At 60.6% G+C, this 111,969-nt stretch carries 112 protein-coding genes and 1 pseudogene (1 of these 113 only partly in view); 54 read left to right on the forward strand and 59 right to left on the reverse strand.

The window, feature by feature from the left end; translation table 11 throughout:
* Together AC1D06_RS11225 and AC1D06_RS11230 are read right to left on the reverse strand one after the other, a co-directional pair.
* The coding region (locus AC1D06_RS11225; protein ID WP_477986373.1) for a hypothetical protein at positions 1–289 on the reverse strand (289 nt) is incomplete at its 3' end.
* Positions 290–292: 3 nt separating this feature from the next.
* Positions 293–526: a hypothetical protein gene (locus tag AC1D06_RS11230; RefSeq protein ID WP_477986289.1), complete on the reverse strand. Its 234-nt coding sequence runs from the start codon at positions 524–526 to the stop codon at positions 293–295.
* Positions 527–598: 72 nt separating this feature from the next.
* Here AC1D06_RS11230 and AC1D06_RS11235 point away from each other — a divergent pair, with 72 nt between their 5' ends.
* Complete coding sequence (locus AC1D06_RS11235; protein WP_477875685.1) at positions 599–904, forward strand: hypothetical protein; 306 nt, start codon at positions 599–601, stop codon at positions 902–904.
* Between the two features lie 170 nt (positions 905–1,074).
* Here AC1D06_RS11235 and AC1D06_RS11240 read toward each other — a convergent pair whose 3' ends face one another.
* The 4 genes from AC1D06_RS11240 to AC1D06_RS11255 all read right to left on the reverse strand — a co-directional run bounded on the left by AC1D06_RS11240 (position 1,075) and on the right by AC1D06_RS11255 (position 3,464).
* Positions 1,075–1,347, reverse strand: a complete 273-nt coding sequence (locus tag AC1D06_RS11240) for a hypothetical protein (RefSeq protein WP_477986290.1) — start codon at positions 1,345–1,347, stop codon at positions 1,075–1,077.
* A gap of 72 nt (positions 1,348–1,419) precedes the next feature.
* Complete coding sequence (locus AC1D06_RS11245; protein ID WP_477986291.1) at positions 1,420–1,704, reverse strand: helix-turn-helix transcriptional regulator; 285 nt, start codon at positions 1,702–1,704, stop codon at positions 1,420–1,422.
* A 38-nt stretch (positions 1,705–1,742) separates the two neighbouring features.
* The gene (locus AC1D06_RS11250) at positions 1,743–1,934 is read right to left on the reverse strand and encodes a CsbD family protein (protein WP_477875687.1); all 192 of its coding nucleotides are present in this window, start codon (positions 1,932–1,934) and stop codon (positions 1,743–1,745) included.
* Positions 1,935–2,039: 105 nt separating this feature from the next.
* Positions 2,040–3,464, reverse strand: coding sequence for a mannose-1-phosphate guanylyltransferase/mannose-6-phosphate isomerase (locus AC1D06_RS11255; protein ID WP_477986293.1), 1,425 nt, complete (start codon positions 3,462–3,464; stop codon positions 2,040–2,042).
* A gap of 264 nt (positions 3,465–3,728) precedes the next feature.
* Here AC1D06_RS11255 and lnt point away from each other — a divergent pair, with 264 nt between their 5' ends.
* From lnt to trmB, 4 genes are all read left to right on the forward strand, one after another.
* Positions 3,729–5,327, forward strand: coding sequence for an apolipoprotein N-acyltransferase (gene lnt / locus AC1D06_RS11260; protein WP_477986294.1), 1,599 nt, complete (start codon positions 3,729–3,731; stop codon positions 5,325–5,327).
* Positions 5,328–5,473: 146 nt separating this feature from the next.
* Complete coding sequence (locus tag AC1D06_RS11265; RefSeq protein ID WP_477875690.1) at positions 5,474–5,896, forward strand: helix-turn-helix domain-containing protein; 423 nt, start codon at positions 5,474–5,476, stop codon at positions 5,894–5,896.
* 506 nt (positions 5,897–6,402) lie between these two features.
* A complete protein-coding gene (gene metK / locus AC1D06_RS11270; protein WP_477875691.1) occupies positions 6,403–7,668 on the forward strand; it encodes a methionine adenosyltransferase in 1,266 nt (421 codons plus the stop codon).
* The gene (gene trmB / locus AC1D06_RS11275) at positions 7,665–8,396 is read left to right on the forward strand and encodes a tRNA (guanosine(46)-N7)-methyltransferase TrmB (RefSeq protein WP_477986295.1); all 732 of its coding nucleotides are present in this window, start codon (positions 7,665–7,667) and stop codon (positions 8,394–8,396) included. Before metK ends, trmB begins: the two co-directional genes overlap by 4 nt.
* A 16-nt stretch (positions 8,397–8,412) precedes the next feature.
* Here the strand turns inward: trmB and AC1D06_RS11280 are convergent, their stop codons facing one another.
* The 4 genes from AC1D06_RS11280 to AC1D06_RS11295 all read right to left on the reverse strand — a co-directional run bounded on the left by AC1D06_RS11280 (position 8,413) and on the right by AC1D06_RS11295 (position 10,439).
* Positions 8,413–9,222, reverse strand: a complete 810-nt coding sequence (locus tag AC1D06_RS11280; protein WP_477986297.1) for an alpha/beta fold hydrolase — start codon at positions 9,220–9,222, stop codon at positions 8,413–8,415.
* 106 nt (positions 9,223–9,328) lie between these two features.
* Positions 9,329–9,586: a hypothetical protein gene (locus AC1D06_RS11285; protein ID WP_477875694.1), complete on the reverse strand. Its 258-nt coding sequence runs from the start codon at positions 9,584–9,586 to the stop codon at positions 9,329–9,331.
* Positions 9,587–9,697: 111 nt separating this feature from the next.
* Positions 9,698–9,955 (reverse strand): BQ00720 family protein, encoded by a 258-nt coding sequence (locus tag AC1D06_RS11290; RefSeq protein WP_477875695.1) that lies wholly within the window; start codon positions 9,953–9,955, stop codon positions 9,698–9,700.
* Positions 9,956–10,007: 52 nt separating this feature from the next.
* Entirely contained in the window at positions 10,008–10,439 is a 432-nt protein-coding gene (locus AC1D06_RS11295) for an Hsp20 family protein (RefSeq protein ID WP_477875696.1), read from the reverse strand.
* A 181-nt stretch (positions 10,440–10,620) separates the two neighbouring features.
* On the opposite strand from AC1D06_RS11295, the gene AC1D06_RS11300 reads away from it, so the two are divergent.
* The gene (locus tag AC1D06_RS11300) at positions 10,621–11,565 is read left to right on the forward strand and encodes a nucleoside hydrolase (protein WP_477986298.1); all 945 of its coding nucleotides are present in this window, start codon (positions 10,621–10,623) and stop codon (positions 11,563–11,565) included.
* Between the two features lie 103 nt (positions 11,566–11,668).
* Here the strand turns inward: AC1D06_RS11300 and AC1D06_RS11305 are convergent, their stop codons facing one another.
* The 3 genes from AC1D06_RS11305 to AC1D06_RS11315 form a co-directional block, all read right to left on the reverse strand.
* On the reverse strand, positions 11,669–13,900 hold the full coding sequence (locus tag AC1D06_RS11305; RefSeq protein ID WP_477986299.1) for a methyl-accepting chemotaxis protein: 2,232 nt from the start codon (positions 13,898–13,900) through the stop codon (positions 11,669–11,671).
* Positions 13,901–14,094: 194 nt separating this feature from the next.
* The gene (locus tag AC1D06_RS11310) at positions 14,095–14,994 is read right to left on the reverse strand and encodes a ribokinase (RefSeq protein WP_477986300.1); all 900 of its coding nucleotides are present in this window, start codon (positions 14,992–14,994) and stop codon (positions 14,095–14,097) included.
* Positions 14,995–15,038: 44 nt separating this feature from the next.
* Positions 15,039–16,247, reverse strand: coding sequence for a DNA recombination protein RmuC (locus AC1D06_RS11315; RefSeq protein ID WP_477875700.1), 1,209 nt, complete (start codon positions 16,245–16,247; stop codon positions 15,039–15,041).
* A gap of 134 nt (positions 16,248–16,381) precedes the next feature.
* Here AC1D06_RS11315 and def point away from each other — a divergent pair, with 134 nt between their 5' ends.
* From def to truA, 5 genes are all read left to right on the forward strand, one after another.
* The gene (gene def / locus AC1D06_RS11320) at positions 16,382–16,894 is read left to right on the forward strand and encodes a peptide deformylase (protein ID WP_477875701.1); all 513 of its coding nucleotides are present in this window, start codon (positions 16,382–16,384) and stop codon (positions 16,892–16,894) included.
* 66 nt (positions 16,895–16,960) lie between these two features.
* Positions 16,961–17,248 (forward strand): FitA-like ribbon-helix-helix domain-containing protein, encoded by a 288-nt coding sequence (locus AC1D06_RS11325; RefSeq protein ID WP_477875702.1) that lies wholly within the window; start codon positions 16,961–16,963, stop codon positions 17,246–17,248.
* Positions 17,245–17,667 (forward strand): PIN domain-containing protein, encoded by a 423-nt coding sequence (locus AC1D06_RS11330; protein WP_477986301.1) that lies wholly within the window; start codon positions 17,245–17,247, stop codon positions 17,665–17,667. Before AC1D06_RS11325 ends, AC1D06_RS11330 begins: the two co-directional genes overlap by 4 nt.
* Positions 17,668–17,689: 22 nt before the next feature.
* The gene (fmt, locus tag AC1D06_RS11335; protein ID WP_477986302.1) at positions 17,690–18,625 is read left to right on the forward strand and encodes a methionyl-tRNA formyltransferase; all 936 of its coding nucleotides are present in this window, start codon (positions 17,690–17,692) and stop codon (positions 18,623–18,625) included.
* Entirely contained in the window at positions 18,625–19,413 is a 789-nt protein-coding gene (truA, locus tag AC1D06_RS11340) for a tRNA pseudouridine(38-40) synthase TruA (protein WP_477986303.1), read from the forward strand. Before fmt ends, truA begins: the two co-directional genes overlap by 1 nt.
* On the opposite strand, the gene AC1D06_RS11345 is transcribed toward truA, so the two are convergent.
* The 5 genes from AC1D06_RS11345 to dapD all read right to left on the reverse strand — a co-directional run bounded on the left by AC1D06_RS11345 (position 19,408) and on the right by dapD (position 23,363).
* Positions 19,408–20,001 (reverse strand): hypothetical protein, encoded by a 594-nt coding sequence (locus tag AC1D06_RS11345; RefSeq protein ID WP_477986304.1) that lies wholly within the window; start codon positions 19,999–20,001, stop codon positions 19,408–19,410. The genes truA and AC1D06_RS11345 overlap by 6 nt on opposite strands.
* Positions 19,988–21,181 carry a succinyl-diaminopimelate desuccinylase gene (gene dapE / locus AC1D06_RS11350; RefSeq protein ID WP_477986305.1) on the reverse strand — a complete coding sequence of 398 codons (1,194 nt, stop codon included), beginning with the start codon at positions 21,179–21,181 and terminating at the stop codon, positions 19,988–19,990. The genes AC1D06_RS11345 and dapE overlap by 14 nt, the downstream gene beginning before the upstream one ends.
* Positions 21,182–21,231: 50 nt before the next feature.
* Positions 21,232–21,612 carry a DUF805 domain-containing protein gene (locus tag AC1D06_RS11355; protein WP_477875708.1) on the reverse strand — a complete coding sequence of 127 codons (381 nt, stop codon included), beginning with the start codon at positions 21,610–21,612 and terminating at the stop codon, positions 21,232–21,234.
* Position 21,613: 1 nt separating this feature from the next.
* Positions 21,614–22,351 (reverse strand): hypothetical protein, encoded by a 738-nt coding sequence (locus AC1D06_RS11360; protein ID WP_477986306.1) that lies wholly within the window; start codon positions 22,349–22,351, stop codon positions 21,614–21,616.
* A gap of 154 nt (positions 22,352–22,505) precedes the next feature.
* A complete protein-coding gene (gene dapD / locus AC1D06_RS11365; protein ID WP_477875710.1) occupies positions 22,506–23,363 on the reverse strand; it encodes a 2,3,4,5-tetrahydropyridine-2,6-dicarboxylate N-succinyltransferase in 858 nt (285 codons plus the stop codon).
* Between the two features lie 86 nt (positions 23,364–23,449).
* Here dapD and AC1D06_RS11370 point away from each other — a divergent pair, with 86 nt between their 5' ends.
* Positions 23,450–24,331, forward strand: a complete 882-nt coding sequence (locus AC1D06_RS11370) for an LOG family protein (protein WP_477875711.1) — start codon at positions 23,450–23,452, stop codon at positions 24,329–24,331.
* A gap of 52 nt (positions 24,332–24,383) precedes the next feature.
* On the opposite strand, the gene AC1D06_RS11375 is transcribed toward AC1D06_RS11370, so the two are convergent.
* On the reverse strand, positions 24,384–24,869 hold the full coding sequence (locus tag AC1D06_RS11375) for an EF-hand domain-containing protein (protein ID WP_477986307.1): 486 nt from the start codon (positions 24,867–24,869) through the stop codon (positions 24,384–24,386).
* Positions 24,870–25,052: 183 nt separating this feature from the next.
* A complete protein-coding gene (locus tag AC1D06_RS11380) occupies positions 25,053–25,754 on the reverse strand; it encodes a pyrimidine 5'-nucleotidase (RefSeq protein WP_477986308.1) in 702 nt (233 codons plus the stop codon).
* 175 nt (positions 25,755–25,929) lie between these two features.
* Here AC1D06_RS11380 and bchE point away from each other — a divergent pair, with 175 nt between their 5' ends.
* Together bchE and AC1D06_RS11390 are read left to right on the forward strand one after the other, a co-directional pair.
* Positions 25,930–27,522, forward strand: a complete 1,593-nt coding sequence (gene bchE, locus AC1D06_RS11385) for a magnesium-protoporphyrin IX monomethyl ester anaerobic oxidative cyclase (RefSeq protein WP_477986309.1) — start codon at positions 25,930–25,932, stop codon at positions 27,520–27,522.
* The gene (locus AC1D06_RS11390) at positions 27,500–27,922 is read left to right on the forward strand and encodes an ACT domain-containing protein (protein WP_477986310.1); all 423 of its coding nucleotides are present in this window, start codon (positions 27,500–27,502) and stop codon (positions 27,920–27,922) included. Before bchE ends, AC1D06_RS11390 begins: the two co-directional genes overlap by 23 nt.
* A gap of 57 nt (positions 27,923–27,979) precedes the next feature.
* Here AC1D06_RS11390 and AC1D06_RS11395 read toward each other — a convergent pair whose 3' ends face one another.
* Together AC1D06_RS11395 and AC1D06_RS11400 are read right to left on the reverse strand one after the other, a co-directional pair.
* On the reverse strand, positions 27,980–29,974 hold the full coding sequence (locus AC1D06_RS11395) for a CocE/NonD family hydrolase (RefSeq protein WP_477986311.1): 1,995 nt from the start codon (positions 29,972–29,974) through the stop codon (positions 27,980–27,982).
* Positions 29,975–30,094: 120 nt separating this feature from the next.
* Positions 30,095–31,045 carry a LysR substrate-binding domain-containing protein gene (locus AC1D06_RS11400; protein ID WP_477986312.1) on the reverse strand — a complete coding sequence of 317 codons (951 nt, stop codon included), beginning with the start codon at positions 31,043–31,045 and terminating at the stop codon, positions 30,095–30,097.
* 123 nt (positions 31,046–31,168) lie between these two features.
* On the opposite strand from AC1D06_RS11400, the gene AC1D06_RS11405 reads away from it, so the two are divergent.
* Both AC1D06_RS11405 and AC1D06_RS11410 read left to right on the forward strand, forming a co-directional pair.
* Positions 31,169–31,453, forward strand: a complete 285-nt coding sequence (locus AC1D06_RS11405; protein ID WP_477875718.1) for a DUF1127 domain-containing protein — start codon at positions 31,169–31,171, stop codon at positions 31,451–31,453.
* A gap of 349 nt (positions 31,454–31,802) precedes the next feature.
* Positions 31,803–32,039 (forward strand): DUF1127 domain-containing protein, encoded by a 237-nt coding sequence (locus tag AC1D06_RS11410; protein ID WP_477875719.1) that lies wholly within the window; start codon positions 31,803–31,805, stop codon positions 32,037–32,039.
* Positions 32,040–32,058: 19 nt separating this feature from the next.
* On the opposite strand, the gene AC1D06_RS11415 is transcribed toward AC1D06_RS11410, so the two are convergent.
* From AC1D06_RS11415 to AC1D06_RS11455, 9 genes are all read right to left on the reverse strand, one after another.
* Entirely contained in the window at positions 32,059–32,685 is a 627-nt protein-coding gene (locus tag AC1D06_RS11415) for a TetR/AcrR family transcriptional regulator (protein ID WP_477986313.1), read from the reverse strand.
* Positions 32,686–33,002: 317 nt separating this feature from the next.
* A complete protein-coding gene (locus tag AC1D06_RS11420) occupies positions 33,003–34,700 on the reverse strand; it encodes a long-chain-fatty-acid--CoA ligase (protein ID WP_477986314.1) in 1,698 nt (565 codons plus the stop codon).
* Positions 34,701–34,910: 210 nt separating this feature from the next.
* Positions 34,911–35,870 (reverse strand): 2-hydroxyacid dehydrogenase, encoded by a 960-nt coding sequence (locus AC1D06_RS11425; RefSeq protein ID WP_477986315.1) that lies wholly within the window; start codon positions 35,868–35,870, stop codon positions 34,911–34,913.
* Between the two features lie 6 nt (positions 35,871–35,876).
* Positions 35,877–37,505, reverse strand: a complete 1,629-nt coding sequence (locus AC1D06_RS11430) for an ABC transporter ATP-binding protein (RefSeq protein ID WP_477875723.1) — start codon at positions 37,503–37,505, stop codon at positions 35,877–35,879.
* Positions 37,502–38,002, reverse strand: coding sequence for a type II toxin-antitoxin system VapC family toxin (locus AC1D06_RS11435; protein ID WP_477875724.1), 501 nt, complete (start codon positions 38,000–38,002; stop codon positions 37,502–37,504). Before AC1D06_RS11435 ends, AC1D06_RS11430 begins: the two co-directional genes overlap by 4 nt.
* The gene (locus AC1D06_RS11440; RefSeq protein ID WP_477679902.1) at positions 37,999–38,283 is read right to left on the reverse strand and encodes a hypothetical protein; all 285 of its coding nucleotides are present in this window, start codon (positions 38,281–38,283) and stop codon (positions 37,999–38,001) included. Before AC1D06_RS11440 ends, AC1D06_RS11435 begins: the two co-directional genes overlap by 4 nt.
* Before the next feature lie 64 nt (positions 38,284–38,347).
* The gene (locus AC1D06_RS11445) at positions 38,348–39,457 is read right to left on the reverse strand and encodes an ABC transporter permease (RefSeq protein ID WP_477875725.1); all 1,110 of its coding nucleotides are present in this window, start codon (positions 39,455–39,457) and stop codon (positions 38,348–38,350) included.
* 7 nt (positions 39,458–39,464) lie between these two features.
* The gene (locus AC1D06_RS11450) at positions 39,465–40,535 is read right to left on the reverse strand and encodes a microcin C ABC transporter permease YejB (RefSeq protein WP_477986316.1); all 1,071 of its coding nucleotides are present in this window, start codon (positions 40,533–40,535) and stop codon (positions 39,465–39,467) included.
* 147 nt (positions 40,536–40,682) lie between these two features.
* The gene (locus AC1D06_RS11455) at positions 40,683–42,518 is read right to left on the reverse strand and encodes an extracellular solute-binding protein (protein WP_477986317.1); all 1,836 of its coding nucleotides are present in this window, start codon (positions 42,516–42,518) and stop codon (positions 40,683–40,685) included.
* Between the two features lie 164 nt (positions 42,519–42,682).
* Between AC1D06_RS11455 and mepA the strand changes: the two genes are divergently transcribed.
* The 6 genes from mepA to AC1D06_RS11485 all read left to right on the forward strand — a co-directional run bounded on the left by mepA (position 42,683) and on the right by AC1D06_RS11485 (position 48,853).
* Positions 42,683–43,825: a penicillin-insensitive murein endopeptidase gene (mepA, locus tag AC1D06_RS11460; RefSeq protein ID WP_477986318.1), complete on the forward strand. Its 1,143-nt coding sequence runs from the start codon at positions 42,683–42,685 to the stop codon at positions 43,823–43,825.
* Positions 43,826–43,840: 15 nt separating this feature from the next.
* Positions 43,841–44,017 (forward strand): hypothetical protein, encoded by a 177-nt coding sequence (locus tag AC1D06_RS11465; RefSeq protein ID WP_477875729.1) that lies wholly within the window; start codon positions 43,841–43,843, stop codon positions 44,015–44,017.
* Between the two features lie 127 nt (positions 44,018–44,144).
* Positions 44,145–45,641 (forward strand): IMP dehydrogenase, encoded by a 1,497-nt coding sequence (gene guaB / locus AC1D06_RS11470; RefSeq protein ID WP_477875730.1) that lies wholly within the window; start codon positions 44,145–44,147, stop codon positions 45,639–45,641.
* 245 nt (positions 45,642–45,886) lie between these two features.
* Positions 45,887–47,026 (forward strand): patatin-like phospholipase family protein, encoded by a 1,140-nt coding sequence (locus AC1D06_RS11475; RefSeq protein ID WP_477875731.1) that lies wholly within the window; start codon positions 45,887–45,889, stop codon positions 47,024–47,026.
* 18 nt (positions 47,027–47,044) lie between these two features.
* Positions 47,045–47,827 (forward strand): 3-hydroxybutyrate dehydrogenase, encoded by a 783-nt coding sequence (locus tag AC1D06_RS11480; protein WP_477875732.1) that lies wholly within the window; start codon positions 47,045–47,047, stop codon positions 47,825–47,827.
* A gap of 144 nt (positions 47,828–47,971) precedes the next feature.
* Complete coding sequence (locus tag AC1D06_RS11485) at positions 47,972–48,853, forward strand: dienelactone hydrolase family protein (RefSeq protein ID WP_477875733.1); 882 nt, start codon at positions 47,972–47,974, stop codon at positions 48,851–48,853.
* A gap of 44 nt (positions 48,854–48,897) precedes the next feature.
* Here AC1D06_RS11485 and AC1D06_RS11490 read toward each other — a convergent pair whose 3' ends face one another.
* Entirely contained in the window at positions 48,898–49,221 is a 324-nt protein-coding gene (locus tag AC1D06_RS11490) for a putative quinol monooxygenase (protein ID WP_477986319.1), read from the reverse strand.
* A gap of 135 nt (positions 49,222–49,356) precedes the next feature.
* Here AC1D06_RS11490 and AC1D06_RS11495 point away from each other — a divergent pair, with 135 nt between their 5' ends.
* The 6 genes from AC1D06_RS11495 (at position 49,357) to AC1D06_RS11520 (ending at position 56,656) form a co-directional block, all read left to right on the forward strand.
* Positions 49,357–50,853, forward strand: coding sequence for a CoA-acylating methylmalonate-semialdehyde dehydrogenase (locus AC1D06_RS11495; protein ID WP_477875735.1), 1,497 nt, complete (start codon positions 49,357–49,359; stop codon positions 50,851–50,853).
* Positions 50,854–51,834: 981 nt separating this feature from the next.
* Positions 51,835–52,128, forward strand: coding sequence for a type II toxin-antitoxin system ParD family antitoxin (locus tag AC1D06_RS11500; protein ID WP_477875736.1), 294 nt, complete (start codon positions 51,835–51,837; stop codon positions 52,126–52,128).
* A 226-nt stretch (positions 52,129–52,354) separates the two neighbouring features.
* Positions 52,355–53,143: a DUF899 domain-containing protein gene (locus AC1D06_RS11505; RefSeq protein WP_477986320.1), complete on the forward strand. Its 789-nt coding sequence runs from the start codon at positions 52,355–52,357 to the stop codon at positions 53,141–53,143.
* Between the two features lie 184 nt (positions 53,144–53,327).
* Positions 53,328–54,479, forward strand: a complete 1,152-nt coding sequence (locus tag AC1D06_RS11510; RefSeq protein WP_477875738.1) for a YjgN family protein — start codon at positions 53,328–53,330, stop codon at positions 54,477–54,479.
* A gap of 64 nt (positions 54,480–54,543) precedes the next feature.
* Positions 54,544–55,611: a YjgN family protein gene (locus tag AC1D06_RS11515; protein WP_477986321.1), complete on the forward strand. Its 1,068-nt coding sequence runs from the start codon at positions 54,544–54,546 to the stop codon at positions 55,609–55,611.
* Complete coding sequence (locus AC1D06_RS11520) at positions 55,598–56,656, forward strand: M48 family metallopeptidase (RefSeq protein ID WP_477986372.1); 1,059 nt, start codon at positions 55,598–55,600, stop codon at positions 56,654–56,656. Before AC1D06_RS11515 ends, AC1D06_RS11520 begins: the two co-directional genes overlap by 14 nt.
* A 63-nt stretch (positions 56,657–56,719) precedes the next feature.
* Here the strand turns inward: AC1D06_RS11520 and AC1D06_RS11525 are convergent, their stop codons facing one another.
* Complete coding sequence (locus tag AC1D06_RS11525; RefSeq protein ID WP_477986322.1) at positions 56,720–57,160, reverse strand: BPSL0067 family protein; 441 nt, start codon at positions 57,158–57,160, stop codon at positions 56,720–56,722.
* 77 nt (positions 57,161–57,237) lie between these two features.
* Entirely contained in the window at positions 57,238–57,894 is a 657-nt protein-coding gene (locus AC1D06_RS11530) for a glutathione S-transferase (protein ID WP_477986323.1), read from the reverse strand.
* Between the two features lie 107 nt (positions 57,895–58,001).
* Here AC1D06_RS11530 and AC1D06_RS11535 point away from each other — a divergent pair, with 107 nt between their 5' ends.
* From AC1D06_RS11535 to AC1D06_RS11550, 4 genes are all read left to right on the forward strand, one after another.
* Positions 58,002–59,216, forward strand: a complete 1,215-nt coding sequence (locus AC1D06_RS11535; protein WP_477986324.1) for a polyhydroxyalkanoate depolymerase — start codon at positions 58,002–58,004, stop codon at positions 59,214–59,216.
* 161 nt (positions 59,217–59,377) lie between these two features.
* Positions 59,378–59,722, forward strand: a complete 345-nt coding sequence (locus tag AC1D06_RS11540; RefSeq protein WP_477986325.1) for an ArsR/SmtB family transcription factor — start codon at positions 59,378–59,380, stop codon at positions 59,720–59,722.
* Positions 59,706–60,191: an SRPBCC family protein gene (locus tag AC1D06_RS11545; RefSeq protein ID WP_477986326.1), complete on the forward strand. Its 486-nt coding sequence runs from the start codon at positions 59,706–59,708 to the stop codon at positions 60,189–60,191. The genes AC1D06_RS11540 and AC1D06_RS11545 overlap by 17 nt, the downstream gene beginning before the upstream one ends.
* Positions 60,188–60,832, forward strand: coding sequence for a glutathione S-transferase family protein (locus AC1D06_RS11550; protein WP_477986327.1), 645 nt, complete (start codon positions 60,188–60,190; stop codon positions 60,830–60,832). Before AC1D06_RS11545 ends, AC1D06_RS11550 begins: the two co-directional genes overlap by 4 nt.
* Positions 60,833–60,836: 4 nt before the next feature.
* On the opposite strand, the gene AC1D06_RS11555 is transcribed toward AC1D06_RS11550, so the two are convergent.
* The 12 genes from AC1D06_RS11555 to AC1D06_RS11610 all read right to left on the reverse strand — a co-directional run bounded on the left by AC1D06_RS11555 (position 60,837) and on the right by AC1D06_RS11610 (position 72,031).
* Positions 60,837–61,208, reverse strand: coding sequence for a response regulator (locus AC1D06_RS11555; RefSeq protein WP_477986328.1), 372 nt, complete (start codon positions 61,206–61,208; stop codon positions 60,837–60,839).
* A 160-nt stretch (positions 61,209–61,368) separates the two neighbouring features.
* Positions 61,369–61,896, reverse strand: a complete 528-nt coding sequence (locus AC1D06_RS11560) for a GNAT family N-acetyltransferase (protein ID WP_477986330.1) — start codon at positions 61,894–61,896, stop codon at positions 61,369–61,371.
* 3 nt (positions 61,897–61,899) lie between these two features.
* Positions 61,900–62,466, reverse strand: coding sequence for a helix-turn-helix domain-containing protein (locus tag AC1D06_RS11565; RefSeq protein ID WP_477986331.1), 567 nt, complete (start codon positions 62,464–62,466; stop codon positions 61,900–61,902).
* 45 nt (positions 62,467–62,511) lie between these two features.
* Positions 62,512–63,405 (reverse strand): intradiol ring-cleavage dioxygenase, encoded by an 894-nt coding sequence (locus tag AC1D06_RS11570; protein WP_477986332.1) that lies wholly within the window; start codon positions 63,403–63,405, stop codon positions 62,512–62,514.
* Positions 63,406–63,412: 7 nt separating this feature from the next.
* A complete protein-coding gene (locus AC1D06_RS11575; protein ID WP_477986333.1) occupies positions 63,413–65,167 on the reverse strand; it encodes an FAD-dependent oxidoreductase in 1,755 nt (584 codons plus the stop codon).
* Positions 65,160–66,248, reverse strand: a complete 1,089-nt coding sequence (locus tag AC1D06_RS11580) for a branched-chain amino acid ABC transporter permease (protein ID WP_477986334.1) — start codon at positions 66,246–66,248, stop codon at positions 65,160–65,162. The genes AC1D06_RS11575 and AC1D06_RS11580 overlap by 8 nt, the downstream gene beginning before the upstream one ends.
* 9 nt (positions 66,249–66,257) lie before the next feature.
* Complete coding sequence (locus tag AC1D06_RS11585) at positions 66,258–67,121, reverse strand: branched-chain amino acid ABC transporter permease (protein ID WP_477875751.1); 864 nt, start codon at positions 67,119–67,121, stop codon at positions 66,258–66,260.
* Positions 67,108–67,827, reverse strand: a complete 720-nt coding sequence (locus AC1D06_RS11590) for an ABC transporter ATP-binding protein (protein ID WP_477986335.1) — start codon at positions 67,825–67,827, stop codon at positions 67,108–67,110. The genes AC1D06_RS11585 and AC1D06_RS11590 overlap by 14 nt, the downstream gene beginning before the upstream one ends.
* Entirely contained in the window at positions 67,824–68,543 is a 720-nt protein-coding gene (locus AC1D06_RS11595; protein WP_477986336.1) for an ABC transporter ATP-binding protein, read from the reverse strand. Before AC1D06_RS11595 ends, AC1D06_RS11590 begins: the two co-directional genes overlap by 4 nt.
* 266 nt (positions 68,544–68,809) lie before the next feature.
* Complete coding sequence (locus AC1D06_RS11600; protein ID WP_477875754.1) at positions 68,810–70,093, reverse strand: ABC transporter substrate-binding protein; 1,284 nt, start codon at positions 70,091–70,093, stop codon at positions 68,810–68,812.
* A gap of 28 nt (positions 70,094–70,121) precedes the next feature.
* Positions 70,122–71,183 carry a maleylacetate reductase gene (locus tag AC1D06_RS11605; protein ID WP_477986337.1) on the reverse strand — a complete coding sequence of 354 codons (1,062 nt, stop codon included), beginning with the start codon at positions 71,181–71,183 and terminating at the stop codon, positions 70,122–70,124.
* Positions 71,180–72,031, reverse strand: a complete 852-nt coding sequence (locus tag AC1D06_RS11610; protein ID WP_477875756.1) for a dioxygenase family protein — start codon at positions 72,029–72,031, stop codon at positions 71,180–71,182. Before AC1D06_RS11610 ends, AC1D06_RS11605 begins: the two co-directional genes overlap by 4 nt.
* Before the next feature lie 88 nt (positions 72,032–72,119).
* Here AC1D06_RS11610 and AC1D06_RS11615 point away from each other — a divergent pair, with 88 nt between their 5' ends.
* From AC1D06_RS11615 to AC1D06_RS11665, 11 genes and pseudogenes are all read left to right on the forward strand, one after another.
* Positions 72,120–73,070, forward strand: a complete 951-nt coding sequence (locus AC1D06_RS11615) for a LysR family transcriptional regulator (RefSeq protein WP_477986338.1) — start codon at positions 72,120–72,122, stop codon at positions 73,068–73,070.
* A gap of 127 nt (positions 73,071–73,197) precedes the next feature.
* Complete coding sequence (locus AC1D06_RS11620) at positions 73,198–73,353, forward strand: hypothetical protein (RefSeq protein WP_477875758.1); 156 nt, start codon at positions 73,198–73,200, stop codon at positions 73,351–73,353.
* 11 nt (positions 73,354–73,364) lie between these two features.
* Positions 73,365–74,303 (forward strand): site-specific tyrosine recombinase XerD, encoded by a 939-nt coding sequence (locus AC1D06_RS11625; RefSeq protein WP_477986339.1) that lies wholly within the window; start codon positions 73,365–73,367, stop codon positions 74,301–74,303.
* A 41-nt stretch (positions 74,304–74,344) separates the two neighbouring features.
* Positions 74,345–75,292: an acetyl-CoA carboxylase carboxyltransferase subunit alpha gene (locus AC1D06_RS11630; RefSeq protein WP_477875760.1), complete on the forward strand. Its 948-nt coding sequence runs from the start codon at positions 74,345–74,347 to the stop codon at positions 75,290–75,292.
* Positions 75,293–75,519: 227 nt separating this feature from the next.
* The gene (locus tag AC1D06_RS11635) at positions 75,520–76,962 is read left to right on the forward strand and encodes a L,D-transpeptidase family protein (protein ID WP_477986340.1); all 1,443 of its coding nucleotides are present in this window, start codon (positions 75,520–75,522) and stop codon (positions 76,960–76,962) included.
* Positions 76,962–77,201 (forward strand): sulfurtransferase TusA family protein, encoded by a 240-nt coding sequence (locus AC1D06_RS11640; protein ID WP_477986341.1) that lies wholly within the window; start codon positions 76,962–76,964, stop codon positions 77,199–77,201. Before AC1D06_RS11635 ends, AC1D06_RS11640 begins: the two co-directional genes overlap by 1 nt.
* Before the next feature lie 325 nt (positions 77,202–77,526).
* On the forward strand, positions 77,527–78,108 hold the full coding sequence (locus AC1D06_RS11645) for a shikimate kinase (RefSeq protein WP_477986342.1): 582 nt from the start codon (positions 77,527–77,529) through the stop codon (positions 78,106–78,108).
* The gene (gene aroB, locus AC1D06_RS11650) at positions 78,105–79,217 is read left to right on the forward strand and encodes a 3-dehydroquinate synthase (protein ID WP_477986344.1); all 1,113 of its coding nucleotides are present in this window, start codon (positions 78,105–78,107) and stop codon (positions 79,215–79,217) included. Before AC1D06_RS11645 ends, aroB begins: the two co-directional genes overlap by 4 nt.
* A gap of 179 nt (positions 79,218–79,396) precedes the next feature.
* Positions 79,397–80,056 (forward strand): annotated as a pseudogene (locus tag AC1D06_RS11655) (transporter associated domain-containing protein); the annotation flags it as partial.
* 68 nt (positions 80,057–80,124) lie between these two features.
* Positions 80,125–81,738, forward strand: a complete 1,614-nt coding sequence (gene pgi / locus AC1D06_RS11660) for a glucose-6-phosphate isomerase (RefSeq protein WP_477986345.1) — start codon at positions 80,125–80,127, stop codon at positions 81,736–81,738.
* 68 nt (positions 81,739–81,806) lie between these two features.
* Positions 81,807–82,688: a LysR family transcriptional regulator gene (locus AC1D06_RS11665; protein WP_477986346.1), complete on the forward strand. Its 882-nt coding sequence runs from the start codon at positions 81,807–81,809 to the stop codon at positions 82,686–82,688.
* On the opposite strand, the gene AC1D06_RS11670 is transcribed toward AC1D06_RS11665, so the two are convergent.
* Positions 82,685–83,107, reverse strand: coding sequence for a MarR family winged helix-turn-helix transcriptional regulator (locus tag AC1D06_RS11670; protein WP_477986347.1), 423 nt, complete (start codon positions 83,105–83,107; stop codon positions 82,685–82,687). The two genes, AC1D06_RS11665 and AC1D06_RS11670, sit on opposite strands and share 4 nt — an antisense overlap.
* 71 nt (positions 83,108–83,178) lie before the next feature.
* Between AC1D06_RS11670 and AC1D06_RS11675 the strand changes: the two genes are divergently transcribed.
* Positions 83,179–84,285 (forward strand): FUSC family protein, encoded by a 1,107-nt coding sequence (locus AC1D06_RS11675; RefSeq protein WP_477875768.1) that lies wholly within the window; start codon positions 83,179–83,181, stop codon positions 84,283–84,285.
* 103 nt (positions 84,286–84,388) lie between these two features.
* A complete protein-coding gene (locus tag AC1D06_RS11680; protein WP_477986348.1) occupies positions 84,389–84,931 on the forward strand; it encodes a glutathione peroxidase in 543 nt (180 codons plus the stop codon).
* On the opposite strand, the gene AC1D06_RS11685 is transcribed toward AC1D06_RS11680, so the two are convergent.
* The gene (locus AC1D06_RS11685) at positions 84,901–85,824 is read right to left on the reverse strand and encodes a LysR family transcriptional regulator (RefSeq protein WP_477875770.1); all 924 of its coding nucleotides are present in this window, start codon (positions 85,822–85,824) and stop codon (positions 84,901–84,903) included. The two genes, AC1D06_RS11680 and AC1D06_RS11685, sit on opposite strands and share 31 nt — an antisense overlap.
* 103 nt (positions 85,825–85,927) lie before the next feature.
* Between AC1D06_RS11685 and AC1D06_RS11690 the strand changes: the two genes are divergently transcribed.
* The 3 genes from AC1D06_RS11690 (at position 85,928) to AC1D06_RS11700 (ending at position 89,693) form a co-directional block, all read left to right on the forward strand.
* Positions 85,928–87,352, forward strand: coding sequence for an aldehyde dehydrogenase family protein (locus tag AC1D06_RS11690; protein WP_477986349.1), 1,425 nt, complete (start codon positions 85,928–85,930; stop codon positions 87,350–87,352).
* A 97-nt stretch (positions 87,353–87,449) separates the two neighbouring features.
* The gene (gene tam / locus AC1D06_RS11695; RefSeq protein ID WP_477986350.1) at positions 87,450–88,220 is read left to right on the forward strand and encodes a trans-aconitate 2-methyltransferase; all 771 of its coding nucleotides are present in this window, start codon (positions 87,450–87,452) and stop codon (positions 88,218–88,220) included.
* A 39-nt stretch (positions 88,221–88,259) separates the two neighbouring features.
* On the forward strand, positions 88,260–89,693 hold the full coding sequence (locus AC1D06_RS11700) for an MJ1477/TM1410 family putative glycoside hydrolase (protein ID WP_477986351.1): 1,434 nt from the start codon (positions 88,260–88,262) through the stop codon (positions 89,691–89,693).
* Positions 89,694–89,715: 22 nt separating this feature from the next.
* Here the strand turns inward: AC1D06_RS11700 and AC1D06_RS11705 are convergent, their stop codons facing one another.
* The gene (locus AC1D06_RS11705; protein WP_477875774.1) at positions 89,716–90,924 is read right to left on the reverse strand and encodes an FAD-dependent oxidoreductase; all 1,209 of its coding nucleotides are present in this window, start codon (positions 90,922–90,924) and stop codon (positions 89,716–89,718) included.
* A gap of 81 nt (positions 90,925–91,005) precedes the next feature.
* Here AC1D06_RS11705 and AC1D06_RS11710 point away from each other — a divergent pair, with 81 nt between their 5' ends.
* Positions 91,006–91,473, forward strand: a complete 468-nt coding sequence (locus AC1D06_RS11710) for a MarR family winged helix-turn-helix transcriptional regulator (RefSeq protein WP_477875775.1) — start codon at positions 91,006–91,008, stop codon at positions 91,471–91,473.
* Positions 91,474–91,537: 64 nt separating this feature from the next.
* Here the strand turns inward: AC1D06_RS11710 and AC1D06_RS11715 are convergent, their stop codons facing one another.
* Together AC1D06_RS11715 and AC1D06_RS11720 are read right to left on the reverse strand one after the other, a co-directional pair.
* Positions 91,538–91,900 (reverse strand): LysR substrate-binding domain-containing protein, encoded by a 363-nt coding sequence (locus AC1D06_RS11715; RefSeq protein ID WP_477875776.1) that lies wholly within the window; start codon positions 91,898–91,900, stop codon positions 91,538–91,540.
* 7 nt (positions 91,901–91,907) lie between these two features.
* Positions 91,908–92,477 (reverse strand): LysR family transcriptional regulator, encoded by a 570-nt coding sequence (locus tag AC1D06_RS11720; RefSeq protein ID WP_477875777.1) that lies wholly within the window; start codon positions 92,475–92,477, stop codon positions 91,908–91,910.
* Positions 92,478–92,584: 107 nt separating this feature from the next.
* Here AC1D06_RS11720 and AC1D06_RS11725 point away from each other — a divergent pair, with 107 nt between their 5' ends.
* Complete coding sequence (locus AC1D06_RS11725) at positions 92,585–93,478, forward strand: fatty acid desaturase family protein (protein ID WP_477875778.1); 894 nt, start codon at positions 92,585–92,587, stop codon at positions 93,476–93,478.
* Positions 93,479–93,499: 21 nt separating this feature from the next.
* On the opposite strand, the gene AC1D06_RS11730 is transcribed toward AC1D06_RS11725, so the two are convergent.
* From AC1D06_RS11730 to bcsA, 5 genes are all read right to left on the reverse strand, one after another.
* A complete protein-coding gene (locus AC1D06_RS11730) occupies positions 93,500–94,012 on the reverse strand; it encodes a nuclear transport factor 2 family protein (protein WP_477875779.1) in 513 nt (170 codons plus the stop codon).
* Between the two features lie 134 nt (positions 94,013–94,146).
* Entirely contained in the window at positions 94,147–95,064 is a 918-nt protein-coding gene (bcsN, locus tag AC1D06_RS11735) for a cellulose biosynthesis protein BcsN (protein ID WP_477875882.1), read from the reverse strand.
* Positions 95,065–95,113: 49 nt separating this feature from the next.
* Entirely contained in the window at positions 95,114–97,363 is a 2,250-nt protein-coding gene (locus tag AC1D06_RS11740; protein WP_477875780.1) for a tetratricopeptide repeat protein, read from the reverse strand.
* On the reverse strand, positions 97,360–99,705 hold the full coding sequence (locus AC1D06_RS11745; RefSeq protein WP_477986352.1) for a cellulose biosynthesis cyclic di-GMP-binding regulatory protein BcsB: 2,346 nt from the start codon (positions 99,703–99,705) through the stop codon (positions 97,360–97,362). The genes AC1D06_RS11740 and AC1D06_RS11745 overlap by 4 nt, the downstream gene beginning before the upstream one ends.
* Positions 99,698–101,959 carry a UDP-forming cellulose synthase catalytic subunit gene (bcsA, locus tag AC1D06_RS11750; RefSeq protein ID WP_477875782.1) on the reverse strand — a complete coding sequence of 754 codons (2,262 nt, stop codon included), beginning with the start codon at positions 101,957–101,959 and terminating at the stop codon, positions 99,698–99,700. Before bcsA ends, AC1D06_RS11745 begins: the two co-directional genes overlap by 8 nt.
* 469 nt (positions 101,960–102,428) lie before the next feature.
* Between bcsA and AC1D06_RS11755 the strand changes: the two genes are divergently transcribed.
* A complete protein-coding gene (locus AC1D06_RS11755; RefSeq protein ID WP_477875783.1) occupies positions 102,429–103,136 on the forward strand; it encodes a Crp/Fnr family transcriptional regulator in 708 nt (235 codons plus the stop codon).
* Positions 103,137–103,231: 95 nt separating this feature from the next.
* A complete protein-coding gene (locus AC1D06_RS11760) occupies positions 103,232–105,097 on the forward strand; it encodes a CHASE2 domain-containing protein (RefSeq protein ID WP_477875784.1) in 1,866 nt (621 codons plus the stop codon).
* 8 nt (positions 105,098–105,105) lie between these two features.
* Here AC1D06_RS11760 and AC1D06_RS11765 read toward each other — a convergent pair whose 3' ends face one another.
* From AC1D06_RS11765 to polA, 3 genes are all read right to left on the reverse strand, one after another.
* Positions 105,106–106,065: an HD-GYP domain-containing protein gene (locus tag AC1D06_RS11765; protein ID WP_477875785.1), complete on the reverse strand. Its 960-nt coding sequence runs from the start codon at positions 106,063–106,065 to the stop codon at positions 105,106–105,108.
* 188 nt (positions 106,066–106,253) lie between these two features.
* Positions 106,254–106,754 carry a DNA-3-methyladenine glycosylase family protein gene (locus AC1D06_RS11770; RefSeq protein WP_477875786.1) on the reverse strand — a complete coding sequence of 167 codons (501 nt, stop codon included), beginning with the start codon at positions 106,752–106,754 and terminating at the stop codon, positions 106,254–106,256.
* Positions 106,755–107,217: 463 nt separating this feature from the next.
* On the reverse strand, positions 107,218–110,208 hold the full coding sequence (gene polA, locus AC1D06_RS11775; RefSeq protein WP_477986354.1) for a DNA polymerase I: 2,991 nt from the start codon (positions 110,206–110,208) through the stop codon (positions 107,218–107,220).
* A 273-nt stretch (positions 110,209–110,481) separates the two neighbouring features.
* Between polA and AC1D06_RS11780 the strand changes: the two genes are divergently transcribed.
* Together AC1D06_RS11780 and AC1D06_RS11785 are read left to right on the forward strand one after the other, a co-directional pair.
* Complete coding sequence (locus AC1D06_RS11780; protein ID WP_477875788.1) at positions 110,482–111,423, forward strand: hypothetical protein; 942 nt, start codon at positions 110,482–110,484, stop codon at positions 111,421–111,423.
* A gap of 91 nt (positions 111,424–111,514) precedes the next feature.
* Positions 111,515–111,969, forward strand: partial view of a hypothetical protein gene (locus tag AC1D06_RS11785; RefSeq protein WP_477875789.1) — the 5' portion only. It continues 22 nt past the right edge of the window; the window shows 455 of its 477 coding nt (coding positions 1–455); it begins with the start codon at positions 111,515–111,517; its stop codon lies off the right edge, out of view.

Below are 111,969 nucleotides of genomic sequence, written 5' to 3' on the forward strand. Positions count from 1 at the left end.
CCGACGTGCTGGCCCGCATCGCCGATCTCCCCGTCTCCCGCCTGCACGAATTGCTGCCTTGGCAATGGAAAAGCCTACGACAGGCCGAGAACCCGGCTTCTCGGTTCGCCGCCTGAGCGACAGCCTCACCATACATCAGCCCGAGCACCTGCGCGCGATCCAATTCCGCGGCCTTGCCCGTATGGATACGAAATTGCTGACGGATTATTGCCTGCAACGAGCCCAATAAGGCATCGGCAGAATGTTGAATGCGATCGATATGAAAATCATCATGGATGTGGATCGCCAACACCTATTCCGATTTTGCCTGGTGCAATTCGTCAGCTTCCGCATCCAGTTCGTTGAGATGTTCGAACATCACTTCGGCAAGTTCGAAGGTCAATCGGACGAGCATCTGTTCTTCGAAGACGACCGGCAGACCTGTCTCGACTTCGCAGACGGTCCAGGTTCCGTCTTCCTCGCCGCGGATGGCGTAGCGCGAAGGCTCGGGCTGCAGCATTCGGACATCGGTGAAGCTCTCCGACATGATGAAATAGGTCCCGACTTTTTGGCTTCTCGCGCGTTGTCCTCAGTGGCCGCAGGATCATAGGAGCGAACCGTGGAGAAAGAGAGCGTATTTCATCGGGTCAGAAAGTACCAGATCGTACCGGATCGGGATCTGGTGATCGAGATCGTGCCGGGCGAGCGCATGCCGATGGCATCGATTGCCGATCCGCAGACCAGGACCGCCAGCGAATTGATGCCCGTCCCGCAGGCCCTCAAGGTCGTCGCCGACGAAATGTCGCTGGAGCCCTACTATCTCGAAATCGTTGTTGTCGACGAAGACCGGCTCTGGAACGAGAAATGGGGCAGGCTGATCGCCCATCCCTCACGTCTGGATTCGAAATCGGCCTTGTCCTTGTAGAGGCCTAGCCCGTCCAGATCGCGCTCTCGCCGATCCGGACCGGTGCTACGCACTTGGTGTGCGGCGCTGAGACAAGGCAAAAATTGGGTGGAAAATGAGTCCGCCACTGTTGCGTTGGAGCTGGATTTCTCCCGGCGCATCCTCCGTGGAAGACGCGCCGGGAGCGCCGCTTACTCGTGAATGATAACGTCGGGCTGGTGTTCCCTGACGATCACGTCAGGCTGCTGCTTCTTGATGATCACCGTCTTCTTGTCGCTGTCATCGATGGCCGCACCGGTGGTCAGGCCAACGGCACCGCCGATGATGGCACCGACCGGGCCACCGACCACTGCGCCCGTTACTGCGCCCCCTGCCATGCCCGTGACTTTGGCGTCACCGGCATAGGCAAACGACGAAAGGGTGGTAAGCGCCAGAACGGCGCCGGCAAGAACCTTGGTCTTCATTTTTCGAACTCCTTTTGCATCTGTTCGATGTGCGGCTAACGCATGCGCCAACAACGAGGTTCCCTTAAAATTTCAATGAAGGGCGCGCATCTGCGGGAACAATTGCCAGGCATTCCAGCCGCAATTGCCGGGCTTCTCCGGGCCTTGAGATTTTCCGCCGCCAATCCAGAAGTGCTTGGAAAACCGCTTGAATTCGCCTCTCGGCGCCGCACTTCTCCGCGCCGGAGGAATATGCCTGCGCGCTGTGCGTTCGGTGATGCCGAGCAGGAGCGCGATTTCGTCGGAGGTCTTGCCGGGGCCCACTGAGATCGGCAACGAAGAAACAATAAAGGCGTCCGGTGGTGCGGACGCCTTCATTGTATGCTCGACGCGGCGACGCCGCATGGCGAACAGGATCAGGCCTTGTCGATCGCCTTTTTCAGGCCATCCTTGGCCTTGCCGGCAGCCGACTGGACCTTGCCCTTGAGCTCCTGGCCTGCGCCTTCGGCTTCCATCTTCGGGCTGTCGGTCGCGCGGCCAACGGCCTGTTTGCCTTTGCCGACGGCCTGGTTGGTTGCACCCTTCACACGATCTGCTGTCGCACCCATGAAAATCTCCCTGGTGTTGTGCCCGCGACCCTCGCGGGCGTGCGGTTAGTCAACGGGAGAGCAATGTAAAGGTTCCGTGACGGGCGGGCACCTCAGAGATTGGCGTCAAATCCGCCCGAATGTGTCCTCCAGGCGGACGATATCGTCCTCACCGAGATAGGAGCCGGTCTGCACTTCGACGAGTTCCAGCAGGATCTTGCCTGGATTGGAAAGACGGTGGATCGCGCCCTGCGGGATATAAATCGACTCGTTTTCCGTCAGCATCTGCTTGTCGTCGCCGATCTGCACCTGGGCGGTGCCGCGCACGACGATCCAATGTTCGGAACGGTGATAATGGCGCTGCAACGACAGCTGCTTGCCCGGCTTGACGAACAGCCGCTTCACCTGGAAGCGCTCGCCCATCAGCACCGAGGAGAAGCCGCCCCAGGGGCGGTAGCTCGTCCGATGCTCCTCGGTCAGCTTGGCGGTCTTGGGGCTCTTCATCAAATCCTTGACGACGCGGCCGACATCCTGTGCCTCCGTCAGGCGGCCGACATAGACCGCGTCCTCGGAGACGATGACCACCGCATCCTCGACGCCGTTGACCGCGACATGCGCGCCCTCGGAAAGGACGAAGGAGTTTTTCGAATTATAGAGGTTGACCGGCCCGCGAGTGACATTGCCGTCGGCATCGCATTCGCTTTCCTTCCAGACCGCATCCCAGGCGCCCAGGTCAGACCATTGGATCGGCGAGGGCACGACCGAAGCCAGCGTGGTTTTTTCGAAAATGGCATAATCGACCGATATATCCGGCGACTGGGAAAACTCCTTCTCGCCAAGGCGGGTGAAATCGAGGTCGGACTTGGCCACCGCGACGGCCGCCTCGGCGGCATCGAGAACTGCCGGGGCGAGCATGCGGCATTCGGACAGGAAGACTTCAGAATCGAACAGGAACATGCCGGAGTTCCAGTAGTAATTGCCCTGAGCGATCATTTCGCGGGCGCGCTCTTCGTTCGGCTTCTCGACGAAACGCTTGACATGGTGGGCGCCGCTCGGCTCGGCCTCGCCGGCCTCGACATAGCCGAAACCGGTCGCCGGCGCGGTCGGCGTGATGCCGAAGGTCGCGAGCCGCCCTGCCCTTGCCGCCGCGGCGGCGGTGTCGATCGCTTTTACATAAGCGGCATCGACACGAATATTGTGGTCGGAGGCGAGCACATGGACCAGGCGCGGCCCGTCCTTGGCGGCGATCAGCGATGCGGCGGCAATTGCCGCTGCGGTGTTGCGAGCAATCGGCTCCAGAACGACGGCCGCGAGTTCGATGCCCGCCTCCTGTGCCTGTTCGGCGACGAGGAAGCGATATTCCGAATTGGTGACCACGATCGGCTTGTCGTAGCGGCTGGGATCATCGAGCCGCTTCAGCGTCAGCTGGAACAGGCTGAGATCGCCGGTCAGTTCAAGGAACTGCTTGGGCCGGGCGCTGCGCGACATCGGCCAGAGCCGCGTACCCTTGCCGCCGGCGAGAATGACCGGGACGATGAGGCTGTTCGTCATTTGCTGTTCTCCAAAATACCTGACCTGACCGGCGGCCCAGGCGCGAAACCGGAGCCGCCACATGCAAATCCGCGTATCGCGATTGCCGGGTGCGATCAATGCCTATTCGATAGCCGGCAAGCTTCACGATACAATGCGTTGCTATCGTGACTGCAATCATGGTTAAGCCCGGCTCAAGGTGCTGCCGGAGATTTGGCGACAAACGGCCTGAATTCCTGCAAAACTCCGCCCCACCGGGTGATTCGCGATAGTGGGAAGGGCGGCATGGAGCGGCTTGCGGCGTATGTGACGCTGAGTTCGGGCTGGAAACGGCTCTTGATCGCCTTGCTCAGCGGCGCCTTCGCCGCCCTGATGCTGCCGCCGTTCGGCATTTTTGTCGTGGGCTTCATCTCCCTTTCGATCCTCGTATGGCTGCTCGATGGCGCTTCGGGCGATCCGGACCGCATGGTTGTCGCCCGCATGCTGCCCGCTTTCGTCACCGGCTGGGCTTTCGGGCTGGGCTATTTCGTCGCAGGACTATGGTGGACCGGCAGTTCACTCCTCGTCGAAGCCGACGAATTCGCCTGGGCGCTGCCGCTGGCTGTGCTTGGCCTGCCGGCCGTTCTGGCAATCTATTACGGCCTGGCGACTGCCCTTGCCCGCCTGTTCTGGGTCGATGGTTATGGCCGCATCCTGGCACTGGCCGCGGCGTTCGGGCTGGTCGAATGGCTGCGCGGCATGCTGCTGACCGGCTTTCCCTGGAATGTGATCGGCCAGGGCATGATGCCCTTTCCGCTGATGATGCAGTCGCTGGCCGTGGTCGGCAGCCATTCGATGAACATGTTAGCGGTGCTGGTTTTCGCCACGCCCGCATTGATCGCGACCGGCCGCGGCGCCGGCATCGGGATGACGATCGCGGTTCTCCTGTTCGGCGCCCATCTCGGTTACGGCTTTTATGCGCTCAATATCGCCGAGCCGGCCAAGGCGCCCGAACATCCCCATATCGTCCGCCTTGTCCAGCCGGTGATCGACCAGTCGGCCAAGCTCGACGACAGCCAGCGTATCGCCATTTTCGAGGAGCATCTTACGCTGACCAAGGCTGCGGCCGCCAAGGACAGCCGTCGTCCCGACTATATCGTCTGGCCGGAAACCTCGATCCCCTTCATCCTGACGCAGAACCCCGATGCGTTGGTCAGGATCGCCGATGTGCTCGAGGACGGTCAGATCATGATCGCCGGCGCCGTCCGCATGGAAAATGACGGAGCAACTCAGGCGCCGCGCTATTACAATTCCGTCTATGTCATCGATTCCCAGGGACAGATCATCGGCGCCGCCGACAAGGTGCATCTCGTGCCGTTTGGCGAATATCTGCCGCTGGAAAATTTCTGGAACAGGATCGGCCTGAAATCGATCGCGGCCCAGATCCCGGGTGGCTACAGCGCCGCGGCGCAGCATCAGCTTCTGGTCATGCCCGACGGCACCAAACTTCTGCCGCTCGTCTGCTATGAGGTCATCTTCCCGGATGAAACGGCTGAAATTGCGGAAAAAGCCGACGCCATCGTCAATATCACCAATGACGGTTGGTTCGGCTACACGCCGGGGCCATGGCAGCACTTCTTTCAGGCGCGGCTGCGCGCCGTCGAGACGGGCCTGCCGGTGATTCGCAACTCGAATAGCGGCATTTCCGCCGTTATCGATGCCCGCGGCCAAATCATTTTAGGGCTGAACTTTCAGGCGAAAGGTTACATCGATGTGCCTTTGCCGGGCAAAATTGTTCCGATTTCGGACAGCGCAAGCAGGACACTGTACTTCGGGTTGTTGGAAGCTTTGGCGCTATTGATTGCATTTTTTGCGCGCATGAGTTTTATATTTAATACGAATTGACCAAAAACCCCTAAAAATGCATAGTGATTTTGCGAACCGTCCGCGCGGGAGTGAAACAGCGCTGTATGGCGTCATGCAACGCTGCGTTTGCGATCTTCAACGATCCGAACACAGGCTCGCGCGGTCCCTATCAACAGGAAACGAAAATGATCGAAAACAAGAAAAAACCGAACCCCATCGACATCCACGTGGGCAGTCGGATCCGCCTTCGCCGTACTATGCTTGGAATGAGCCAGGAAAAGCTTGGGGAAGCCCTTGGCATCACATTCCAGCAGATTCAGAAGTACGAGAAGGGTACGAACCGCGTTGGTGCGAGCCGCCTGCAGGCGATCTCTACTATTCTCAACGTGCCTGTTTCCTTCTTCTTCGAGGACGCGCCCGACGGCAACCCTGCCAACACGCCTGCTGGCATGGCCGAAGCCTCCTCTTCCAACTATGTCGTGGATTTCCTGTCGTCTTCCGAAGGCTTGCAGCTCAATCGCGCCTTCGTCAAGATCAACGACCAGAAGGTCCGCCGTAAGATCGTCGATCTCGTCAAAGCGCTCGCCGCCGACGCCGAGGCCGAATAACCCGCCTCATCGCAGCGATTGCGAGCCCTATGGCAACGGGCTCGCAACCGGGCAGCTGACGCCGCCTATTTCTTTACGAGATCCGGCAATTCCTTCAGGAAATCGCTTCCGAGCAACAGGCTCGGGAGACTGTTGGATTCTTTGTGCCGATGCGCAGCCGCGCGTAGACAATTTCCCAATTGCCCTTTTTACCCCCAGCCGACAAACCAGGCGAGCGGTCGCGTGCGATCGATATTGCCCTGGCATCCCGAGGGCAGCTGGCGCCATCGTGCAGCCATTTCCCGCAAATATCTCCAACGGCAGCTGTCAGCTCACGCGGCTCAAGCTCCGCGTACCGACACCGGCGATGAAGGCGCTTGCCAATTGGATGTCTGAAGTGGCCAAAAAGCCGCATTTTTTGCAGGAAATCGGCGCATATAAGGATATATTTATGTCTTTCTGCGCTTGTCTTTTGACGACGAACTCACTAGACATGCGTCGGTCTTTTCATTGAGGGGAATTCCCGAATGCGTTCCAGCTATCTTTTCACCAGCGAATCGGTTTCGGAAGGTCATCCGGACAAGGTTTGCGACCGTATCTCCGATGAAATCGTCGATCTGGTCTACCGCGAAGCGGCGAAGACGGGTGTCGATCCCTGGACGGTCCGCATCGCCTGCGAGACGCTTGCCACCACCAATCGTGTCGTTATTGCCGGTGAAGTGCGCGTCCCCGACACGCTACTCAAGAAGGACAAGGGCGGCGCGGTCATGCATGACGCGGCCGGCCATCCGCTGATCAACCCCTCGAAGTTCAAATCCGCGGCGCGTAAGGCCATTCGCGACATCGGCTACGAACAGTCCGGCTTCCATTGGAAGACCGCCAAGATCGACGTGCTCCTGCATCCGCAGTCCGCCGACATCGCCCAGGGCGTCGACAACGCCTCCGACCAGCAGGGCGAAGAAGGCGCGGGCGACCAGGGCATCATGTTCGGTTATGCCTGCAACGAGACGCCCGACCTGATGCCGGCGCCGATCTACTATGCGCATCGCATCCTGCAACTGCTCTCCGAAGCCCGCCGCAAGGGCGAAGGCGATGCCGGCAAGCTCGGCCCCGACGCCAAGAGCCAGGTCACCGTCCGCTATGCCGACGGCAAGCCGGCCGAGGTCACCTCGATCGTGCTGTCGACCCAGCATCTCGATGCGAACTGGGATTCGCAGAAGGTCCGCTCGGTCGTCGAGCCCTATATCCGCCAGGCCCTCGGCGACCTGCCGATCGCCAAGGACGCCAACTGGTACATCAACCCGACCGGCAAGTTCGTCATCGGTGGTCCGGACGGCGACGCCGGCCTGACCGGCCGCAAGATCATCGTCGACACGTATGGCGGTGCTGCCCCGCATGGCGGCGGTGCGTTCTCCGGCAAGGACACGACCAAGGTCGACCGTTCGGCAGCCTATGTCGCCCGCTACCTTGCCAAGAACGTCGTGGCGGCCGGCCTTGCCGAGAAGTGCACGATCCAGCTTTCCTACGCCATCGGCGTCGCCCAGCCGCTGTCGATCTATGTCGATCTGCACGGCACCGGCAAGAAGGTCACCGAGGACCAGGTCGAGGCGGCGATCCGCAAGGTGATCGACCTGTCGCCGTCGGGCATCCGCCGGCACCTCAACCTCAACAAGCCGATCTATGCCAAGACGTCGTCCTACGGCCATTTCGGCCGCAAGGCCGGCCGCGACGGCTCGTTCTCCTGGGAAAAGGTCGACCTCGTCAAGTCGCTCAAGGAAGCGCTGGCGGCGTGAGCCAGGACGACGAACATTCTGAAGACAATCTCGGTGGAGTGCGGAAATCGCGCTCCACCGAAGCGTTTTTCGGTCGCCGCAAAGGCAAGGCGCTGCGCGAACATCAGTCGAAGCTGATGGGCGAGGGGCTTGCCGGGCTGAGGCTCGATCTCAGGAACCCGGCGCCATCCGATCTCGCCTCGCTCTACCCGGTGCCTGTCGACACGATCCGGTTGGAAATCGGCTTTGGCGGCGGCGAACATCTGGTGCACCGCGCGACCGGATCGCCCTCGACCGGCTTTATCGGCGTCGAGCCCTTCGTCAATTCCATGGCAAAGCTGCTGGGGAAGGTCGAAGCGCTCGACCTGAAAAATATCCGCGTCCATGATGATGATGCGACAGTGGTGCTAGACTGGCTGCCGGAGGCATCGGTGGACCAGATCGACCTGCTCTATCCCGATCCCTGGCCGAAGAAGCGGCACTGGAAGCGACGGTTCGTCTCGAATGTCAACCTCAAGCGCTTCCATCGGGTGCTGAAGTCTGGTGGCCTGTTCTGCTTCGCTTCCGACATCGACACCTATGTCAACTGGACGCTGCAGCATGTCGATCGTCATGGCGGATTTGAATGGGTGGCGAAGAACGCCAGCGATTGGCTGGCGCCCTATCCGGATTGGCCGAGCACGCGCTATGAGGCAAAGGCCCGGCGCGAGGGGCGTTCCTCCGCCTACCTGACGTTCAGGAAGCGGTGAATCTCGGTCTGCCACATCAGCCGGGGAATATCGTTTCCAGGAAGTCCAGAATTGCCTTGGTAAATTCGTCTGGCCTCTGCACCGGCGCGAAATGGCTGACGTCCTTCAGGAGCTTGAACTTCGCGCCGGCAATGGCCCCCGCAAGATATTCGGCATGCTCGTGCCGGATAAATTCGTCCCGCTCGGCCTGCACGACCGTCACCGGCACACGGATTTCCGCCAGATCAGCTGCCGAATAGTTCGGCTGGGTGCTCTGCATCGCGCCGACGGCCTGCATCATCGCATCGAAACCGTCCGGCGTGGGCGACAAAGCCGCATAGTCCTGTTTGTGACGGGAGAGACAGCGACCGATCAGCGGGGTCATTTCGAACGGCAGCGTGCCTGAATTGTCCATGTTGCAGGCGAAATAGAAGACGCCAGCAATGCGACCCGGATGCCTGTGGGCAAGGACGAGACCGGTGCAGGCCCCGTCGCTCCAGCCAACAATCGCGGCCGATCGCACCTGCAAGGCGTCCATCACTGCCAAGACATCGTCGCCCATCAAAACGTAGGAATAGGGCCGGTTGTCACGCGTGCTTCTGCCGTGGCCGCGGCTGTCGATCAGGATGGTGTTGTAACCGGCCTCGATCAGAGACGTGACTTGGTAGCCCCAGTTGCCGGCATTACCATTACCCCCGTGCAGCAGGATGACGGCCGGGCCGGTGCCGAAGGATATATACCAGATCCGCGCGCCTTCACGCTCGACATAGCCGTGCAGCCCGCCATGTGGCAGCGGCGTCGGGCCGGATTTTTCAAAGATTTCAAGATCGTCGTCGCGAAATGCCATGGAAGCCGATCCCCCGATGTTATCGCGCCTTGGTCATCTGAGGCCGGAGCGCAACGGCAGCATATGCCTTCCCTATCTGATTTTCGGGGAGGCAGCGACACTACCGTCAATGGCTTTGCAAGATCGCTGCTGTTTCCAGGCAATCAAAACAGGCAAACACATAGATCATGCCGCAGTCCGCCAGCATGACGTCATCGCTGACCGAATCAAGTTGCGCATAGAAAGTCATTTTGCTGCGGCAAAGCGGGCAGACAGGTGTCTCATCGCCCTGGATGAAGTCAGGCTCTCCGCCGAGCTTGCTTCTTTCGCCGATATCACCACCCGCCCATTCGAATCCGGGCAGGCTGGCGGCCTCTTCGTTCAACGGCACGAACTGCAGCTTGAATGGCGGTATTCTGCGCATCTGCTGCAGCCTTTTCGGAACGGCCGAGACTTCCGTGCGTTCCGCCCGAACAGAAGCCAGATGGCAATGCGCTTAATGCAGCGCTACCGTCGTCAGATCGTCCTCGGCGGCCTTGAAATAGGTCGACGAGCGGTTGTCGGTCAGCAGAATCGGGGTGCCATCGGCGCCGAACAGGGCCCAGAGGTCAATACCCGGATTGAGCGCCGGCGCTTCAGGGAACACGCGCGAAACGTCCTCGGAACGCATCTTGCGGATATAGCCGAGCTTGCCGGCTCCCAGATGCTCGAATTCGTTGCGGGTCAAACGGTCGAGACTAGCTCTCGCGGTCATGTCATGCCTCCTACTTCATTTCGGTAGACGCACGGGGAATCTCCCCGCTTCGTTACTCTGAAACGGAAATGTTAATTTTTCTCACCATCTTCTCTGGCTCGGGCCGAATGAGATCGACAGACAGCAATCCGTTCTTGAGGATTGCGCCGGTCACCTTCATCCCGTCGGCCAGCACGAAGCAGCGTTGGAATTGGCGTGAGGCAATGCCGCGGTGAAGATATTCCCTTTCGCCCTGGTCGGACTGGCGGCCGCGGATGAGGAGCTGGTTTTCTTCCGTGGTGACATCGAGGTCTTCATCGGCAAAACCGGCAACCGCAAGCGTGATCCTGAGCCGCTCGGGTTCTCCGAGCTCAGGTTCGGCCTTCAGCCTTTCGATATTGTAGGGCGGATAACCATCGTTGCTCTTGGCAAGACGCTCCAGCGTCTTTTCCATCGCATCGAAGCCCAGCAGAAGCGGGCTGGCAAAGGGCGTAACTCGGGTCATCTCAATCCATGTCCTTGGCTGCAAGCGACAATCACCGAGCCTTCATAAGGAAGCACTCCGGTTCCCCGTATATGGTGCGAATGCGAAAGACTTGCAAGACGCTTGCGCATGCCGCAGCGCCAGACCATAGTCGCCAGCAATTTACCGGCAAGGCATTAGAATCAGACGAGGTTTTCAAAACATGGCTGTGCTGCGCAAGATCATTATCGACACAGACCCCGGCCAGGATGACGCTGCCGCTATCATGCTGGCGCTCGGCTCGCCGGAAGAACTCGATGTGCTGGGGATCACGACGCTGGCCGGCAATGTCTCGGTGCAGCGCACATCGACCAATGCCCGCATCGTCTGCGAGTTCGCCGGGCGGCCGGATGTCAAAGTGTTTGCCGGGACCGACCGGCCACTCAAGCGCAATCCGGTCTCGGCCGAGCACGTCCATGGCCAGACCGGCCTCGATGGCCCGGAACTGTTCGAGCCGACCATGCCGCTGCAGGCCCAGAACGGGGTGGATTTCATCATCGAAACGCTGCGTCGCGAGCCCGCGGGAACGGTGACGCTCTGCACCCTCGGCCCGCTTACCAATGTCGCGACTGCACTGGTGCGCGCGCCCGACATTGCCGGCCGGATCCAGCAAATCGTGATGATGGGCGGGGCCTATTTCGAGGTCGGCAACATCACGCCCGCGGCTGAATTCAACATCTATGTCGACCCGGAGGCCGCCGAGATCGTCTTCAAGTGCGGCGCGCCTTTGGTGATGATCCCGCTCGACCTGACGCACAAGGTGCTGACGCTGAAATCGCGCATCGAGAAGATCCGCGCCATCGGCAGCCGTGCAGCGGTGGCGCTGGCGCAGATGCTCGATTTCTTCGAGCGCTTCGACATCGAGAAATACGGCTCCGATGGCGGGCCGCTGCACGACCCGACAGTCATCGCCTACCTGCTGAAGCCGGACCTGTTCGCCGGACGCGACTGCAATGTCGAGATCGAGGTGAATTCCGAACTGACGCTCGGCATGACCGTGGTCGACTGGTGGCGCGTCACCGACCGGCCGAAGAATGCGCTCGTGCTGAAGGATATTGATGCGCAGGGGTTCTTCGACCTGCTGACGGAGCGTGTGTCACGGCTGTGATGCAGCCGGACGAGCAGAGCCAGGAGGGCCTCAGGATCGCTTGACGCAATAGTTAAAAAAGCTTGAGGGCGCCGCCCCCGGGGAGCGGGCGGCGCAACTCGGATCAGGCCCGCATACGGCCAGCCATGGCCCGCAGGTGATGCGTGCCAACCGGCTCGGAGGTCCGGAACCGGCCAACGAGCGTGCGCAGGTTCGTCGCCTCGTCGCTGAGCGACATCGAAGCCGCGGTGGTCTCCTCGACCATGGCTGCATTCTGCTGGGTGACCTGGTCCATGTGATGCATAGCCGAGTTCATCTCGCGCAGGCCAGTGGCCTGTTCGTTGGCCGAGACCGAGATCATCCGGATCAGCCCATTGATCTGCATGACCTGCGAGGCGATCGCCTGCAGCGTCTCGCCGGTCTGGGCGACGAGGCTGACACCGTCGTTGACCTGCGCTTCGGACGTGCTGATCAGCGCCTTGATCTCCTTGGCGGCGGTGGCAGAACGCTGGGCGAGTTCACGCACTTCCTGGGCAACGACCGCAAAACCCTTGCCGGCCTCGCCGGCGCGGGCGGCTTCGACACCGGCGTTGAGCGCCAGCAGATTGGTCTGGAAGGCGATTTCGTCGATCACGCTGATAATGTTGGTGATCTGGCCCGATGATTTTTCGATGCCCTGCATCGCCTGGATGGCGCGCTGGACGATATTGCCGGATTTCTCCGCGTCATCGCTGGCGCTCTGCACGGCATTGGCTGCCGTCTTGGCATTCTCGGCGCTCGAATGCACCTGCTCGGTGAGCTCGTTGAGCGCAGCCGCCGTCTCTTCGAGCTGGGCCGCCTGCTGTTCCGTGCGCTTGGAGAGATCATTGGCGCTGGCACTGATTTCGCCGGTGCCGTTGCCGATGGCGACGACGGCGGAGTTGACCATGCGGACGGTCTCTTCGAGGCTTTCGAGCGCGCTGTTGAAATTGCACTTCAGGCTGCGATATTCGCCCGGGAAATCCGCGTCGATGCGGAAGGCGAGATCGCCGCTCGACAGTTTTTCCAGCGCGCGGCCAACTTCGGCGACGATGAACTGCTGGGTGCGGACGCCTTCGGCGCGTTCGCTTTCGTTCTGCTGACGCTCGGACTCGCTCGCCTGGCGGGCACGGCCGGCCTCTTGCTCGATGCGCACGGAGTCGGCGAGCTTGTGGCGGAAACCTTCCAGCGCGCGCGCCACGGCGCCGGTTTCGTCCCGGTTGGCCTGGCCGGAGACGACGGCGTCATAGTCGCCCGAGCTCAGCTTGCCGACATCGGCAATCAGCGCTTCGATCGGCTTCTGCACGAACTTGCGGGCCGCCAACCACAGGCCGCCGAGCACCGCGACGAGCAGAACCAGACCGGCGACGACCATCATCATCGTCTGGTCCTGCACCGGACCGGCCAGCGCCGCCTCGGGAACATCGATCAACAGGACCCAGCTGACATTGAGATCGGGTAGCTTGAACGGGTAGACGAGGCGGCTGAAGGCTTCGCCATTGGCGTTCTTGAGGTCGGGAATGGAAAGCGCCTGGCCGCTGTCGAGCGTTTCCTTGATCTTGCCGGGCTCGGCGCCATCATAGGCCTTCATCATCTGGGCAGCGGTCGGGCCGACCAGCCATTTGCCGTCCTGCGACAACAACATCACTTTGCCGGTGCCGAACGGGGTCAGCGTCGAAAGGCTCTTGGCAAGCATGGTCAGCGACACGTCCACGCCGGTGACACCGACGAGCTTGCCCTTCTCGATCACCGGATAGCTGATCGAGCTCATTGCCACCTTGCCGTCGCGCACATTGGCCTCATAAGGCTTGGTGATCGAGCCCTTCAGCGCATTCGCGGATGTCGCATACCATTCGGCGCCGTAATCCTCATCGAAGGTGCTGAAGGTCGCCTCATCGTTCTCGCCCTTCGTCCAGTAGGGATCGAAGATGCCCTTCTTGTTGCCGCCGAGCTCCAACTTGTTTTTCGCCGTGTCCTGCAACGTATCGAAAGCCTTCGGCGCTTCGGCGAACCAGGAGCCGAAAGCCGACGGCTGCTGTTCGAGATTGGTCTTGAGGACGGCGATGACCGCCTTGCGGTCGAGATTGCCCATTTCGTGGCCGTGGGAAATGACGCCCGCCATCGTGCGGGCCGCGCTGGCAAGCGCGCCGACATCCGCCGCCACCGAGGAGGCAATCGATTTGGCTTCGGTTTCCGCCTGGGCCGAGATCAGAGACTGCACGCGGTCGCGCGTCTGCGAGATCTGGAAAAAGCTGGAGCCGAGCAGAAGAATGGCGACCGTGCTGCCGGTGACAAGCAGCAGTTTCGTGGCCAGGGATTTCGGAGCAAGCATGCGCATAAAAGCCTCAGAGAGAGTGAGTGGCGACAATCACCGGCCGCCGACATGTCTCGCGGCCGATGCCGGGATCCGGCATTGCCCTCTGATTATCTGCAAAACGTTAAATTAGCGGAAAACCGTATACGAACAATTAGCCCTGATTCGGCCGTTTTGACGCAGTTCTCCAGCGACTTGCCGCAATGCAGCAAGCGGCCCTACAGACGCCCCTCGACTTCGTGCGCTACCGGGATCGACGGCTGCGCACCGGCCTTCGTGCAGGCAAGCGAGCCGGCGACAGCCGCGCGCCGCAGCGCGGTCTCGAATTTCAGGCCGCGATCGAGCCCGGCGGCGAAATAGCCGCAGAACGTATCCCCTGCCCCGACCGTGTCGACCGGCTCGATCTCCAGCCCCCTGGCCCGAACGATCTTGCCCTCGCGCGCCGCCACGACACCGTCCGCACCGAGCGTGACGATGATGGTCTGGCGATGGTCCTTGTTGATCCTCAGCATCTCGGCTTCCCGTGCCTCGTCGCTGAGCCCGCTACGGCCGGCAAACAGCTCAAACTCGGTCTCGTTGGCGATGACGATGGTGGCGAGTTGCGCCAGACGCCGGGCATCCGGCGTGATCGGGGCGATGTTGACGACCGTGGTCACGCCCTTTTCCCGTGCCGCCAACAGGCCTGCCTCGATGGCTGCCGGCGGAATCTCCATCTGCAGCATCAGGATGTCGTTGCGGTTCATCGCTGCCACCGCCGCCTTCGCATCCTCGGTGGTGACCGTGCCGTTGGCGCCGGGAACGATAGCGATGACGTTCTCGCCATCGCCGCCGACGAAGATCAGCGCCACGCCGGTGGCCGTGGAGGCGGATTTGACCCGGTCGAGGCTGACGCCGTCATAGCGGAGATAGGTCAGCGCCGGCACGGCAAACTCGTCCTCGCCGCATGCGCCGGCCATCGCGACTTCAGCGCCGGCACGGCGCGCTGCGAGCGCCTGGTTGGCACCCTTGCCGCCGGGTGCTGTGACGAAATTGCTGCCGGCAACCGTTTCGCCCGGCTTGGGCAACCGCGACACGGTGGCGATGAGGTCCATATTGATGGAGCCGAGAACGGTGATCATGGCAAGGTCCTGAAATTTCTCCCATGCGCATCTCGCAGGGAATCTCAGTCTTCGTCAACCACCCTCAGCTTCAACTGCCCGGTCCGGCTCTCGACGGAACGGCCGGCGGTGGCCTGAGCCCCGATCGGTTCACTCGCCTCGAACTCCATGGCTTCGATCTTCTCGCCGCGTTTCACCAGCTTGTCGGACGAAGTGACGATCTGCTCGACATCCTTCTGCGCGGCGAGGAAATGCGATTGCAGCTTGCGCACGCGGTCGTCGAGCCTGCCAAGGTCCTCCATCAGCCGGATCACCTCGCCCTGGATCAAATGTGCCTGCTCGCGCATGCGCTGATCCTTAAGGACCGACTGGATCACCTGGATGGAGAGCATCAACAGCGAGGGCGAGACGATCACCACCCGCGCCTTATGCGCCCTCTGCACGATCACCTCGAAATTCTCGTGGATTTCGGCGAAGATCGATTCCGACGGCACGAACATGAAGGCGGTGTCCTGCGTCTCGCCGCGGATCAGATATTTTTCGGAAATGTCCCGGATGTGGACGTCCATGTCGCGGCGGAACTGCTGGCCGGCCGCCTTGATCGCTTCAGGCCCACCGTCGCGGATCGCATTCCAGGCTTCGAGCGGGAATTTGGCGTCGATGACCAGCGACGGCTGGCCATTGGGCATTTTGACGAGACAATCGGGGCGCACACCGTTGGAAAGCGTCGCCTGGAATTCGTAGGCGCCCATCGGCAGGCCGTCGGCGACGATGGTCTCCATACGCGACTGGCCAAAGGCGCCGCGTGTCTGCTTGTTGGACAGGATCGCCTGCAGGCCGACGACATCCTTGGCCAAGGCCTGGATATTGTTCTGCGCCGTGTCGATGACCGCCAGTCGCTCCTGCAGATGACGCAAATTTTCATGCGTCGACCGTGTCTGTTCGGTCATGGTCTGACCGAGGCGATGCGTCATGCCGTCGATGCGCTGGTTGATCGCCTGGTTGAATTCATTCTGGCGCCTGCCAAAAACATCGGTCATCGCCGCAATGCGGCCCTGCATCTCGCTCTGCGCCCGAAGGATTTCAGCCAGGCGCGCTTCGGCTTCGACTGCGCGGAACCGTACTTCCTCGCCCTCCAGTTCTGCCCTGCGGCTGGCTGAGCGCCATGCGAAAAACAGAGCCAGCAGAACGAGCAGGATGACAAGCGCGCCGCCGGACAGCATCATGCCCAGCGTCACAGGGATGTTGGCGATCGTCATGAGAGGCGTGTTCATCAGAGCACTTTGCGTTGTCATGGGCAAACCATAGCAGATTCGCACGCAGACAACAGATCAAAACGAGAACATAGCCCTGTGTAGCCGGTTACAGATATATTGCAAGAGTTTTCGGCCTGTAATAAGGAGGGGATATGACCATCAGACCATTGATCATTCTTCCCGACCCTGTCCTGCGCCAGGTCTCGACCAAGATCGAGCAGGTGAACGACGATATTCGTAGCCTCGCCGACGACATGCTGGCGACCATGTATGACGCGCCCGGCATCGGGCTGGCCGCCATTCAGGTTGGCGTGCCGAAGCGCATGCTGGTCATCGATCTTTCCAAGGAAGGCGAGGACAAGAAGCCGCAGATTTTCATCAATCCGGAGATTTTGGCGGTTTCGGACGACCGCTCGATCTATGAGGAAGGCTGCCTGTCCATTCCGGATTACTACGCCGAAGTGGAACGGCCGGCGAGAATCAGCGTCAAGCATATCGACCTCCAGGGCAAAGAGCAGATGGTCGACGCCGAGGGCGTGCTCGCCACCTGCCTGCAACACGAGATCGACCATCTGAACGGCGTCCTATTCATCGACCATATTTCCCGGCTGAAGCGCGAAATGGTGATCCGCAAATTCACCAAGGCCGCCAAGATGCGGGCGTGAGCCCGGGTTCATTGATTCCGGAGCGGCAACACACTATGATATCAGTGATATCATAGGAGGCGCACCTTGAGTGATCTTCTGATCCGGAATGTTTCTGAAGGCTTGAAAAAAGATCTTCAAGCACTTGCGAAGGCCAGCGGGCGGAGTCTTTCCGAGGAGACAAAACATATTCTTAGGAAAGGCCTGGCCGTGGAGAAAGAGAACAGATCCCCGATCGATGACGACCCCTATATGCAATTCCGGCGAACTTTTGCCGATGCCTTGCTCGGCGATGACGAACATCAGGAGATGATGGATGCGATCGATGCCTGGAGGGAAGAATCCAGGTCACCGGGACCCGAAGACTTCGAATGATCGTCCTTGACACCAATGTCGCTTCCGAGTTGATCAAGGCGGCTATAGACCCTGCGGTCCTTGGCTGGCTGAGACGTGGCGATCAGTCAGAGCATTTTCTAACGGCGACCAGCGTGATGGAAATGTGGTTCGGCGCCGAGCGGATTTTCCTGCGTAATAGGTCGTCGCGCTTGCTGGATGCAACCGAGTCTCTAATCAGCAAACGTTTTGTGGCCAGGATTTTGCCGCTTGGTCCGGAAGCAGCAGCTCTAGCCGGTCGAATACGGGCAGGTCGAGAAAATGTCGGGCGCGGAATATCCGTTCAGGACGCCCAGATCGCCGCTATCTGCCTCTTCCACGGCGCGACGCTCGCCACGCGCAATGTGAGGGATTTCGAGGGGCTTGATCTTCGCCTCGTAAATCCGTTTGAAGAGCTGTGAAATTCGAATCCTGGGAATGACGATGCCGCTCAGAATAATCTTCATGGGAACGCCCGACTTTTCCGTGCCGGTATTGCGCGCGCTTCATGACGCCGGCCATGAGATTGTTGCGGTCTATTCGCAGCCGCCGCGCCCAGCCGGGCGGCGCGGGCTGGAACTAACGCCATCGCCGGTACATCAGGCTGCCGAAGCACTTGGTTTGCCGGTCCTGATCCCGGTGAATTTCAAACAGGCCGAAGATGTTGCGCGGTTCCGCGCATTCAACGCCGATGTCGCAGTCGTCGTCGCTTATGGGCTGTTGCTGCCGACATCGATCCTCGAAGGCACGCGGTTTGGCTGCTACAATGGCCATGCCTCGCTGTTGCCGCGCTGGCGTGGCGCTGCGCCGATCCAGCGGGCGATCATGGCCGGCGACCGCGAGACCGGAATGATGGTGATGAAGATGGATAAGGGGCTGGATACCGGCCCGGTGGCGTTGACCGCGGTGGTGCCGATCCCAATCGCGATGACGGCCGGCGAGTTGCACGACCGGCTCTCCGCGGCCGGAGCTGCGCTGATGGTCGAGGCGATGGCAAAGCTCGAGGCCGGCGATTTGCCACTCTCGCAGCAAGCCGAGGATGGTGTGCTCTATGCGGCGAAGATCAGCAAGGAAGAATCGCATATCGATTTCTCGCGTGGCGGTATGAACGTCCACAATCACATCCGTGGGCTCTCGCCATTCCCCGGCGCCTGGTTCGAGGCCGAGATCGGCGGCAAGAAGGAGCGGATCAAGGTGCTTCGCTCCGAACTGTCCGAGGGCACCGGAGACGCCGGCACAGTGCTTGACGACCGGTTGTCGGTCGCCTGCGGAAATGGTGCGGTCCGGCTACTGCGCCTGCAGCGGGCCGGCGGCAAGCCGCTCGATGCCGCGGAATTTCTGCGCGGCACGCCCATGCCTGCCGGCACGAGGTTCTGCTGATGCCGCGTTACCGCATGGTCGTCGAATATGACGGCACGCCCTATGTCGGCTGGCAGCGGCAGGACAATGGCAAATCCGTCCAGGAAGCGATCGAGAAGGCCGTGTTTGCGATGAGTGGCGAAACCTACTCGCTTCGGGCCGCAGGCCGCACCGATTCGGGCGTGCACGCCTATGGCCAGGTCTGCCATGTCGATCTCAGCCGCGAGTGGAAAGCGCAGACGCTGATGAATGCCGTCAATGCGCATCTCACCCTGGAAAACGAACGGGTCGCCATCGTTGAAGCCGAGCAGATGCCGGACATCTGGGATGCGCGGTTTTCGGCCACCAAGCGTCACTATCTCTACCGCATCATCAATCGCTGGGCGCCGATCGCTATCGAAGCTGGCCGCGCCTGGCATGTGAAGCGGCCGCTCGATCATGAGCGCATGCATCGCGCAGCGCAGGAACTGGTGGGCCATCACGACTTCACCACGTTTCGGTCGTCGCATTGCCAGGCGAGGAACCCCAATCGCACGATGGATCGGGTCGATGTGACGCGCAATGGCGACGTGATCGAAATCCGGGCTTCGGCGCAGAGTTTTCTGCACAATCAGATCCGCTCTTTTGCCGGCACGCTCAAGCTCGTCGGCGACGGCAAATGGTCGCCTGAGGATGTCCGGATGGCGCTCGAAGCGCGCGACCGCACCCGCTGCGGGCCGGTGGCGCCGCCCGAAGGACTGTTCTTCATGCAAGTCGATTACGGCGACCTGTCGACGCTCCTGCGTTTCGAAGACGACGACGATCTATAGCGGCAGGCCAAGCATTTCGCCAATGACGTTGGTCACCCAGAGACTGGCGACGACGAGCGTCAACAGGAAGGCGAGCGCGGGCGCGCTCCTGCGCTCGGCGATCTGGCGGATGACCAGGAAATAGGCCACCGCCGAAATCAACAGCAGGCCCAGAGAAATCGGAACATAGAGTTCGGTTTCGAGCGGCACAAAAACCTGCATCAGCGAAACGACGACCCCCAGCCACTGCAAGGGTATGCTGAGCCAGTTGAGGGCGATGATCATCGGCCTGATGACGTCGGCATAGCCGACAATCGTCATAACGACGGCCAGCGCCAGATAGCAGAGAATCCAGCTCGAAATATCGACAACTGCAAGCCCAAGAATGAAGGTGGGTCCGGTGGACGCGCCGGCCGGCATGGTGGAGAGATAGGTGATCCGGAAGGCGGCCCAGCTGAGCAACATCGGCGGCAGGCAGAAGACCAGCGCCCACCAGGAACGCCAGAAGCCGCGGTCGGAAAAATCGAGCCATTTCAGCCCATCGAGCCGGCCTTCCAGCAACAGCCGGATACCGTAAAGGTAATAGCCGATCTCATCAAACCATGGCATCGTCAAACCAGCGGGCGATAAAGGTTTCGTAGATTCGGGTCAGCGCTTCGAGATCGGCCACCGGCACGCATTCGTCGACCATATGCATGGTCTGGCCGACCAGGCCAAATTCGACGACCGGGCAATAGTCCTTGATATAGCGCGCATCCGACGTGCCGCCCGTGGTCGAGAGCTTCGGCGTGCGGCCGGTCGCGTCCTCGATCGCCGCGGTCATGGAGGCGATCAGCCGGTCGTCGCGCGTCAGGAACACGTGGCTCGGGCGCTCGGCCAGCGTCAGAGCATATTTAGCCGGCAAACGACCTTGCCGCAATCGTGGATCGGCAGCCGCGGCGTCAAGGCGGCGCTGGATTTCCGCGCTCAAGGTTTCGACGGTCCAACTGTCGTTGAAGCGGACGTTGAAGGCGAAACTCGCCCTGGCCGGGATGACATTGGTGGCGCGATTGCCGGTATCGACCGCGGTGACTTCCAGGTTCGAAGGCTGAAAATTCTCGGTTCCGGCATCCAGGGGCGGATCCATCAGGGCGGCGGCCATGATCACTGCGGCCCGAACCGGGTTGTCGGCCAGATGCGGATAGGCGACGTGCCCCTGCACGCCGTGGACGGTGACCGTGCCCGACAAGGAGCCGCGGCGGCCGATCTTAATCATGTCGCCGAGCGTGTCTGGATTGGTCGGCTCGCCGACGAGGCAAGCGTCCCACCGCTCGCCCCTGCCATATGCCCATTCGAGCAGCTTGACCGTGCCGTTGATTGCGGGGCCTTCCTCGTCACCGGTGATTAGGAAGGAGATCGAACCTTTCGGCCTGCCATGCTTGTCGACATGCCGCGCCACGGCGGCGGCGAAGCAGGCAATGCCGCCCTTCATGTCGACCGCGCCACGGCCATAGAGCACGCCATCGGCGATCTCGGCACCGAAGGGCTGGTGCGTCCAGGCGGCCTCGTCGCCCACCGGCACGACATCGGTATGGCCGGCGAACACGAGATGCGGACCACTGTCGCCGAGGCGTGCATAGAGGTTCTCGATGTCGGGCGTGCCGGGCTCCGTCGCCGTCACGCGATCGACGCGAAAACCGATCGGTGCGAGCATGGCTTCGAGCGCGCCAAGCGCACCTCCCTCTGCAGGAGTGACGGACGGGCAGCGGATCAGGAGACGAAGATTTTCAATCGGATCAGTTGTGGTCATGGGCGGAATCGATAATGGATTGGCCGAATTCTGTCACGGAAAAACCGCTGTCATTTCGGGCGGTCGGGGTATTCGCCGAAATCATTCGGCGGGGCTGACGGCCAGAACAGCAGGACGACAAAAGCAAAGAAACTGACGAGGGGAACGAAGAGGACCAGCACGAAAAGGCCGGGGAAACCCATGTCGTGCAGCCGCTTGATCGACAGCATGATGAAGGAGATGAATGTGGCGACGCTGATGATCACCAGCGCCAGTGCCGCGAGCAGCAGGCCGGCCTTGGACGTGTTCTCGATAGCCAGAAGCAAGAAGACTGCGGCACCTTGTAGCATCAGCCAGAGCAGGACCGACAACAGGTAGGCGTGCCGTCCAATGCGGCCGGATGGGCTGAACAGCAGCCAACGGACACCCGGATTGTCATTCATTCCGTTCATGTCAGAGCCCGTAGCCAAACAGCGCCACGATCCTGTATGCGCCTTTCACCCTACCGAAGCAGACATGGTGCTGGGAGAGGCCCAGGACAGGCATGTCCTCCATGAGATAGCCCTTTTCGCCGCCGGAGCTTTCGTAGAGCGCCCAAGGATTCCTGGCTTTGGGATCATAGGCAAACATCATCATTGTGTAGGGCGGCACGGCTGCAACGAGATCGCTTTTCAAGTTTGGCCTTGCATACAGAAATTTCTCCTCGCTGAAAAAACGCAGGCTGTAGGCATCGAGTTCGAATTTTTTGGCAAAAGCCGAAGCCGCTTTGCGGTTGACCTCGTATTCGGCGGGCGCGCAGACGGCGCCGGGCATTTCCGTCAGGGTGCCGAAGGGCTGGCCGCTGCTGACCTGTTGGACGATCTGCTTCAGCGCATCTGGTCGATAATTCGGGGTGGGCTTGCCCTCTTCGGGTTCGCCCTGCTCGACCATGAGGTCGGCGGCACCCTTGAGATAGTCGGAGTCTATGTCAGCGGTCCTGTTCCATGGCTGAAAGGGATCGAGGCTTCGCCGGAATGTTTTGACGCGTTTGGCAAAGAGTGTGTTCACCGTCCTGCCGTCCTTCGGATCGAGTGTTTTGAGACGGGCGACGAAAGCCTCGAGTTCGGCATCGGGCTTGACGACATCATGAAAACGCACCGTCAACCCGTCGGCAGCGACAACAGCCGGAACCAGCGCTGCCAGAGCCGTCAAAAACAATGTCCTGACTCGATCCAAGGMCTCCCCCGTCACTGTGCCGCAAGGCGAACTATACCGAGGAGATAACGAAGAACAAGCCGCAGATATTCAACAAAAATCCCGGCTCAAGCGGCCGGGATTTCAGGATTTGACAATGCCGCTGTCTCGCTCAGTCGCGCAGCAATTCGTTGATGCCGGTCTTGGAGCGGGTCTGCTCGTCGACGCGTTTGACGATCACGGCGCAATAAAGGTTCGGCGCGGCCTGGCCATTGCCCATCAGGCTGGTGGTCGGCATCGAGCCGGCAACGACGACGGAATAGGGCGGCACTTCGCCATACATGATTTCGCCGGTGCTGCGATCGACGATCCGGGTCGACTTGCCGATAAACACGCCCATGCCGAGCACGGAGCCTTCGCGGACGATGCAGCCCTCGACCACTTCCGAGCGGGCGCCGATGAAGCAGTTGTCCTCGATGATGGTCGGGCCGGCCTGCATCGGCTCCAGCACGCCGCCGATGCCGACGCCGCCGGAAAGATGCACATTGGCGCCGATCTGGGCGCAGGAACCGACCGTCGCCCAGGTGTCGACCATAGTATTGGCGCCGACATGGGCGCCGAGATTGACGAAGGACGGCATCAGCACCGCGCCCGGCGCAATATAGGCGGAGCGGCGCACGACAGCGTTCGGCACGGCGCGGAAGCCGGCCTTTTCGAATTCATTGGCGCTCCAGCCGTCGAACTTGGACGGCACCTTGTCCCACCATACCGCTTCGCCCGGACCGCCCTTGACGACTTCCATCGGCCGCAGGCGGAAGGAGAGCAGCACCGCCTTCTTGAGCCACTGATGCACCACCCATCTGCCGTCATCGCCGCGCGTCGCCACCCGTACTTTGCCGCTGTCGAGCAGGTTGAGCGCGTCCTCGACGGCGTCGCGCACTTCGCCGCGGGTTGCGGTCGAGATGCCGTCACGGGCTTCGAAGGCGGCGTCGATGGTCTTTTCAAGCGCGGAAAGATCGCTGGCGGTCATGTGAATTCCTTAAGCTTTGAAGGATTATTCTGCCTTAATCTAGGGCATACTGGCCTGATGGCGGTCTATAGCGGATGGAATAAGCAATGGCAAAGGGCAAAACCGGCGGATTACGACGCAAAGACGGCGCCTGGACCCCGCTGGAATCGAGCGGCACCACCAAACGCCGTGCCGAACGCATTCCCGATACACCGCAGACACTCTCGCCTTCCTATCGCCTCGCCTATGCCGACAGCGACTTTCTCTGTAGCGAAGAACTAAGGCCGATCCGGCTGCAGCTCGAACTGTTGAAGGCCGAGATGATCCTCAGCGAGCGCGGCATACGCTCGACCGTCGTGATGTTCGGCGGTGCACGTATCCCCGCCCCTGGCCAGAAGGCCTGGGCAGCGCGCAACGAGACCCAGAGGAAGAATCTCGAAGACGCCTCGATCTACTACGAGGAGGCGCGGCAATTTGCGAGACTATGCTCGGAATGGTCAGCGAAGCATAATTATCATGAATATGTGGTGGTGACCGGTGGCGGGCCGGGCGTGATGGAAGCGGGCAATCGCGGCGCCGCCGAAGTCGGTGCGCCGTCGATCGGGCTCAACATCGTGCTGCCGCATGAACAGGCGCCCAACCCCTATGTGACGCCGGACCTGAGCTTCAATTTCCACTACTTCGCCATCCGCAAGATGCATTTCATGATGCGCGCCAAGGCGGTCGTCGTCTTCCCAGGCGGCTTCGGCACGTTGGACGAATTCTTCGAGGCGGTGACGCTGATCCAGACCGGCCGCATGGCGCCGGTGCCGATCATCATGTTCGGTGAAAAATTCTGGCGCAATGTCATCAACTTCGATGCACTTGCCGAATTCGGCACGATCGCCCCCGATGACGTCAAATTGCTGAGTTTCGTCGAAACGGCCGCAGAGGCCTGCGACATCATCACCGAGTTCTACCGGGACAACACTCCGAACGTCGTGCTCTGACGCTGACGGCCCGGTCTCCCGGGCCGTCGCTCCACGCATCACTCAAGAATACTTACGCCTTGAGCTCTGCCTTGGAAATGTAGCCGTCACCATTGTGGTCGCGGCGCTTGAACAGATGGCGCGCGACGTGATCGAGCTCGGCCTGGCTCAGCACACCGTCATGATTGCGGTCGAGCCTGGCGAAGTGCTTGAGGGCGCGGTGGGGAATGCGGATGACGCCGGCAACATGCTGGCCGGCCTTGCGCTCGGCGCGGATCTCCTGGCGGTAGGCCTTATAGGCGCCGCGGCTGTCGGCAAGTTCGGACTTGCTCAGCACGCCGTCATGATTGGTATCGAGGACGGCAAAGCTCTTGGCCAGGGCTGCCCGCATTTCCGCATGCGAGATCCGGCCGTCATGGTTCAGGTCGGCGCGATGCATCACACGATGCATATGCTTGTGATGATGCTTGACGGGGGCCGCATCGGCGAGTGCCGGCGCGGCGGCGCCCAGCGCAAATACGGACGCGATCGCAGCCGCGATCAGGGTGGAGGTCTTCATGGGGGAGCCTTTCGCTTGATTGCTCAAGTCGTTGCAATGCGCGCGATCCCGCGCGTCGTCGTCAATGTTTCCTATGGCTTCGGTGGGCGGCGAAAAGCACCTGCCCGTTCGCCAAAGTTGTGACCCTTATAGGATCAGCCGGTGAATGCAGGCTGAATGGCCCGTTCACATTTCAGCGATTTCTTAAATAACTGCCTGCAGGAATCCAGTCAGATCGCGGGTCATATGATCGATATTGTCGTCGGCCTCGTCGGGGATTTCCCAGCGTTCGAGCGGCTTGTGCTCGCCAGAAGGCAGGATGAGCACCGTCTTCATGCCGAGCAATTTCGGCACGGCGAGATTGCGCGGCAGGTCCTCGAACATCGCCGCCCGGCGGCTGTCGACACGGTGCAGGCTGGCGAATTTGTCATAGGTCTGGTTGGCCGGCTTCGGCACATAGTCGGCCGCGACGATGTCGAAAATGTCCTCGAAATGGTCGAGTATGCCGAGTGCCCCAGCGGCGGCCTGGGCGTGCTTGACCGTACCGTTGGTGAAAATGAATTTTCGTCCGGGCAGCGCCTTGATTGCCTCGCCGAGTTCCGGACTGGCGGGGACCAGGGAATAATCGATCCGGTGCGCCGCCTCCAGGAACTCCCCCGGATCGATCCCGTGATGATGCATCAGGCCGCGCAGCGTGGTGCCGTGATCGTGGTAATATTGCTTCTGCAGCCGGCGCGCGTCCTCGACCTCCATCCCCAGCAGTTTCGCCACATAGGCGGTCATGTTGCGGTCGATCTGATCGAACAGATCGACATGGTGCGGATAGAGCGTGTTGTCGAGATCGAACACCCAATCGGTCACATGGGCGAATTCGGCGCGGTCGGGAAGATCGGTCTTGGAGGTCATGCGGTGGGGTTACGGCGGATCGACACTCTTGGCAAGCAGGAAATCGACAGCAATGTGGCGCAATCGCGTTCGAGGTCGCTTACCCGCAATTCCGCCGGAATCATTGTCATTTTCGATCGTATTTCCGCTCTGATCCGTTTCCATCCATAATGGCGAACGGGTGGGAGAACAACACATGCGCATTATCTTGATCAATCCGCCGCACACGGCGATCGGCAGCCGCGTGCCGGACGACCATTTGCCGCCGCTCGGGCTTCTGTCGATCGGCGGCCCGCTGATCGACGCCGGCCATGATGTCCGGCTCATCGACGCCGACCGCGTTGACATGCCAATCCCCGAAATCGTGCGGCAAACGCTCACTGCGCGGCCGGACGCCGTACTTGTCGGTCATTCGGGCTCGACCAGCGTGCATCCGACGGCCATGCGGATCATGAAGCAGATCAAGGCGGCGGCGCCTGACGTCTGGATCGTCTATGGCGGTGTGTTTCCGACCTATCATTGGCGCGAGGCGCTCGCCGAAAGTGCCGAGATCGACGCGATTGTCCGTGGCGAGGGTGAGGAAACCGCGGTCGAACTGATGGCTGCTCTTGAGACGGGCCGGCCGCTCGCCGGCATTTCCGGGATTGCTTTTCGCGATGCGAGAGGGCGCATCGTCGCAACGTCGCCACGCCAGGCAAGCAACGACCTCGATCAATACCGCATCGGCTGGGAGCTGATCGACCATCGGCTCTACAGCTATTGGGGCGGCAAACGCGCCGTGGTCATGCAGTTTTCGCGCGGCTGCCCGCATCTTTGCAATTATTGCGGCCAACGCGGATTCTGGACCCGATGGCGCCATCGCGACCCCAGGAAATTCGCCGCCGAGATTGCCCGGCTTTACCGGGAAAAGGGCGTCGAGTTCATCAATCTCGCCGATGAGAACCCCACCGTTTCCAAGAAGGCCTGGAAGGAATTCTGCGAGGCGCTGATTGCCGAGAATGTCCCCGTACAGATCGCCGGCTCGACCCGGGCCGATGACATCGTCCGTGATGCCGATATCCTGCATCTCTACCGCAAGGCAGGCGTCGTACGCTGGCTTCTTGGTATGGAGAGTACGGACGAGGCAACGCTGGCATTGATCCGCAAGGGCGGCGGCACGTCCACCGACCGCGAGGCGGTAAAGCTGCTGCGGCAGCACGGCATCCTTTCCATGGGCACCTGGGTTGTCGGCTTCGAGGAGGATCGTTTCGCCGACATCTGGCGTGGTTTCCGGCAATTGCTGGCTTACGATCCTGACCAGATCCAGATGCTGTTCGTCACGCCGCATCGCTGGACGCCTTTTTTTCGGATCGCCAAGGAGCGAACCGTGATCGAACCCGATATCCGCAAATGGGACTACAAGCATCAGGTGCTGAAGATGCGCCATTTCCATCCGCTGCTTCTGGTGCTCAGCGTCAAGCTGGTGGAAGTGATGATGCAAGCGCGGCCGAAAGCGATTGCCCGCATCCTCTTGCATCGCGATCCTGTCCAGCGGCATTCGATGCGCTGGTACACGAAGATGGGTCGCCGTGTCTGGTTTCGCGAATTGTTCGAGGCGCTTTTCAGGCGACGGCAGATGCAGGACGGCCCCAGCCTCGAGGATTTCTGGGGTGCACCACTGGATACCGAAGAAGAATCGATGAAGCCGCCGGCGCGGAAGGCGGAGGCCCATTTGCGTTTACGTGCTGAAGAAGCGATACCTCTTGTCGGGATAGCGGAGGCAAGCGATGACCGGCATTACCGACCTTGAAACACTGCTCGCCAGCATGGAGCCGGAATTGCAACCCGGTGCGTTCGTCTTTTGCACCCTGCCGCCCGGCGCCGAACTGGAACGCGATATCGCCGCCCTGGCAACCTTCATGGAGAAAGAGGGACTGACACTGATCGTCGACGCGGTCATCGCCACCCGACTCGATTGCCCGAAGAGCGCGCCGATGCGGCAGATCAGCCTTAAAGTGCATTCCTCACTTGAGGCCGTTGGGCTGACCGCAGCCATCGCTGCCGAACTCACGCGTCATGGTATCAGCGCCAACGTGGTCGCGGCTTTCTATCACGACCACATCTTTGTCGGCGCGGCGGATGCCGAGCGCGCAATCATGGCGCTGAAGGCTTTGTCAGAGAGAAACCGTGATGCGGTGGGGCGGCATTAGGCGCGGAGGACGCCAAGCGCGTGGCGGCGGACCGAGCCAAAAACACCGCCGTGTCGTCTACATCATGTCGCGCGGGACGACCTTATCCCAGGTTTTCCGGAAGATTTCCGCGTCGCCTTCATAGGCGATCACCTCGGCGCTGACATGCCAGTCCGTTGTCGTGCAGGACATCTTTGCCGTCGAGATCGTCCTCAGGAACCAGCCCGGCCGCGCCATGTCGCAGGTCCAGGTGGAACGGCCGCTCATCGAGGTCGGGTCGCCATCGGCGATCGTCCAGACCTCGTCGCGCAATTGCCGGGTCGACAGGCCGGTGCCGGGATGTTCGTGCAGGCCAGTATCCTCATGGATGCGATAGTGCGTCTCGGCGGCCGAGAGTTCGCGGGTGACGGAGCGATGCGTCTTGCCCGGTGCATGTTCAATGTATTCCGGAAGCGGCGACGGATTGTCGGGCTGTTTCATCTCGATCCGCTCGGCCTCGCCGAGTTTGGGCATGGCGAGTTCGATCGTGGCAAGATCCACCGTCAGGCCCGGATCGGTCGGCGGCGGCAGGATCATCGGCCAGTAGGCGGTCGACAAGGATAGGCGAAGTCTGTGGCCGGGCTCGAAACGATAGCCGCAGGCGTCGAGCACCAGCGTGATTGTCGTCTTCTCCCCCGGCACAAGCGGCTTCGGATCGGCATTCGATTGGCGATGGGCGAGGTTGAGTACGCCGAAGGAGACGCGCTGCGCCGTGCCATCCGGATGAATGTCGACAACGCGGGCGCAAAGATTGGCCAGTTCCGCTTCACAGGAGACGGTCAATTTTACCGAGGGCATACCGAGGAAATCAAGCGGCTCCGTCAACGGCGCGGTTTCGATGACCAGCGAGCCGGCATCGTCGCTGCGCTGGTCGACGGCCATTTCCGCATCCGGCTTCAGTGTGAAATATTCGCCGGAGGCCGTGCCGGTATTAAGGGGCGAGCGCAAGAAGACCTCGCCATGGCCGCGGCTCGATCCGGCCGTCGCCAGCCTGCCATGCGGATCGACGTGGAAGTGCTGGGCTTCCGGGCTGGTCCAGGCGCTCTTGGCAATCCAGAAGCCCGGATCGAAATCGCGGCGCGGCGCAGGCCGGATCGCGTCAAGAATGTAAGCGCGGACCTGCGGAACATCTTCGGCACCATTCTGCTCATCGCGCAGCCAGCGGTTCCACCAGCGGATCGCCTCGCTATGAAAATCGGCGCGCGGCTTCGGCCAGGCGAAATGTGGATATTTGTGCACCCAAGGGCCGATAATGGCTTTGCCCTTCGGTCCCAGGCCTTCGACAGCCTTGATCGGCGTATTGCGATAGCCGTCCGCCCAGCCGGCAATCACCAATGCAGGAATCTCGACATCGGCGAAATTGTCGCCAATCGAGCCGTGCTGCCAAAAGGCGTCGCGACGCTGGTGCGTGAGCCATTCCTCCATGAAGAAAGGTTGGTTTTCCAGCCGTTCCATCCACATTTCCTTCCAGCGGTTGCCGGTCAGATCCTTATCGGGCGAGCGCGACTGATAGGCCAGCATGGTCGCGGCCCAGGAAAGCTGGGCGGACAGATGCGTGCCGTTCTTGTAATGGATGTCGTCATTATAGCGGTCGACCGTCGAGGCGATCGAGATGACCGCCTTCAGCGGTTTTGGCCGCATTGCAGCGACCTGCAGGCAGTTGAAGCCGCCCCAGGAAATGCCCATCATGCCGACCGAGCCGTTCGACCATGTCTGCGCCGCGATCCATTCGATCAACTCGCAGGCATTGGCAAGTTCGAGCGGCGTATATTCACCATCGATGACGCCATCGGACTCGCCGGAGCCGCGGATGTCGACGCGAACGCCGGCGATACCGGCAGCAGCGAAGACCGGATAGGTGGATTCGTCGCGCGGGCTGGTTCCATCGCGCTTACGGTAAGGCAGGAATTCGAACACGGCCGGCACCGGATCATTCTCGGCATTATCAGGCATCCAGATGCGGGCGGCAAGGCGAGTGCCGTCCCTGAGCATGATCCACTGGTTTTCGATTGTCGTGAAGGAACGGTCGGGCATTGGGTACTCTCGGGAGAATTGGACATGCGGATAGGCGACAGGCTCGTGACCTGCCGCCAGACTAGTTTAACCCTCAAGATTTGTCATGCCAATTGCGGCCGGATGAAGCGCAAACGCGTCCTACCATCCCGGCAGCATATGACCGGCCTTGAGACGCGGCATGCGCGGCCACATCTTGACGTCGCGGTCGAGTTCGTCCTCGACACTGACGGGGGTGATGTTGTCGAGGCAGGCGCTGATATGGGCGGTGATAGCATTGGTCAGCGATGGCGACAGGCCGGGGCGCTTCATGATGCCGATCTGCACCGGCGCCAGCGGCGGAAAACCATCCGGCTGTCCCAGCACTTTCATGCCGGTCCTGAGCGCTGATTCCGGCAGGACCGAAACCGCCATGCCAGCAAGCACGGCCGACGCCACGACAGTCGACGACCAACTGGTGAACAGAATCTGATATTCGCGGCCGATGGCATCGAGCGAGGCGCAGGCGAGCCTGCGCCACTGACAGTCGCGCCGGCCAACGGCAAGCGGCACCGGCGCATTCTCCGGCAGCGGATGATTGGCCGAGGTGACCCAGCAGAGCGGCTCCGTGCGCACCACTTCGGATTCACGCTCCAGCGGATTGTGGGTGACCAGCGCGATGTCGAGTTCGCCGCGCGCCATCTTCTCGGCCAGGTCGACCGAAGGCTCGCAGACGATATAAAGCTCGACATTGGGATGCGAGCGGGCGAAGCGCTGGATGATCTCCGGCATGTAACGGTCGGCATAATCGTCCGGCGTGCCGATGCGCAGCGTGCCTTCGAGACGATTGTCATCGAAGGCCGCAACGGCCTCGTTGTTGAGGCGGATCATGCGGCGGGCATAGTTAAGCAGCTTTTCGCCTTCCGGCGTCAGCCGGTTGCCGCGGCCGTCCTTGACGAAGAGCGGCTTGCGGATGCGCTCTTCGAGCCGCCGCATCTGCATCGACACGGCCGACTGGGTCTTGAACACCCGGTCCGCCGCCTTGGTGAAACTGCCGGCATCGGCGATGGCGACGAAGGTCTGCAACTGGTCAATATCGAGCGGCGCTKACATGAGGATACACCCATAAGAGAGTTTGATAGTAATGATTAGAAACATTCGTTGGACTGATCAATAATTATTTTTCATAAAGGCACCATCAAATGCAATTTGGCCAGTCAGGCCAAGGAGAAACCAATGTCTATGCTGGATCAAGCGCCCGCTAGCGCCGCTGCGGGCAGAGGTGAACTGTTGTCGAATGCCTGGCGGGCTCTGCTCGGCTGGCCGGCCAGTTTTTCAAGAGCGTGGCGCGGCCGCAAGCTCGTGCAGGACATGCGCGATTTCGACGATGCACAGCTCGCCGACATCGGCCTGAAACGCAGCGATGTTGAATCTGCGCTGCTGCTGCCGTTTACCGCCGACCCGTCGATGCATCTGGTGATGTTGCGCCAGAATCCGCTGCGCGGTTCGAAACGGTTCTAGTTCCTTTCCGCATGCCCGGGCATCCTCGCGCCTGGACATGCTGAGGGAGTGGGTCCCGCCCCCGCTCCCCCCAGTTTCCCCGCAGGGCTACGCCAAGCGCCCTGCCTCTTGCCCGGTCACGCTGCTTTCCCAGGCAGCCGGCCGGGTTTTTTCTTTAAAGCATGTCTCCCGAAAGTGGCCACCGGTTTCGGGATAAAGACATGCGAAAAACAAACAGCTAAGGCGCCAGGAGCCAATCCCGGAGATCGCGACGCGCTTTGTGACAGATGCATGACAGGTTTGTTACGAAAGGAACAGACAAGTGACGCGAACGGCTCTAGAAGGCGCGCCAAGACAAGGAGTTACCTCTATGGCCATGTTTGCCGAAACCCATCCCGTCCCCTTTTCGCTGCTGCAGCGCGCCAAGACGTTTGCGCGCACGCGCGACTGGGTCCGCTTTCACAACACGCTCGCACAGCTCGATGAGCTCGACGACCATATGCTGCGCGATGTCGGATTGACGCGCGACGATATCATCGATCTGCGCCTGGCTTCGTCCGCCGACGAAAAGCTGGTTGATCTCACACGCCGCCGCGCCGGCCGTTGATCGGTCAGGATGGAGAGAATCAACTGGGGCGGGCATAGTTCATCAGCAACGTATAGATGATTGACTTGTGATCGGTCATGATCCCTTCCGCCTCGGAACCACCGACAGCAAGCGCGAGACGGACGACACCACGCGCCAGTTCGAACATCAGGAACGTTTGCCGGCTAAACATATCGAACCGGACTGGATCTATCCATGGTCGGGCGACCTCGCAGAAGAGATGCGCCAGCTTTCGAATGGACTGGATATAGGCAGCGTTCAAGGTCTTGTCTGCCTGGACCGCACTCAAGACATCGACCATCGCGGAATCGGTCAGCAGGCGTTGGTGATATTGCCTCAGCGTCGCCGCGCTGGCGATAAACAAAGTCTCGAGGCTGTCAACGCCCTTGAGACCGTCTTCGAGCATGTCATAGACATCACTCGACCAGCGGTCGTGCAGAGTGGCGACAATGGCGGATTTGTTGGGGAAATATTGGTAGACCGAGGATATCGGTCCGCCGGCCAGGGCCGCAATCTCGCGCATCTTGACGGCGTCCGTGCCCTTTTCCCCTATCAACCGTTTGGCAACAGCCAGAATTTCATCAACCCGCTCGCGGCTCCTCTCCTGCTTGGGAGCGCGCCTGAGGATCTGCTCGGCTTTCGGCATTCATGTCCTTCTGACATGGAAGTCATCATGGACACTCGCCCAGTTCAAAATGCTTACGCTCCCACATCTTCATTCAGTGTTGAGCGACAAGCGCGCAGATTGCAAGTGCGGTTTACGCCGATGTCGCATATTGATCCGCGGGTGATGAGCGCAGGTTGATATTTCTTTGCTTAATTTACCCGCTAATTGTAATTTCCCGCGTGGCGCCAGCGGCATGCCTCAAACATGCTGCGAGATACACCTTCGTCGGCAAATGATTCCCGTCGCCTGTTCCAAGGCGGGATAGCCTGGACATCGCATCGGCCAATGGCCGGAAATTACTGCCGGAGCTCCTTGCGCAGGATTTTGCCGACATTGGACTTCGGCAGGCTGTCGCGGAATTCGATGGCATGCGGGCGCTTGTAATTGGTCAGGTTCGCCGCGCAATGCTGCTTCAGCATCTCGGCCGTCAACGCCGGGTCCTTGCGCACGACGAAGATCTTGACCGCCTCGCCGGAATGCTCGTTGGGAATGCCGATGGCGGCGACTTCGAGCACGCCGGGATGCTGGGCGACGACCTCCTCGACTTCGTTCGGATAGACGTTGAAGCCGGATACGATGATCATATCCTTCTTGCGGTCGACGATCTTGAAGAAGCCGCGGTCATCCATGAAACCCATGTCACCGGAGCGGAAATAGCCGTCCGGCGCCATCACTTTTGCTGTCTCATCCGGGCGCTGCCAGTAGCCGGCCATCACCTGCGGCCCGCGGATACAAAGCTCTCCCACTTCTCCCGACGGCAGGCTGTGGCCGTCGTCGTCACGGATGTCGATCTCGGTAGAGGGAATCGGCAGGCCGATCGTGCCTGTGAAAGCCGTCGTGCCCGGCGGATTGACAGCGGCGACCGGCGAGGTTTCGGACAGACCATAGCCTTCGAGGATGACGCAGCCGGTGACCGCCTGCCATCTTTCGGCGACGACGCGCTGGCAGGCCATGCCGCCCGCCACCGTCAGCATCAAGCTGGAAAAATCGAGCTTCTTGAAATCCTCGTTATTGGCCAGCGCGTTGAACAGGGTGTTCAGGCCGGGGAAGAAATTGACCTTGTACTTTGCCAGCTCCTTGACGAAAGCAGGGATGTCGCGCGGATTGGCGATCAGGAGGTTGGACGAGCCCTCGGACATGCCCATGACCATGTTCACCGTGAGCGCGAAGATGTGATAGAGCGGCAGAGGGCAGACGTAGAGGATGTTGCCGGGCACGCCGCCTTTCAGCTTGTAGGCGGCCTGCAGGAAGAGGCCGCTCTGCACGGCATTGGCGAGCACGTTGCGGTTGAGCAGCATAGCGCCCTTGGAAACGCCGGTCGTGCCACCGGTATATTGCAGGAAAGCGATGTCATCGAGGCCGAATTCCTCGCTACGGAAATTGCCGTCATGCGCCAGGATCGCCTTGAACGGCGTATGGCCCGGCAGCGACCAGGCTGGCACCAGTTTCTTCACCTTGCGGACGACATAATTGACCAGCAGGCCCTTGAGGCCGAGCATGTCGCCCATGGTGGCAACCGCCACGGAGCGCACCGATGTCCGGGCGATCACCTGCTGCACGGTGACCGCGAAATTTTCGAGCACGAAGAGGCCGACGGCGCCGGAGTCCTTGAGTTGGTGTTCGAGCTCGCGCGGCGTGTAGAGTGGGTTGACATTCACCACCGTCATGCCGGCGCGCAGGATGCCCATCACGACAACGGGATATTGCAGTACATTGGGCAGCATCACGGCGATCCTATCGCCTTTCTTGTGCCCTTTCGACTGCAGCCAGGCCGCGACTTTCGCAGATTGGCGATCGACCCCGGCATAAGTCAGCTTCTTGCCCATGCTGATGAAGGCGGTCTTGGCGGCGTGGCGGCGGCAGCTGTCTTCGAAAAGCGCTGCAAGCGTTTGATGTTCGAGCGGGGCAATCTCCGCCGGTATGCCGCTCGGATAGGATTTGAGCCAAGGGCGGCCAGGCAGTGCTATGGTCGAAGCCGGAGAGACTACGTTCATGCGTTCCTCCCTGGACCGCGCAAATCGGTCCGCGCGCACATCAGAACATGATCAAAGAACAAATCGCCTTCAAGCCCTTTATGACAGAAATTTGTAACTCTTACGTTTACGTCAAATTGTCTGCTCATGGGTGCGAGCGTGGAAAACGCAGTTTCCCGAGCAATGCGCCAGCCGGCGCGCCTCATCGCAGGCAGTGATTTGGGATCGTCGTTAATAACCTGCTTCGCGGGTCACGACATTTTCAAGCGGCTGGCCGCTTTCGAACCGATCAATCTGACGCTCGACATAGGCAAACAGCGCGGCTGTGTCGGAATCGGCAGCGCAGTGCGGCGTCAGGATGACGTTGGGCATCGACCAGAAAGGCGAGTCGAGCGGCAGCGGCTCGGCCTCGAAGACATCGAGCGAGGCGGCTTTGAGCGTGCCGTCCGTGAGCGCAACAGTGAGATCAGCCTCGACCTGGCTGCCGCCGCGGCCGGCATTGACGAAAACCGGGCCGCCAAGCGCGCCGGTGCGGCGCAGCTTGCGGAACAGCGCCATGTCAAAAATGTCGCGGGTCTCCTGTGTCAGCGGCAGGAGGCCGACAAGAATGTCTGTCTTGCCGAGGAATTCGTCGAGACCATCGGCGGCATAGATTTCCACACCGTCGATTGCCTTGCCGCTTTTCGACCAGCCGAGCACGTTGAAGCCCATAGCCTTCAGCTTGTGGGCTGCATCCGAACCCAGCACGCCCATGCCCATGATGCCGACATTGATGTCGGCGGCTTCGGGCTGGGTGAGCGGCCGCCAGAGCTTTGCACGCTGGTGCCGGTCATAGGCGAGATGCTGACGCAGATGCAGCAGGCATTGCATGACGATCCATTCGCTCATGCGCGTCGTCAGCGTGTGGTCGACGAAGCGGACCAGAGGCAGGCTCGGCAGACCGGGCAGCGTCAGCACATGATCGACGCCGGCGCCGCCGGAAAACAGGACCTTCAGGTCCATGGCGCGGGAGAAGAGATCATCCTGCGGCTTCCACAGCACGGCATAGGGGATGCCGGAGAGATCGCGACCCGCATTCGCCGGATCGGCACGGTTGATCACCTCGCGTCCCGCAAAGGCGTGCTTCAGGCCCTCACGCACCTGATCGGGATGAAAACGCAGATCGACGATAACCGGGCTTTTGGCAGGCATGGGCACTCACTGATGGACGGCGGCGGTCTTGACGGCCTCGATATTGAAGGCCGCGGCGAGGAGGGCCTTGGTATAATCCTCCTTGGGCGCCGAAAACAACTCTTTGGATGGGCCTTGCTCGACGACCTTGCCGTTGCGCATGACGATGATCTCGTTGGCGAGTGCCCGGACCACCTTGAGGTCATGGCTGATGAACAGGTAGGCAAGGTCGTGCTTGGCCTGCAGGTCTCGCAGCAGTTCGACGACCTGGGCCTGCACGCTCATGTCGAGCGCCGAAGTCGGTTCGTCGAGCATGACGAATTTCGGTTTCAGCACCATGGCGCGGGCAATGGAGATGCGCTGCCGCTGGCCACCGGAAAATTCATGCGGATAGCGGTGACGCGTTTCCGGGTCGAGCCCGACTTCCGTCAGCGCCTCCGAAACACGGCGATCGCGTTCCTCGTCGGAGATTGACGGCTCATGCACGCCAAGACCCTCGCCGATGATCTCGGCCACCGACATGCGCGGCGATAGCGATCCATAGGGATCCTGGAAGACGACCTGCATTTGCCGACGGCGCGGCCGCATCTCGGCGAAGCTGGCGTTCTGAATATCCGAGCCGACAAAGGCGATGCGTCCCTTGGACGAAATCAGCCGCGTCAGGGCCAGACCGAGCGTCGTCTTGCCGGAACCGGATTCGCCGACGATGCCGAGCGTCTGGCCCGCCTTGAGCTTGAGGTCGATGCCATCGACCGCCTTCACATAATCGGTGATCTTGCGCAGGAAGCCCGTCTTGATCGGAAACCAGACTTTCAAGTCCTGGCTTTCGATGATGATCGGTTTGGACTCATCGGTAACCGGCGGCTCGCCCTTCGGCTCAGCGGCGAGAAGATGCTTCGTATAAGGATGCTGCGGATTGGCGAAGATTTCGGCGGTCGGACCAGCCTCGACGATCTTGCCCTTGGTCATGACGCAGACCCGATCGGCTATCTTGCGGACGATGCCGAGGTCATGGGTGATGAACAGCATCGACATGCCATGCTCGGCCTTGAGCTTGCGCAGCAATTCCAGGATTTGCGCCTGCACCGTGACGTCGAGCGCCGTCGTCGGCTCGTCGGCGATCAGAAGCTCCGGTCGGTTGGCGAGCGCCATAGCGATCATGACGCGCTGGCGCTGGCCACCGGACAGTTCATGTGGGAAGGCAGATAGCCGCTTTTCCGGGTCGCGGATGCCAACCTGGGTCAGGAGTTCGATCACGCGACTGCGCGCCTCCGTCCGGTTGACCGCCTGATGCAGATGCAGGATTTCAGCGATCTGCCGCTCGATCGTGTGCAACGGATTGAGCGAGGTCATCGGCTCCTGGAAGATCATGGTGATGTCGTTGCCGCGGACATGCCGCAAGGCCTCAGACTTTGCGGCGAGCAGGTCCTGGCCTTTGAAGAAAATCTGCCCCGACGGATGACTGGCCGCGGGATAGGCCAGCAGTTTGAGAATGGAGTTGGCAGTCACCGACTTGCCCGAGCCGGATTCACCCACCAGCGCCACGACTTCGCCCTGCAGGATGTCGAAGGAAATATGGTCGACCGCAATCGATGTCCTGCCGCCTTGCTGGAAGGCGACGGAAAGATCGCGGATGGACAGGAGAGGATCAGTCATGATGTAATTTCCCCGAGGATCGACTCCAGGCTGTTGATGTTCGCACGAATAACATTCACCGGAGGCATCAATTCCTCCCGGAATTGATGCCGTGCTTCTGCGATATCCGACAGCCCCAGATCGTTGGTGAGAAAATGAGAGCAATTGGCAATTCGGCTCGTGCCCAAGTGGATGGCATCGGGCAGCTTTAGCGACTTGAATGTCGCTCGAAGAGCGGCAGCTCTTGCAAGCATTGTGAACGACGCCGGAATGACATCCAGCCAATAGCTGCCGGAGCGGATCTGAAGATAAAACTTCGCCAGAGATTCAACTTTGTCCCGGTAGGGCCATACCAACACTTCAGCGAACGTCAATTCGCTGGTCATGAAAAGCGGGTGTCTACCTTCTTTTGGATGCTTTATGACTATGGATTGCAGAAGCGAACCCACCCTACCCTGATCTTGAGCCAAGTCGATAAGCACATTGGCATCAAGGTAGATGCGTTCGAACACCGTCATTCGCTATCCCATTCGTCTCGAAGTTCGCGAATGCGTCTAACAGACTCATCCGGGGATACGTTGGGCAGACCGGAACTGCGAATTTCCTGTAACGCTGCCTCGAATTGCTGAGGCGTAAGCGGCTTGATTTGCTCGATCGGAACAGACCACAAATCGCGGATTTCCACTAAATCGCTTTCCTCTTGTATCTGGAGCGTCACCATCTCGGCACCTTCAAATTCCTTCCGCAAATCCTCGGGCAGGTTCGCAACCGGATAGTGTTCGCGCACGATCTTGTTCATGACATTCAATCCTCAAGGCTTTGTCTTGAAGATAAGCTGGAACCCGTGAAAAAGCGAGTTCTGCTCATCCGAAGGTCTTCCTTGGATCGAAAGCGTCGCGCACTGCTTCGCCGATGAAGATTAGCAGCGAGAGCGTAATGGCGAGCGTGAAAAAGGCGGTGAAGCCGAGCCAGGGTGCCTGCAGATTGTTCTTGGCCTGGCTGACCAGTTCACCGAGGGAGGGAGAACCGGGCGGCATTCCAAGGCTGAGATAGTCGAGCGCAGTCAGTGTCGAGATCGAACTGGACAGAATGAACGGCACGAACGTCAGCGTCGCCACCATGGCGTTGGGCAGCAGATGCCGCCACATGATTGTGGCATTGTTGACGCCGAGCGCACGGGCCGCACGTACATATTCAAAATTCCGCGCCCGCAGGAACTCCGCGCGCACCACCGCCACAAGGCGTGTCCACGAAAACAACAACAGCACGCCGAGCAGGATGAAAAAGCCGGACGGCAGGACGGCAGCGATGATCAAGAGGATGTAGAGTTCCGGCATGGACGACCAGATTTCGATGAAGCGCTGGAAAAGCAGGTCAGTCCGGCCGCCGAAATAGCCTTGCACGGCGCCAGCGCCGACTCCGATAATCGACGACAGCAAAGTGAGCGCCAGGCCGAACAAGACCGAAATACGGAAGCCATAGATGACGCGGGCCAGCACATCGCGGGCCTGGCTGTCGGTGCCAAGCCAGTTCATATTGCCGAGCGTGCAATCGGGATCGGCATCCTTCCCAGGATAGCCGGCACATCGATCCTTAGCGTCCATCCTCCAGAACGGCTCTGTCGGTGCCGAATGCGGTATGTTGGAATTGGCGGTGTCATAGGAATAACGAATCGGCGGCCACAACATCCAACCATGGGCGTTGATCTCGTCACGGATATAGTCGGTCTTGAAATCCGTTTCGGCTAGGAAACCGCCGAACTTGTCCTCCTGATAGTCGACGAAGATCGGCATCAGGATCTCGCCTTTGTAAGAGACTAGGATCGGCCGGTCGTTGGCGATGAATTCAGCGAACAGGCTGAGCACGAACAGGACGGCGAAAATCCAGAATGACCAATAGCCGCGCTTGTTGGCGCGGAAATTGGCGAGCCGGCGGGCGTTGAGTGGTGTCAGGCGCGGTTTTCTGATCGGCATCTCCATCTCAGACATCCCGTCTTTCGAAATCGATGCGCGGATCGACCCATGTGTAAATCAGGTCGGAAGCCAGCGTCAGGAACATGCTCATCAGAGAGAAGATATAGAGCGTGCCGAAAACGATCGGATAGTCGCGCTTTATCACGGCCTCGTAGCCCATCCGGCCGAGGCCATCGAGGGAGAAGATATTCTCGATCAGCAGTGCGCCGGAGAAGAAGGCGGTGATGAAGGCGCCGGGGAAGCCGGCGATGACGATCAGCATGGCATTGCGAAAGACGTGGCCATAGAGCACGCGTCGCTCCGTCAGGCCTTTCGCACGCGCCGTCGTCACATATTGCTTGCGGATCTCTTCGAGGAAGGAATTCTTGGTAAGCAGCGTGGTGGTGGCGAATGCCGAGACCAACATCGATACGACCGGCAGAGTAATGTGCCAGAGATAGTCGAGGATCTTGCCGCCGATACTCAACTGGTCGAAATTGTCGGAGGTCAGGCCGCGTAGTGGAAACCAGTTGAAAAACGAGCCGCCGGCAAACAGCACGATCAGCATGATGCCGAACAGGAAGCTCGGAATGGCATAGCCGACGATGACCACGCCGGAGGTCCAGACATCGAAGGTCGAGCCGTCCTGAACTGCCTTGCGAATACCGAGCGGGATCGAAATGGCATAAGAAAGCAGCAGGATCCAGACGCCAAGCGAGATCGATACCGGTATCTTCTCCTTGATCAGGTTGATGACCGTTTCGTTGCGGAAGAAGCTTTCGCCGAAATCGAAGCGGATATAGTTCCACATCATTTCGCCGAAACGCTGCCAAGCAGGCTTGTCGAAGCCGAACTGCTTGTTGAGCTTGGCGATGAATTCCGGATCAAGACCCTGAGCACCGCGATATTTCGAGCTGGTGTTCACGCCGACATCATTGCCGCCGCCATTCAGCGAATCGGTATTCTGCCCGGTCAGTTCGGCGACGATCTGCTCGACCGGACCGCCTGGGGCGAACTGCACGATGGTGAATGAAAGCAGCATGATTCCCAGAAGCGTCGGGATCATCAGCAGCAGGCGCCGAAGGATATAGGCTCCCAATCAGGCCTCCCGGTCCATGAGCGTTGCGGGGCATCGTGATGCCGTTGCCTGTCCGGTTGTCAAATGATTCTCCAGAAAACCGCTGATTCGCGTCGATTGGGACTATCTGCGACGGCTAGGATACCAGCCTTTCGTCAGGCTCAAGGACTATTTCTGCTTCATCCACCAAATCGCCGGGAAGCCGATCGAATATTTCGGCAGTTCCTTGGGCCGGTCGAACTTATCCCACCAAGCGACGGGATCTTCGCTGCGGAAATAGCTCGGTATCACGTAATGGTGATGCAGCAAGACGCGATCCAGTGCATGAACCGCCGCTACTTGGTCGTCACGATCCGCCGAAAAGATTACCTTCTGAATGAGCTTGTCGATCGCGGGATCGGCAACACCTAGATAGTTTTGCGTACCCGGTGTCGCAGCCGACTTTGAACCCCAGTATTCCGCCTGCTCGTTGCCCGGGTTGAGGCTCTCGCCCCAAGCATTGTACATTACGTCGAAATCACGTGTCCGGGCACGCTGGACAAATTGCGAAGCGTCGACGGAGCGGATAGTGACCGTCACACCGATCAGCTTGAGATTGGCGGCCAGCGATAGTGCGACCGGCTCTATGATATTCGAGCTGAGCATGATCTCGAAGCTGTAGGGCTCACCGGTTTTGACATTGACCATTTTATTGCCGCGGATTTCATAGCCAGCCTGCTTGAACAACGCCACGGCTTGTCGAAGGTTGTTGCGCACCTTGTTCGGGTCGCCTCCAACCGGATTCTTGTATTCCTTGGTAAAGATGGACGGCGGCAGTTCGTCCTTGATACTGCTGAGAATTTCCAGCTCCTTGCCTATCGGCAAGCCACTGGAGGCTAGTTCTGTTCCAGCAAAGTAGGAGTTGATCCGCTCGTACCAGCCGTAAAATATGGTGCGCCTCAGCGTCTCGAAGTCGAAAGCCTCGTTCAATGCCTCCCGGACGCGCTCATCCTTGAATTTGTCCCGCCGCAGATTTGGAATGAAGGCAACCATCACACCTTGTGCACGAGCTTCATTCGGGAATTTTTCTCTCTTGATTTTACCCTGCATCATTGCTGGGAAATTGAACTGAGTCTCCCAGCGTTGTGCCTTGTTTTCCTGCCAATAATCGATGGCGCCGCTGCGGAACGCCTGGAACTCGACGTCGCGGTCGACGAAATAGGTATATTCGATGCTCCTGAAGTTATTCTGGCCGACGTTGACCGGCAAGTCCCTGCCCCAGTAGTCGTCACGCAACTCATACTTGACCGATGAACCCGGACGGATGGCAACGATCTTGTAGGGACCGGACCCCATCACCGGTTCCAGGGTCGTTCCGCCAACATCGCGCTTCTTGCCATTCGCATCCACTCCTTCCCACCAGTGCTTCGGTACGATGATCAGCTGGCCAACGATATTGGGCAATTCCCGATTGCCCTTCTGGTCGAAGGTGAATTTAACCTCGCGGTCACCGGTCTTCTCGGCCTTTAAAACATGCTGATAGTAGAAGGCCTTGGCCGGGTCGAGTTCTTTGGCCTTGTCCAAGGAATAAATTACGTCATCCACGGTTACTGGCTGGCCGTCGGCCCATTTTGCCTTCGGATTGAGCCGGAACGAGGCAGAAGAGAAATCCTCGGGATAGGAGACTGCTTCGGCTAGCAGACCATATGACGAAAACGCTTCGTCCGAAGAAGACTTCATCAGCGTCTCGAAAACCAGGCCGATTGCACCCTCGACGTTGCCCTTGCTGCCTGCCACCGGATTGAGCGAATCGAAAGTACCATATGCCGAAAGATGCAAATCCCCCGCCTTCGGCGCGTCAGGATTGACATAATCGAAATGCTTGAAGCCCGGCGGATATTTAAGCTTACCGATGACCGACACGCCGTTGGTCCAGTTGTCTGCCCAGACGGGGCCGGGAATGAGGAGCGACAGGGCAAGCAATCCCGACAGTGCCGCATGTTTTCCATTCATCCTCAAACCCATCTTCACTTCCTTTGCGACAGACTGCGATTCCTCTGATGATCTAATGTCAAAAAACGATCGTGGCAAATTTGCCATTCGCGAGTGAGATTTTTCGGCAAAGCCATGCTTTCCGCCAAATCCTCACGAATTATAGTAGTCTGGCCAAATCAGTTTCGCGCAGGACGATGATCAATACAGGAAATTCAGAGGGAGCAGCGTTGAGAAGTTTTCTATTCCGGCTCGCCGTTTCAATTCTGAGTCTCACCATGGCCGCGCCTGCTGTGGCGCAGGATCCCATCCCCGCCAAGAAGCTGTTTGGCGTCAAGCAATTGCCGACGGTGGGGCCGACCGAATCGATCGGCTTCTACGCCAATGGCTGCCTGATGGGCGGCGTGGCGATCCCCTCCGATGGCCCGACCTGGCAGGTGCTGCATCCATCGCGCAATCGTCGCTGGGGCAATCCGGCAATGATCAGCCTTCTGGAGCGCCTGTCGCACGACGCCCATGACAAGGACGGCTGGAATGGCCTGTTGATCGGCGACATCGCCCAGCCGCGTGGCGGCCCGATGCTGAACGGCCATGCTTCGCACCAGATCGGCCTCGATGCCGACATCTGGCTGACGCCGATGCCGGACCATATGCTGAGCGATGCCGAACGCGACCACTTTCCGGAGAATTCGATGCTGCGCAAGGACAGCGTCTATGTCAACGACAGCGTCTGGAACAATGCACCGCACGAAGCGCTGATCATGCGGGCGGCGAGCTATCCCGAGGTCGAACGCATCTTCGTCAATCCCGGCATCAAGAAGAAGCTCTGCGACACCTGGACCGGCGATAAGACGCTGTTGTGGAAGGTCAGGCCGATGTACGGCCATGACTATCATTTCCACATCCGCATCAAATGCCCCATCGGTTCGACGACCTGCACGCCGCAGGTTACCCCGCCGCAGGACAGCGGCTGCGGCAAGGAGGTGGCCCAGTGGCTCGACCGGGTGAGACCGAAGCCAATACCGAAAGTCGCGGAAAAGCCCAAGGTCAAGCCGGTGAAACCGGTGAAGCCAGCCTATCTGACGATGAACGCGCTGCCGAAGGCATGCACCATGGTGCTCAATGAGCAGGCGGTGCCATCAATGGCGGCGGCCGAATATCATGGGCCTGTCGTCGCCGACGTGGCGACCGCCAGCGACGTGCCGGCAAGCACCGAGACCGCCTATGCCTCACCGACAGAACCGGTTACGGCCGTCGTCTTCCGCTCGATCGAGGATTTCTCGAATCTGGTGCCGCCGCTCAAGAAAGTGCCTGTGCCTCGGGAACGGCCGGTCGAATAACGGCGAGGTCTTACAATGAAAGATGGCACTCCCACAGACGGCCTGAAGAAAGCCTGGCGCGACAGCATCGAGAGCGACGATTTCCAACCGCTCGACTTGGCTACCTTTAAAGAGGAAGGTCGGCGATTGCTGTCGCATGCCGACCGCCTTCCCTCCGATCTTTGCATCCCTGCCCTGCGCAAAATTCATTGAAATTTCATGAGCCGGCCTGTTCCCTTCAGGCCGTGATCGTGGTACCAGCCCTCGCCATCTTCCGAAAGGTATTTCCGCACACGGTTCGCGCCCGAACCGGCGGCACTCATTATTTAAGGAACATGGCATGGCGCGCATCATCGAAACCATCACCGGCCTTCAGGCGCTTACCTTTGACGACGTGCTGCTGCAGCCCGGCCATTCCGAGGTCATGCCGGGCCAGACCGACATTTCCACCAAAATCGCGGCCGATATCGAGCTGAACCTGCCGCTGCTTTCCGCCGCCATGGACACGGTGACGGAAGCCCGTCTGGCCATCGCCATGGCGCAGGCCGGCGGAATGGGCGTCATCCACCGCAATCTCGATCCCGTCGCGCAGGCCGAGCAGGTCCGCCAGGTGAAGAAATTCGAGAGCGGCATGGTGGTCAATCCGGTGACCATCGGTCCCGATGCCACCCTTGCCGAGGCTTTGTCGCTGATGAAGACGCACGGCATTTCCGGCATTCCGGTGGTTGAGACCCAGGGCACGGGCCGCACCGGCCGGTTGGTCGGCATCCTCACCAACCGCGACGTCCGCTTCGCCTCCGACCCAGGGCAGAAGGTCTATGAGCTGATGACCCGGGAAAACCTGGTCACGGTCAAGGAGAATGTCGAACAGGGCGATGCGAAGCGGTTGCTGCACCTGCATCGTATCGAAAAACTGCTGGTCGTCGACGATGCCGGCCACTGCATCGGCCTGATCACCGTCAAGGACATCGAGAAATCGCAGCTCAATCCGCATGCATCGAAGGATGCGCAGGGTCGCCTGCGTGTCGCTGCCGCCACCTCGGTGGGCGATGACGGTTTCGAACGCGCCGAACGGCTGATCGATGCCGGCGTCGACCTGCTGGTGATCGACACCGCACACGGGCATTCGCAGCGCGTGCTGGACGCCGTGACCCGCGCCAAGAAGCTGTCGAATTCGCTGCGCATCATGGCCGGCAATGTCGCGACGCCGGACGGGACCCAGGCGCTGATCGATGCCGGCGCGGATGCCGTCAAGGTCGGCATCGGTCCGGGTTCGATCTGCACCACCCGCATCGTCGCCGGCGTCGGCGTGCCGCAGCTTGCCGCGATCATGGGCGCGGTGGACGTCGCCAGCAAGCAGAACATCCCCGTCATTGCCGATGGCGGCATCAAATTCTCCGGCGACCTCGCCAAGGCGATCGCCGCCGGTGCGTCAGCCGGTATGATCGGCTCACTGCTTGCCGGCACCGACGAGGCGCCGGGCGAGACCTATCTCTACCAGGGCCGCTCGTTCAAATCCTATCGCGGCATGGGCTCGGTTGGCGCGATGGCGCGCGGTTCCGCCGACCGCTATTTCCAGGCGGAAGTGCGCGACACGCTGAAACTGGTGCCGGAGGGCATCGAGGGCCAGGTGCCGTATAAGGGACCGGCCTCCGGCGTCCTGCACCAGCTCGCCGGCGGCTTGCGCGCCGCCATGGGCTATGTCGGCGGCAAGAACCTTCGGGATTTCCAGGAGAAGGCGACCTTCGTGCGCATTTCCGGTGCGGGCCTGCGCGAAAGCCATACCCATGGCGTGACCATCACCCGCGAAAGCCCGAACTATCCCGGCGGTGCATGAGCGGCGCCGACGGCATCGGCTCCGACAATTCTCCAAATTACCGATCGACGGCGCCCTTGCAGGTGCCGTCTTTCGTTTGGCGTCCACCTGCATGCCCTTTCCTTGGACGCCGCATCGGAAGCACAAAAATCTTTCCGGTCTTTCGGTTGTTTTGCATTGCACAATTTCGCCTCAATGCCGGGCCTTAGATATATTTTCCCAGGCGGATTACTCGCCGATGTGGTGCAGCACGAAAGGCTTTCGGCATGAAGCTTGGCAAGGATCGCAAATTCCTCGTTCTGCAGGGCGGCGGTGCACTTGGGGCCTATCAGGCCGGCGCCTATGAGGCGCTGCACAAGGCCGGTGTCCGGCCGGAATGGATCGCTGGCATCTCTATTGGCGCCATCAATTCGGCGATCATCGCCGGCAGTCCGGAAGACAAGCGCATCGAAAACCTGCGCAGCTTCTGGGACATGGTGTCGGACGGGCCAAAATCGCTGATGGCCCACGCGCCCGATCTGGCTCGTAAGTGGCTCAACGAGTATTCGGCGAATTTCAACGCGCTTGCCGGGGTGCAGGGTTTTTACGTGCCGCGGGCGCTGACACCCTGGCAATATTTCACCGATTCCAATGCGCGGATCAGCTATTACGACACTGCGCCCCTGATCGATACGCTGAACCACCTCATCGATTTCGACCTGATCAATCATCGCGCCGTGCGGCTCAGCCTCGGCGCGGTCGAGGTGGCCAGCGGCAATTTCGATTATTTCGACAATTTTCCCTCGTCGAAACATCGCAAGCCGACCCATATCACCGCCCACCACGTCGCCGCCTCCGGCGCACTGCCGCCCGGCTTTCCGCCGGTGCAGATCGACGATAAGTTCTATTGGGACGGCGGCCTGGTCTCCAACACGCCGTTCCAGTGGGTGCTCGATGAGCGCAAGACGACCGACGACATCTGCGTCTTCCAGGTCGATCTGTTCTCGGCCGAGGGCCGCATGCCGGAGGATATGTCGGATGTGCTCGCCCGCGACAAGGAGATCCGCTATTCGAGCCGCACGCGTCTCAACACGCAAGAGGCAAAGACCAAGCAGAAATACAAGAAGGCGCTCGCCCGCGTTCTGAGCCTGGTGCCGGAAGAGTTCCGCAACGACAAGGACTTTCTGTTCCTGAACCGGCCCGAAGATCTCGGCGCCGTTACCGCCGTGCATCTGATCTACCGACGCAAGAAATACGAGACCCATTCCATGGACAACGAATTTTCCCGGCTCACGATGGAGGAGCATTGGAAAGCGGGCTATGACGACGTGACGGATACGCTCAATTCGCCGCAATGGCTGAACCGCATCATTCCCGATGAGGGATTCGTCCAGATCGACCATCGCCGGGAAACCGCCAGAAGCTGAAGAAGAATGGAGAAGATCATGAAACTCAAGGACAAGGTCTGCATCGTCACGGGTGCTGCCAGCGGGCTCGGCTATGGCATCGCCAAGCTCTATGTGGCGGAAGGCGCCAAGGTGGTCATTGCCGACCTCAAGGCCGATGCCGCTAATGCTGCGGCCGATGAACTGACGAAGATGGGTCCTGGCGAGGCGATCGGCATTGCCATGGACGTGACCAGCGAAGATGAAGTCAACAAGGGCGTCGCCGCCGTGGTGGCGAAATGGGGTCGGGTCGACGTGCTGGTTTCCAATGCCGGCATCCAGATCGTCCACAAGATCGAGGAATTCCCGTTTGCCGACTGGAAGAAGATGCTCGCCATCCATCTCGATGGCGCCTTCCTCACCACCAAGGCCTGTTTCCCGCTGATGAAGCAGCAGGGCGGCGGCGCGATCATCTATATGGGCTCGGTGCATTCCAAGGAGGCTTCCGAATTGAAGTCTGCTTATGTGACGGCCAAGCACGGCCTGCTCGGTCTCGCCCGCACCGTCGCCAAGGAAGGCGGCCATTATCGCATTCGCAGCAATGTCATCTGCCCCGGCTTCGTGCGCACGCCGCTGGTCGAGAAACAGATTCCCGAACAGGCAAAGACGCTCGGCATTTCCGAGGAAGATGTGGTCAAGAAGGTGATGCTCGGCCAGACAGTTGACGGCGAATTCACCACGATCGACGATGTCGCCGAGACGGCTCTGTTCTTCGCCGCATTTGAGAGCAATGCGCTGACCGGTCAATCGATCAATGTCAGCCATGGCTGGAGTATTCAGTAAAGCCAAGCAATCATAACGTTCCGATTGCAGACCGGTTCCATCACTTTATTTTGATGGTGCCGGTCGAGCTTTTTCAGCGCGGCGTCATGGCGCGGCCACGGCCCTGGCGGCATAATCCCGTTGAAAATCAACGGGAGAACGGTGATGGACCAGCCGAAAATCACACAGGCGATGATCAACGCCTATGATGAATATACACATCTCACGCTCGACCGCCGCGATTTTATGCGCAAGTTGCAGATGCTGACAGGCTCCGCTGCCGCCGCAGCGGCCATTGCGCCGCTGATCGCCGCCGACAGCGCCAAGGCAGACATTATCGGCCCCGACGACAAAAGACTGCAAGCCGAGGACATCACCTATCGCGGTGCGCCGGGCGACATCAGGGCCTATATCGCCGTGTCCAAGGCGGCGCCAACCAGGGCGCCGGCCGTCATCGTCATCCATGAGAATCGCGGGCTCAACAACCATATTCGCGACGTCACACGGCGGCTGGCGCTCGAAGGCTTTCTTGCCATGGCGCCGGACCTGCTTTCACCCGCGGGCGGCACACCCGATGACGAGGACAAGGCGCGAGAGATGATCTCGAAGTCCAATCCGGACATCAACCGCACCAATCTCCAGGCCGCCGTCGAATTCCTCAGGGGTCATGACCGCTGCAACGGCAATGTCGGCGTCATCGGCTTCTGCTGGGGTGGCGGCTGGGCCAACCAGCTCGCCGTCGTCGCGCCCGACCTCAAGGCGGCAGTGGCTTACTATGGCATGCAGCCCGACGCCGCCGACGTGCCGAAAATCAAGGCGGCGCTGATGCTGCACTATGCTGGGCTGGACAAACGCACCAATGACGGAATCCCGGCTTTCGAGAAGGCGCTCAAGGCCAATCACAAGGATTTCCAGATCTTTGTCTATGAAGGCGCCAACCATGCCTTCAACAACGACACGTCCAGCGCACGCTACGACAAGAAGGCGGCGGACCTTGCCTGGGAGCGGACAGTCAAGTTCCTGAAGGAAAAGCTGGCATCGCATTGACAGCATGCACTTAAATAACGGAGCACCCCCTCCAACCCAAATGATCAAGGCATGTCCGGTTTGGCACGCATCGCGATCGCATCGACCTCGATCAGATGCAGAGATTTCACCATGCCGGACGTGCCGGTCTTGTATTTCAGGAAATGCGGCGTGTTGAGGTGTGCTTCATAGGCCGACTGGCTGGCATAGACTTCGAGGATGCGGATCCTGCAGGGATCATCCCGGAGCGCCACGGCATGCAGCATCAACACGCCAGGCTCGATCGCGACGGAGGCCTCGATCTCCTGCGCCAGCAAGGCGCGGTAATCATCCAGGCGCGCGGCGTCGATTTCGAGATCCGCCATTCTCACAATGCGTTCGTCTGTCATCGAAATCGGGTCTCCACTGTCAGCGATTTCACACTTTTGACTTCAATTTTTGCACAGCGGATGCTTATTCCAGATCATTGCTTTGTGCAAATTGAAGCGTACACTCCGCGCCATCAGAACACCGGAGGAAAATCCATGCGTCAGATCGGACATTTCATTGGCGGCAAGCAGGTCGCCGGCACGAGCGGCCGCAAGCAGCCCGTCTATAATCCTGCCACAGGGGAAATCCAGGCGGAAGTCGCGCTCGCCAGCGTCGACGAGTTGCGCGCCGCCGTCGAAAACGCCAAGGCCGCCCAGCCGAAATGGGCCGCGACCAACCCGCAGCGCCGTGCCCGCGTGTTCATGAAGTTCGTCCAACTGCTCAACGACAATATGGAAGAGCTTGCCCGCCTGCTCTCCTCGGAGCATGGCAAGACGATCGAAGACGCCAAGGGTGACGTTGTCCGCGGCCTGGAAGTGTGCGAATTCGTCATCGGCGCGCCGCACCTGATGAAGAGCGAATTCACCGAAGGCGCCGGCCCGAATATCGACATGTATTCGATCCGCCAGGCTGTCGGCGTCGGCGCCGGCATCACGCCGTTCAACTTCCCAGCCATGATCCCGATGTGGATGTTTGCGCCGGCAATCGCCTGTGGCAATGCCTTCATCCTGAAGCCCTCCGAGCGCGATCCGTCCGTGCCGATCCGCCTCGCCGAACTGATGATCGAAGCCGGCCTGCCGGCGGGCATCCTCAACGTCGTCAACGGCGACAAGAGCGCTGTCGACGCGATCCTCACGGATCCCGATATTGCTGCCGTCTCCTTCGTCGGCTCGACGCCGATCGCCCGTTATGTCTATGGCACCGCGGCAATGAACGGCAAGCGCGCCCAGTGCTTCGGCGGCGCCAAGAACCACATGATCATCATGCCGGACGCCGACCTCGACCAGGCAGCCAATGCGCTGATGGGCGCGGGCTACGGCTCGGCCGGCGAGCGCTGCATGGCGATTTCGGTAGCCGTACCGGTGGGCGAAGAAACCGCCAACCGCCTGATCGACAAGCTGACCCCGATGGTCGAAAGCCTGCGCATCGGTCCCTATACCGATGAAAAGGCCGATATGGGCCCGCTCATCACCAAGGAAGCCCAGACCCGCGTCAAGGGCCTGATCGACCGCGGCATCGAAGAAGGCGCCAAGCTCGTCGTCGACGGCCGCAACTTCAAGCTCCAGGGCTATGAGGACGGCTATTTCGTCGGCGGCTGCCTGTTCGACAACGTTACGCCGGACATGGACATCTACAAGACCGAAATCTTCGGACCGGTCCTGTCTGTCGTTCGCGCCAAGAACTATGAAGACGCGCTGTCGCTGCCGATGAAGCACGAATACGGCAATGGCGTCGCGATCTACACCCGCGACGGCGACGCTGCCCGCGACTTCGCCAGCCGCATCAATATCGGCATGGTCGGCGTCAATGTGCCGATCCCGGTGCCGCTCGCCTACCACTCCTTCGGCGGCTGGAAGTCCTCGTCCTTCGGCGACCTCAACCAGCATGGCACGGACTCGTTCAAGTTCTGGACCCGGACCAAGACGATCACCAGCCGCTGGCCGTCGGGCATCAAGGACGGCGCGGAATTCGTCATGCCGACGATGAAGTAAGCTGTCGCTCGCTTAGCGAGGCGGGCTCTGCCAGGGCCCGCTTCTTCTCTTTGAAAATCACGAGTTCAATTTGAGGAGCTTCTGAATCTAGCGAAGGCGACGCAGGAAGTCTTTAAGCGCATTCGAAATCGCAGGCCATCTCCACCGTTTTGCATCCATCGCATCTATATATAAGAGAAAAATTCTCGAATAAATTCTGCTCAACGCCCCGAAATTTCGAAAAATCATCCATATATAGATCATCCGTATACCGAAATATTGAGAAATACTTTAGACTTTGATTGCCGCATTTTCGGCAGGCAAATGTAATTTGGTTGGCGCCGTCTTGTTTTGGCCCATAAATCGAGTGGCCGATTCCGCTCGTTGCGGGATCATAGCCGTCCTTGTTGGAATCGAAAACTACCCCTTCGTCGCTGCATGATGTGCAAGCCAAGGTTATCGGGCTCACAAGCACGGGTTCGGTCTTTGACCAACTTGGATTTATCGTCGAATACATCCGACCACGAAAATTGGACAATCCGCATTTGCACCTCATCATCCAGCCACTTTCCAACGTTTCCCCGCCCTTCCCCTCGATAGGCTTGACGTCAAATGCAAAAAGGCAAGCAGGCGGATGGGTCTGGTAGTAGCGGCGCTGAGAGTCGAAATCGTCACTCGAAAGGCCTGGGGAATCACTCACACGCATATTCCTTCGATGTAGAATTCTACGACCGGAATAAATCGTCACAAACGTTTGCGTGCAACTAGATTTCTGTCGGAACGGCCTTGATCGGACACAAATCAAGATCACGACGGATCACCGATCGATGGACTCAAGCTGTGAAACGGCGCAGAATTAGCCATTCCGACGATGCAATGAATTGAGCTTGGTGCCCTATAAAATGCGTTGCGGGAACCTAAGTCTGGCGGCAAAATATCCAGACGTCAGCATTTATGCCAATTCGTCTATATCTGAGCCGGTTTGTTTTAGAGGTTCCGCCCATGCCGAAGCGCAATGTCGTGCTGACCCAGCATCACGAGGACATCATCGACCGTCTTGTGAGGTCGGGGCGCTATCAGAATGCGAGCGAGGTGCTGCGCGAAGGCCTACGGCTGATCGAAATGCGCCAAGCGCGTGAGGTTTTTGAATTACAAGCGTTGCGGGAGGCCGCGCAGGTCGGCTTCTTAGACCTGGAAGAAGGCCGCTTTGTCGATGTCGAGAATGATGGGCTCGACAAATTCATCGCCGGACTTGGGCGTCGCGTCGAGCTCGAACCACACAAGCCCTGTACCTGACGGGCATGCCGATTTTTTAGCCTTGCAAGTTTCGGTGCAAGCGTGAGCGCAAGCGGGTCGCCGTCCGCTGTGGCCATCCACCCGATCGGAATGCCGCCACACTTGTTACTCCCGCCTTTCGACATCCACTGTCAGACTATCCTGCGACGCCGAGCGTTGAACTGCGATGCAGCCAGGTCTCATCACGGGACTTGGACTTCGCGCAAACAAGGAGGTTTCAGACATCATGACCACGACAAATATGAGCCAACAGAAAGTCACTTCGCCCGCCATGCACACGCCGCCGGTCGTGGAGCCGGCAGCATGGGAGGCGGCCCACGCGCAATTGCTCATCAAGGAAAAGGCACAGAGCCGTGCCCGTGACGCGCTCGCCGCCGAGCGCCGCCGCATGCCGTGGATGGCCGTAAGAGCAGACTATGTGTTCGAAGGTCCTGACGGCAAAGTCGGCCTGCTCGACCTGTTCGAGGGCCGGCATCAGTTGATCGTCTATCGTGCCTTCTTCGAGCCGGGCGTCTTCGGCTGGCCAGAGCACGCCTGCCGCGGCTGCTCGATGGTGGCCGACCAGGTGGCCAATGTCGCGCATCTCAATGCCCGCGACACGACGCTGGTTTTCATCTCGCGTGCGCCGCAGGCGGATATCGCGCGGCTGAAGGCGCGGATGGGCTGGGAGATGCCATGGTACACCATTACCGACAGCTTCGACGCCGATCTTGGCGTCGGCGAATGGCACGGCACGAACGTGTTCTACCGTGATGGCAATCGCGTGTTCCGCACCTATTTCGTCAACAATCGCGGCGACGAGCAGATGGGCGGCACTTGGAACTATCTCGACATCACGCCGCTGGGCCGGCAGGAACTCTGGGAGGACTCCCCCGAGGGCTATCCTCAGACCCCGACTTACAAATGGTGGAACTGGCACGACAACTACGCCGAAAACGCAGCGCCCGACAAGAAGTGGGTCGAAGTGTCGGATGCCGGAGAAGCGGCATTCCGCAACAAGGACACCGACAGCTGATGCATATCCTCCGAAAATGCCGAGCAGTTTCAGGATAGACGATGAAGTAGACAGGACATTACGGGCGGGTTGCGAAGGCGGCCCGCCTTTTTTCATCTTGCGGTTGGCGCAACTTCATGGTGAATTCCATCGGAGATGCTTTGCGGCTGGGGGCGGCTGCAAAACACGTTCGAGGGGTCCGATTTTGGTTTTGCAGTTTACGTCTGCGTCGATTGTCAATGTTTCGCGACAGGCACCGACGAACGGACATGTCGAGGCGATGCTCGCCACACGGTCCGATGGGATTTGGAAAAAGGCCGAGTTCAACGGCACCGCGAAAGAGTATTTCGGTATCTGGATCGTCAATACCCTGCTGACGATCGTTACGCTCGGTATTTATGCTCCGTGGGCAAAAGTCCGGCGAAATCGATATTTCTACGCCAACACTTTCTTAAACGGGCATTCGTTCGATTATAACGCGACCGGCGGCCAGTTGTTGAAGGGCTGGCTCATGGTCGGCGCATATCTGATTGCCTACAAAACGCTGGCGCAATTCTATCCGATGGCGGCGCTGGCTGTGTTTGCGCTTGTTCTGCTCATCTTGCCCTGGGTCGTCCAGCGCGGGCTGCGGTTCAAGGCGCGCGTCACAAGTTACCGGAATGTGCGCTTTCAGTTTACCGGCCGGCTTGGGCCTGCCTTCCTCAGCGTCCTTCTTGGAGGCGTTCTCAGCTTCGCTAGCCTTGGACTGCTGGCGCCGATCGGAAGCTGGTGGTTCCAGCGTTACATGATCAACAATCTCCGCTTTGGAGATCGCGAATTCAAGACCGAGGGCAGAATCTGGTCTCTCTACAAGTCGATGGTGCTGCCGGTGTTGATCATGATTGGCGGAATGGTGCCGGCGTTTCTCGTTGTAGGCTTCATTCGAGAACGGGAGTATATGGGCTTATCGGACATCTACTCCCATGGACGATGGTTCACCTGGATCGTGAAAATCCTGTTTCACTACGCTACTATTCTTCCGATCCTGTTTGCTTACTACTTCACGACGCTGGTTTACCGCATCGGTGTCCGCAACGTGATGATCAGTTCGACACGCTATGATGATACCCACTTGCTGCTCAGCAACGTGCCTCGACTGAAATATTCCTGGGTCGTTCTTTCGAACGCCATGCTTACCCTCGCGAGCCTCGGCTTGCTGAGACCCTGGGCAGCGATCCGGGAGAGAAAACTCATCATTCAGCACACCGGCATCTGGATTTTCGGCGAACTTCCCGATGTCACGGCGATCAGTCATCAGGAGGGTGATGTGTTCAGCTCTGAATTCCTTGACTCCGATGGCTTCGACTTTGGCTTCTGACGAATATTCGGGCGAACGACCCCGTCATCCATAGACATCTCTTGCAGTGGGAAACTTTGAAGTCATGGCGGAAAATACACTCAAACGCGCCGAATTCCGCGGCAATGCCGGGGAATATTTCGGCATCTGGATCGTCAACATCCTGCTGACGATCGTAACTTTCGGTATTTATTCTGCCTGGGCGAAGGTACGCCGCATGCGCTATTTCCGCGGCAATACCTTTCTCGACGGCTATTCCTTCGACTACCATGCGAGAGGCCTGCAGATTTTCCTCGGCCGCGCCATCGTCTTTATCATTTTTGCGATGGTCAACGTGGTCACGCAGGCCGTACCGCTCGCCGGCGCCATCACGCCTTTCGTGTTCGCGGCGCTCCTGCCATTTTTCATCGTCCGCAGTTTCAGGTTCAATGCCCGGGTGACGAGCTATCGCAATGTACGTTTCGATTTCACCGGCAACAAATGGGATGCGTTCACGTCGATCATACTCGGCGGCGTTGTCTCGGTGCTGACGCTCGGTATCCTCGCGCCGCTCGCCAGCCGCTGGGCGAGCCGCTACATCTTCAACCATCTGCGCTACGGCGACCGGCCCTTCTCCACCGATCCGAAGCTCGGGGCGATCTACAGAGCGCTCATCCCGCCCGCGGTGATGGTCATCGTCGGCCTGGTTGTCATGGGCTTCGTCGCCTTGCTGGTCGCCTATCCGATGCTCAACGGTTTCCTCCAGCGTACCGACGACCCCTCCGGCAGGCAAGCGGCGATGTTCATCATCCTGGCGGTCTACGGCGTGGTCTTGCCGCTCGTTGTCATTTACGCCTTCGCCGGCATGATCTACCGTGTCGCGGTCAGGAATATCGTGGTCAATGCTATGCTGTTCGACGGCCGGCACCAGATGAGGAGCGATCTCAAGCGCCTCACTTATGTCTGGATCTGGCTCTCCAACACAGTGGTCACACTCCTTACATTGGGGTTGATGCGGCCCTGGGCGGCGGTGCGCGAGCAGCGTTACATGCTGACCCATACCGGCATCATACCGCAGGGCGAGATCGGCGACGTGGTGGGCGCCATCCAGGCCAGCGGCTCGGCGATCGGCTCGGAATATATGGATCTGGAAGGATTCGATTTTGGCTTCTGAAGTGATGGTCGCGCGCGGCATCTGGCATCCGCCTGGCTCCAGCAAGGCATTGGAGGCCGCACTTCTTGCTGACGGCGAGCGGCTGGCGGTGCGGCTGCCCGACCGTAGCCTGGTCGGCGAGGAAACGATCGGCACGATGGTGGTTTCCGACCATATCGGCAGTATCCCGCGCCGGATCAGTTTTGCCGATGGCGGCCTGTTCGAAACCACCGACAACGACGCCGTCGACACACTATTGCGGGAACACCGGCGCAACCGCGCCGTCTGGATTCATGAACTGGAGCGGTTCCATCCACGACTGATCGTTCTCGTGCTGGCGGTCTTTCTGTTTTCTGCACTGATCTATCGCTATGCCATCCCGGCTTTGGTGGAAGTTGCCGTCTGGGCAACGCCGCCGGTCGTTGGCGACATGATGTCCGCCGGCACACTTGCCTCGCTCGACAAGACTGTCCTGGGGCCATCGAAGCTGCCGGCTGAACAGCAGCAGAAAATCAGCGACGCTTTCGGCAAGCTCGCCAGCTTTTCCAGTCGGGGTCGCGAGGGCTACCACCTCTATTTCCGCGACGGTGGTTATATCGGTCCGAATGCATTTGCTCTACCGGACGGCTCGCTTGTCATCACCGATCAGTTGATCGGCATGGCCGGCAGCGACACCGACATGATCCTCGGTGTGCTGGCGCACGAGATCGGCCATGTCGAGAAGCATCATGCGCTGCGGCAGATGTATCGTGCCGCCGGCACCGCCGGGCTGATCATGCTGATCGCCGGCGATATCGGCTCGGGCGGCCATGAAGTGCTGACCGATGGTGCGGCGCTATTGTCGCTCTCCTATTCGCGAGACGCGGAGGCGGAGGCCGACCGCGTCTCCGTCGAGCTGATGGCCAAGGCAGGACATGATCCCACTGCGATCGGCCGGTTCTTCGCGCTGTTGGAGGACAAGCTCGGTGACCATGCCAATACCAGCATGTTCTCGACGCATCCCGGCACGCCGGAGCGGCGCAAGGCGATCGAGGATTATGCGAAGGAAGTGCTTTCGAAGAAATAGGGTGGCCACAGCGGCGAAGCTCTGCATTTTGGCCGGCGCGATCTCAGAACCGCGCCGGACCGGTCAATCGACGATGTAGAAAAGATCGCCGTCATTGACCGCGCCAACCGCCTTGAATCTCAGCGGCCTGGGACCAACACCCTTGGGTTTCGACCCATAGATATATTGGTCATAGACATAGAGTGCCGTTTTATCCTGACTGACATAGACGGCAGCGTGACCGAAATATTTGTCATTCTTGTCAAAGGTGGCGATCACCGTGCCTTGCTTGATGTTTTCGTTGCCCTTGGCAAGGTCGCCCTTCTTCCAGTTCAATGTCGCCGTGTTGCGCAGGCTGGGGCAGACCCGTTTGACATAGGAGACACATTGCCCGCAATAGTTGGGCTGCAACAGGTTTTCCGTCGGCGCTTCATCGAAAGGGCCGAGGTCGGAACCGGGCGCGCAGACCCATTTGCCCACCGGCGCCTCGGTGCTCTTGTCATAGTCGACTGCAATATGCGGCATTGCCAATCCCCCCATTTGCAAGATCGTCGATGGAGACGCATCTTATGAGGATACCAGCAGCCGAAAATATCGGACAGCTAAAATTCGACTTCGAGCTCGATGATCTCGTCGGCCTCAGCCGTGGCCCCTTCAGCCCATTCCTGCATCAGGGGCCAGCCAAGGATCAGGTCGCGATAGGCGGCAAGTTGCGGTGAAAGTTCGACCGCATAGGTCTTGAAGCGCGAGCAGACCGGTGCATACATGGCGTCGGCAATGGTCGGCTGATTGCCGAACAGATAGGGGCCGCCATAGGTCTCAAGGCATTCGCTCCAGATCGTGCGGATCCGGTCTATGTCAGGCCGGGCACCGGCGAAGATCTTGAACTTGTCGTGATGGGCCTTGATGTTCATCGGCAGCGCCGAGCGGAGATTATGAAAGCCCGAATGCATCTCGCCCGAGACCGCGCGGCAATGGGCGCGGGCGACGATGTCCTTCGGCAACAGCCCGGCCTTGGGGGTGATCTCGGCCAGATATTCGGCGATCGCCAGCGTGTCCCACACCGTCACCTTGCCATGGCTGAGCCGCGGCACGAGCACGGAGGGTGACAGCAGCAGCAGTTCCTTGCGCGCATTGGGATCGTCGATCGCGACGGGGACTTCGCGGAACTCCAGTCCCGCCATCTTGCAGAGCAGCCAGCCGCGCAGCGACCAGGACGAATAGTTCTTCGACGAAATGGTGAGTGTCGTTTCCGTCATGGCGCTTCGCCTTTCTTCAAGAAACCGTCACATAATCTTCTGGTCAGCGGGCAAAAAGTGCACTAGTTTTTTGCATCGCACAACGGAAAAAGCGGGGCGTGCTGCGAATGCTCTATCAAGCTTACCAGTTTCAGGATGATATGGCCGCCCCTTACCGCACGCTGGCTCGAAGCTGGCTGTCGCTGTTCAACAGCGGGTTTTGCGACGTCAGGGGCTCGATGGTGCGTCACTGGCTCGCCGCGCTCGAAATGATCTCGCGCTTCGAACTCACCCATGCGCGGCCGGATTTCGCCATCGAGCGGGTGCGGAGCGGCCAGGGCGAGGTGCCCGTGCGGCCCGAGATCGCGCTTCATCTGCCCTTCGGCAATCTGCTGCACTTCGTCAAGGACAGCGACGTCCGCCAGCCGAAAGTGCTGGTGATCGCGCCGCTCTCCGGCCACTTCCCGACACTTCTGCGCGGCACGGTCGAGACATTGCTCGCCGATCACGACGTCTACATCACCGACTGGGCCAATGCGCGGGATGTGCCGGTCTCGGCAGGAAAATTCGGCGTCGAGGATTACGTCGAATATATCATCCGTTTCCTGGAGGAGATCGGGCCGGGCGCACATATCCTTGCCGTCTGCCAGCCCTGTGTGCAGAGCCTGGTGACGGTTGCAGTCATGTCGGCCGAAAACCATCCCTGTACGCCGCGCTCGATGACGCTGATGGCCGGGCCAATCGACCCGCGCGAAAGCCCAACCGAGGTCAATGAGTTCGCCGTCTCCAAGTCGCTGTCATGGTTCAAGAATTCGGTGATTTCCACAGTACCGCTGCGTCACAAGGGTGGCGGCCGGCGGGTCTACCCCGGCTTCCTGCAACTTGCCGCCTTCATGGCGATGAACATGGACCGGCACAAATCCGCACATCAAAAACTCTTTGATCATCTGGCAGCGGGCGAGACGGCTGCGGCGGAGAAGATCAAGACCTTCTACGACGAATATTTCGCCGTGCTCGACCTCACCGAGGAATTCTATCTCGAAACCATCGATCGCATCTTCCAGAAATCGGAACTTGCGACCGGCAATTTCGCCTATAAGGGCAAAAAGGTCGATCCGGGCCTGATCCGGCGCACGGCGCTGCTCACCGTCGAGGGCGGCCGCGACGATATCTGCGCACTTGGCCAGACGGCTGCGGCGCATGACCTCTGCAGTTCGCTCCGGCCACATCTCAAGCGCCACCACCTGCAGGCCAATGTCGGCCACTACGGCGTTTTCAACGGCAAGCGCTGGGAAAACGAAATCTATCCGGTGGTGCGCAATCATATCCTGATGATGGAATAGCCGGGGCGCTCCAGCAAACAGTAGCGTCTTCGCGACGGGCAAACACTTCTTTCCGCGGATTCTGTCTGGCGGCCGTCTCCCTATTTTCCGTTGCCGCGCCCTTGACATTTCATCAGACGTCTCTTATTCAACAATTATGTTGATAAACGAGATTGTTAAATATGCAGGACACACTCTCCCTCACCTTCTCTGCCCTGGCCGATCCAACCCGCCGGGCGATCCTTGCCCGGCTCGCCGAGAGCGAGGCGACGGTCAATGAGATTGCCGCCCCATTCGATTTCACCCTGCAGGCCATTTCCCGACACCTGAAGGTGTTGGAGACGGCGGGGCTGATCACCCGCGGTCGCGAGGCGCAGTGGCGGCCATGCAAGCTCGACACAGCGCCCCTCAAGACCGTCGATCACTGGCTGGAGCGCTATCGCGCGCTTTGGGAAGGCAGTTTCGACCGAATGGACATTTACCTCAGGGAAATTCAGAAAGGAGACGACAATGGACGCGAAAACTGAACCGCGAGAGATCGCAGACGACGAACTGCTGATTGTCCGCACCTTCGACGCGCCGGTGGCGCTGGTCTTCCGCATCTGGGAGGATCGCGACCACATGGCCCGCTGGCTGGGACCGAAGAATTTCACCTGCACCCATCTCGACAGCGATTTCCGCCCCGGCGGCAAATGGCGCGCCTGCATCGTTTCCAAGGAGTATGGCGAGAGCTGGATGGGCGGCGAATATCGCGAGATCGAGAAGAACAGCCGCATCGTCTACAGCTTCGCCTGGGAGGACGGCCGTGACCAGCCCGGCATGGACACGCTGGTAACCGTGACCTTCCACGAGGAGAACGGCAGGACGGTGCAGAATTTCCACCAGGCGCCGTTCATCAGCGTCGAAGCGCGCGACAGCCATATCGGCGGCTGGAACCAGTGTTTTGACCGCGAACAGACCTATGCAGAGGCTTTTGCCCGGGAGGCAATGATATGATCACCATCACCGCTTTCAAATGGGTGCCGCCGCTGGCCCAGGGTCTTGTCCGCGACCTGCGCGTCCGCTGGGCGCTGGAGGAAGCCGGCATTGCCTACAATGTCCGGCTGATCGATCCGTCGGTCCAACGAAGCGAGGACTATCTTGCCATGCAGCCCTTCGGCCAGGTGCCGGTGCTGATCGAGGATAACCTGACGATCTTCGAATCCGGTTCGATCGTGCTGCATATCGGCGAGAAGAGCGAAACCCTGCTGCCGAAGGATGAAGTGGCGCGCAGGCGTGCCATCACCTGGGTGATAGCGGCCCTGAACTCCATAGAGATCGCCGTCGTGCCCTTCGCGCAGATCGATCTTTTCTACGCCAACGAGGCCTGGGCGAAAGAGCGGCGGCCAGCGGCGGAGGCGTTTCTTCGCAGCCGTCTCGCTGACTTGTCAGCCGCACTGGGCGACAAGCTCTATCTCGACGGGAAATTCACGGCGGGGGATCTGATGATGGTCGCGGTGCTGCGCAATCTCCGCCATACGGACCTGATTGCCCACTATCCCAATCTCGCAGCCTATATGGAGCGGTGTCAGGCAAGGCCGGCCTTCCAGCGCGCGCTCGAAGGCCAGATGAGTGCCTTCAGGGCACATGCAGCCTGACTGCTCAGGCTGCCAGGACCAGATCGCGTAGCGTGGAGATCACGGCATCGCTGTTATACGGCTTCGGCATGAACAGCGCGTCCTCCGGCAGGTCGCGCTTGCGCACCCGCACGGCGCCTGAGGTGACGAGAATCTTGATCGGCGGCCAGCGGTCATGGACCTTTTCGGCCAGTTCGAGGCCGTCCATGCTGCCGGGCATTTCGACATCGGTGAACAGCGCTTGGATTTCCGGATGGCTGCGGAGCAAGGACATTGCTTTGTCCGTGCTCTCGGCTTCAAGCACATTGAAGCCCGCATGTTCGAGGTCGTCGATGACGGCCATCCGTATGAGCGGCTCGTCCTCGACGACGAGCACGGAGATCGGATCGGTTTGCATTCGTCCCTCACAGCAGTTTCGCCGTTGATCGCGCCAGTCGTTTCGCTCAGCGCCTTTGTTGTCCGGGTAACTGGAATCTGTACCGAAATGTTCCGCACAACCGCAACTCGCCCTGAATTGGCGCGTTCTTATGGTTAAAACTATGCTAACAATCTGAGGATCAGAGGGGCTTGTACATGAAGGTGGCGGCATCGAACCGTTCCGACCTGGCGTCGCGGCTATAGTCGGGGATGGTGCCGGCCGCAATGAAGCCGACCGAGAGGTAGAGCGGTTCGCCCTTGTCGCCGCTGCGGGTGTCGAGCGTCAGCAGTGACCGGCCGAAGCCACGCGCGATCCCTTCGATCCCGGCCATCAACTGCCGGCCGATGCCGCGGCGTTGGAAACCGGGATGCACGAGCAGTTTCTTGATATCGGCGCGGTGCACCTGATTGGGCGGCGTGTCGCAATCGAGTTGCACCGAGCCGACGATCCGGCCATCGCACTCGGCCACCAGCACCGTCAATTCCTGGTCGCCGACGCGCGGCAGCACTTTCCTCACCCAAAAGCGTTTTGCATCTTCATGCGAATAGGGATGGATGAAATTGATGCTGGCGCCCTCCTCGACACAGGCATGCAGAAGGCCTATCAGTTCATCGAGGCGGTCCTGGATTTCGGCGGCGGTCAGGCGGGAAATAGTGATGTCGGTCATTGTCTACACCATGAACAGGAAATATTGAGCCGGCTGCTCGCCGGTACGGAATTCGCTGCGACCGAAAAGCTGGTAGCGCAGGCAGTCGCCCGGCCCGAGCCTATGCTCTCGGCCTTCGACGGTGACGCTCAGCGCGCCCTCAGTCAGGATGATGTGATGTTCGAGGCCGGGCCGCGGCGGCGCCTCGTAGGCAATCACGGTGCCCGGCTCGAGCCGGCATTCCAGTGCTTCGGCCGCCAGCATCTGAGCCGGCGGCGACACGGAGCGGCGGACGTAACCGGTATTCGGATCGGTCCAGACCGGCTGCGCATCGCGGGCGATAACGGGCTGGAACTCGCTTTCCACCAGCCGGATCAACCGCGACAGCGTCATGCCATAGGCCGCACACAGGCGGCCAAGCACGGCGGCAGTAGCGCTGACCTCGGCATTCTCCAGCCGCGACAGCGAGGCACGGCTGACGCCACTGCGTTTTGCCAGATCGTCCAGGGACCAGTTTCGCTCATTGCGAAGGGCCTTGAGGCGCTGGGCGATTTGTCTATCAATAGCATGGTCAGGTGAGACGTTTTCCATATCTGGGAAAATGTCTCGTATCTGAGAATTTGTCAAGCGCGATCGTTAATKCCGCGCTTCGCCTTTTCGCGCCAGGACGAAATCGTGCTCGACATCCCAGAAATCACCCGCGAAACCGTATTGGCTCGAACGCTTCGGGTCATGCGTCTTCTTGAATTCGGCGAGCAAGCTTTCCTTCACCCCAAACACCGCGTCCGAGTTGATGTATTCGTCGTCCGGATCGAAGATATGCGTGGTCAACATCTCGTAGCCATCAGCCTTGATGATGTAGTGCAGATGAGCCGGCCGGTAGGGATGGCGGCCAAGGGCTTTGAGCATTTGTCCGACTGGGCCGTCATCGGGAATTGGGTAATATTTCGGTTTCACCGCCCGGAACCAGTAGCGGCCGTCAGGACCTGTGCGGAAGACGCCGCGCAGATTGAAGTCGGGCTGGATGCCCTTCTGCTGCACGTCATAAAAGCCTTCGTCATTGGCCTGCCAGACATCCAGCACGGCGTCGGCAATCGGCTTGCCGGATGTATCGAGGATGCGCCCTTCAATGAACATGTCCTCGCCCTTCTGGTCGAGGCAGATATTGGCGCCCATCGGCAGTTCCGGCGCATCGGCAACGTGGAAGGGGCCAAGCACGGTGCTTTCGGAAGCGCCGGATGGTTTTCTGTTGTTGATCGCGTCGACCAGCATGGAGACGCCGAGCACATCCGACAGCAGGATGAATTCCTGCCGCCATTCATTGCAGATCTGGCCGGTGCGGGTGAGGAAAAGGATGGCCGCCATCCATTCGTCCATGGTCGGCTCGATTTCCTTGACCGCTTCGTGCAGCTTGCGGGTGATGACTTCCATCACCTGCTTCAGCCGTTCGTCCCTGGCGTTCTGATTGCGGCCGGTAACGACGGCGACGGAGTCCTCTTCGGTGAAAAAGCCTTTTTCGTGCGCTTCCATGATGGCCTCACTTGTTCAGGATCGATTTCAGGACGCGGCGGAGTTCAGCCTCCGGATCGGAGGCCATACCTTCGGAACGCCAGGCGACATGGTGATCGGGGCGAACGAGCAGCGCGCCGGCATCACGGACTTCGCGTGCATTGGCCCAGTCGCCGACCAGATCCTGCCATTCCTGGCGCGGTCCGATCTTGTGGACGGTGATCGGCAGGCCGAATTCCTTGCTCACGCTCTTTGCCGCCTCCACCCAGCCGTCGCCTCCGATGCCGGTGAGGATGGTGAAGACGCCATGCCCGGTGAGATCGAGCGTCGAGACTTTTTGGCCTTGCTTGCCGAACAGCCAGGCATGCGGCAGGCGCGCGCCGGGCCACGTGGTCGGCTGGTAATGCAGTTCGGCGTCCTTCTCGAAAGCTGGTTCGGCCTGGCCATCCGGGATCACGGCATTCGACGCGTAGCGGTGATTCATCTCGACGCCATGGGCATCGAATTCATAGACCTTGTAGGCGATCGCCTCGCGGATCGCGGCGCGCTGCAGTTCTGCTTCGGCCGTGTCGTCGCAGCGGGCGTCCATGTTCTCCTGCATCTTCACCGGATCGACGGAATCGAGCAGGCCAAGCGCCTTGAAGATCGGACCGAATTCCTCGATCGACTTGTTGGCGCGGGTGACGATCTGTTTGGCGATCGGTGCGCGCTCGGCATTGTAGCTGTCGAGCAGGCTCGCGCCGGCCTGGCCCTTCAACACGGCAGCCAGCTTCCAGGCGAGGTTGAAGGCATCCTGAATCGAGGTGTTGGAACCCAGCCCGTTGGAAGGCGGATGGCGGTGCGTTGCGTCGCCCATGCAGAAAACGCGGCCGTTCGACATCCTGGTCGCATACATGTTGTTGACGGTCCAGGTCGAGACCGACTTGATCTTCGGCTGCAGATCCTGGTCGCCGACGAGATCGCGTACGACCTTGACGGCGAAATCGTCGGTGACCTCGGGCGCCGGCTGGTTGATGTCATAACCCCAGACGATCAGCCATTCATGCCACGGCCGAACCATGCGCACCAGGCCCATGCCGATGCCGCCAACATCGGCGCCCGGCTGCAGCACCCAATAGAGCACAGAGGGACGATGGGCGACATGCTGGGAGAGATCGGCCTCGAACAAGATGTTCATCGAGCCGCCGACGCCCATCTTGCCTTCAAAGGTCAGGCCGGCGTGCTCGGCAACCTTGGAATTGCCGCCATCGGCGCCGACCAGGTATTTCGAGCGCACGGTGATCTGCTTGCCGGTCAGCCGATCGAGGCAAGTGGTGGTGACGCCGTCCGCGTCCTGTTCGTGGCTGACATATTCGGTCGACATCCGCGCCTGTGTGCCGCGCGAACAGGCGGTCTTGAACAGCAGCGGCTCCATGAAGGTCTGGGGCAGATCGTTCATGTGGCTCGGCGACGACAGTTGATGCTCGGCGCGCGAAAGCGGATGCTTGCCCCAGCTCTTCATCCGGCCGATCTCTTCGCCGGTCAGCGAGGTGCAGAAGACGTTTTCGCCCATCAGGTCCTGTTCGGCGGCGAACATATAGGCCTCGTCTTCGACATTCCGCCCGAGGTCGCGCAGCACTTCCATGGTGCGCTGGTTGGTGATATGGGCGCGCGGCGTGCTGGCCAGCCAGCGATAGCGGTTGATCACCATGTTTTCGATGCCGTAGGTTGCCAGCAGTGCCGCGGTCGCCGAGCCTGCTGGGCCGGTGCCGATGACGAGCACGTCGGTGGTGATATCAGCCATTCTTTCCTCCCTTGATGGTGTTTCCTAACAGCCCGCCTTTCAGGATGCGGCGGACCGGAAAAAGCTGGATGCCGGTGCGGGCCGAGAACAGGCCCCAGAGCCCGCGCGGCGCAAACAGCATGGTGACGATGGCGATCATGCCGAGCAGCAGCAGGTACCACGAGCCGTAGTCGGCGAGCAGGTTCTGCAGCAGGAAGAAGACGATGACGCCGACGATCGGTCCCTCGACCGTGCCGATGCCGCCGATGACCACGATGAAGATCACATAGGCCGTCCAGTCGATGACCGAGAAGGCGGCGTCGGGCGAGATACGTTGCTTCTGGATATAGATGAGCGCGCCGCAGGCACCTGTCAGGAAAGCGGTGACCAGATAGACCAGCGTCTTCATCCGTCGCGCATCTACACCGACAGCGCGTGCCGCCTGTTCGTTGTCGCGTACCGCGGCAAGGCCGAGCCCCTGCTTTGAGCGCAGCAGGCGATAAATGAAGCCGATGGTGACGACGACGAGGATCAGCGCCAGCCAATAGGTGATGGCGTCGGTCGCCTCCCCGGCTTTCATCCGGAAAAGCTGCTTGAGCAGCTTGATGCCGAACATGTCGCGGGTGGCATCGCGCGGCAGCGACGTGCCGGTGCCGCCGCCCAGCGCCTTCCATTGCGCCAGCAGGAGCCGTCCGACTTCGGCGATCACCCAGGTGCCGATGGCGAAATAGGGCCCATAGAGCCGGAAGGTGAAGAAAGCGGTCGGCACCGCAACCAGCGAGGAGAAGATACCGGCGGCGACGATCGCCACAATCGGGTCGAAACCAAGCAGGCTGACCACAGCGAACATCGCGTAACCGCCGCAGCCGACGAACAGTTGCTGGCCGACAGAGATCAGCCCGGCATAGCCGGCGAGCAGGTTCCAGCACTGTGCCAGGACCAGCATGGTGAGGATGAAGAACAGGTCCTGGATCACGCCGCGCGAGACGATGAAAGGTGCGAGGATGCCGGCAATGACGATCAGCACGGCAACGAACATGAAAAGCGAGGATGCCCGGGTGCGGGTCTCGACCTTGAAGGATTGGATGACGGACTTGTCCATGGCCGCGCCTCAATCCACCGCCCGCGGAAAGAGACCGCGAGGCTTGAATAGGAGAACAACAAGGAAGGCGAGATGGCCGGTCAGGATCTGCCATTCCGGGCTGACCGCGGCGCCGACGGTCTGCGCCACGCCGAGAATGATGCCACCGGCGAGCGTGCCCCAGAGCGAGCCGAGCCCGCCGATGATCACCGCCTCGAAGGCATAAATCAGCCGGGCCGGGCCGGAGGTCGGGTCGAAATTGGCGCGGGTGCCGAGATAGAGTGCTGCGATGGTGACGACCACCATGGCAACGCCGGTGGCCATGGCGAAGATACGCTGTGGCCGGATACCCATCAGGCCGGCGGTGACTGCGTCATCGGAGGTAGCGCGGAAGGCTCGGCCGATGGCCGTGCGATAGATCAACTGGTTGAGCACGACGATGACGATGATGGCCGAGGCAAAGGTCATCAGCGGCATGATGCCGGCATTGGCGATGCCGAGTGAGACCGATGCGGTCTCCAGGCTGCCGGCCGAGATGCGGCGACTGTCGGCGGTGAAGCCTTCAAGCAAGCCGTTCTGGATGACGATGGAGAGGCCGAAGGTGACGAGGAGCGGCGGCAGGATGTCTTTGCCGAGCGTGCGGTTGAGTAGGTAATATTGCAGCGCCCAGCCGATGGCGAACATCAGCGGAGCGGCAATCAGCGCCGCCAGGAAGGGATTGAGGCCGAGCGCCGAGACAAGCAGCAGAATCAGGAAGGCGGCGAGGATGATCAGGTCGCCATGGGCGAGGTTGACCAGCCGCATGATGCCGAAGACGAGGCTTAGACCCGCCGCGAACAGCGCATAGAGCCCGCCAAGCAGGACGCCTTGGAGAATGGTGTCAAACCAGTTCATGGCCATCCGCTCCGAAATAGGCTTTGTGAATGGCGGCGCGGTCGAGTTCGCCGGATTTGCCTGTCAGGGTGATGCGCCCCTCCATCATGCAATAGATGCGATCGGCGACTTTCAGCGCTTGCGCAATGTCTTGTTCGACGATGACGATCGCCGCACCCGTCTCGCGTATTTTCGGAAAGGCGGCATAGATATCGCGGATGACGACGGGCGCGAGGCCGAGGCTGATCTCGTCGCAAAGCAGCACATCGGGGTTCGACATCAGCGCCCGGCCGATCGCCACCATCTGCTGCTGACCGCCCGAGAGCGCGGTCGCCGGACTATTGCGACGCTCTTTCAGGATCGGAAAGAGCGAGAAGATGCTGTCGAGGTTCCAGGGACCGGCGACTTTGCGGCCATAGGCGCCGACGAGAAGATTTTCCTCGACCGTCAGCGATGGGAAAAGTTTTCGGCCTTCCGGCACCATGGCGATGCCGCGCGCCATGACGTCAGGCGCGGGCAATGCGCCGATTTCCGTGCCACGATAACGGATGGAGCCGGGCTCATTCCGAAGCACGCCCGATAGGGAACGCATCAGGGTCGTCTTGCCGGCGCCATTGGCGCCGATGATGGCGATGGTTTCGCCCTCGTTCAGGGTGATGTCGACGCCGAACAGCGCCTGGAAATCCCCGTAGAAGGCTTTGAGGTCGCGAGTCTCGATCAACGTCATATCTCGATCCCCAGATAGATTTCGCGCACCTCTTTCGAGGCCATGATCGCATCCGGCTTGCCGATGCCGAGCACCTTGCCGAAATGCAGCACGAGCAGCCGCTCGACGACGGAATTCAGTGCGTGCAGCACGTGCTCGATCCAGATCACGGCAATGCCCTTTTCATGCACGCCGCGGATGGTGGCGACCAGCGCACGACATTCGCCTTCGGTCAGGCCGCCGGCGATCTCATCGAGCAGCAGAAGTTTCGGGTCCGTGGCCATGGCGCGAGCCAGTTCCAGCCGCTTGCGCTGCAGCAGGCTGAGGCTGCCGGCTGTGGCATTGGCCTTGTCGATCAAGCCGGTGTCGATCAGGATTTCGGCACAGCGGTCGGCCACCTCGCCTTCGGATTTCTGCGCCCCGAAGGCGCCGGCGACCAGCAGGTTTTCGAAGACGGTGAGCTGTTCAAAGGGCTGCGGAATCTGGAAGGTGCGGCCCATGCCGGAAAAGCAGCGCTGCATCGGCGGGACGCGGGTGACATCCTGATCGCAGAAGCGGATCGTGCCGCTATCTGCTGGGATGTTGCCGGTGATCAGGTTGAAGAGGGTAGATTTGCCGGCACCGTTGGGACCGATGATGCCGAGCGCCTCGCCTGCCTCGACGGAAAACGAAATCTGTTCGGCGACGGTCAGCGCGCCGAATTTTTTCGAGATTCCGGTGAGTTCGAGGATGGGCATGGGGTCAGTTGTCCAAGTTCATTCGTTTTTGTGAGCATGATCGGGTTGTCTTGATCCGCGCCCTAAGTGCCATGCCCCTCATCTGCCTGCCGGCATCTTCTCCCCGTAGTGACGGGGAGAAGGGACCTGGGGCACCCGCTCGAGCCTCTCTCAAACGTCTGCCGAATGCTGACGGCGAGGCGGTTTCGGAGCGGATTCCCTCTCCCCGCCTGCGGGGAGAGGGCTAGGGTGAGGGGCAGACACGCGCACTAAGGGTGAGCGGGCACTTAGCTCAGCGCCTCCAGCTTTCCACCCAATGGCACATTCGTCGCCAGCGAATTCTCCACCACCACCAGATCATAACCCTTGCCGCCCTGCTTCAGGCGCCACTGGCCGCCGACGAGCGGGGTCTTGGCGACGTTCTTCTGGGCAAAGGGCGGTAGCTTGTCATTGCCCCAGGCAATCGGGCCGACCAGCGTATCGAGCCTGGTTTCGCCGATCGCCTTGGCCACGCCCTCACCGTCCGTCGGGTCCTCGGCGCGCTTCATCACGTCGACAGCCAGTTCGAACAGCGCATGGGCAAAGCCGATCGGCTGTGTCCATGGCCGGTTGGTGGCGGCGGTGAAGGCGTCGGCAACCTGTTTGGCGGTCTCACCGGTCAGCGACGACTTGAACGGATGGCTGGGCGTCCACCAGACCTCGGTCGAGAGGTTGTGGCCGGCATCGCCGAGCGATTCCACCGTCTGCGGGAAGAGCAGCGCCTTGCCGATCGAGGCGATTTTCGGCTTGAGGCCCTGCTGCTTGGCCTGGTTCCAGAAGGTGGTCAGGTCCGGCGGGATCACCACGCCGGTAATGATCTCGGCGTTGGCCTGCTTGAAAGCGTTGATCTGTGCGGAGAAATCGTCGGTCAGGTCCTGGAAGCGGCCGGGATCGGTCAGCTTGTAGCCGAGTTTTTCCAGCACCGGCGGAAAGCCTACGACCTTGTCGCCCCAGGCATTGCCGTCGCCATCATTGGGGAACAGGCCGCCGATCTGCTTGTTGGTCTCGATCTGGCCCCACATGCCGGTGAAGACGGCGATGATGTCTTCCAGGCCCCAGAAAAAATGGTAGGCGAAGTTGAACGGCTTCCACGACTTCGGGTCGCCCGGATTGGCTTGCTGGCCGATGAACCAGGGCTGCCAGGGCGCCACCGTGGAAATGCAGGGCATTTCCTCAGCCTCGCAGGTGGTCGAAACCGGATTGGTGGTTTCCGGCGTCGACGAGACGAGCATAAGGTTGACCTGATCCTTGACGATCAGTTCCTTGGCGACTTCGGCGGCGCGGTTGGGGTTGGACTGGCTGTCCTTGACCACGACCTCGTAATTCAGGCCCATTTTCTTCGTGGTCGCCAGGAAATTGCTGATCACGAATTTATCTGCCTCGCCGAAAGCGGCAAGCGGGCCGGTCTGTGGGCTGACATAGCCGAGCTTGATTGTCTTGTCGGCGGCGATTGCCGGCAGAGCCAGACCGGATGTGGCGGCGAGCACGCCGGTGGCAGCGGTCTGCTTCAGAAATTCGCGTCTTGTTGTCATTGTCCTCTCCTCCCAGTTTTCGTTGGCGTCATGCGGTCGGTCGTAGGCCCTCCCAGGCCTGCTGCAGCAGCGCGCGGATCGACGGCTTGTCGATCGGGCGCGGGTTCCAATAGGGGTTTTCGGTGGCGATATCAGCGGCCTTGTCGAGATCGGCTTCGGTCAGGCCGAGATCGCGCAGCGCCATCGGTGCATTGATCGACTTGGCAAAATCCCAAAGCCCGCCGCCGACCGAGCCGCCGAATGTGTCGGCCACCGGCTCGAGCAGGTCCGGCACGGCGGCGGCATTGAAGCCTGCCGTGTGCGGCAGCATGATTGCATGGGTGTCGGCATGCGGCGTATCGAACGTGCCGCCCAGCGTGTGGCAAATCTTGTGATGCAGGGCCATGCCGACCGTGCCGAGCACTGTACCGCAGAGCCAGGCACCGTAGAGGCCATCGGCGCGCACTGGAAGATCGCCGGGGGTTTTGATGATCGCCGGCAAGGCCGTTTTGAAAGCGCGCAGGCCTTCCGCCGCCATCAGGCTGGAAATCGGGTTGCGATCCTGCGCATAGAGCGCCTCGACCGCGTGCGCCATGGCGTTGAGGCCGGACGTGACTGACAGTGCCACCGGCAGGCCGGTGGTCAGCGTCGCGTCGTAGATCACCACCTCGGGCAGGATTTTCGCGTCTCGCACCGTCGTCTTGCGGCCGCCCTCAGTCTGGCCAAGAATGGGCGTGACTTCCGAGCCCGCATAAGTGGTGGGGATGACGATCTGCGGCAGGTCGGTGCGATAGGCAATGGCCTTGCCCAACCCGGTGGTCGAGCCGCCGCCAAGCGAAACGACGCAATCGGCGCCCGTTGCCGCGACAACTTTCATTGCCTCTTCGGTGACGTCGACGGGCGTGTGCATCACCGCACCGGGAAAGGTGCCGGCCGCCAGTGCTCCGAGCTTTCCGGCCAGTCTTTCGGCATCGGCCTTTTGATGCGGGGTTGATAGCACGAGCGCCTTTTTGCAGCCCAGCTTCTGGATCCACTCGTCGGCGGTCTCCGCCTTGCCTTCGCCGAAAACGATGTGGGCAGCACTGCCCTGATAGGTGAAAATGCGGCTCATAGGCGTGCTCCGTTCCTGGCCCGGGCCATGACGAATGTGAACTCGATCCGGCCGTCGCCGAAATCGGTCACCAATTCCGGTTTGACCCCGAAAATAGCATCTTCACCGAGATGCGGATCGCAGCTGTCGTAGAGATGCGTGGTGATGGTATCGAAGCCCGGCGCTTTGACCAGGAAATGCAGATGCGCCGGACGGCGAAGCGGATAGCCTGCCTGCTTCAGCAATTGGCCAACCGGGCCGTCGTCCGGCACGCCGTAGCCGGCGGGCTTGATCGTGCGATAGCGAAAGTGGCCGTCGGCATCGGCTTGGAACGCCCCGCGCAGATTGAATTCCGGCTGCCGGTCGGGCTGCTGGTTTTCGTAAAAACCCTCGGCATTGGCCTGCCAGGTTTCGATGACGGCACCGGCAACCGGGCGGCCATCAAGGTCGGTGATGCGGCCGCCGACGTGGAGCGGTTCGCCGATGCCGTCCAGCGAGATCGAGGCGCCCGGTGAATAGTGCGGCGCGTCTGGTCGATAAAAAGGGCCGCGCACGGTGTTGGGGGTGGCGCCTTTCGGCCGGCGCGTATTGATCTCGTCGACAAGCGCGGACGCGCCGAGAAGATCTGACAGCAGCACCCATTCCTGGCGACGCTCGTCGCAGGCATGGCCGACTTCGGTGAGGAAGGCAATGACATTGCGCCACTCCTCCGGCGTCGGGCGGAATTCCCGGATCAGGGCGTGCAGATGCTGCACCGCCGCCGCGAGGATTTGCGGCAATTCGCTCTTCTTCGTGCTGGAAAGACGTTGCGCGAACATGTCAGCGGAATTGGCTTCCGTGAAATTCAGCGCGTTGATCCCAGGCGACATGCTCTCCTCCAATCCTGTCATTGAAGAGAGTAGCAAAGCTCAGCCTGCCGGTTGATCATTTTATTCCCAGTTTATATAACATATCGTTATGAAGATCGATGAACGGCATCTGGTGCAACTGGCGGCGGTGGTGCAAACCGGCGGCGTGACGGAAGGTGCGGCCTTTCTCGGCCTCGCCCAGCCCGCCATCTCCCGCACCATTGCCATGCTGGAAAAGCGCCTTGGCGAGCCGCTGTTCATCAAGGGCAGGCGGCCGCTACAGCCGACACCGCTGGGCAAAGCGCTGGCCGAACACGGCCTGTCGATGATGGCCGCCGGTCGCAAGGCGTCGGAGACGGTGGAAAGTTTTCGTGTCGGCAAGAGCGGCGTCGTGCGTGTCGGCGGCACGCCTTTCTTCATGGATGCCCTGATTGCCGCGATGATCGCCGACTTCCAGAGCAAGCATCCCGATGTGCGTGTCGACCTGACCTATGGTTATTTCCCGGACCTGCGGGCGGCGCTGAATGCCGACCAGATCGACCTCGCGATCTGCCCGATCGATATCCTCGATGAAGGATCGGGGCTGGTCTTCCAGCAGATCCTGCCCGGCCGCAATGTCGTCGCCTGCAGCGCCACTCATCCACTCCTGATGAAACGGCGGCCGCAACCATCGCATCTGCTCGACTACCCCTGGATCGCGCCACCACCCGGCAGCCCGCTGCTGGCCGACCTTCGCAGCATGCTGCTCTCGTTCGGCGCCACCGAGATCAAGATCCGATATTCCGGCGGCTCGTTGATGAGTGTCATCAACTACCTCAAGAATTCAGAGGCGCTGACGATCATGCCGCACAGCGTCGTCTTCGCGCTGCGCAACGAGAGATCCATCACGGCGCTGCCGGTGACGATCCCGCATCCGGAGCGCGCGCTGGGATTGCTCAGGCGGGCGGATGCATTGCGAGCGCCGGCGATAGATCAGTTCGCCAAGTTTATTGGCGCGGGGTTCGAAGATTTGAAGCTTTTGATCAAGCGGCACGAGAATTCGGTGGTGTGGGGACTTTAACGGTCAAATGGCGCGCGTTCCGCCGATCCCTTCGCAACCGCAACAGATTTACTCGCCGGTAAAGAACTATATAAACATTGCCGCATAGACTCCGGCCCATGACTCGGTCCCGCAGGTACAAGACTGAATGCCTACGCTTTTCAGGTTTCTCTATTGGTGCGCCATCATTGCGGGGCTCATCTATGCCGTGCTGTTCTCGCTCGCCTATCTGGTCGATCCAAAACCGCGTCCGGCAACCATCGAAATCCCATCGGAACGCACCAATCCGCCAGCGCCGAAATGAGGTCGCCCGCCATGGATATGTCCGCCGCGCATGCCGAAGCCTTCCTCGAAATGATGAGCGCCGAGCGCGGCGCGGCCAAGAATACGCTCATTTCCTATGAGAAGGATCTGGAGGAACTGCGCTCGTTTCTGACAGGACGCGGCGTTTCGATGACCTCCGCCGCCTCAGCGGACCTGCAGGCCTTTCTCGGCCACATGGCCAAGGAGGGCTACAAGGCCTCGTCGCAAGCGCGGCGGCTGTCGGCGATCCGCCAGTTCTACAAGTTCCTCTATGCCGAAAATATCCGCGGTGACGATCCATCCGGCATTCTCGATGCGCCGAAAAAGGGACGTGCGCTGCCCAAGACCTTGTCGGAGGAGGAAACCGATCGCCTGCTCGCCCGCGCTGCCGAAGAAGCCGGCACGGAAGGCGATGACAGGCTTGTGCGGCTGAGAATGCTGGCCCTGATCGAACTCTGCTATGCCACCGGCATGCGCGTCAGCGAAGTCGTGTCGCTGCCGGCAACCGTGCTCGGTGAGGAAGGCCGCTTCCTGGTGATCCGCGGCAAAGGCGCCAAGGAGAGACTGGTGCCGCTGACCAAGGCGGCGATCGCGGCGGTGGCGGCTTACGGGCGGGAATTGATGGCCGTCCATGGCGACAAGCAGTTCCGTCACCTCTTTCCGGCCGACAGCGCCACGGGCTACCTGCCGCGGCAGGTCTTCGCCCGCGATCTGAAAAGCCTTGGCGCACGGGCAGGCTTGCGTGCCGACAAACTCTCCCCACATGTGATCCGCCACGCCTTTGCCAGCCACCTCCTGGCCAATGGCGCCGACCTGCGTGTCGTCCAGGAACTTCTCGGCCATAGCGACATTGCCACGACACAAATCTATACGCATGTGCTCGACGCAAAGCTCAGGCAACTGGTCGAAACGCACCACCCTCTTGCAAAAGCCGCGAAAAACAGGGCATAGGAGCGGCAAGCGACTTCCCGGAACGGATCAGACGGATCACCATGTATAACTATCTCGATTTCGAAAAGCCGATATCCGATCTCGAAGGCAAGATCCTCGAACTCAAGAACCTTGCCGCGGAGAATGAAAGCATCGATACCTCCGAGGAAATTGCTCGCCTCGAGGCCCGGGCGCGCGACGCCACGGCTGAAATCTATGCCAAGCTGACGCCATGGCAGAAGACGCAGGTGGCCCGCCATCCGTCGCGCCCGCATTTCATCGACTACCAGGAAAAGCTGTTCACGGAATTCACCCCGCTTGCCGGTGATCGCAAATTTGCCAATGACGATGCCATCCAGGCGGGCTTTGCCCGTTTCCGCGGCCAGGCGGTAGCGCTGATCGGCCAGGAAAAGGGCAACGACACCAAGACCCGCATCCGGCACAATTTCGGCTCGGCACGGCCGGAAGGCTATCGCAAGGCGATCCGCATCATGGAACTCGCCGACCGCTTTTCCATGCCGATCGTGACGCTGGTGGATACGGCCGGCGCCTATCCCGGTGTCGGCGCCGAAGAGCGCGGCCAGGCGGAAGCCATTGCCCGGTCGACGGAAATGTGCCTGAACGTCAAGGTGCCGGTGGTTTCGGTGATCATCGGCGAAGGCGGCTCGGGCGGCGCGATTGCGATCGCCACCGGCAACCGCGTCTACATGCTCGAACATTCGATCTATTCGGTTATCTCGCCGGAAGGTGCGGCCTCGATCCTCTGGCGCGATTCAACCCGCGCCAAGGAAGCGGCGCAGAACATGAAGATCACCGCCGAGGACCTGAAGCAGTTCGGCATTGTCGACGGCATCATTCCCGAGCCCATCGGCGGTGCTCATCGCGATCCGGAGAAGGTGATCGGCGCCACCGGCGACGTGATCGCGGGCGCGCTGTCGGAGCTGACGGGCCGCGAGGACCTGAAGGGCGAGCGTCGGCAGAAATTCCTGGAAATGGGTCGTCATCTCTGAGCCGGTCGCGACTGCGCTGCGCCATTATTAAACCCTTCCACCGACTGCCTAAACTCGGCCATATTCACGCGGTTTGTCTCTGGACCGCAGGGTTTGATTTTTGTAGTTTCGGTCGGATATGGATAGCGTTAACCGGATGTGAATATTCCGGTAACATTTTCTATCTTATAAGCCTCATGGCATGATTCCCGGCGGCGGCCGGGCGGACGAAAGGCGGGATTGCTGAAATGCGCGTATGGACGGGATTTGCAATCGCTGTTGGCCTCGGCCTGCTTGCAGGCTGCACGCCCAAGGACACGCTGCAGATCGAAGAAGTGACCGATCGCACCCAGCATCCATTGCCGCCGAAGATGCAGCTGAAGATCGCCCAGATGGGCCTCTCCATGTCTTCGCCGATCATGATCCGCGTCTTCAAGGAAGAAGAGGTGATGGAGGTCTGGAAGGCGAATGCTTCCGATCGCTACCAACTCGTCGCCACCTATCCGATCTGCGCCTGGTCCGGCATGCTGGGACCGAAGAAGAAGGAAGGCGACCGGYAGGCGCCGGAAGGGTTCTACAACATCACCCCTGGCCAGATGAACCCGCATTCGCAATATTATCTGTCCTTCGACATCGGCTACCCGAACAAATATGACCGCGCCTATGGCCGCGGCGGCCGCAACATCATGGTGCACGGCGCCTGCGCTTCGGCGGGCTGTTATTCGATGTCGGATGCGGCGATCCTGCAGATCTACACCTTTGCACGCGAAGCCTTTGTCGGCGGCCAGAAGAGTTTCCAGGTCGAGGCCTTTCCTTTCCGGATGACGGCCGAGAACATGGCCAAGCATCGGTTCTCGCAAGACTACGATTTCTGGAAGAACATCAAGACCGGATACGACTATTTCGAGATTACCCATCGTCCGCCCAACGTCGACGTCTGTAGCCGGAAATATGTCTTCAACCAGGTGGGTGGCTGCAACTCCGGCACGCCGGCCGACCTGACGGCGGCCTATGCCAGCTATTCCAGGACCTATGACGCCGCCTTCACTGTTGCTTCGGCGAAATACGATCAGAACGCCTGGAAAGACATACCGGAATTCGATCGCAAGGCGCTGGCGCGTCAGGCCAAGCGCATGGGCAGGAAGCCGCGGATCGAAAATGATGCCGATTACGTCCTCGTCGACCCGACGGCGAAGCTGACGCCGACCTCCGATGCGGTCCCCTCGTATGAGGCCGCCTATGCCAAGGTCGAAGCCCGCAAGAACGGCACCGAAAAGGAAGTGATCTGGCTGTCGGTCGCCGAGGTCGAGGCCAAGAAGAAAGCTGCCGAAGCCGAGCAGAAGGAACAGGAAAAGATCGAAAAGCGCCTCGCCAAGGCCGCGATCCCGGTTCCCCAAGCCAATCCGATCAAGCCGGTCGAGCAGCCGCAGGTGGCGCTCGACGGCGGCAATGGCCTGGCACTGCTGCGCTTCTGGACCAAGAAGCAGGCGGAAAAGTCCGAGACGACGGCGACCACCGAGCAGGCGGACCAGGCAATGCAGACGTCTGCCACGCCGGCGCAGACCAAGGTCGAGACCAAGCAGGCGAAGACCGAGACGAAGAAAGCCGACGCGCAACCCGTTGTCGCCGAGCAGAAGCCCGAGACCGAAGACGCGCAGCCGGCACAGAAGCCTTTCTGGAAGATCTGGTGATGGAAGAGGCGGGCGAGATTGCGCTCGCGTTGGATTTGCGGGGGTTGAAGTGCCCGCATCCCGTCATGTGGACAGAGAAAAAGATCGCCAAGTTGCAGTCCGGCGATATCATATCGGTTGACACGACGGATCCTTTGGCATCCATCGATATTCCCCACTTTTGCAGTCAGTCTGGGCATCAGCTCCTATTGTTGGAAAAAACTGATGCAGGACACCGCTTCGTAATTCGCAAGGGGTGATATCGGCCTCTTTCGTGTAGGGTTGGCGTTGTGGCCCCCCCTGCCCTCCTGAGCTTGTCGAAGGGCGGGCATCTCCCCCTCAAGAGGGGAGATTGGACGGGGCGCCGTTCTGCCCGAAACACCCATCTCATGCCCAGTTCTCGGCGCATATTTGAGCCGAAGCTCGTGCCTTTGGCCAATCTCCCCCCTTGAGGGGGAGATGTCCGGCAGGACAGAGGGGGTGCAGCGCCGAACACGCATGCTAGCTCTCCCTTGACGTTACCCTTTCTTTTCTCATAGGAAGCGCAAGAGAACAGAAACCGGGCAATATCCGGGAAAGGGGACCATGGAGGCTCGGGAGGCGGACGGTGGCAATACCGAACGGGCGCTCAGGGCGCTCGGCAAGCGCAATCTCGTGCTGGTCGGCCTGATGGGCGCCGGCAAGTCGGCGGTCGGCAAGCTGGTGGCGCATATGCTGGCCATTCCCTTCGTCGATTCCGATCACGAGATCGAGCGCGTCTCGCGCATGACCATTCCCGAACTTTTCGAACATTATGGCGAGCCGGAATTCCGCAAGCTCGAACAGCGCGTCATCAAGCGGCTGTTGAAGACCGGACCCAGGGTATTGTCGACCGGTGGCGGCGCCTTCATGAACGAGGAGACGCGCGACGCGATCCGCGAGAACGGTCTGTCGCTGTGGCTCGACGCCGATCTGGAGACACTCTGGGAACGGGTGATCAAGCGCGACAACCGGCCGCTGCTCAAGACCGAAAACCCGAAGCAGACGCTGGAAAACCTGATGAATGCGCGCTATCCGACCTATGCCACGGCGCATCTGAGGGTCAAGTCGCGSGACATCAAGAAGGACATGGTGGCCGCCGAGGTGATTGCCGCGGTGGCCTCGACGCTGGAAAATGTGAACTCATGACGCATGAAACCAAGACGGTGCGGGTCGAACTCGGCGACCGTGCCTATGACATCCTGATCGGTTCCGGCCTGATTGCTCGCGCCGGCCGCGAGATCGCAGCGCGCCTCAAGGGCAAGCGGATGGCGGTTATCACCGACGAAAATGTCGCCTCCTATCTGCCGGCGCTGACGGCCAGCCTCGAGGCCGAAGGCATCAGCACCTATCCGCTAACGCTGCCGGCCGGCGAGAAGACTAAGAGCTTCGAGCCGCTGATGCAGGCGGTCGACCACATCCTCGCCTCGAAGATCGAGCGCAACGACGCGGTGATTGCGCTGGGCGGCGGCGTGATTGGCGACCTGACGGGTTTTGCTGCCGGCATTGCCCGGCGCGGCACGCGCTTCATCCAGATCCCGACCTCGCTTTTGGCGCAAGTCGATAGCTCCGTCGGCGGCAAGACCGGCATCAATTCCCGCCACGGCAAGAACCTGATCGGCGTCTTCCATCAGCCCGACCTGGTTCTGGCCGATACCGACACGCTCAACACGCTCTCCGAGCGCGAATTCCGTGCCGGCTATGCCGAGGTGGCCAAATACGGGTTGATCGACAAGCCGGATTTCTTCGAATGGCTGGAAAAGAACTGGCAGGACGTATTTTCCGGCGGTCCCTCGCGGATCGAGGCGATTGCCGTCTCGTGCCAGGCCAAGGCCGATGTTGTCGCCCAGGACGAGCGTGAGAATGGCCTGAGAGCCCTGCTCAATCTCGGCCACACCTTCGGCCATGCGCTGGAAGCGGCGACGAACTACGACTCGTCTCGTCTGGTCCACGGTGAAGGCGTGTCGATCGGCATGGTGCTGGCGCATCAATTCTCGGCGCGGATGAACCTTTCGAGCTATGATCTGGCTAGCCGGGTGCAAACGCATCTTCGCGATGTCGGCCTGCCGACGGTGATGCAGGATATCCCTGGCGAACTGCCGCCGGCCGAAGCCTTGCTCGAAGCCATTACCCAGGACAAGAAGGTCAAGGGCGGCAAACTGACCTTCATCCTGACGCGCGGGCTTGGTCAATCCTTCGTCGCCGACGATGTGCCGGCCTCCGAGGTCCTTTCCTTCCTCAAGGAGAAGCGCGGTTAGCCATGAACGGCGGGACGACCTTCTGGCAGAGGCTGATCTGGCTGGTGTCGGGCCGCCCGGTGCCTGTTGCCATTGCGGCAAATGAACCGGCGGAGACGGCATCGCGCAGCAATGGCGCGGCGCCGCGGGAAAAACCCGACAGCATGGCGGAACTCGACAAACGCGAGATCGCCGACCTCCTGATCCATCGCACGCAGATGCGCGGCGTCAATGCCGACGATTCACCCGACGCGATCATCCGAGCGATCCTCGACAGCCGCTATACGCGCATGCCGCTTTGGCGCAACTCGATCGACAATATTATCGGTGTCGTGCATGCCAAGGATTTGCTGCGCGCGCTGGCAGAGCCAGGAATGACGACTGACAAGCTCGACATCGTCAAGATCGCCGAGCGGCCGTGGTTCGTGCCCGAAACGACCAGCCTGCGCGAGCAACTGGCAGCCTTCCTGAACCGCAACACGCATTTCGCCATCGTCGTCGACGAATATGGCGATGTCCAGGGCATGGTGACCATGCAGGACATCCTCGAGGACGTGGTTGGCGACACCTCGGAGGAAGGCGAAGTCAACCTGCCCGGCGTGCGCAAGGAGGCCGACGGCTCGATCGTGGTCGACGGCTCGGTCAGCATCCGCGACCTCAACCGCGCCATGGGCTGGGCACTGCCCGACAGCGAGGCGACGACGGTCGCCGGACTGGTCATCTACGAGTCCCGCTCGATCCCCGACGAGCGGCAGGCTTTCACATTTCATGGCAAGCGCTTCCTTGTCATGAAGCGGGTAAAGAACCGCATTACAAGGTTGAGAATCCGGCCGGTGATCGAAGGTGGCTCGGCCATGTAGCGGTTCCGCCGCCCTTGCTACAATCGATTTAAATCGCTAGGTTCGCACAGCCATCAGGAGGACTCGCCATGCAGGTCATAGTCGCGAAACTCAAGGAAATCGCCCTCTCCACCCATGCTACCCAGATCCGCGAGGCCTTTGCCAGCGATCCCGGCCGTTTCGACAAATACCATGTCCGGTTCGAAGACCTGCTGATGGATTATTCGAAGACCCCGATCAACGATCAGGTCCTCGCTCTGCTCGCCGAACTGGCCGATGCCGGCGGTGTGGCTGCGAAGCGCGAAGCGATGTTCAAGGGCGAGATCATCAACATCACCGAGAACCGCGCGGTACTGCATACGGCATTGCGCAATCGTTCCAACACGCCTGTCATGGTCGACGGCAAGGACGTGATGCCCGAGGTCAACGACGTGCTGGAGGCGATGAGCGAATTTGCCGACGGCATCCGCTCCGGCAAGATCACGGGTGCGACCGGCAAGAAGATCACCGATATCGTCAATATCGGCATCGGCGGCTCCGATCTTGGTCCTGTCATGACGACGCTGGCGCTCGCTCCGTTCCATGACGGCCCGCGCGCGCATTATGTCTCCAATATCGACGGCGCCCATATCGCTGACACGATCAAGCTGCTCGATCCCGAGACGTCGCTGTTCATCGTCGCCTCCAAGACGTTCACGACGGTCGAGACGATCACCAATGCCAAGACGGCGCGTGCGTTTATCGTCAAGGCGCTTGGCGAAGACGCCGTGCAGCACCATTTCGCCGCCGTCTCGACGGCGCTCGATAAGGTCGCGGCCTTTGGTATCAATCCTTATCGCGTTTTCGGCTTCTGGGATTGGGTCGGCGGTCGCTATTCGATCTGGTCGGCCATCGGCCTGCCGCTGATGGTCGCCATCGGCCCGGAGAATTTCGGTAAATTCCTCGATGGCGCGCATGCGATGGACAAGCATTTCCGCACGGCTCCAGCGAACCAGAACCTGCCGATGCTGCTTGGCCTGATCGGCTACTATCAGCGCAACATTCTTGGCCTGACCTCGCGCGCCGTCATCCCCTATGACCAGCGGCTGAGCCGCTTTCCGGCCTATCTGCAACAGCTCGACATGGAGTCGAACGGCAAGGGCGTGCAGATGGACGGCTCACCGGTCGATGGCTCGTCCGGCCCCGTCGTCTGGGGCGAGCCGGGCACCAACGGCCAGCACGCCTTCTTCCAACTGCTGCACCAGGGCACCGACCATATCCCGGTCGAGTTCATGATCGCCAAGCAGGGATTCGAGCCCGAACTGCGTTACCAGCACGAACTCTTGATGTCGAACTGCCTGGCGCAGTCGCAGGCGCTGCTCAAGGGCCGCTCGCTCGCCGAAGCCAAGGCGCAGCTGATGGGCATGGGCTGGGACGAGAAGAAGGCTGACTATATCGCCCCGCACCGCGTCTTCACCGGCAATCGTCCGTCGATCACCTTCGTCTATGACAAGCTCACACCTTACGCACTCGGCCGGCTGATCGCGCTCTACGAACATCGGGTGTTCGTCGAAGGGGCGCTGTTCGGCATCAATTCCTTCGACCAGTGGGGCGTGGAACTCGGCAAGGAACTGGCGACGGGCCTGCTCCCGGTCGTGCAGGGCACGAAGGGAACCGAGGGGCTGGACAGCTCGACGGCGGGATTGGTGGCGGCGCTGAAATAGCGCTGTCGCATGCAATTCGAGCCTGATACAAACTCAATCAACGACGTTGGGTTTGTATCAGGACTGCCATGAACTGGGACGATGTCCGCATCTTTCTCGCGGTGGCCCGCACCGGCCAGATTCTCGCGGCATCGAAACGGCTCGGGGTTAACCACGCCACGCTTTCACGCCGGTTGACCGCCCTTGAAGAGGCACTCAAGACCCGGCTTTTCGTCCGCCGCACCAATGGCTGCGAACTCACGGCCGAAGGCGAAATTTTCCTGGCGTCCGCGGAGCGGATGGAAACCGAGATGTTGGCCGCACAGGCCAATCTTGGCCGTACCGACACGGCTATCGCCGGCACGGTGCGGATCGGCGCGCCAGATGGCTTCGGCGTCTGTTTCCTGGCGCCGCGCATGGGACGGCTGATCGAGCGGCATCCGGAATTGAAGATCCAGCTCGTGCCGGTGCCGCGCGCCTTTTCGCTGTCGAGCCGCGAGGCGGATATCGCAATCACGCTCGAGCGGCCCGAACAGGGGCGCCTCATCTCCTCAAAACTCACCGACTACACGCTCGGCCTCTACGCATCGCGCGGCTATGCCAACCTCAACGGTGCACCGGAGGACGCCGAGGGCCTGAAGACGCATCGCCGCATCGGTTATGTCGAGGACCTGATCTTCTCACAATCGCTGAATTTCACCGGTGAGGTGATGCGCAACTGGAGTGCCGGTTTCGAGATCTCCTCGGCGATCGGACAGACCGAGGCCGTGCGCTCCGGCGCGGGCATCGGCATCCTGCACAATTACATCGCCCGGCAATATCCGGATCTTGTCCGGGTCATGCCGGAGACGGAAATCCGTCGTACCTATTGGACGATTTTCCACGAGAGTGCCCGTGATCTGGCACGCGTGCGCATTGTCGCCGATTTCCTGCATGAGGCGGTGCGGGAGGAGAAAGGCGAGTTTATCTAATCGGCCCTCTCGGCCAGCCTCGCCATCAGTATCGCGGCATGGAGCAAGGTGTCGCGTTCCTGCGGTTCGAGGTCCTCAATCGCCACACTGAGCCAGCGGCTACGCGCCTCGATGTCGGCGACTAGGACGGACAATCCGTGCGCCGTCAGCGCCACGAGCTTTTCCCGGCGATCGGTCACACCTGTGGTGCGCTCGATCAAGCCATCTTCCTCGAGGCCGGCGAGTAGCCGGGTCAGCGATTGCGGCTGCAGGTTCTCCTCGTCCGCTAGCCTCGCAGCAGGCATTGGCCCCTTGCGACGGAGCGTGCCGAGAATGCCGAGTCCCGAAAGGCTGACCGATCCGGGAGGGCGTGCCGCTCGCAGCCGCCGATTAAGCGACAGTATCCCGCGCACGATCAGCGCCGCATCCTCATTGTTCATGCAAATCCCTGTCTTGAAAAATTAATACGCATAGCGTATTAATTTGAAACGTATCACGGGAAGGATATAACATGTCGTCGTCCGCATGGCGTTCCCATTTTGCCCGATCGCTGGCTTGGTCGGTCGAAAAGAGGCCCGGCTGGGTCGAAATCGGCAGCTCTGCACTCGGCATCGCCGGACCCGCTGTCTTCGCGTCGACGACGGGCCACCTGCCCTCGGGATTTGCCGCCGGCCTCGGTGGTTTGATGATCGGCGGCATCGCCCAGGGCCTCAGCCGAGACGCGGAACTGACGACCTCTGCTATCAGCGCCGCACCAGCCATCGCGGCGACCGTGCTGGCTGCGCTGCTGGCCGGGCATGGCTGGCCCGCCGAAGGGCTGATGATTCTGCTGGCGGGTCTCGCGGCATTGTTCGGCGGCTACAGCCGCCCCGCTGCCGTCGCGGCCGCATACTTCGTTCCCTATCTGGTGCTGACCTTTTCGGCAGCGGAAAAGGTCTCGGACAAGGTTTTCTTTGTCCTGCTTGCCATCGGTGGCATGGGGCTGACGATCGCGATCGGCCTGCTGATCGCCTCTGTAAGGCGATCGATGGGATATCAACCGCCACCTTTTGACGAGCCGGCCGCCTCCACCGCGACAGCGGCGCAGAAATGGGCACGCTGGCGCCGCCTGCTGTGGCAGGTCGCCGGCTGGCAATATACGCTTCGGCTGGTGATTGGGCTGACGATCGCCACCGTCATCCGCTACGCCTGGCCGGGGCATCATTTCCTCTGGATCACGCTCGCCGTTGCCCTGCTGACCGAGCGGCAGATCGAAATCGTGCCGCTCAAGACGACGCAGCGCGTGGTGGGCACTGCGCTCGGCGTGGGGTTGAGCGGGCTTTTCCTGTTTCACTGGCCGCCGCAGGCGCTGCTGCTCAGCCTCTTCGTCATTCTAGCCGCCATCCGACCGCTGGCGCGGGCCGGCAATTATCTCATCTATTCCGTGGTCCAGACGATGATCATCGTTTTCATCCTCGATCACGGCCAGCCGCCGGAGACCGGTTTGCTGACCGATCGATTGATCGCCACGCTGATCGGCGCGGCACTGGTAATCGGCTGCAATTTTCTTTTCCGACGCCACGCCAATCCACAACAGCCGGCGAGCGCCAGTGTTCGGCGGGTCACGCAATCGGGATGAGACTGTCCTTTGGCGAGGCTGGACGGGCGCGGCATTTGGTGGCATTGCCTTCGCGCACTTTTCTTCATCACCTGAACGCTATTGCCACCGCTCGGAGCCTCCTATGACCGATATCCAGTCCATCCCCCTAACCCGCATAGACGGCACGCCCGCCCAGCTCGCCGATTACGACGGCAAGGTGCTGCTGATCGTCAACGTTGCCTCGAAATGCGGGCTGACGCCGCAATATGAGGGGCTGGAAGCACTCTATCGCGCCAAGAACGGCGAAGGCCTGGAAATCCTCGGCTTTCCGGCCAACAATTTCAAAGGCCAGGAGCCAGGCACCGAAGAAGAGATCGCCGCCTTCTGCTCGCTCACTTATGATGTGACTTTCCCGATGTTCTCTAAGGTCTCGGTCAAGGGCGGCGACCAGCATCCGCTCTACAAGGCGCTGACTGAGGCGCAGCCGGAGCCGGCCGGAGCCGAAGCCTTCCGCAAACGCATGGTCGATTCGGGGCTTGGGCCGGAAAAGCCTGAAGACGTGCTGTGGAATTTCGAGAAATTCCTCGTTTCGCGTGAAGGCCAGGTGATCGGCCGCTATTCGCCGAATATGCCGGTGACCGATCCGGTCATCGCTCAGGACATCGACAAGGCACTGGCCGACTGAAAGGTTTGAGCGCGCGTTTCCTTGATCAGCTCGATCAATGCGCGCAGGCCTGCCGGCACATGCCGGCGGCCGGGATAATAGAGGCAGAGGCCGGGGAATGGTGGCGTCCATTCCTCGAGCACGCGCACCAGCCTGCCATCGGCGATAGCACCGGCGATCTGCCATTCGTTCATGTAGCAGAGGCCGAGATCGGCCAGCACCGCCTCCAGCATCAGGTTCGGCTCATCAAGGGTGAGCACTCCGGAGACGTCGACGGTGAGGATTTCGCCGCGCCGTTCGAATTCCCATGACCAGATCGTACCATTGGGCATGCGCATGCGGATGCATTGATGATGTTGGAGATCGGCCGGCGTCACCGGGGGCGGATTGAGGGCGAAATAGCCGGGCGAACCAACCACGACCATGCACTGCTTATCGCCGAGCGGCACCGAGATCATGTCCTGCGGCAGATATTCTGCGAGCCTTATGCCGGCATCGAAGCCGCCCGCGACGATATCGATGAGCTTGTTGTCGGTGACGAGGTCGACCTTCATCTCCGGATAGCGGCGCAGATAGTCGAGGATGGTCGGCATGAACTGCCGTGCTGCGCCGACTGCCATGTTGAGCCGCAATGTGCCGACCGGCCGTTCGCGATGGACATTGATGTCCTCCACCGCCCTGCGGATATCGACAAGCGCTGGCGCGACACGGGTGACGAACTGTTCGCCGGCTTCGGTCAGCGACACACTGCGGGTCGTCCGGTTGAACAGCCGGATGCCGAGCCTTGCTTCGACGGCGGCGACGGCATGGCTGAGAGCCGAGGGCGACATGCCGAGTTCGGCGGCAGCGGCGCGAAAATTGCTGGTCTGGGCGAGCCGGACAATCATTTCATATTCGCTGACATTGTCGCGCATTGTTTCGATTCCTGCATCACCGCATACGTATTTATGCTGCTTATCGGATCAATACCAGCGCTCTATCTCCTGGGCATCGACATCACCACCAGGAGCAATACCCATGAGAAGCATCGACAAGATCTATATCGACGGGGAATTCGTCACGCCACATGGCGAGGGCCTGTTCGAGCTCTACAACCCGACGACGGCCAAGGTGATCGGCACGGTTCGGCTCGGTGATGTCGAGGATGCACGCCGGGCAATCGCGGCAGCCAGGCGGGCCTTCGCGGTGTCTTCGAAAACCACGGTGGCCGAACGGATCGACCTGTTGAAGCGATTGCATGCTGCCGTGTCGGCGCGGGAAAAGGACATTGCCGAAGCCATGCGCGAGGAATATGGCGCGCCCGACTATTTCCGCTCCTTCAGTGCGCCTTACGCGGCTTCAGCCTTTGCCAACRCAGCACAGGTGCTCGAAGACTATCCGCTCACCCGCCGCGTCGGCCAGGCCGAAGTGGTGATGGAGCCGGTGGGCGTGGCGGCGCTGATCACGCCGTGGAATTCCAATGCCGGCTTCATCTGCTCGAAATTCGCCACCGCGCTCGCCGCAGGCTGCTCGGTCGTGGTCAAGCCCTCCGAAATGAGCGCCATCCAGACCCAGGTCGTGCTTGAGGCCATTCATGCCGCCGGCTTGCCGAAGGGCCTGTTCAATCTCGTCAACGGCCGCGGCGATGTGGTGGGCGACGAACTGACGCGCAGCCGCGATATCGCCAAAATCTCCTTCACCGGCTCAACCGTGGTCGGCAAGACGATCATGCGCAACGCGGCTGATACGTTGAAGCGGGTGACACTGGAACTCGGCGGCAAGTCGCCGACCGTGATCCTGCCCGACGCCGATCTCGAAAAGGCGATCCCGCTCGCGGTTCAGGCTGGTTTCAACAATTCGGGCCAGGCCTGCATTGCCGGTACGCGTATCCTGGTCCACGAGGGCAGGCTCGAAGAGTTCAATCATCTGGCCAAGGCTGCCGTCGAAGCCGTGAAGGTCGGCGACCCCAGCGATCCCGAAGTCAGGGTCGGGCCGATGGTCAGCCAGAAACAATGGGAGCGGGTGCAGCGCTATATCCGCATCGGCACCGAATGCGGCGCCACCCTGCTCGCCGGCGGAGAAGGCAAGCCGGAGGGATTGGATGGCTATTTCGTCAAACCGACGGTGTTCACCCATGTCACCAACGACATGGCGATCGCCCGCGAAGAGATCTTCGGACCGGTGCTGTCGATCATCAGCTATCGCGACGAGGCCGAGGCGATCGCCATCGCCAATGAGACCGACTATGGCCTGCAGGCCATGGTCATCGGCGCCGATCACCGGCATGCCGTCGAGGTCGCCTCGCAATTGCAGGCGGGCCGCGTGCAGATCAACGGCAGCTATCTGGAGCCGAAGGCACCGTTCGGCGGCTTCAAACAGTCCGGCATCGGCCGCGAATTCGGCAGTTTCGGGCTGGAGGCCTATCTGGAACCGAAGTCGTTGCTGGGGGCATTTGCGGTATAGGCAACTTTTACCAAGACGCTATCGCGTGCGGTGGCACCATTGACCGCCGCAGCAAGGCATGGGAGACGAGGCCAACAACTTGCAAAGGAGTCGCGCGATGGCCTGGTCTCCCACTCAATATGTCAAGTTCGAGGATCAGCGCACCCGCCCGGCGCGTGACCTGCTTGCCCAAGTGCCGCTCGCCGAGGTGACACGCGGCATCGACCTCGGCTGCGGGCCGGGCAATTCCACCGAACTTCTTATCGAGCGCTGGGGGGCGGCCGGCATTTCCGGCCTCGACAGCGACGCCAACATGCTTGGCGCGGCTCGCAAGCGCCTGCCCGGCACGCGCTTCGAGCAGGCAGATCTCGCGACCTGGCATCCTTCCGAACCGCAGGACCTGCTGTTCGCCAACGCCGTCTTCCAATGGCTGCCGGATCATATCGAGATCTTCGACCGGCTGATGGAGGCGCTGGTGCCCGGCGGCGTGCTGGCTGTACAGATGCCCGACAATCGCAACGAACCCAGCCACCTCCTGATGGAGGAAACCGCCCATGACGGACCGTGGAGTTCTGCTTTCGCCGCAAGCTCGGCCCGCCGCGCCGACATGCCCACGACATCAGATTATTACAGCCGGCTGATCGGAAAATCGGCCCGGCTCGACATCTGGCACACGATCTACAATCACCCGATGGACGGTGCTGCGGGGATTGTCGAATGGGTCAAGAGCACGGGTCTCATGCCCTATCTCGCCCGCGTCGCTCCGGAGCAACAAGGCGATTTCCTCACGGCTTATCAGGCGCGACTCGATAAGGCCTATCCCAAACTTGCCGATGGCAAGACGCTGTTCCGTTTCCCGCGACTGTTCATCATCGCGGTGAAACAGTAGGGTGGACTGAACGATATCGATCTTCAAAATGGAATAATGATGATCAAATACAAAACCTCGACCGGCCCTGTCTCCGTCAGCAATTGGGGCTATGAGTTGCAGGGGCTGAACGGCCGACCGCTCAACACGGGCGACCTAGCCTCCGCGACCTATGACCTCATGGTCATCGACGCCACCCATAACGGCAGCGACGCGACCCGTTTCACGTCCGACGAGCTTAGCCAGATCAAGGACGGGATGGGCGGACGCACGCTCGCTGCCTCCTATCTGTCGATCGGCGAAGCCGACGATTTTCGCGACTTCTGGGACAAGGACTGGACCACCAACGGCAAGGCAAGCGGCAAGCTGACCGACGACGCGCCGGACTTTCTCGGCCCGACCAATCCCGACTGGCCGGAATCGCGCAAGGTACGCTACTGGGAGTCCGACTGGCAGAACATCATCTACAACGACAAGGGCACGGGCGAGCTCGACGGCATCGTCAAGGCCGGTTTCGACGCCGCCTATCTCGACATTATCGACGCTTATTATTTCTGGGGCAGCGAAGTCTCAGCCAAGGATCAGGAGCCGGGTGATCCGAAGAATGACAAGCAGGCGGCCGAGCGCATGGTCGATTTCGTCGTCGACATGACGGCGCATGCACGCGAGACCAATCCGGATTTCTTCGTCATCCCGCAGAACGGCGAATGGATTCTCGAAGACCTCGGCAGTGACAAGGCACGCAAGGAAGCCTATCTGAACGCGATCGGCGGCATCGGCGTCGAAGATCTCTATTTCCGCGGCAACAAGGACGAAAACAATCGTTTGCACCCCGATAAGCAGACGATCAACATTCTCAAGCACGACTTCCTCGACAACGGCAAGCCGGTCTATGTCGTCGATTATCTCAACGATCCGAAGAAAGTGGCCGAGTTCGAGAAGCTGGCGCTCAAGGACGGCTTCATTCCCTATGCCGCGCCGAGCCGCGATCTCGACTCGCTTGGCAGCCCCTTCGGCGGCAGCCCGACCTATATCCGGCCGACCCCCGGGAGTGACAAGCTGCACGGCTCGAACGTTGCCGACACGATCGCAGCACTTGCCGGGAATGACACGGTCAATGGCCGAGATGGCGACGACAAGCTCAATGGCGGCCTGGGCAATGACACGCTGACGGGCGGCAAGGGCAGCGACCAGTTCGTTTTCGACACGAAACTGGGCGCCGGCAATATCGATACGATCAAGGATTTTGTCGTGGGCGAGGACAAGATCGTGCTCGACCACGCCATTTTCACCACGCTCGCCAAAGGCAAACTCGCTGATGATGCGTTCGAGACGGGAAGTGCAGCCTCCGATACGCATGTCCACATCGTTTATGACGCAACGACGGGTGCGTTGTTCTACGACGAAGACGGCTCGGCCAGCGGCAAAGCTGTCCAGTTCGCAACCATCGCTGCCAATCTGAACGTGTCGGAGACGGACTTCCTGGTCATCTGAAGGTCCGGGCGGCAGTCCAGCTTCAGCGTTCCGGCATAGCGAGTGGATTGAGATCGACACGGTGGCGGAAGAGTTGCGCCTGCATCCGCCCGCTCATCGGCAGGAACAGGGGAAGAAGCCAGTCGCGGATGCGTCGCGACAGCCAGCTTTCGGCCTTCTTGGTCGAACCGCTGCGGCGCCCGAGCTTGATCGCCTGCGCTGTCCGGTCACGCCGCAGGCTTTCGAAGCGCTGGAAAGCGTGCGGTATTGGATCGTTTGCAAGACATTCCGACAGGACGATCGCATCCTCAAGCGCCATCGAGGCGCCTTGGCCGGAATGCGGCGCCACCGCGTGCGCAGCATCGCCGATCAACAACACATTGTCGCTCCACCAGCGAGGCAGTGCGGGCATGTCGTAGATCGGGTAGTTGCGATCGATGGCGGTCAGGTCCTTGACGATTTCCGGGATGTCGAGCGGGTCGCCCCGGTGCATCGCTGCGATCCTGGCGGCTTCCGCGCGGCTGTCCCAGTTGCTGCCGCCCCTGAGGTCGTCAGCCGCATAGGTATTGAACCAGAAAGTCGGCCCGCCCTCGTCCCGGATATAGCCGAAGAATGCCTGGCGACCGAAGACCATGTTCATCTGTCCATGCGTCGGCGCTATCGCCTCGCCGTCCACGACACCGCCTGTGCCGATCAGACCGGTATAGGCCGGCTCGGGAGCATCTGGAAATGCCATCCGCCGGACCGTCGAGCGCAGGCCGTCGCAAGCAATGATCGCATCGAAGGCCTGCTCTTCCTGGTCGATCTTGAGCGTGAAGCCGGCAGACGTCTTGCGTGTCAGAGCGATCCTGGATCCGAATCTGATCTCGACGCCAAGCCCAAGCGCTGCATCGAGCAGGACCTGGACGATTGCGCCGCGCCGGACGGTGACGGAAGAGGCACCGAAATCGCTTTGATTTCGGGAATAGTCGATGATGCCAAGTTGCTTGCCCGCTTCGTTGAACAGCGTCAGCCCGCTCATCGTCACGCCGACGTCGATGATGGCTTGATCGAGGCCCAGGGCTTTGAGCGCGTTCATGCCATTCGGCGCCAGGGTCAGAAACAGCCCGTCCATGCCGAGGCTCTCCCTCTCGCGCTGCTCCATGACGAGAGGGCGACAGCCTTTGCGGCTGAGCGCAACAGCCAGCGCAAGTCCTGCTATTCCCGCACCGACAATGGCTACCCGCCGATTCCGAAGCTCCATGCTTGCCATGATCAAATTTATCTCCATGATTGGGGACTCATAAAATTACTTAAAGTCATCTAACTATTAGATCATGGAATTAATATGTCAATGACGGATCGAAACCAGCTGATCGACGCCATCGGGCGCATGATCATGCGATGGCAGGACGCGACGCAGAAATTCGACGAAATGGTCGGGAAAATCTACGACCTGAACATTTCGGAGCGTCTCTGCCTGAGCTTTCTGTTTCACGGCCCCCAGACCGCCAGTCGTATCGCCCAGGAGATCAATCTGACGCCGCCGGCGGTCACCGCACTGATTGACAGGCTGGAGCGCCGCGGTTTCGTCCGCCGCCGGCGCGACGAAGGAGACAGGCGCAAGGTATTGATCGAAACCGCCGAGAAAACCGAGCAATTGACGGCCGAAGTCTACGGACCCGTCGCCGAAGCCGGCGCCTCGATGCTGGCCAGTTTCACCGAGACCGAGCTTCAGCTTTTGCAGCGCGTGCTGGCGCAGAGCATCGAGCTGCAACAAAAGTTCACCGAAGATTTGGCTCGCAAGCAAGACCAGACGTGACTATGAAACCATCGTCGGTTAGTGCCGCGGATCATCGTCTCCTTCGCAGCCGGGACGATGCGATCTACGGGCCAAACCCAGGATGCTCGATCGCAGCGATACAGCGCCGCGACAGCCAGTCGCGAAACAGGCCGACGACCGGTTTGCGGGCGCTCTGCTCCAGGACCGTCAGGCAATAGGGTTGGCTCAGTCGATGCGATATGTTCATCGCCACAGCCAGCCTGCCCTCGTCCAAAAGCGGTGCGACATAGATGCCCTGCCCCAGCGCAATGCCCAGACCATGCTCCGCCAGATCGAGTGCCGCGCGTGAGCTGTTGACCGTCAGGCCATGGCGTATGCGCGGATTGGGCGGCAGCCCCTGCACCTCGAACCAGGTCGACCACGAGGGATAGGCTGCGGCAACCGGCCCCCAGTCAGTGTGAATCAACGGCGCATCAAGCAAAGCGCAAGCACTCGCAAGCACTCGCAAGCGAACCGAGTTCGGCGAGCAGACGCCTGGAGCAGACCGGATAGACCGCATCCGTCGCAAGCTCCTGCGTAACGTGGCCTGGATAATGGAATCGGCCATAGGAAAGCCTGATATCTATCCTGTCGCGCTCGAAGGAGACGGGATCGTCCTCGCCTCGCATCGACACGTCGACGACGCCATGCGTCGCGGCAAAATCGGCAAACTGCGCCGGCAGCCATCCGGCAAGCATCGATGGCGGCACCGACACGGTCAGCGACGGGCGGGCGACGCCGCCGCGCAAGACGCTGGAGACACTGCGAATTTCTTCAAACGCTGCCGTCAGGCGTGGAAGCGCCTCTCGGCCGGCCTCCGTCAACGTGATGCGACGGTTCTGCCGATGAAACAGCTTGCGACCAAGCTGCTCCTCCAGCATACGCACCAACTGGCTGATGGCGGCTGGCGATACGCTCAATTCGAGAGCCGCCGTGGCGAAGCTGCCCGTTCGCGCAGCAGCATCGAATGCCTGAAGACCGCGTAGCGATGGCGTCATATCCATGGACAATAATCCGAAAGTTTTCCTTTCTCGCATATCAGAAAATCTCGCTATTAAAAAGTTTTGGTTTTGATTACCGTCGTCAATATCGGAAAACAATCGAGCGCATCATGGATCACCGCGACATCATCGCCTCACTTACCCCCGAACTGCGCCAACGGCTGACCGAAAAATCGGACTATGCCGGGTTGGCGCATCTTGCCGTTCATTGGGGACTGATCGTGCTGCTCGGTGTCCTGATCGCCGCGCACGTGCCCTTCTGGTGGGTGCTGATGCTGCCGCAGGGCGTGCTCATCGTTTTCCTGTTCACACTGCTGCACGAGGCAGTGCATCAGACGCCGTTCCGGACGCCTTGGATCAACGAGCTTGCTGCCTGGGTCTCAGGCTTCCTGCTGTTTCTGCCGCCCGCCTGGTTCCGTTATTTCCATTTTGCCCATCACCGTTACACGCAGGATCCCGACAACGATCCGGAACTGGCGTCGGCCAAGCCGGAGACGGTATGGCAATATGTCAAGCATGTCTCGGGTCTGCCGATCTGGTGGGGTGCTTTCTCCGGCCTGCTGCTCAACGCCCGCGACCGCAATCGGGCTACCTATATCCCGCCCAAGGGCTATCCCAAGGTGCGGGACGAGACGCGGGTGATAATCGCGCTCTATGCGGCTCTGCTGGTTCTGTCCGTCTGGTTTCACACCGCCGTGCTTGTCTGGGTGTGGCTGTTGCCGGCAGTGGTCGGCCAGCCTTTCCTTCGGCTTTATCTGCTCGCCGAGCATGGGCGCTGCCCCCTCGTTGCCAATATGCTGGAGAATACGCGCACGACCAAGACGACCTGGCTGGTGCGCAAGCTCGCCTGGAACATGCCCTATCACGCCGAGCATCATTCCTATCCGGGCGTGCCGTTCTATCGGCTGCCGGAGTTCCATGACGTGATCGAAGCGCATCTCAAGGAGATCGAGGACGGCTATATCAGGTTCAATGTGAAATATGTCGAAGGCTTGAAGAGCTGAAGCCGCGATCGACCGCGGCGTTTATCGTCCCAAGAACCCGCCGCGCCGTGCCTGATGCGGCACGCTCCAGCCGAAATAGACTTCGACTTCACGAATCCGGCCGTTGCGGATGGTCATCACCTCCGTGTTGCGGAAGCGCGTGCCGTTGATTTCCTCTGCCTCATAGGTGATGAAGACGCTATCGCCGTCGGCGGCAAGATGGACGAAATCGAAGCCGGAAATCCGTTCGCTCTGCGGCCAGCAACGGTCGAAATAGGTCTTGCGATCGATTCGGTTGTCGTAGGGGCTGGTGAAATGGAAATCCTCGTCCAGCAAGGATTCGATCGCCGCCCGGTCCTTGTCGATAAAGGCCTGGTAGCAGGCGCAGGCAAGCTGCACGTTTTCCTCGTTTGCCAAGGCATCCTCGACACGCTGCGTCTGTGCCGGTACGCGCGGCACGCGGTAGGCATCGGCGCGGTCCGGATAAGGCCGTCCCGAATGCACGTTTTCCCAGGCCAGATGCCTCGATTGCTCGTGGCCTCCGACAATGCGCATCACTTCACGAACGATTCTGCTGAACCAGCCCGACTGTTTCAAAACGACAATCCTCTCGTTTTCCTCAACGGAAAGGTAACGGTACAGTTCCGCGAATATTCGGCAAAACGATGTCGAAACTGAGTCAGTATACACTATTGCGGGATTGGCACCGTCGTTGCATGGTCAATCTTTGTCTGGTCTTGTGACATAGCGTCATTGGCCGGTTCTGTCACCGGTTGTGTCGTATCGCTTTCCGGCAACGGCACGGATGCCGCATTGTCGATAAAGGACGGGTTGGTTGCCGTTTTGGCACTGGCCTTCTGTGGCTGCCGCCAATCCTCGTCGTTCGACGCAGTGTGACGCACGACTTTCGGCCGGCGCACCACCGGTTCGGCGGTGACCACGGCCGGCGGCTGGTCGACATGGGCGGTGCCGGCGGCAAAGCGCAGCATGTCGATCGTCTGGCTGTTCATGTCCTTCAGCTTGAGCCCATCCATCAGCACGTGAATGCGATCGGCCGCGATGGCGGGGTGGCAGTAGCGCAGGCGAATCGTCGCGGCGAGATGGCGGCGGGTCAATTTGGCGAAGCCGGTCGAATCGGCAGGGGTCACCTGCTTGACATATTGCCAGGCATAGAGGCAGGCGCCCTGGCCGACCGCGGCGGTCGCATAGCCGTAGGTACCACTGGCATTGTCGGCAATGATCGGGCTGATCGTCATGGGGATGCCCGGCAGCGCCTGGCGCATGTCGTTCTTGATGCGCCACGCACTGGGCGGACGCAGGAAGGTGGCGTCTTCCGGCGCGCCGATGTCGATGGTCAGCACGTTCTCGCCGGACAGCGACGTCTGGTTGGCATAGACGATTTCCTGGTGCAGCGAATTGTTGGACACCGTCTGCCGCACCGACTGGATGGCGCCGGCAAAGCCCGGCAGATAGGCGGCGGCGAAATCCGCCGACACATCCGTCACCGAAGGCGCCACATCGGGCGACACTGCCTGGGTGGTCAGGTAGGGATCGGTCGTCGCAGCCGTGCAGGAGGCCAAAGCGAGGAGAAGGCTGAGGCTGCTCACGGTTTTCAACGCTCTGCTCCGCACAGGTTTTGTCCTATCATTCATTCGATCAATCCGGAACCGTTGGGGTCTGGCCGCTCGTCGCCGCAAGCCCGCGGCGCACGCCGGGATCGTCGGTATAGGCTGCCAGCCGTTCGAAGATCTGATGTGCCTCGTCGATATGGCCGAGATTGTAGTGTGACCAGGCGCGCAGCTGCGTCATGTCGGCAGGCTCCGGCATCAGCGCCAGACGAGCATTGAGCGCATTGAGCGTCTGCTGGTATTGCTTCTGGTCGAAAGCGGAACGCGCCTTCTGCCAGTAGATTTCCAGCTTGATCTCCTTGTCGCGCGCCGGCGTCAGCGGATAGAGCGCAACCACCGATTCCGCGTCGCCCGTCATCTTGGCGCGCAGCAATGTCAGTGCCAGGCCATAGGCGGCGTCGGCCCTGGTCTTGCCGCCGCCGGCAAGTGCCGCGGAGAAGGCGTTTTTGGCCTCGGTCGTGCGCTTCAGGCCGAGCAGGCACCAGCCCTTGGCCAGTGACGCGTCGGGCGAAAGCCGGCCGGAAAGTGCACCGATACAGGCGCCATCGCGCTTGGGGGACAGATAGCCGGAGGCGTTGCTGGATGGCACGGACGAGGATGATGAATCGTCATTCGCCGGGCGCTTGTGGCGCACGGGCTTGCGCACCGGCTGCTGATCGTCTCGGAGAAAATCAGGTTTTGCCGCAGTACTCTGCTGATCGACGGCGCCGACCTGCATCTTGTCGATCGGGTTGACCCGTGCCGCCGAGGGTTTCCTGCGGCCGCCCTTGCTGAGATGGATGTCGGCCCAGATCTCGGGATATTTCGCGCCATAGCTCTGATAGAGGGCGACAAGCGCGTCCCGATCGCCGAGCTGGCCTTCCGACAGTGCCAGACCCTTTAGGCTCGCCGCTTCCGGCTTCCAGTCGAAGGATTTGCTGAACCAGGCCCGCGCTGCCTCGTACTGGCCGGAATTATAGGCATACCAGGCGAGGATCTCGGCATGCGGGGCGCTCTTGGTCGACAGGATCGTGCCGGCATAGGCCTGGACTGCGTTGGCGTCGATCGTACCGGTATTGGGCTTGGCGAAGCGCTCGGCGAGCGCGTTCATCAGGAACACGGGATCGGCGGCCAGGGCACCATGATATTTCAGCGCCAGGTCATAGGCCTCGCCCTGGCGGTTCTGCTGTACCAGCGCCAGGTAAAGACCCTTGGCGTGATCGATATCCTGTTCTTTCTCCAAAGCACGGCGGAACCAGGCGCCTGCCTCAGCCGGCTGCTTGACCTTGAGATAGTACCAGCCGAGCAGCGAAAAATCCGAGACCGTTGCTTCCTTGCCGCCGGCCGCGGTGCGCAGCGCGTTGATGTCGTCGCCGGCCAAAGGCGCCGTGCGGCTGTCATCGGTGTTGAAGTCGGCCACTTCCTTACGGATCAGGTCGACGGAGACGTTGGAGAGCCCGGCCATGATTTCCGGATCGGCGGCGAACTGCGCCATGACCGCGCGGATATCGTCCGGCGCAAAATCACGCGTCGCCTTCTGGATCGTCGCGACGATCACCGACTTGGGCAGCGCATTGGCCTGATCGCGGAACAGGATGCCGCGATAGAAGCGGCCGAGCGCCTCCTTGTTGTTGGTCGCCGAATAGGCGTCGATCATATCCCAGAGGAGGTCGACTTCCTTCTCGGCTTCGGGATTGAGTGCGGCGCCGGCGGCGATCACCGAGGCCCAGTTCTTCGAATTGTGGAAGGAGGTGACCGCACTGCGCAATTTCTTGCGCGCGAATTTTGCGACAAAATCGTCCGTCGCCTGCCAATTGGGATCGGCGGCTTTGCGACGGGCGATTTCCTGCTCGACGCCGGCGACATCATTCTTGTTGTAGAGCGCCCAGAGCAGGTGCTCGTCTTCCCGCTCGACCTTCGGCTTGTAGAGGTCGGCGGGCATCTGGAAGTCGGGATATTTGACCTTCAGCCGCTCATATTCAGCCTTGACGCGCTGATCCTGCTTCTGTTGGGCGTAGTAATAGATCGCGGCAAGCTCGACCTTGTCCGGTCCCTTGACCGCCGTCGCCGCCGGCTTGGCTTTGTCGGTGGTTTCGACGATGACCCGGGCGGGCCGGATCAACGGTTCGGTCGCGTCCTTCTTGCCATCCAATGCCGGATCGGTTCGGGCCGGATCGGCCTGGCGGATGATCTGGGCGACCTGGTCGTGCTGGGTCAGCAGCATCACCGGATCTTCAGCATGCGCGGAAGCGCAAGTGAGGGCCAGCAGCGATGCGGCGATGGGAACGATCCGTCTCATGGCGCGGTCCTCACACCCTTGCGCTGCACGACCTTGCCCAGCCAGGCGGCAAAGAAGCCGACCAGCGCGATCACCAGCACGACATAAATCTGGAAATTGTCGGAGAGCCAGGCTGCGGCGATGCGGCGATAGTTGCCCAAGCTTTGCTCGGTCACTTCGACGAAGTGCTGCTTCTGCCCCGGCAGGTCGACCAGCGCCATCGAGCTCGCGTCGATGAAGGCAGTGCCGCCATCCAGCTGGCTCCACACCGCATTGTCGGTGAGCTGACGAATGCCCTTGGAGAGATCATCGCCGGAGCCGGCGCGGATTTCGGTGAGCAGACTGCCGTCGTCGCGCTCGGACTGGCGGATCATCAGCAGCGCGTTGGCCTGGGAGGTCTGCTCCGGCCGGCTATCGTCATATTGCAGCCAGCTGCGGAACTGCGCGGATGCCGATGCAACGATCGACTTGAGCTGCGCCGTCCATGAGCGCTGCACGTCACTATGGGCATTGGCGTTCTCGAAGGCCTGGATCAGGTCGTTGCTGCCGTCGTCGCGATGCGGGTCGACTGCAATGGCTGCCGTCCTGCCCATGTCCGCGGTCATCAGCGCGGCGGCATCGCTATCGACGGGGAATGCGCTCGCCGCCAATCTGTTGGTCTTGCGGGAATAGTCCTGCGCTTCGGTCGGATTGGACGAAATCACCAGGGCGTCGCCTTCGGTCATAACGCCGGTGGTGTCGGGGCGGAAATTGCCGTTCACCGGCGCTCCCGAGGCCATTGCCAGCTTGGCGAGCACCGTCATGGCCGCACTTGCCGAATGGCTATCGGCGCCACGCAGATAGATATTGAACGGCTTGCCGGCCCCGTAAGGATAGGCATTGCCGGACAGTGCGGCGAGATCCGGCAGGCGCGTGACGCKGGCGAGCGGCGGCACCGAGAATGTCGTGGTGTCGAGCAGGACGTAACGCGCTTTGGCATCGTCGCGGCCGGTCGGCGAACAAGCCTTGTCGGCGGCATCTGGCACTTCGGCGAGCATCTCGATCTTGTTGACGCCGGGCCGGAAGGCGCGGAGCGGCAGTTCGATCAGCTTGCCGTTGAAGCTCTGACCGTCCGTGTTCCTGAAAGGGAAGGAATTGACGATCTTGTCGTTCACCCGCACCAGCATCTGCGAGCTCTGATTGAGACCCGGTGCGGTGGCGGCATCCAGCTTCAGATTGAACGTTCCATATTCGGCGGCATAAAAGTCCGCCGGCATGACGATATTAAAATGCGTCCGCAACAGCCGTCCGGCAAAACTGATCGAACGGACGCCCGCATCGCGCAGGCTGAAATCCTGGCCCGCCGCCACCTTGATGGTACCGGCACGCTGTTCCTCGCGCCCGGCCTTCAGGCCTGGGGCCATCGGGCCACGCACGGTACTGAGCAAAAGCTGCCGCAATTGCTCGACGTCGGCGGCGCGGAAAATGACAGCGGCGCGTTGCGGATCGGCGGATGGCTTGACGGTCACGCCATAGGGCGCATCGGCATAGGCCTTTTGACCACCGGCATTGGCCGGATCGACGCCGTACACGCCGGCATAAAGATCGATGCCAGGCCCCTCGCCCGGCTGGTCGGCCACCGTGATGCGGATGTCATCGCGACCGAGATAAAGCGACAGCGCCTGGACGATGCCGGAGGCGGCATTGAGCATATCGGCATCGGCATGTGCCGGCAGCACCAGCCTGAGCTCCGTGGCGCCGTCATCCATCCGGCCGATGGAATTGAGGTCATCGAAAGCGGCGAAGGACTGCACGGCCGACGGCGCCTGGAAGCCGGACATTGCCGGATTCAACTTCGTCCACAGTTCATAGGTGGCGTCCAGCGAGCAATCGACGCGGTGATGCTGGGCGACGGAGATGCGCACCCGATTGGTGCCTTCGCGCAAAAGCTTGGTGGAGACCGGCACCGCCTGTTTGATGAAGTCGAACGGCGAGACGATCGGAAAATCGCCGGCCGGCTTGCCGTTGACCTCGACGCTCATCACCCCATTGTCCGGCAATACGGAGACCGCGTTCTGATAAGCGAGCACCAGCTTGCCGCCGCGGCCGGCCTGCGTCGCATCGAGCCGGAAGGTGAATTCCTGGGCGTCGCTTTCGCCGCTCAAGGTGAAGCTGGACGTCGGCTCTGCAAACGGAATCAACCTGTCATGGCTGGAGGCCGGTGTTTTTAAGTCGGCCGGCTGCATGGACGGAACCGGATCGGTGATCGTGGCCGTCGCCTTGGCACCATCGTCGCTCGGCACGAGCAGACTTTCGGCCATGGCAGCGGGCGTAACGAGAAAGGAGGCGGCGAGCAGCAGGCCGCGGAGAGAGGATTTAGACATGGCCGGCACCTCCGGTCAGCATGGCAGGCAGGTCGGGATTGACGCCCGGAATGGTCGCGCCATTGGCCTTGACCTGGATCGGCGCATCCGGCTCGGAGGCAAATTCCTCCTCGCGGATCCAGCCGAGCGCATAGGTGAGCGCGCGGAAAGTCTCCGTAAACGTCCAGAGGGCAAATCGCAGCGTGCCGGCGAAATAACCGAGCCGTACCTGGCGGCGGTTGAGGCGATCCTGCAGCACGGCCTGATCCGAATACATAAGATCGGCGATGACGGCGAAGGTCGACGGCGTGCGTTCGCGATAGGCGAAGCCGAAAGCGGCACTCGATGCCGTGCGGCGGACGCCGCGCAGCACCATGTCGGCCTGCAGGATATTGCCGCCGCGGCGCAACTCCAGCGTGGCGTTGAGCGGTTGGCCGGCCGTGGCCTCCGGTTCGCCATCAAGGAACTCGATCGACACGCCACCACTCGACGCATCCTGGACGATGACCGAATGCAGCTTGCCCTCGATGCGCATCAGTCCGTTGCGCTTGATCGGCAGGCGCTGGTTGCGGCGCAGTTCGCGGCGTTCGGCAAGCACGCCGAGCGCGGCGCCGGCAAGCGCCAGATTGATCAGGTTCCAGCTGGCGACGATCAGCAGCAGTTCGCCGGAGAGCGGCTCGGTGAAGTAGCGCCAGACGGAATAGACGGCAGCGACGAGCAGGATGAAGAAGATGGCGAAATAGGGCTTGGCGATCGGGCTCATGCCCGACTTGTCGAGCGTCTGGCCCTTGGCGGTGACATTGAAGGTCGGCTTGCGCGGATTGCGCACCACCGAGATGATCGAGCCGAATAGCATCACCGACTGCACATATTCATAGAGCTCGGAGACCCAGGGCCAGCGCACCTTGCCATAAAGGTAGTTCTGCATGGCGAAGGAGGCGACGAGATAGGTCACCGCATAGGAAGCGAACTCAATGATGTTGGAGCGGAACACTTCCAGCGAAAAGAAGATGTAGAGCAGCGGCGAAAACATGAAGGCCAGCCGCGACAGCGGAAACAGCCAGAAGAGGTTGATGCCGGCGTAGCAGATGCGCTGCGGCAGCGTCAGACCCTTGGCCAGGAACGGCCGATTGAGGATCAGGATCTGCAGCATGCCCTGGCACCAGCGGGCGCGCTGGCCGATGAAGGAGACGAAGGTTTCCGGCTGCAGGCCGGCAATCAGCGGCTTGTCGACATAGATCGAATGCCAGCCCTGGCTATGCAGCGCCAGCGCCGTTTCGCAGTCCTCGGTGATCGACTGGCCGGAAAAACCGTTCGTCGTCTCCAGCGCCTTGCGCGACAGCACCGCGGCCGAGCCGCAGAAGAAGGAGGCATTCCACTTGTCCAGGCCGCGCTGCATGATCGAATAGAACATTTCGTTCTCGGACGGCATGCGTGCGAATGTCTGGAGGTTCTTTTCCAGGGGATCGGGATTGAGGAAGTAGTGCGGCGTCTGGACCAGGAAAAGCTTCTTGTGTTCCTTGAAGAAGCCGACGGTCTCGCGCAGGAAGTCGCGCACCGGCGCATGGTCGGCGTCGAACACCACGACCAGTTCGCCGGAGGAAATCTTCAGGCCTTCGTTGAGGTTGCCGGCCTTGGCATGACTGTTTTCCCTGCGGGCGTGGTAGATCACATCCATGCTCTCGCAAAGTGCTTTCAACTGCTCATGGCGGCGGATGGCGGCCATGGCGATGCGCGGGTCGCGGTGATTGCGCTTGGCGTCCGTGCCGCCGTCGTCGAGCAGGAAGACATGCAGCTTGCTCTTCGGGTAGACCATGGCCTTGGCGGCGGCGAGCGTGGTGGCCAGCAGTTCAGGGTCTTCGTTATAGCTCGGAATGAAAACGTCGACGGTCGGCAGTTCGTCGATCGGTGGGAATGGCGGCGTCGAGCGCTTCAGCGGATCGGCGAGCATGAACAGCGACACGGCAAGCATCGCCAGGCAGTACATTTCGGCGAGGTAGAGGATGAAGCCCGGGATGAAGTTCCACGGCTCGTAGATGCTCGGCAGCGTGTCGGCGGTGCGCCAATAGGCATAGCGAAGGGCGAGGATACCGACGAAGAAATAGGTCATCATCCGGAAAACCTTGTTTTCCGGACGGCTCATGGTGATGAACATGAAGCCCAGCACGCCGAAGCTCAGCACGAGCTGCGCCTGCAGGCTGATCGGCAGCAAGATCAGCGCCAAACCGGCCAGACCCATCAGCAGCGCCAGGACTGAAGTCAGAAATCGCACCATGTACACCCCGTTGGCTCCGCCGTCCTCATGACGGCGAAGTCCCAGTTTGAGACGGGCGATCCTAGGTTGGAGAACCTTGCGTAAATGCTAAATTCAGCGCTTCGGGAATGCAGCGGGCCGGAAAGAACAATCATTGGTGAACAAAGGGATAATACCCGTGACGATCTGGCACGATCTCCTAATATACAAAGTCGAACCTGCTGCGGCCATGCTTCCATTGGAAACTTTGCTTGGTCTTGGGTGTCACTTTAGCGGATAGATTCAATCTCGACTCTCGACTGCGAACCTGGCCGCGGCATTCGACTCGGCGACAAATGCGAGCATGGCCTGCTTGCGCCGCCGGCAAATTTGACCCTGCGATCATTCATCCGAGCGACAGCAGGATTATCGCTCTTAACTTTTCGAACACTTGCTATAACGTGCGCAGCCAGCGGCGGCAGACAACGGGCTGCATAACGGGGACACGGGCATGGCAGAGATCAACAAGAGCGTCGCCTTCTGGCGATCTTTTCCGATCTTCGAGGAATTTTCCAAGGAATTGATCGCCGAGGTGGCCGGCCTGGCGCAATGGCGGCGCTGGCCGGCGGGCACGGTCATCTTCCAGCGCGGCGATGAGGGCAACTATATGATCCTCGTCACGGACGGCCGGATCAAATTGTCGCTGATCACCTCGCAGGGCAAGGAATTGTCGTTGCGCCATCTCGAACCGGGCACGCTGATGGGAGAGATGGCGGTGCTCGACGGCGCTCCGCGCTCGGCCGATGCCACCGCGACAGTAGCGACCGAAGGCTATGTCATCGGCAAGAGCGAATTCATGGCGCTGATCACCCGCAATCCCGACGCCGCGGAAGCGGTGATGGGTTATCTCTGCCGGCGCCTGCGCGAGACGACCGACCAGCTCGAGACGATCGCGCTCTACGATCTCGATTCCCGCGTCGCCCGCTTCTTTCTTGCCACGCTCAAGCAAATCCATGGCGAGGAGGACTTGCCGGACCATGCCAACCTGCAGATCGCACTCAGCCAGACGGAGATCGCCGGCATTCTCGGCGCCAGCCGCCCGAAGATCAACCGCTCGATCCTGTCGCTCGAAGAGCACGGCGCGATCAAACGCCAGGGCGGCGTGATCGATTGCGATGTCGGGCGGCTGATGAAACTTGCCGAACCGGATGACGAATAGTGGGACACAGCGCATTTAGCTGGGGCGAAAGCGGGGCACCCAGCCGCAACAAAAAAGACTCCCCGTTCCCCCGGCCGAAAGTGTAAATCTCAGCGATGACGTTTCGCCTCAAGCCGTTTCATATCGGTATCCTGGCAAGCCTGGCAGCTGCTCTCCTGGTATTTTTCATGCCGGATGAATGGCTCGATGGCGGGCGCGAACTCTATTTCGACCGGCTGACCCAGCTTTTTCCGCCACCGCATTCGCAAGACATCGCCGTGGTCGACATCGACCGCAAGGCCATCGCCGCCGTAACGGACCAGAAATGGCAACGGGTCGACACGGCCAGGCTTGTCGATAAGATCGCCGCCGAGAAGCCGGCGGTCATCGCCTTCGACCTGATCTTCTCAACGGATTGCGACCCTAAGAGTCCGACCAACCAAACGCTGGCGAAAGCGCTCACCGAAGCGCCGACATTGCTCGGCTTCCTGTTGTCCGACGCGCCCGGTCCCGCACCGCGCCCGTTGCCGCCGCTGGCATTGGCCCGTCCGCTCACCGTTCCGGAAATCTGGTTCCTCCCCGGCGCCGAGATCGCCTGCCCGATCTTCCAACAATCGGCGTCAAGCACCGGCGCCTCCTTCCTGATCGGCGATGACGATTCGCGTGTTCGCCGCGTGCAGGCTTTTTCGATCCTGGACGAGGTCCCGTTCCCTGCCATCGGGCTCGAAGCGGCGCGCCGCTACCTGAAAGTCAAGACGCCAATTCTCGGCGGCACCCCGCCCTGGATCAAGCTCGGCCGCGAGACATTCAGTCTTGCTGAGGACGGCAGTTTGCGCTTCGTCGCCAGCGATCTGGCGGAGATCGTCAAGCGCACGGTTTCGGCAGCGGACGTATTGGCTGACAATCCGCCCAAGGGTTTCTTCACCGGCAAGATCGTTTTCATCGGTTCATCCATGCCCAATCTCGGGGGGTTGCGGGCCAGCGCCGCCGAGCCCCTGGTCGCCTCCGTCCAGATCCATGCCGACCTTGCCAATTCGCTGATCGAGAATTTCGTCCCGCTGCGCGACGACACATTCGTCGATTTCGAGGCGGGCTTCGTGCTCGTCGCCGGACTGATGATTGCGCTGCTGACAGTGCGTTTCCGCCCTTCGGTGATCGCGCTGGGCGGCATCGGGATGATCATGGTCACGCTGGCTGTCTCCGCCGGACTCTATGACCTTAAAGGCTGGCTGACGGACGGCTTTACCGTCAGCCTCGCAGTTCTGGCGGTCATTCTTGTCGCCGCGTTTTCGCAATTCGCCGAGACCCGGCGAGCCGAACGCGTTGCCCGCCAGCGCTTCTCGCAATACCTGCCGCAATCGGTGGTCAATCGCTATATCGACAATCCGAATGCGCGGCCCGTCGCCGGCGAGGAACGGCAAGTCACCGCACTGTTCACCGACATCGAAAGCTTTTCCACGCTTGCGGGCCGCGTGCATCCGCAGGTCCTTGTCAGTCTGCTCAACATCTATTTCGCCGAGGTGACGAAAATGGTCGCCGACCATGGCGGCATGGTCGACAAGATCGTCGGTGACGCCGTGCATGCCTTCTTCAACGCGCCTGACGACCTCGACGACCATGTCAACAAGGCGATCGACTGCGCGCTCGATATCACGCGTCTCACCGAGGAAATGCGCAACCGGCGGAATTTCAAGGAACATGCCTTCGGCCGGACGCGCATCGGCATCGAGACCGGCATGGCGGTGCTGGGCGAGGTCGGTATCGGCGGCAAGCTCGACTATACGGCGCACGGCAATGCCATCAACCTCGCCGCCCGGCTACAGGATGCCAACAAGTTCCTCGGCACGACGATCTGCGTCGGACCCGCGGCAAACAAGGAGAGCGCCCGCATGCTCAGGGCACTCGGCGTACACGAAATCCGCGGCTTCGGCACGATGGACCTGTTCACCCCGGACGACTTCATCGTCCACAAACATATCTGAGTGGGACTTCAACCGGCCAACGAGGTCGGCACCTGTTTTCCCATCAGGTCGAGGCAGGCGACGAACTCGCGCAACAGGGCGCGGTCGAAATGACCCCGGCGTTCCAGCATCCAGGCAACCGCTTCGGCGCGCGGCCAGGGTTTCTTATAGGGGCGGGCCGAGGTTATCGCCTCATAGACATCGCAGATCGTCGCCATAGAGACATGCTGGCCGATCTCGCTTCCTGAGAGCCCCGCCGGATAGCCTTTTCCATCCGGGCGCTCGTGATGGTGAAGGCAGATATCCAGCACGAATTGCGGCATGTCGCCTTCGGCCGACAGAATGGCATGGCCAAGTGCCGGATGGGTGCGGATCTTCTCGAATTCGGATGCCGTCAAGCTGCCTTCCTTCTGCAATATCTCGTCGGGCATCCGCATCTTGCCGATATCATGCACCAGGCCTGCCGTGCCGAGGACCTGCACCAACTCGGCATCGAATTTCATATAGCGGGCGAACTGCACCAGGAGCGCGCTGACAGCGATCGAATGGCGGAAGGTCGTCTCGTCCTTGGACTTCAGCCGCGAGATGCTGAAGAAGACGATCGGGTCCCTCTCCATGGCGCGCGATATTTCCCGCACGACCGGCTCCGTCTGTGCCATGCCAACGCTGTTGCCGGTCCGTGCACCATTGAAAAGGTCGGCTGTCGTCGACTGGACGCTTGCCAGGATCGTGTTCGCCGCCCGCCGCCGCTGGTCGAGCGGCGGGGTCTTCTGGCGTTTCCGTACGGGGACGTTGACTGTTTCGACAATGTCGCCTCCGAGCACCGGATTGATGATCGCGGCCTTGATATTGCTGCGCTTCAAAAGATCGACCTGTTCGGCGCGTTCCAGCAGGAAGCGCCGTTCGCCGATGGGATTATCCTCCCAGGCGCATTCGAGATCCTCCACGAACATCCCGACTTGAAGCTGCGATTTGTCTATTCTTTTCATCGTTCTCCGAGGAAAGCCGCCGATCCCCACATCACCGCTGCGGCATCGTATACGTGAGCATGTTTATTTTTGCTGAATAATATAGTTGCAGAATACGGCCTGTTGAAGCTTGTAGCCGAAAAACGTCTGCCTGGAGCCGGCTCTCGGTTCGTTATTTCAATTTGAATAAAAACTAATATGCACTTTAACTACATTGATTCTGTTGGGTTACTGGCGGCGGGTACGGCGTTGAGGCTTTGCCACAGATACCAGGAGGCGATGGAGCGGTAAGGCCGCCAGCGCGGACCGAGTGCCACCAGCGTCCCTGCCTCGCCGAAATGCTGCCTGATTGCCCGTTGCAGGCCGACATCACCAAGCGACAGCACGTCGAGACACCGCAGCCCGAAGATCTGGAACATTTCCGCCGTCCAGCGGCCGATGCCGGGCAGTTCGACAAGCGCCTTGATCACCACCTCATTGTCGAGTTCCGCTACTATGGCATCGAAATCCATCGTGCCGGCATAGACGCGTTCAGCCAGCGCGCGGACATATCTGACCTTGGCGTTGGAAAGGCCGCAGGCGCGCAGAGCTTCCGGCTCAGCGGCAAGGATGCCCTCGGGTGTCAGCATGCCACCGGTTATGGCGAGTACGCGGCTCTCGATCGTCGCAGCGGCCTTGACCGACAATTTCTCCAAGGGTGTGTAGGTCATATCCCACAGGGGCAGCGGYCGTGGCGGGCGACGAGCTTGGCCATGACCTGACAGTTGGCGCCTGGATGGTCTTCAGGACTTGCCATCGCTACCGACCTTCAGGGCAAGAACATGCTCTATTCCGATGGAACGTAGCCCGGCAAAGGTTTTCCGTGCCTGTCGAGTAGAACACCGTTCTTGATGATGACAACGTATGGCGCGCGCGTAGAAGGGTCAGAATCTTCTGGGTCACCCCTATAAATACGGACGCTGTTTCCGGCATTGTCTGGATCGTCATAGCGCCAGCCGGGAGCGCTTTTCGTCGGAGAGCCAATCCAATTGTCAGGTATCTGCCTCGGGCGAACCTTCCCGGTCAGGACATCCTCGGTATTCGGATCCAGCTTTGTCTCTCCCGCCCACGCGATCGGCGCGGCCAGTATCAGCGTCATGAACGCGAATGCCGTTGCCAGCCTCCAACACGCTCTCAATGCGCCTCCTCCCAGTTCCTGGCATAGCGCGCATCGACCGCCAGCGGCACGCTCATCGAAACGGATGGCAGCGCAGCGTTTTCCATCACCGTCTTGATGATCGGGATGCAGTTTTCCGCCTCGGACTCGGCGGTCTCGAAGATGAGTTCGTCGTGCACCTGCAAGAGCATGCGGGCATTGACCTTGCCGGCCTCCAACTCGTCCTCCATCTTGATCATCGCCCGACGGATGATGTCAGCGGCGGAGCCCTGGATCGGGGCATTGATCGAGGCGCGTTCGTTGAAAGCGCGGACGGATGGGTTGGACGACTTGATATCAGCGAAATGGATGCGGCGGCCGAAGATGGTCTCGACATAGCCGAGATCGCGTGCCTTGGACTTCGAAGCCTCCATATAGTCCTTGATACCCGGGAAGCGTTCGAAATATTTGCGGATATAGTCCCCTGCCTCCGAGCGCTCGATGGAGAGCTGGTTGGCAAGACCGAAGGCGGAAATGCCGTAGATGATGCCGAAATTGATCGCCTTGGCGCGGCGGCGTACATCGGACGGCATGCCGGCCACCGGCACGCCGAACATTTCGGACGCAGTCATCGCATGAATGTCGATGCCATCGGCAAAGGCCTGCTTCAGTTGCGGAATATCGGCGGTGTGAGCCAGCACACGCAGCTCGATCTGCGAATAGTCGGCCGAGATCAGCACATTGCCAGGCTCGGCGATGAAGGCCGTGCGGATCTTGCGGCCTTCGGAGGTGCGGACCGGGATGTTCTGCAGGTTGGGCTCCGAGGATGCAAGCCGGCCGGTGGTGGTCGACGCCATCGCATAGGATGTGTGCACCCGCTTGGTCTCGGGATGGACATAGCCCGGCAGCGAATCCGTGTAGGTGCTTTTGAGCTTGGTCATCTGCCGCCAGTCGACGATCTTGCGCGGCAATTCATGCCCCGCCGCCGCAAGGTCCTCCAGCACCTGCACCGACGTTGACCATTGACCGGTCTTGGTCTTGCCACCGCCGGCATCGAGCCCCAGCTTGCCGAACAAGATGTCGCCGAGTTGCTTGGGCGAGCCAATGTTGAAGCGTTCGCCGGCGATGTGATAGATTTCATCCTCGATGCGGGCAGCCGATTGCGCCAGTTCTCCCGAGAGGCGCGACAGGATCTGCCGGTCGATCGAGATGCCGCGCTCTTCCATCCGGGTCAGCACCGGCACCAATGGCCGCTCCAACCGTTCATAGACGCGTGTGAGGCTCTTGGCGGCAAGCCGCGGCTTCAGCACCATCCACAACCGCAGTGTGATGTCGGCATCTTCGGCGGCATAGCGGGTGGCGCTTTGCAGATCGACCATGTCGAAGGTGATCGACGACTTGCCGGAACCGGTGACCTCTTTATATGCGACCGGCTTATGCCCCAGCCAGCGATCAGAGAGCGAATCCATGCCATGCGTGGTGTTGCTGCCGCCGTCGAGCACATAGCTCATCAGCATCGTGTCGTCGAAGCGCGCGATGACGATGCCGTGGCGCTTCATCACCAGCCAGTCATATTTTATGTTCTGGCCAATGATGAGGACGCTGTCATCCTCCAGCAGGCTCTTCAGGACCTCAAGCGCCTGCCGCACGGGAATCTGGCCTTCCACCAATCCGCCGCCGAGCAGGTCGCCGCGGCCGCTCTTATGCGCGACCGGGACATAGCAGGCGCGGGTGATCTGGCCCGAGGGCGTGGCGCTGTCGTCGGCGACTGCGAGCGAGAAGCCGCAGAGCTCTGCCTGCATCGGGTCAAGCGAGGTGGTCTCGGTGTCGAAGGCGACGAGACCGATCTGCTTGGCCGTCGCCACCCAGCGCTTCAGGCCGTCAATGTCGAGGACCGTCTCATAGGTCGAATGATCGAAGGGTTGCGTGGCAAATTGCGCGGCCCGGTCGTCGGCGAGTTTTTGCGGCGCGAAAACCGGTTCGCGGCCATCGGAGCCGACATTCAGGGCGCCCTTCGGCTTGGCCGCCTGGGGCTGGCCCGCTTCGGCGGCCGGCTTTTCGGCGACTTCGAGATCCGGGCCATGCGCCGCGCCATCCCATTCGATCTTGACGACGGATGGTTCGATCGCAGCCGCATCGCAATCGCAAGCCTCGGCGACGCGGCGGGTCAGCGTGGTGAATTCCATCGCCTTGAGGAAGCCGACCAGCTTCGGGCCGTCCTGCTTCTCCAGCACGAGATCGGAAAGCGGCAAAGTCACCGGCGTATCGGTCCTCAGCGTCACCAGTTCCTTGGAGACGCGGATCAGGTCCTTGGCGGCAATGATGCTTTCGCGACGTTTCTCCTGCTTGATCTCACCGACGCGGGCGAGCAGCGTGTCGAGATCGCCATATTCGAGCAGCAGGGCAGCGGCGGTCTTCGGGCCGATGCCGGGAACGCCGGGCACGTTATCGGTGGAATCGCCGGTCAGCGCCTGCAGGTCGATCATCTTTTCCGGCGGCACACCCCATTTCTCGATCACTTCGGGAATCGAGATCTGCATGTCCTTCATGCCGTCATACATATGGATGCGGTCGGAGACGAGTTGCATAAGATCCTTGTCGGAGGAGATGATCGTCGCTTCGGCGCCAGCCGCTTCCGCTTGCCGGGCATAGGTGGCAATGATGTCATCGGCCTCGAAGCCCTCGATCTCGATACAGGGCAGGTTGAAGGCGCGCGTCGCCTCGCGGATCAGGCCGAATTGCGGAATCAAATCCTCGGGTGGCGCGGAACGGTTGGCCTTGTATTCCGGATAGATCTGCTTGCGGAAGGTCGCCGCCGAATAGTCGAAAATCACGGCGAAATGGGTCGGCGTGACGCCGACTTCGGTGTTGCGGGCATCGACCAGCAGTTTCCACAACATGTTGCAGAAGCCGCTGACCGCGCCGACCGGCAGCTTGTCGGATTTGCGGGTAAGCGCCGGCAGCGCGTGGAAAGCGCGGAAGATGAAGCCGGAACCGTCGACGAGGAAGAGATGATCACCTTTTTGCATGGCCGACTTGTTAGCATGGCCTCCGGAAATCGGGAAGGCGCAATACCCCCGCTGTCGAAATACACTGCCACTTTCGGTACCGGTCATCCGCCGGCCGGAAGCGACCTTTTTAAGCAGATTGACCATGGCCGGCGAAATGATGTTGACCCATGGTTGAAAAGTTCAGAACATCGGTCTGTTTCGCGGGTAACAGACAAACCGACGGATAGGAGCTACCGATTTCAGTTGAAACCATAAAGATTTCGGCAGGGGGAAGCCGGAACCAATGAAATCATGACTATTGCAGACATTCCTTCATTGCGCATTGCGCGACTTCTGAAGACGCACACGATGCGGCGATTGCTCGACCGCGTCCGCGCCACAGAAGATTTCGCGACGTTCTGGCACGGTCCGCTCGATCCTATCACTTATACTTGCCTCGCCTCGTTTCCGTTCCACGGTGCGCCACTCAGACTTTATTGCTACGAGCCGCCGGAGAGGGCCCCGGCAGGTGTGACGCTGATCGATGCACGCGAAATCATCGCCGACGAGGGAATGCTGCAGCGCTACCTGGTGCGCGGCAAGCCGTCGCTGTCCAAGTTTTCTAACTATTTCCGCTACCGGCTGATCCAGAAGACCGGCGCATGCTGGGTCGATAGCGATGTGCTCGTGCTGCGCAAGCCGGACTTCGCCGGCAAGCCGATCCTCTTCGGCACGCAGGCGGAAGAGGACGACACCAACCGCTGCAATGGCGCCGTGCTCAGGCTGCCGCGCCGGCATCGGATGCTGGCGGAACTCGAAGCGCGCGCCCGCTCCGGCATCGATATCGATACCCACTGGGGCGTGCTGGGGCCGATGCTGATCACCGAGCTTGCCTCGAAACATGGCATCGACACTTTGGCGGAGCCGCGTCACGCCTTTTATCCACTGCGGCCACGCGAATTCTGGAAAGTGCTGCTTCCGGAATACCGCGACGAGGTGGCGCACCTCGCCACCCGATCAACCTTCCTCCATCTCTGGCATGAACTTTACAGGCGTTCTAAATACAACAAGGAGCGGGCGCCGGCCAAGGGCTCCTTCCTTTACCAGGCCTGCGCCACGATCGGCACTCTGGACATGTTTCTCCGCCCTTATAGGCCCGAAGCCCTTCGCACCAGATTTGCCGAGCGGATGGAGAAAGCGCATGCGGTGCACCACAAAAGGACGGGCGGCTACGATTGCGACGAACCGGCCTGACTTCCGGCACGCTCAAAACTTGTCATCCGGCAGGTATTGTCCGGTCACGAGTTTGTGCTATGTCCACGCCGAACGAATGCAAGGAGCAGCCATGACGCAGGAGATGCAAAAGGATCTGGTCACGGAAATCGCCAGCCTGGTGCAGGACTATCGCGGCGGCAATTCCAGCTTCGTCAAATTTGGCTTCCGCTGCGGCATTTCTCTCAATCGCCTGCCCATCGGCGGCGCCGTGATGCATAGCCCCAAGGACACGACCGAAAAATACTCGATCGGCGATCCGGCCTATCGCGGCAACCATCCGAGCGACAGGGACGCGTTTTTTGCCGCATTCGATAGTTTTGCCGGTAACGGCCAGTTCCTGGCCTGGGATGGCCACGCCCCGGATGCCGGCAATTTCGACATGGTCAAGAAATTCTCCGAGGAGTACCGCTGGCCGACCATGTTCCTCGAGCTGATCTACCGCCGCCGCGGCGCGGCGCAGGAACAGAAGCTCAGGATGTTCTTCGTCGGTTTCCCCGGAGACGTAGAAGCGATGGACTACGCGCG

The organism is Rhizobium sp. P2_G2, assembly GCF_056403555.1.

Bases quoted from the DNA above. Each gene is read 5' to 3' on its own strand.
- AC1D06_RS11420 (WP_477986314.1), bottom strand. From the start codon at position 34,700: ATGAACGTAGTCTCTCCGGCTTCGACCATAGCACTGCCTGGCCGCCCT.
- AC1D06_RS11685 (WP_477875770.1), bottom strand. From the start codon at position 85,824: ATGCGCGACAATGTCAGCGAATATGAAATGATTGTCCGGCTCGCCCAG.
- dapD (WP_477875710.1), bottom strand. From the start codon at position 23,363: ATGACCGCCAGCGATCTTTCCGCGCTTGAAAAGACCATCGACGCCGCC.
- bchE (WP_477986309.1), top strand. From the start codon at position 25,930: ATGCGCATTATCTTGATCAATCCGCCGCACACGGCGATCGGCAGCCGC.
- AC1D06_RS11455 (WP_477986317.1), bottom strand. From the start codon at position 42,518: ATGGGTTTGAGGATGAATGGAAAACATGCGGCACTGTCGGGATTGCTT.
- AC1D06_RS11760 (WP_477875784.1), top strand. From the start codon at position 103,232: ATGACGTTTCGCCTCAAGCCGTTTCATATCGGTATCCTGGCAAGCCTG.
- AC1D06_RS11545 (WP_477986326.1), top strand. From the start codon at position 59,706: ATGGACGCGAAAACTGAACCGCGAGAGATCGCAGACGACGAACTGCTG.
- AC1D06_RS11345 (WP_477986304.1), bottom strand. From the start codon at position 20,001: ATGCCATGGTTTGATGAGATCGGCTATTACCTTTACGGTATCCGGCTG.
- AC1D06_RS11625 (WP_477986339.1), top strand. From the start codon at position 73,365: ATGGATATGTCCGCCGCGCATGCCGAAGCCTTCCTCGAAATGATGAGC.
- AC1D06_RS11240 (WP_477986290.1), bottom strand. From the start codon at position 1,347: ATGAAGACCAAGGTTCTTGCCGGCGCCGTTCTGGCGCTTACCACCCTT.
- AC1D06_RS11475 (WP_477875731.1), top strand. From the start codon at position 45,887: ATGAAGCTTGGCAAGGATCGCAAATTCCTCGTTCTGCAGGGCGGCGGT.
- AC1D06_RS11630 (WP_477875760.1), top strand. From the start codon at position 74,345: ATGTATAACTATCTCGATTTCGAAAAGCCGATATCCGATCTCGAAGGC.
- AC1D06_RS11565 (WP_477986331.1), bottom strand. From the start codon at position 62,466: ATGGAAAACGTCTCACCTGACCATGCTATTGATAGACAAATCGCCCAG.
- AC1D06_RS11550 (WP_477986327.1), top strand. From the start codon at position 60,188: ATGATCACCATCACCGCTTTCAAATGGGTGCCGCCGCTGGCCCAGGGT.
- AC1D06_RS11490 (WP_477986319.1), bottom strand. From the start codon at position 49,221: ATGACAGACGAACGCATTGTGAGAATGGCGGATCTCGAAATCGACGCC.
- AC1D06_RS11500 (WP_477875736.1), top strand. From the start codon at position 51,835: ATGCCGAAGCGCAATGTCGTGCTGACCCAGCATCACGAGGACATCATC.
- fmt (WP_477986302.1), top strand. From the start codon at position 17,690: ATGCCGCTCAGAATAATCTTCATGGGAACGCCCGACTTTTCCGTGCCG.
- AC1D06_RS11445 (WP_477875725.1), bottom strand. From the start codon at position 39,457: ATGCCGATCAGAAAACCGCGCCTGACACCACTCAACGCCCGCCGGCTC.
- AC1D06_RS11265 (WP_477875690.1), top strand. From the start codon at position 5,474: ATGATCGAAAACAAGAAAAAACCGAACCCCATCGACATCCACGTGGGC.
- AC1D06_RS11615 (WP_477986338.1), top strand. From the start codon at position 72,120: ATGAAGATCGATGAACGGCATCTGGTGCAACTGGCGGCGGTGGTGCAA.
- AC1D06_RS11605 (WP_477986337.1), bottom strand. From the start codon at position 71,183: ATGAGCCGCATTTTCACCTATCAGGGCAGTGCTGCCCACATCGTTTTC.
- AC1D06_RS11390 (WP_477986310.1), top strand. From the start codon at position 27,500: ATGACCGGCATTACCGACCTTGAAACACTGCTCGCCAGCATGGAGCCG.
- def (WP_477875701.1), top strand. From the start codon at position 16,382: ATGACCATCAGACCATTGATCATTCTTCCCGACCCTGTCCTGCGCCAG.
- AC1D06_RS11430 (WP_477875723.1), bottom strand. From the start codon at position 37,505: ATGACTGATCCTCTCCTGTCCATCCGCGATCTTTCCGTCGCCTTCCAG.
- AC1D06_RS11705 (WP_477875774.1), bottom strand. From the start codon at position 90,924: ATGGCAAGCATGGAGCTTCGGAATCGGCGGGTAGCCATTGTCGGTGCG.
- AC1D06_RS11375 (WP_477986307.1), bottom strand. From the start codon at position 24,869: ATGAAGACCTCCACCCTGATCGCGGCTGCGATCGCGTCCGTATTTGCG.
- AC1D06_RS11300 (WP_477986298.1), top strand. From the start codon at position 10,621: ATGGCTGTGCTGCGCAAGATCATTATCGACACAGACCCCGGCCAGGAT.
- AC1D06_RS11495 (WP_477875735.1), top strand. From the start codon at position 49,357: ATGCGTCAGATCGGACATTTCATTGGCGGCAAGCAGGTCGCCGGCACG.
- AC1D06_RS11640 (WP_477986341.1), top strand. From the start codon at position 76,962: ATGGAAGAGGCGGGCGAGATTGCGCTCGCGTTGGATTTGCGGGGGTTG.
- AC1D06_RS11485 (WP_477875733.1), top strand. From the start codon at position 47,972: ATGGACCAGCCGAAAATCACACAGGCGATGATCAACGCCTATGATGAA.
- AC1D06_RS11435 (WP_477875724.1), bottom strand. From the start codon at position 38,002: ATGACGGTGTTCGAACGCATCTACCTTGATGCCAATGTGCTTATCGAC.
- mepA (WP_477986318.1), top strand. From the start codon at position 42,683: ATGATCAATACAGGAAATTCAGAGGGAGCAGCGTTGAGAAGTTTTCTA.
- AC1D06_RS11415 (WP_477986313.1), bottom strand. From the start codon at position 32,685: ATGCCGAAAGCCGAGCAGATCCTCAGGCGCGCTCCCAAGCAGGAGAGG.
- AC1D06_RS11290 (WP_477875695.1), bottom strand. From the start codon at position 9,955: ATGACCGCGAGAGCTAGTCTCGACCGTTTGACCCGCAACGAATTCGAG.
- AC1D06_RS11480 (WP_477875732.1), top strand. From the start codon at position 47,045: ATGAAACTCAAGGACAAGGTCTGCATCGTCACGGGTGCTGCCAGCGGG.
- AC1D06_RS11720 (WP_477875777.1), bottom strand. From the start codon at position 92,477: ATGGATATGACGCCATCGCTACGCGGTCTTCAGGCATTCGATGCTGCT.
- AC1D06_RS11405 (WP_477875718.1), top strand. From the start codon at position 31,169: ATGTCTATGCTGGATCAAGCGCCCGCTAGCGCCGCTGCGGGCAGAGGT.
- AC1D06_RS11585 (WP_477875751.1), bottom strand. From the start codon at position 67,121: ATGAACTGGTTTGACACCATTCTCCAAGGCGTCCTGCTTGGCGGGCTC.
- AC1D06_RS11675 (WP_477875768.1), top strand. From the start codon at position 83,179: ATGTCGTCGTCCGCATGGCGTTCCCATTTTGCCCGATCGCTGGCTTGG.
- AC1D06_RS11740 (WP_477875780.1), bottom strand. From the start codon at position 97,363: ATGAGACGGATCGTTCCCATCGCCGCATCGCTGCTGGCCCTCACTTGC.
- AC1D06_RS11230 (WP_477986289.1), bottom strand. From the start codon at position 526: ATGTCGGAGAGCTTCACCGATGTCCGAATGCTGCAGCCCGAGCCTTCG.
- AC1D06_RS11315 (WP_477875700.1), bottom strand. From the start codon at position 16,247: ATGAACACGCCTCTCATGACGATCGCCAACATCCCTGTGACGCTGGGC.
- aroB (WP_477986344.1), top strand. From the start codon at position 78,105: ATGACGCATGAAACCAAGACGGTGCGGGTCGAACTCGGCGACCGTGCC.
- AC1D06_RS11540 (WP_477986325.1), top strand. From the start codon at position 59,378: ATGCAGGACACACTCTCCCTCACCTTCTCTGCCCTGGCCGATCCAACC.
- AC1D06_RS11280 (WP_477986297.1), bottom strand. From the start codon at position 9,222: ATGGCATTTCGCGACGACGATCTTGAAATCTTTGAAAAATCCGGCCCG.
- AC1D06_RS11730 (WP_477875779.1), bottom strand. From the start codon at position 94,012: ATGCGCATTGTCGGAGGCCACGAGCAATCGAGGCATCTGGCCTGGGAA.
- AC1D06_RS11355 (WP_477875708.1), bottom strand. From the start codon at position 21,612: ATGAACGGAATGAATGACAATCCGGGTGTCCGTTGGCTGCTGTTCAGC.
- AC1D06_RS11310 (WP_477986300.1), bottom strand. From the start codon at position 14,994: ATGATCACCGTTCTCGGCTCCATCAATATGGACCTCATCGCCACCGTG.
- AC1D06_RS11245 (WP_477986291.1), bottom strand. From the start codon at position 1,704: ATGAAGGCGTCCGCACCACCGGACGCCTTTATTGTTTCTTCGTTGCCG.
- pgi (WP_477986345.1), top strand. From the start codon at position 80,125: ATGCAGGTCATAGTCGCGAAACTCAAGGAAATCGCCCTCTCCACCCAT.
- truA (WP_477986303.1), top strand. From the start codon at position 18,625: ATGCCGCGTTACCGCATGGTCGTCGAATATGACGGCACGCCCTATGTC.
- AC1D06_RS11755 (WP_477875783.1), top strand. From the start codon at position 102,429: ATGGCAGAGATCAACAAGAGCGTCGCCTTCTGGCGATCTTTTCCGATC.
- AC1D06_RS11505 (WP_477986320.1), top strand. From the start codon at position 52,355: ATGACCACGACAAATATGAGCCAACAGAAAGTCACTTCGCCCGCCATG.
- metK (WP_477875691.1), top strand. From the start codon at position 6,403: ATGCGTTCCAGCTATCTTTTCACCAGCGAATCGGTTTCGGAAGGTCAT.
- AC1D06_RS11595 (WP_477986336.1), bottom strand. From the start codon at position 68,543: ATGCCCATCCTCGAACTCACCGGAATCTCGAAAAAATTCGGCGCGCTG.
- AC1D06_RS11555 (WP_477986328.1), bottom strand. From the start codon at position 61,208: ATGCAAACCGATCCGATCTCCGTGCTCGTCGTCGAGGACGAGCCGCTC.
- AC1D06_RS11525 (WP_477986322.1), bottom strand. From the start codon at position 57,160: ATGCCGCATATTGCAGTCGACTATGACAAGAGCACCGAGGCGCCGGTG.
- AC1D06_RS11370 (WP_477875711.1), top strand. From the start codon at position 23,450: ATGGCAAAGGGCAAAACCGGCGGATTACGACGCAAAGACGGCGCCTGG.
- AC1D06_RS11665 (WP_477986346.1), top strand. From the start codon at position 81,807: ATGAACTGGGACGATGTCCGCATCTTTCTCGCGGTGGCCCGCACCGGC.
- AC1D06_RS11380 (WP_477986308.1), bottom strand. From the start codon at position 25,754: ATGACCTCCAAGACCGATCTTCCCGACCGCGCCGAATTCGCCCATGTG.
- AC1D06_RS11425 (WP_477986315.1), bottom strand. From the start codon at position 35,870: ATGCCTGCCAAAAGCCCGGTTATCGTCGATCTGCGTTTTCATCCCGAT.
- bcsA (WP_477875782.1), bottom strand. From the start codon at position 101,959: ATGGTGCGATTTCTGACTTCAGTCCTGGCGCTGCTGATGGGTCTGGCC.
- AC1D06_RS11440 (WP_477679902.1), bottom strand. From the start codon at position 38,283: ATGAACAAGATCGTGCGCGAACACTATCCGGTTGCGAACCTGCCCGAG.
- AC1D06_RS11305 (WP_477986299.1), bottom strand. From the start codon at position 13,900: ATGCGCATGCTTGCTCCGAAATCCCTGGCCACGAAACTGCTGCTTGTC.
- AC1D06_RS11620 (WP_477875758.1), top strand. From the start codon at position 73,198: ATGCCTACGCTTTTCAGGTTTCTCTATTGGTGCGCCATCATTGCGGGG.
- AC1D06_RS11580 (WP_477986334.1), bottom strand. From the start codon at position 66,248: ATGGACAAGTCCGTCATCCAATCCTTCAAGGTCGAGACCCGCACCCGG.
- lnt (WP_477986294.1), top strand. From the start codon at position 3,729: ATGGAGCGGCTTGCGGCGTATGTGACGCTGAGTTCGGGCTGGAAACGG.
- AC1D06_RS11535 (WP_477986324.1), top strand. From the start codon at position 58,002: ATGCTCTATCAAGCTTACCAGTTTCAGGATGATATGGCCGCCCCTTAC.
- guaB (WP_477875730.1), top strand. From the start codon at position 44,145: ATGGCGCGCATCATCGAAACCATCACCGGCCTTCAGGCGCTTACCTTT.
- polA (WP_477986354.1), bottom strand. From the start codon at position 110,208: ATGCAAAAAGGTGATCATCTCTTCCTCGTCGACGGTTCCGGCTTCATC.
- AC1D06_RS11410 (WP_477875719.1), top strand. From the start codon at position 31,803: ATGGCCATGTTTGCCGAAACCCATCCCGTCCCCTTTTCGCTGCTGCAG.
- AC1D06_RS11560 (WP_477986330.1), bottom strand. From the start codon at position 61,896: ATGACCGACATCACTATTTCCCGCCTGACCGCCGCCGAAATCCAGGAC.
- AC1D06_RS11780 (WP_477875788.1), top strand. From the start codon at position 110,482: ATGACTATTGCAGACATTCCTTCATTGCGCATTGCGCGACTTCTGAAG.
- AC1D06_RS11515 (WP_477986321.1), top strand. From the start codon at position 54,544: ATGGCGGAAAATACACTCAAACGCGCCGAATTCCGCGGCAATGCCGGG.
- AC1D06_RS11395 (WP_477986311.1), bottom strand. From the start codon at position 29,974: ATGCCCGACCGTTCCTTCACGACAATCGAAAACCAGTGGATCATGCTC.
- AC1D06_RS11295 (WP_477875696.1), bottom strand. From the start codon at position 10,439: ATGACCCGAGTTACGCCCTTTGCCAGCCCGCTTCTGCTGGGCTTCGAT.
- AC1D06_RS11680 (WP_477986348.1), top strand. From the start codon at position 84,389: ATGACCGATATCCAGTCCATCCCCCTAACCCGCATAGACGGCACGCCC.
- AC1D06_RS11255 (WP_477986293.1), bottom strand. From the start codon at position 3,464: ATGACGAACAGCCTCATCGTCCCGGTCATTCTCGCCGGCGGCAAGGGT.
- AC1D06_RS11250 (WP_477875687.1), bottom strand. From the start codon at position 1,934: ATGGGTGCGACAGCAGATCGTGTGAAGGGTGCAACCAACCAGGCCGTC.
- AC1D06_RS11465 (WP_477875729.1), top strand. From the start codon at position 43,841: ATGAAAGATGGCACTCCCACAGACGGCCTGAAGAAAGCCTGGCGCGAC.
- AC1D06_RS11600 (WP_477875754.1), bottom strand. From the start codon at position 70,093: ATGACAACAAGACGCGAATTTCTGAAGCAGACCGCTGCCACCGGCGTG.
- AC1D06_RS11725 (WP_477875778.1), top strand. From the start codon at position 92,585: ATGGATCACCGCGACATCATCGCCTCACTTACCCCCGAACTGCGCCAA.
- AC1D06_RS11765 (WP_477875785.1), bottom strand. From the start codon at position 106,065: ATGAAAAGAATAGACAAATCGCAGCTTCAAGTCGGGATGTTCGTGGAG.
- AC1D06_RS11530 (WP_477986323.1), bottom strand. From the start codon at position 57,894: ATGACGGAAACGACACTCACCATTTCGTCGAAGAACTATTCGTCCTGG.
- AC1D06_RS11700 (WP_477986351.1), top strand. From the start codon at position 88,260: ATGATCAAATACAAAACCTCGACCGGCCCTGTCTCCGTCAGCAATTGG.
- AC1D06_RS11590 (WP_477986335.1), bottom strand. From the start codon at position 67,827: ATGACGTTGATCGAGACTCGCGACCTCAAAGCCTTCTACGGGGATTTC.
- AC1D06_RS11330 (WP_477986301.1), top strand. From the start codon at position 17,245: ATGATCGTCCTTGACACCAATGTCGCTTCCGAGTTGATCAAGGCGGCT.
- dapE (WP_477986305.1), bottom strand. From the start codon at position 21,181: ATGACCACAACTGATCCGATTGAAAATCTTCGTCTCCTGATCCGCTGC.
- AC1D06_RS11770 (WP_477875786.1), bottom strand. From the start codon at position 106,754: ATGACCTACACACCCTTGGAGAAATTGTCGGTCAAGGCCGCTGCGACG.
- tam (WP_477986350.1), top strand. From the start codon at position 87,450: ATGGCCTGGTCTCCCACTCAATATGTCAAGTTCGAGGATCAGCGCACC.
- AC1D06_RS11670 (WP_477986347.1), bottom strand. From the start codon at position 83,107: ATGAACAATGAGGATGCGGCGCTGATCGTGCGCGGGATACTGTCGCTT.
- AC1D06_RS11710 (WP_477875775.1), top strand. From the start codon at position 91,006: ATGACGGATCGAAACCAGCTGATCGACGCCATCGGGCGCATGATCATG.
- AC1D06_RS11575 (WP_477986333.1), bottom strand. From the start codon at position 65,167: ATGGCTGATATCACCACCGACGTGCTCGTCATCGGCACCGGCCCAGCA.
- AC1D06_RS11610 (WP_477875756.1), bottom strand. From the start codon at position 72,031: ATGTCGCCTGGGATCAACGCGCTGAATTTCACGGAAGCCAATTCCGCT.